The organism is Deltaproteobacteria bacterium HGW-Deltaproteobacteria-18 (assembly GCA_002841885.1).
In the GTDB taxonomy this organism is placed as follows: domain Bacteria; phylum Desulfobacterota; class Desulfovibrionia; order Desulfovibrionales; family Desulfomicrobiaceae; genus Desulfomicrobium.
On record PHBE01000009.1, the window covers coordinates 172,223 to 274,226 of the forward strand.

Annotated in this window: 93 protein-coding genes, 2 tRNA genes and 2 pseudogenes (1 of these 97 only partly in view); 56 read left to right on the forward strand and 41 right to left on the reverse strand. The window is 59.5% G+C overall.

What is annotated here, in order from left to right; all coding sequences use genetic code 11:
* Both CVU60_10005 and CVU60_10010 read left to right on the forward strand, forming a co-directional pair.
* Positions 1 to 446, forward strand: the 3' end of a protein-coding gene (locus CVU60_10005) for a tRNA (adenosine(37)-N6)-dimethylallyltransferase MiaA (protein ID PKN41710.1). It extends 484 nt beyond the left edge of the window; 446 of the gene's 930 nt are visible here — the last part of the coding sequence; its start codon lies beyond the left edge, outside the window; its stop codon occupies positions 444 to 446.
* Positions 447 to 515: 69 nt separating this feature from the next.
* A complete protein-coding gene (locus tag CVU60_10010) occupies positions 516 to 1,391 on the forward strand; it encodes a hypothetical protein (GenBank protein ID PKN41711.1) in 876 nt (291 codons plus the stop codon).
* Between the two features lie 54 nt (positions 1,392 to 1,445).
* Here the strand turns inward: CVU60_10010 and CVU60_10015 are convergent, their stop codons facing one another.
* Positions 1,446 to 1,643 (reverse strand): twin-arginine translocase TatA/TatE family subunit, encoded by a 198-nt coding sequence (locus CVU60_10015; GenBank protein PKN41712.1) that lies wholly within the window; start codon positions 1,641 to 1,643, stop codon positions 1,446 to 1,448.
* Positions 1,644 to 1,809: 166 nt separating this feature from the next.
* Between CVU60_10015 and CVU60_10020 the strand changes: the two genes are divergently transcribed.
* The 13 genes from CVU60_10020 to CVU60_10080 all read left to right on the forward strand — a co-directional run bounded on the left by CVU60_10020 (position 1,810) and on the right by CVU60_10080 (position 12,500).
* Positions 1,810 to 2,184, forward strand: coding sequence for a hypothetical protein (locus CVU60_10020; GenBank protein PKN41713.1), 375 nt, complete (start codon positions 1,810 to 1,812; stop codon positions 2,182 to 2,184).
* A 22-nt stretch (positions 2,185 to 2,206) separates the two neighbouring features.
* Positions 2,207 to 2,962 (forward strand): hypothetical protein, encoded by a 756-nt coding sequence (locus CVU60_10025; protein PKN41714.1) that lies wholly within the window; start codon positions 2,207 to 2,209, stop codon positions 2,960 to 2,962.
* A 25-nt stretch (positions 2,963 to 2,987) separates the two neighbouring features.
* Positions 2,988 to 3,557 (forward strand): DNA-binding protein, encoded by a 570-nt coding sequence (locus CVU60_10030; protein PKN41715.1) that lies wholly within the window; start codon positions 2,988 to 2,990, stop codon positions 3,555 to 3,557.
* Between the two features lie 25 nt (positions 3,558 to 3,582).
* Complete coding sequence (locus CVU60_10035; GenBank protein ID PKN41716.1) at positions 3,583 to 5,235, forward strand: AMP-binding protein; 1,653 nt, start codon at positions 3,583 to 3,585, stop codon at positions 5,233 to 5,235.
* 2 nt (positions 5,236 to 5,237) lie between these two features.
* On the forward strand, positions 5,238 to 5,912 hold the full coding sequence (locus tag CVU60_10040; protein ID PKN41717.1) for an HAD family hydrolase: 675 nt from the start codon (positions 5,238 to 5,240) through the stop codon (positions 5,910 to 5,912).
* A 54-nt stretch (positions 5,913 to 5,966) separates the two neighbouring features.
* Complete coding sequence (locus tag CVU60_10045) at positions 5,967 to 6,260, forward strand: hypothetical protein (GenBank protein ID PKN41718.1); 294 nt, start codon at positions 5,967 to 5,969, stop codon at positions 6,258 to 6,260.
* A gap of 5 nt (positions 6,261 to 6,265) precedes the next feature.
* The gene (locus tag CVU60_10050; protein ID PKN41719.1) at positions 6,266 to 6,586 is read left to right on the forward strand and encodes a hypothetical protein; all 321 of its coding nucleotides are present in this window, start codon (positions 6,266 to 6,268) and stop codon (positions 6,584 to 6,586) included.
* A gap of 17 nt (positions 6,587 to 6,603) precedes the next feature.
* Positions 6,604 to 6,834, forward strand: coding sequence for a DUF465 domain-containing protein (locus CVU60_10055; protein ID PKN41720.1), 231 nt, complete (start codon positions 6,604 to 6,606; stop codon positions 6,832 to 6,834).
* Positions 6,835 to 6,840: 6 nt separating this feature from the next.
* The gene (ilvB, locus tag CVU60_10060) at positions 6,841 to 8,529 is read left to right on the forward strand and encodes an acetolactate synthase, large subunit, biosynthetic type (GenBank protein ID PKN41721.1); all 1,689 of its coding nucleotides are present in this window, start codon (positions 6,841 to 6,843) and stop codon (positions 8,527 to 8,529) included.
* A 9-nt stretch (positions 8,530 to 8,538) separates the two neighbouring features.
* The gene (locus tag CVU60_10065; protein ID PKN41722.1) at positions 8,539 to 9,027 is read left to right on the forward strand and encodes an acetolactate synthase small subunit; all 489 of its coding nucleotides are present in this window, start codon (positions 8,539 to 8,541) and stop codon (positions 9,025 to 9,027) included.
* 61 nt (positions 9,028 to 9,088) lie between these two features.
* Positions 9,089 to 10,078: a ketol-acid reductoisomerase gene (locus tag CVU60_10070; protein ID PKN41723.1), complete on the forward strand. Its 990-nt coding sequence runs from the start codon at positions 9,089 to 9,091 to the stop codon at positions 10,076 to 10,078.
* A 59-nt stretch (positions 10,079 to 10,137) separates the two neighbouring features.
* On the forward strand, positions 10,138 to 12,246 hold the full coding sequence (locus CVU60_10075) for a secretion system protein E (protein ID PKN41724.1): 2,109 nt from the start codon (positions 10,138 to 10,140) through the stop codon (positions 12,244 to 12,246).
* 2 nt (positions 12,247 to 12,248) lie between these two features.
* Positions 12,249 to 12,500: a hypothetical protein gene (locus CVU60_10080; protein ID PKN41725.1), complete on the forward strand. Its 252-nt coding sequence runs from the start codon at positions 12,249 to 12,251 to the stop codon at positions 12,498 to 12,500.
* A gap of 314 nt (positions 12,501 to 12,814) precedes the next feature.
* Here the strand turns inward: CVU60_10080 and CVU60_10085 are convergent, their stop codons facing one another.
* Genes CVU60_10085 through CVU60_10095 form a run of 3 tightly spaced genes read right to left on the reverse strand, consistent with a single transcriptional unit; the run spans position 12,815 to position 20,182 of the window.
* Entirely contained in the window at positions 12,815 to 17,032 is a 4,218-nt protein-coding gene (locus CVU60_10085) for a hypothetical protein (protein PKN41726.1), read from the reverse strand.
* On the reverse strand, positions 17,032 to 18,807 hold the full coding sequence (locus tag CVU60_10090; protein PKN41727.1) for a hypothetical protein: 1,776 nt from the start codon (positions 18,805 to 18,807) through the stop codon (positions 17,032 to 17,034). Before CVU60_10090 ends, CVU60_10085 begins: the two co-directional genes overlap by 1 nt.
* 16 nt (positions 18,808 to 18,823) lie before the next feature.
* Complete coding sequence (locus tag CVU60_10095; protein ID PKN41728.1) at positions 18,824 to 20,182, reverse strand: deoxyribodipyrimidine photolyase; 1,359 nt, start codon at positions 20,180 to 20,182, stop codon at positions 18,824 to 18,826.
* Between the two features lie 1,221 nt (positions 20,183 to 21,403).
* On the opposite strand from CVU60_10095, the gene CVU60_10100 reads away from it, so the two are divergent.
* From CVU60_10100 to alr, 9 genes are all read left to right on the forward strand, one after another.
* Positions 21,404 to 23,161 carry a hypothetical protein gene (locus tag CVU60_10100; protein PKN41729.1) on the forward strand — a complete coding sequence of 586 codons (1,758 nt, stop codon included), beginning with the start codon at positions 21,404 to 21,406 and terminating at the stop codon, positions 23,159 to 23,161.
* A complete protein-coding gene (locus CVU60_10105; GenBank protein PKN41730.1) occupies positions 23,149 to 23,577 on the forward strand; it encodes a response regulator in 429 nt (142 codons plus the stop codon). Before CVU60_10100 ends, CVU60_10105 begins: the two co-directional genes overlap by 13 nt.
* A gap of 70 nt (positions 23,578 to 23,647) precedes the next feature.
* Entirely contained in the window at positions 23,648 to 27,427 is a 3,780-nt protein-coding gene (locus CVU60_10110; protein PKN41731.1) for a hypothetical protein, read from the forward strand.
* Entirely contained in the window at positions 27,424 to 27,942 is a 519-nt protein-coding gene (locus CVU60_10115; protein ID PKN41732.1) for a response regulator, read from the forward strand. Before CVU60_10110 ends, CVU60_10115 begins: the two co-directional genes overlap by 4 nt.
* A 98-nt stretch (positions 27,943 to 28,040) precedes the next feature.
* Positions 28,041 to 30,353 (forward strand): general secretion pathway protein GspE, encoded by a 2,313-nt coding sequence (locus tag CVU60_10120; protein ID PKN41733.1) that lies wholly within the window; start codon positions 28,041 to 28,043, stop codon positions 30,351 to 30,353.
* Positions 30,350 to 30,823 (forward strand): hypothetical protein, encoded by a 474-nt coding sequence (locus CVU60_10125; protein ID PKN41734.1) that lies wholly within the window; start codon positions 30,350 to 30,352, stop codon positions 30,821 to 30,823. Before CVU60_10120 ends, CVU60_10125 begins: the two co-directional genes overlap by 4 nt.
* Before the next feature lie 70 nt (positions 30,824 to 30,893).
* Positions 30,894 to 31,352, forward strand: a complete 459-nt coding sequence (locus tag CVU60_10130; protein ID PKN41735.1) for a heat-shock protein Hsp20 — start codon at positions 30,894 to 30,896, stop codon at positions 31,350 to 31,352.
* Between the two features lie 91 nt (positions 31,353 to 31,443).
* Positions 31,444 to 32,778, forward strand: a complete 1,335-nt coding sequence (locus CVU60_10135) for a peptidase (GenBank protein PKN41736.1) — start codon at positions 31,444 to 31,446, stop codon at positions 32,776 to 32,778.
* Between the two features lie 26 nt (positions 32,779 to 32,804).
* Entirely contained in the window at positions 32,805 to 33,926 is a 1,122-nt protein-coding gene (gene alr / locus CVU60_10140; GenBank protein PKN41737.1) for an alanine racemase, read from the forward strand.
* A 131-nt stretch (positions 33,927 to 34,057) separates the two neighbouring features.
* Here alr and CVU60_10145 read toward each other — a convergent pair whose 3' ends face one another.
* Positions 34,058 to 34,504 (reverse strand): DUF296 domain-containing protein, encoded by a 447-nt coding sequence (locus CVU60_10145; GenBank protein ID PKN41738.1) that lies wholly within the window; start codon positions 34,502 to 34,504, stop codon positions 34,058 to 34,060.
* 163 nt (positions 34,505 to 34,667) lie between these two features.
* On the opposite strand from CVU60_10145, the gene CVU60_10150 reads away from it, so the two are divergent.
* Both CVU60_10150 and CVU60_10155 read left to right on the forward strand, forming a co-directional pair.
* The gene (locus CVU60_10150) at positions 34,668 to 35,405 is read left to right on the forward strand and encodes a hypothetical protein (GenBank protein ID PKN41739.1); all 738 of its coding nucleotides are present in this window, start codon (positions 34,668 to 34,670) and stop codon (positions 35,403 to 35,405) included.
* 73 nt (positions 35,406 to 35,478) lie between these two features.
* A complete protein-coding gene (locus tag CVU60_10155) occupies positions 35,479 to 36,000 on the forward strand; it encodes a hypothetical protein (protein ID PKN41740.1) in 522 nt (173 codons plus the stop codon).
* Between the two features lie 5 nt (positions 36,001 to 36,005).
* Here the strand turns inward: CVU60_10155 and CVU60_10160 are convergent, their stop codons facing one another.
* Both CVU60_10160 and CVU60_10165 read right to left on the reverse strand, forming a co-directional pair.
* The gene (locus tag CVU60_10160) at positions 36,006 to 36,386 is read right to left on the reverse strand and encodes a DUF2784 domain-containing protein (GenBank protein ID PKN41741.1); all 381 of its coding nucleotides are present in this window, start codon (positions 36,384 to 36,386) and stop codon (positions 36,006 to 36,008) included.
* Between the two features lie 55 nt (positions 36,387 to 36,441).
* Positions 36,442 to 39,648: a helicase gene (locus CVU60_10165; protein ID PKN41742.1), complete on the reverse strand. Its 3,207-nt coding sequence runs from the start codon at positions 39,646 to 39,648 to the stop codon at positions 36,442 to 36,444.
* Between CVU60_10165 and CVU60_10170 the strand changes: the two genes are divergently transcribed.
* Together CVU60_10170 and CVU60_10175 are read left to right on the forward strand one after the other, a co-directional pair.
* Positions 39,647 to 39,895 carry a hypothetical protein gene (locus CVU60_10170; protein ID PKN41743.1) on the forward strand — a complete coding sequence of 83 codons (249 nt, stop codon included), beginning with the start codon at positions 39,647 to 39,649 and terminating at the stop codon, positions 39,893 to 39,895. The two genes, CVU60_10165 and CVU60_10170, sit on opposite strands and share 2 nt — an antisense overlap.
* A gap of 255 nt (positions 39,896 to 40,150) precedes the next feature.
* On the forward strand, positions 40,151 to 42,298 hold the full coding sequence (locus tag CVU60_10175) for a GTP pyrophosphokinase (protein PKN41744.1): 2,148 nt from the start codon (positions 40,151 to 40,153) through the stop codon (positions 42,296 to 42,298).
* 238 nt (positions 42,299 to 42,536) lie between these two features.
* Here CVU60_10175 and CVU60_10180 read toward each other — a convergent pair whose 3' ends face one another.
* The 4 genes from CVU60_10180 to CVU60_10195 are packed head-to-tail and all read right to left on the reverse strand — an operon-like array spanning position 42,537 to position 45,826.
* Positions 42,537 to 42,962, reverse strand: a complete 426-nt coding sequence (locus CVU60_10180; GenBank protein PKN41745.1) for a peptidylprolyl isomerase — start codon at positions 42,960 to 42,962, stop codon at positions 42,537 to 42,539.
* Positions 42,963 to 42,992: 30 nt separating this feature from the next.
* Positions 42,993 to 43,352, reverse strand: a complete 360-nt coding sequence (locus tag CVU60_10185; protein PKN41746.1) for a hypothetical protein — start codon at positions 43,350 to 43,352, stop codon at positions 42,993 to 42,995.
* Complete coding sequence (locus CVU60_10190) at positions 43,345 to 44,214, reverse strand: hypothetical protein (protein ID PKN41747.1); 870 nt, start codon at positions 44,212 to 44,214, stop codon at positions 43,345 to 43,347. The genes CVU60_10185 and CVU60_10190 overlap by 8 nt, the downstream gene beginning before the upstream one ends.
* 16 nt (positions 44,215 to 44,230) lie before the next feature.
* The gene (locus tag CVU60_10195) at positions 44,231 to 45,826 is read right to left on the reverse strand and encodes a peptide chain release factor 3 (GenBank protein ID PKN41748.1); all 1,596 of its coding nucleotides are present in this window, start codon (positions 45,824 to 45,826) and stop codon (positions 44,231 to 44,233) included.
* Positions 45,827 to 46,018: 192 nt separating this feature from the next.
* Here CVU60_10195 and CVU60_10200 point away from each other — a divergent pair, with 192 nt between their 5' ends.
* Positions 46,019 to 46,258, forward strand: coding sequence for a hypothetical protein (locus CVU60_10200; protein ID PKN41749.1), 240 nt, complete (start codon positions 46,019 to 46,021; stop codon positions 46,256 to 46,258).
* 282 nt (positions 46,259 to 46,540) lie between these two features.
* Positions 46,541 to 47,179: a hypothetical protein gene (locus CVU60_10205; protein ID PKN41750.1), complete on the forward strand. Its 639-nt coding sequence runs from the start codon at positions 46,541 to 46,543 to the stop codon at positions 47,177 to 47,179.
* A 115-nt stretch (positions 47,180 to 47,294) separates the two neighbouring features.
* Here the strand turns inward: CVU60_10205 and CVU60_10210 are convergent, their stop codons facing one another.
* Complete coding sequence (locus tag CVU60_10210) at positions 47,295 to 48,245, reverse strand: EamA family transporter (GenBank protein ID PKN41751.1); 951 nt, start codon at positions 48,243 to 48,245, stop codon at positions 47,295 to 47,297.
* A gap of 111 nt (positions 48,246 to 48,356) precedes the next feature.
* Between CVU60_10210 and CVU60_10215 the strand changes: the two genes are divergently transcribed.
* Together CVU60_10215 and CVU60_10220 are read left to right on the forward strand one after the other, a co-directional pair.
* The gene (locus tag CVU60_10215; GenBank protein ID PKN41752.1) at positions 48,357 to 49,802 is read left to right on the forward strand and encodes a PLP-dependent aminotransferase family protein; all 1,446 of its coding nucleotides are present in this window, start codon (positions 48,357 to 48,359) and stop codon (positions 49,800 to 49,802) included.
* A gap of 436 nt (positions 49,803 to 50,238) precedes the next feature.
* A pseudogene (locus tag CVU60_10220) lies at positions 50,239 to 50,807 on the forward strand (hypothetical protein).
* Positions 50,808 to 50,993: 186 nt separating this feature from the next.
* On the opposite strand, the gene CVU60_10225 reads toward CVU60_10220, so the two are convergent.
* Positions 50,994 to 51,740, reverse strand: coding sequence for an rRNA methyltransferase (locus tag CVU60_10225; protein ID PKN41753.1), 747 nt, complete (start codon positions 51,738 to 51,740; stop codon positions 50,994 to 50,996).
* Positions 51,741 to 51,749: 9 nt separating this feature from the next.
* Entirely contained in the window at positions 51,750 to 52,850 is a 1,101-nt protein-coding gene (locus tag CVU60_10230; protein ID PKN41754.1) for a redox-regulated ATPase YchF, read from the reverse strand.
* 420 nt (positions 52,851 to 53,270) lie between these two features.
* Between CVU60_10230 and CVU60_10235 the strand changes: the two genes are divergently transcribed.
* Together CVU60_10235 and CVU60_10240 are read left to right on the forward strand one after the other, a co-directional pair.
* A complete protein-coding gene (locus CVU60_10235) occupies positions 53,271 to 54,425 on the forward strand; it encodes an aspartate aminotransferase (GenBank protein PKN41755.1) in 1,155 nt (384 codons plus the stop codon).
* Complete coding sequence (locus CVU60_10240; protein ID PKN41756.1) at positions 54,422 to 54,616, forward strand: ferredoxin; 195 nt, start codon at positions 54,422 to 54,424, stop codon at positions 54,614 to 54,616. The genes CVU60_10235 and CVU60_10240 overlap by 4 nt, the downstream gene beginning before the upstream one ends.
* Positions 54,617 to 54,687: 71 nt before the next feature.
* Here the strand turns inward: CVU60_10240 and higA are convergent, their stop codons facing one another.
* On the reverse strand, positions 54,688 to 54,990 hold the full coding sequence (gene higA / locus CVU60_10245) for an addiction module antidote protein, HigA family (protein ID PKN41811.1): 303 nt from the start codon (positions 54,988 to 54,990) through the stop codon (positions 54,688 to 54,690).
* 14 nt (positions 54,991 to 55,004) lie between these two features.
* The gene (locus tag CVU60_10250) at positions 55,005 to 55,286 is read right to left on the reverse strand and encodes a plasmid maintenance system killer (GenBank protein ID PKN41757.1); all 282 of its coding nucleotides are present in this window, start codon (positions 55,284 to 55,286) and stop codon (positions 55,005 to 55,007) included.
* Between the two features lie 2 nt (positions 55,287 to 55,288).
* On the opposite strand from CVU60_10250, the gene CVU60_10255 reads away from it, so the two are divergent.
* A complete protein-coding gene (locus tag CVU60_10255) occupies positions 55,289 to 56,596 on the forward strand; it encodes a hypothetical protein (GenBank protein PKN41758.1) in 1,308 nt (435 codons plus the stop codon).
* An 86-nt stretch (positions 56,597 to 56,682) separates the two neighbouring features.
* Here the strand turns inward: CVU60_10255 and CVU60_10260 are convergent, their stop codons facing one another.
* From CVU60_10260 to CVU60_10280, 5 genes are all read right to left on the reverse strand, one after another.
* Positions 56,683 to 56,970, reverse strand: coding sequence for a hypothetical protein (locus CVU60_10260; protein ID PKN41759.1), 288 nt, complete (start codon positions 56,968 to 56,970; stop codon positions 56,683 to 56,685).
* A 52-nt stretch (positions 56,971 to 57,022) separates the two neighbouring features.
* Entirely contained in the window at positions 57,023 to 57,463 is a 441-nt protein-coding gene (locus CVU60_10265) for an iron-sulfur cluster assembly scaffold protein (GenBank protein PKN41760.1), read from the reverse strand.
* Between the two features lie 279 nt (positions 57,464 to 57,742).
* Entirely contained in the window at positions 57,743 to 58,609 is an 867-nt protein-coding gene (locus CVU60_10270; GenBank protein ID PKN41761.1) for an EamA family transporter, read from the reverse strand.
* A gap of 64 nt (positions 58,610 to 58,673) precedes the next feature.
* Positions 58,674 to 59,489, reverse strand: a complete 816-nt coding sequence (locus CVU60_10275) for a nitroreductase (GenBank protein PKN41762.1) — start codon at positions 59,487 to 59,489, stop codon at positions 58,674 to 58,676.
* Between the two features lie 11 nt (positions 59,490 to 59,500).
* The gene (locus CVU60_10280) at positions 59,501 to 60,115 is read right to left on the reverse strand and encodes a flavodoxin family protein (GenBank protein PKN41763.1); all 615 of its coding nucleotides are present in this window, start codon (positions 60,113 to 60,115) and stop codon (positions 59,501 to 59,503) included.
* A gap of 111 nt (positions 60,116 to 60,226) precedes the next feature.
* Between CVU60_10280 and CVU60_10285 the strand changes: the two genes are divergently transcribed.
* Positions 60,227 to 60,661 (forward strand): transcriptional regulator, encoded by a 435-nt coding sequence (locus CVU60_10285; protein ID PKN41764.1) that lies wholly within the window; start codon positions 60,227 to 60,229, stop codon positions 60,659 to 60,661.
* Between the two features lie 45 nt (positions 60,662 to 60,706).
* Here CVU60_10285 and CVU60_10290 read toward each other — a convergent pair whose 3' ends face one another.
* The 3 genes from CVU60_10290 to CVU60_10300 all read right to left on the reverse strand — a co-directional run bounded on the left by CVU60_10290 (position 60,707) and on the right by CVU60_10300 (position 62,958).
* Entirely contained in the window at positions 60,707 to 61,966 is a 1,260-nt protein-coding gene (locus CVU60_10290; GenBank protein PKN41765.1) for a hypothetical protein, read from the reverse strand.
* A 158-nt stretch (positions 61,967 to 62,124) separates the two neighbouring features.
* The gene (locus CVU60_10295; GenBank protein PKN41766.1) at positions 62,125 to 62,595 is read right to left on the reverse strand and encodes a hypothetical protein; all 471 of its coding nucleotides are present in this window, start codon (positions 62,593 to 62,595) and stop codon (positions 62,125 to 62,127) included.
* A gap of 9 nt (positions 62,596 to 62,604) precedes the next feature.
* A complete protein-coding gene (locus CVU60_10300) occupies positions 62,605 to 62,958 on the reverse strand; it encodes a dinitrogenase iron-molybdenum cofactor biosynthesis protein (protein PKN41767.1) in 354 nt (117 codons plus the stop codon).
* Positions 62,959 to 63,057: 99 nt separating this feature from the next.
* On the opposite strand from CVU60_10300, the gene CVU60_10305 reads away from it, so the two are divergent.
* The 3 genes from CVU60_10305 (at position 63,058) to CVU60_10315 (ending at position 64,734) form a co-directional block, all read left to right on the forward strand.
* Complete coding sequence (locus CVU60_10305; protein PKN41768.1) at positions 63,058 to 63,369, forward strand: alkylhydroperoxidase; 312 nt, start codon at positions 63,058 to 63,060, stop codon at positions 63,367 to 63,369.
* Between the two features lie 66 nt (positions 63,370 to 63,435).
* On the forward strand, positions 63,436 to 63,825 hold the full coding sequence (locus CVU60_10310; GenBank protein ID PKN41769.1) for a reactive intermediate/imine deaminase: 390 nt from the start codon (positions 63,436 to 63,438) through the stop codon (positions 63,823 to 63,825).
* 9 nt (positions 63,826 to 63,834) lie between these two features.
* Entirely contained in the window at positions 63,835 to 64,734 is a 900-nt protein-coding gene (locus CVU60_10315; protein PKN41770.1) for a TIGR00730 family Rossman fold protein, read from the forward strand.
* Positions 64,735 to 64,785: 51 nt separating this feature from the next.
* On the opposite strand, the gene CVU60_10320 is transcribed toward CVU60_10315, so the two are convergent.
* The 4 genes from CVU60_10320 to CVU60_10335 are packed head-to-tail and all read right to left on the reverse strand — an operon-like array spanning position 64,786 to position 68,327.
* Positions 64,786 to 65,406 (reverse strand): hypothetical protein, encoded by a 621-nt coding sequence (locus CVU60_10320; GenBank protein ID PKN41771.1) that lies wholly within the window; start codon positions 65,404 to 65,406, stop codon positions 64,786 to 64,788.
* 7 nt (positions 65,407 to 65,413) lie between these two features.
* The gene (locus tag CVU60_10325) at positions 65,414 to 66,427 is read right to left on the reverse strand and encodes a hypothetical protein (protein PKN41772.1); all 1,014 of its coding nucleotides are present in this window, start codon (positions 66,425 to 66,427) and stop codon (positions 65,414 to 65,416) included.
* Entirely contained in the window at positions 66,427 to 67,188 is a 762-nt protein-coding gene (locus tag CVU60_10330; GenBank protein ID PKN41773.1) for a polyamine ABC transporter ATP-binding protein, read from the reverse strand. The genes CVU60_10325 and CVU60_10330 overlap by 1 nt, the downstream gene beginning before the upstream one ends.
* The gene (locus CVU60_10335; GenBank protein ID PKN41774.1) at positions 67,185 to 68,327 is read right to left on the reverse strand and encodes a hypothetical protein; all 1,143 of its coding nucleotides are present in this window, start codon (positions 68,325 to 68,327) and stop codon (positions 67,185 to 67,187) included. Before CVU60_10335 ends, CVU60_10330 begins: the two co-directional genes overlap by 4 nt.
* Positions 68,328 to 68,486: 159 nt before the next feature.
* On the opposite strand from CVU60_10335, the gene CVU60_10340 reads away from it, so the two are divergent.
* The 3 genes from CVU60_10340 to CVU60_10350 all read left to right on the forward strand — a co-directional run bounded on the left by CVU60_10340 (position 68,487) and on the right by CVU60_10350 (position 72,157).
* A complete protein-coding gene (locus tag CVU60_10340) occupies positions 68,487 to 69,671 on the forward strand; it encodes a hypothetical protein (GenBank protein PKN41775.1) in 1,185 nt (394 codons plus the stop codon).
* A 153-nt stretch (positions 69,672 to 69,824) separates the two neighbouring features.
* Entirely contained in the window at positions 69,825 to 70,265 is a 441-nt protein-coding gene (locus CVU60_10345) for a hypothetical protein (protein PKN41776.1), read from the forward strand.
* Positions 70,266 to 70,438: 173 nt separating this feature from the next.
* Positions 70,439 to 72,157, forward strand: a complete 1,719-nt coding sequence (locus tag CVU60_10350; GenBank protein ID PKN41777.1) for a hypothetical protein — start codon at positions 70,439 to 70,441, stop codon at positions 72,155 to 72,157.
* Positions 72,158 to 72,206: 49 nt separating this feature from the next.
* Here the strand turns inward: CVU60_10350 and CVU60_10355 are convergent, their stop codons facing one another.
* Complete coding sequence (locus CVU60_10355) at positions 72,207 to 73,172, reverse strand: hypothetical protein (protein PKN41778.1); 966 nt, start codon at positions 73,170 to 73,172, stop codon at positions 72,207 to 72,209.
* A gap of 262 nt (positions 73,173 to 73,434) precedes the next feature.
* Between CVU60_10355 and ygbF (CVU60_10360) the strand changes: the two genes are divergently transcribed.
* The 6 genes and pseudogenes from ygbF (CVU60_10360) (at position 73,435) to CVU60_10385 (ending at position 78,557) form a co-directional block, all read left to right on the forward strand.
* Positions 73,435 to 74,424 (forward strand): tol-pal system protein YbgF, encoded by a 990-nt coding sequence (ygbF, locus tag CVU60_10360; protein PKN41779.1) that lies wholly within the window; start codon positions 73,435 to 73,437, stop codon positions 74,422 to 74,424.
* Positions 74,417 to 75,520: a DNA-protecting protein DprA gene (gene dprA / locus CVU60_10365; GenBank protein PKN41780.1), complete on the forward strand. Its 1,104-nt coding sequence runs from the start codon at positions 74,417 to 74,419 to the stop codon at positions 75,518 to 75,520. Before ygbF (CVU60_10360) ends, dprA begins: the two co-directional genes overlap by 8 nt.
* 24 nt (positions 75,521 to 75,544) lie before the next feature.
* On the forward strand, positions 75,545 to 75,898 hold the full coding sequence (locus tag CVU60_10370) for a hypothetical protein (GenBank protein PKN41781.1): 354 nt from the start codon (positions 75,545 to 75,547) through the stop codon (positions 75,896 to 75,898).
* On the forward strand, positions 75,898 to 76,722 hold the full coding sequence (locus CVU60_10375; GenBank protein PKN41782.1) for an HD family phosphohydrolase: 825 nt from the start codon (positions 75,898 to 75,900) through the stop codon (positions 76,720 to 76,722). The genes CVU60_10370 and CVU60_10375 overlap by 1 nt, the downstream gene beginning before the upstream one ends.
* A gap of 12 nt (positions 76,723 to 76,734) precedes the next feature.
* Positions 76,735 to 77,673 (forward strand): diguanylate cyclase response regulator, encoded by a 939-nt coding sequence (locus tag CVU60_10380; GenBank protein PKN41783.1) that lies wholly within the window; start codon positions 76,735 to 76,737, stop codon positions 77,671 to 77,673.
* Positions 77,645 to 78,557 (forward strand): annotated as a pseudogene (locus tag CVU60_10385) (integrase). Before CVU60_10380 ends, CVU60_10385 begins: the two are co-directional and overlap by 29 nt.
* 155 nt (positions 78,558 to 78,712) lie before the next feature.
* On the opposite strand, the gene CVU60_10390 reads toward CVU60_10385, so the two are convergent.
* From CVU60_10390 to galE, 10 genes are all read right to left on the reverse strand, one after another.
* The gene (locus CVU60_10390; GenBank protein ID PKN41784.1) at positions 78,713 to 79,000 is read right to left on the reverse strand and encodes a hypothetical protein; all 288 of its coding nucleotides are present in this window, start codon (positions 78,998 to 79,000) and stop codon (positions 78,713 to 78,715) included.
* Between the two features lie 71 nt (positions 79,001 to 79,071).
* Positions 79,072 to 79,797 carry a hypothetical protein gene (locus CVU60_10395; protein PKN41785.1) on the reverse strand — a complete coding sequence of 242 codons (726 nt, stop codon included), beginning with the start codon at positions 79,795 to 79,797 and terminating at the stop codon, positions 79,072 to 79,074.
* Between the two features lie 14 nt (positions 79,798 to 79,811).
* Entirely contained in the window at positions 79,812 to 80,435 is a 624-nt protein-coding gene (locus CVU60_10400) for a pilus assembly protein PilZ (protein ID PKN41786.1), read from the reverse strand.
* Positions 80,357 to 80,791, reverse strand: coding sequence for a (Fe-S)-binding protein (locus CVU60_10405; protein PKN41787.1), 435 nt, complete (start codon positions 80,789 to 80,791; stop codon positions 80,357 to 80,359). The genes CVU60_10400 and CVU60_10405 overlap by 79 nt, the downstream gene beginning before the upstream one ends.
* A gap of 18 nt (positions 80,792 to 80,809) precedes the next feature.
* Positions 80,810 to 81,835: a tol-pal system protein YbgF gene (gene ygbF / locus CVU60_10410; GenBank protein ID PKN41788.1), complete on the reverse strand. Its 1,026-nt coding sequence runs from the start codon at positions 81,833 to 81,835 to the stop codon at positions 80,810 to 80,812.
* Positions 81,832 to 82,050, reverse strand: coding sequence for a hypothetical protein (locus CVU60_10415; GenBank protein ID PKN41789.1), 219 nt, complete (start codon positions 82,048 to 82,050; stop codon positions 81,832 to 81,834). The genes ygbF (CVU60_10410) and CVU60_10415 overlap by 4 nt, the downstream gene beginning before the upstream one ends.
* A complete protein-coding gene (gene lgt / locus CVU60_10420) occupies positions 82,040 to 82,825 on the reverse strand; it encodes a prolipoprotein diacylglyceryl transferase (GenBank protein ID PKN41790.1) in 786 nt (261 codons plus the stop codon). Before lgt ends, CVU60_10415 begins: the two co-directional genes overlap by 11 nt.
* Complete coding sequence (lspA, locus tag CVU60_10425) at positions 82,806 to 83,342, reverse strand: signal peptidase II (protein ID PKN41791.1); 537 nt, start codon at positions 83,340 to 83,342, stop codon at positions 82,806 to 82,808. The genes lgt and lspA overlap by 20 nt, the downstream gene beginning before the upstream one ends.
* On the reverse strand, positions 83,335 to 86,145 hold the full coding sequence (locus tag CVU60_10430) for an isoleucine--tRNA ligase (GenBank protein PKN41792.1): 2,811 nt from the start codon (positions 86,143 to 86,145) through the stop codon (positions 83,335 to 83,337). The genes lspA and CVU60_10430 overlap by 8 nt, the downstream gene beginning before the upstream one ends.
* 307 nt (positions 86,146 to 86,452) lie before the next feature.
* On the reverse strand, positions 86,453 to 87,430 hold the full coding sequence (gene galE / locus CVU60_10435) for a UDP-glucose 4-epimerase GalE (GenBank protein ID PKN41793.1): 978 nt from the start codon (positions 87,428 to 87,430) through the stop codon (positions 86,453 to 86,455).
* Positions 87,431 to 87,573: 143 nt separating this feature from the next.
* On the opposite strand from galE, the gene CVU60_10440 reads away from it, so the two are divergent.
* The 7 genes from CVU60_10440 to CVU60_10470 all read left to right on the forward strand — a co-directional run bounded on the left by CVU60_10440 (position 87,574) and on the right by CVU60_10470 (position 96,793).
* Entirely contained in the window at positions 87,574 to 90,483 is a 2,910-nt protein-coding gene (locus CVU60_10440; protein PKN41794.1) for a peptidase M16, read from the forward strand.
* 323 nt (positions 90,484 to 90,806) lie between these two features.
* On the forward strand, positions 90,807 to 92,375 hold the full coding sequence (locus CVU60_10445) for a hypothetical protein (GenBank protein ID PKN41795.1): 1,569 nt from the start codon (positions 90,807 to 90,809) through the stop codon (positions 92,373 to 92,375).
* Between the two features lie 23 nt (positions 92,376 to 92,398).
* Positions 92,399 to 93,928: a response regulator receiver protein gene (locus CVU60_10450; GenBank protein PKN41796.1), complete on the forward strand. Its 1,530-nt coding sequence runs from the start codon at positions 92,399 to 92,401 to the stop codon at positions 93,926 to 93,928.
* A gap of 25 nt (positions 93,929 to 93,953) precedes the next feature.
* Complete coding sequence (locus CVU60_10455; protein PKN41797.1) at positions 93,954 to 95,549, forward strand: response regulator receiver protein; 1,596 nt, start codon at positions 93,954 to 93,956, stop codon at positions 95,547 to 95,549.
* A gap of 37 nt (positions 95,550 to 95,586) precedes the next feature.
* Positions 95,587 to 95,672, forward strand: a tRNA-Tyr gene (locus CVU60_10460).
* A gap of 166 nt (positions 95,673 to 95,838) precedes the next feature.
* Positions 95,839 to 96,621: a hypothetical protein gene (locus CVU60_10465; GenBank protein ID PKN41798.1), complete on the forward strand. Its 783-nt coding sequence runs from the start codon at positions 95,839 to 95,841 to the stop codon at positions 96,619 to 96,621.
* A 96-nt stretch (positions 96,622 to 96,717) separates the two neighbouring features.
* Positions 96,718 to 96,793 (forward strand) — tRNA-Thr (locus CVU60_10470).
* Between the two features lie 400 nt (positions 96,794 to 97,193).
* On the opposite strand, the gene CVU60_10475 is transcribed toward CVU60_10470, so the two are convergent.
* Positions 97,194 to 98,711: a B12-binding domain-containing radical SAM protein gene (locus tag CVU60_10475; GenBank protein ID PKN41799.1), complete on the reverse strand. Its 1,518-nt coding sequence runs from the start codon at positions 98,709 to 98,711 to the stop codon at positions 97,194 to 97,196.
* A gap of 481 nt (positions 98,712 to 99,192) precedes the next feature.
* Between CVU60_10475 and CVU60_10480 the strand changes: the two genes are divergently transcribed.
* Positions 99,193 to 101,457 carry a hypothetical protein gene (locus tag CVU60_10480; GenBank protein ID PKN41800.1) on the forward strand — a complete coding sequence of 755 codons (2,265 nt, stop codon included), beginning with the start codon at positions 99,193 to 99,195 and terminating at the stop codon, positions 101,455 to 101,457.
* A 189-nt stretch (positions 101,458 to 101,646) separates the two neighbouring features.
* On the opposite strand, the gene CVU60_10485 is transcribed toward CVU60_10480, so the two are convergent.
* Positions 101,647 to 101,988: a hypothetical protein gene (locus tag CVU60_10485; protein PKN41801.1), complete on the reverse strand. Its 342-nt coding sequence runs from the start codon at positions 101,986 to 101,988 to the stop codon at positions 101,647 to 101,649.
* Positions 101,989 to 102,004 lie beyond the last annotated feature (16 nt).

Below are 102,004 nucleotides of genomic sequence, written 5' to 3' on the forward strand. Positions count from 1 at the left end.
TCTGTCGCGCCCTGGAAGTCATTGCCGCCACCGGGCGGACCCTGACCTGGTGGCACGCCCAAACCTCCCGGCCAGCGGGCTTGCGGGTGCTCAAAATCGGGATTTCCGCCGATCTGAACTCCCTGACGCCGCGCCTGGCCCGGCGCATCGACCTGATGCTCGAGGCGGGTGCCCGGGAGGAGGTGCGGCTGGCCTACGAGCGGTGCCCAAATCGAGCGGCACCGGGCTTTTCCGGCATCGGCTGCCCGGAGCTGCTGGCGGTCCTGCTTGACGGTCTGAGTCTTGATCAGGCCCGCCGTGACTGGCTGCGCAGCACCCGGGCCTATGCCAAGCGCCAGCTTACCTGGTTCAACAAGGATAGCGAGATTTTCTGGCACCACTCCGAAGATGTGGAAGGCATCGTGGCCCGGGCCGCCCGGTTCCTGGATTCTGCTTGCGCCTCTTGAGCCTTTTCGTGTCGAGGTTGCGGCCCACCGGGGCTCGCTGTAGTATTTACGTCTGAAGGAGAACCCCCCATGCTCAGATGCGTGTTTTGTTTGATGCTGATTCTGTCCGGCGTCCAGCCTGCCGTTGCGGATCAGCGGGTGATCGTGCCCGCGGACGGAGGCAAAGGCCAGGCTCCGTTCGTGGAAAGAGCGTTCGATGCGGCCCTGGCACAGGAGATCGAGGCCATTCTCGGGACGCAGCTTGCGCAGTCGCGCATGGATGTGCTCATGGGCATTCTCTCCAAGGAGCGGGATGCGCTCATCCTGGGCTACAGCGAGGTGGCGACTACCGGCGATGCCGATGTCAATGCCACGGACGCCTCGCGCACGCTGGCGGTACGCATTCACGGCCCTGGTCTCAAAACCCGGCTGCGCGACCTCGGCGTCTTGTTCACGGCCCGGGATCAGTGGCCCTATGTGTTGCGACTGACTGGAGTGGAGCCTTCCCGTACCAAGGGACTTGGTGCGTTGCAGGAGCTTTCCGGCCTGAAACCCACCGTGAACCAGGACCCGGCCGTGCCTGTCCTTGAGCTTTCCCAGATGGGCGCCTGGACCGGGGTTTTGACTCTGGGCGAATGGAAATCCTTCCACACGGCCAAGACCCTGGACGAGGTCTGGTTTGCGGTGTGGAAAGATTTCTTTTCCCGTCCCGGGCTTGCGGTTCAGGGCGAGTCGGGTCTGCTGGTCCGTGTTTCGGGCTGGCTGTCCAGCATGGGCCCCATGGAGTTCGACAGGCTCATGGACTCATGGAGCGGGGAAATCCAGCAAAAGACCCTGGTGGGCGTGGAAATGGACGGGGCTGGCATGGTCGGTGTCTGGCGTATTCAGACACGGTCCAGGGATGCCTTGGCGAGGCGTCTGGGGGATGCTGCCAAGACTCAGGGCCTGACCGTGGAGGTCAGATAGGGTGAACAAAAAATCCCGGTTGGGCCGGGATTTTTTGTGGAAAACTGGGTAAGTTCATTCTTTCTTGTCGGATGCGTCCTTGGAATCGGATTTGGGTGTGACGTCGATTTCTTCAGGTTCGCCGGTGGCTTTCTTGAAGTTTTTTATGGCGCGGCCCATACCTGAACCGATTTCAGGCAACTTGTTGGCCCCGAAAATGACCAGGACGATGACCAGTATTATTAGAAGCTCAGGGATACCAATGCCAAACATGTATGCCTCCTCGGGAATGATTGGGCCTCATATACACATAGCGTTCCGGACAGGTCAACTCTTCCTTGCGGAAGAAAAACCTTGGTTTCCGAAGGGATGGAATGTATTTGTCAAATAGCCGTCCCCTGATTTCAGGTGCCTGGGCCTGTCGTCGCGCAGGACTGGCATGAGCCGGGTACTGCGTATGCCCGGGGACGCCTGCCGCTTTTGGGTCGCCGGCTACTGCATGTACGAAGAGTCCGTGAATCCGGGATTGCGCGCCGAATTTTCCTGCACGGTGCTGCGAACCCTCGAAGGCCGTTTCGACGAGTTTGTGGTGCGGGGTGAAATTTTGGGCCTGACCTCCGAGGAAGCTGGACAAATTTGGGAACATCGCATGTCCCAAGCCTTGAACATTGACTGGGACTGTGCAAATTTCAATGCCCTGCAGGATGATGCCGGGGATGTTCTTTGCAGACATTTCATGGAAGGAGTCTGCGTGTTGCGTCTGCCCCATTGCCTGGGACGTTGCCGTCGTCACGAGCTTCCCGATGACAAATGATTGCAAGTAAGGAGAGAGACAGATGAGCGATATGGTGGTGCATTTTCCCTGGCTGCATCCGAAACTGGGTCGCGGCCCCCTTCCGGACGGCGTTGTTTTTCTCGATCCGGGCGTGGACATGGTCACGGATCAGCCCCGCTGGCGTTCGGCCGATCTGCCGTTGGCTCCCGCCGAGGTGCGAAGCATGCTCAGGAGCTACATGGAATTCGGCGAACGTTTCCCCAAGTCCTCGGACATGCAGGCCTATCAGGCTGCGGGACTCGATAATTTCTACACCGACACGACAATGGACATCAAGTCGCAGCTGACCGGGATGGAAGCTCCCAAGGAGCCCAGTCTCACGGATTTGCGGCGTCAAGCCCAGCTCCTGCTGGCCATGGCTCTGTATCGCGAGGAGCAGTTTGTGGCCATTGGCGAGCAGGAAGGCCGTTTTGAAGCCGCTCGGGACGGTTTTGCCGCAGTTCTCGGTCTGGACGACGAGGAAAGCTTTACACAGCCCGGCGTCCCGGACGAGGCCCTTTTTCCGAGGGCCTGCGTTGAGCTGCCGTGGAAAAATCTTCTGTCTTCATTGCTCCTGTTTCTGCCCCTGGGAACCCGACTCTTCATTTCCGACGACGATGTGGTGCGCGAGCTTGTGTCCATGGACCTGGATTTTTCGCCCTGCGCGGACATGCCGGACGGACTGGTCTGCTGCGCACTTGACGCCGAAGCGGCGGAACGCGTCTGCGGTCGCAGGGTCGATTTGCCCGAGCCTGTCATCCTTATGACCCGCGCCTAGAACCTTTAACCAGCGAGAACGGTTTATGAGCAAAGAGCAACTCGGCAAGCGTATCAAACGATTCCGGGAAATGAATGAGATCAGTCTTGAAGAACTGGCTCAGCGCACGGGTTTGGAAATTGCGTTCCTCAAATCCCTGGAAGACGATTCCGTCTATCCGTCTCTTGGGCCTCTGCTCAAGGTTGCGCGTGGCCTTGGCGTGCGCATGGGCACTTTCCTCGATGACGAGTTGGGGCAGGACCCGCTCATTGTGCGTCTGGGGGAACGGGAAGAGGGCCTGAGCATGCTTGGCGGCAAGGGCTGTTCCGTGGACATGAAGTTCTATTCCCTGGGCAAGGGCAAGACCGATCGGCACATGGAGCCATTTTTTGTCGAGCTCATGCCCGCCGCCTGCGACGAGACAAAACTGTCCAGTCACGAAGGCGAGGAGTTTATCGTCGTACACGAAGGTTCCATCGAGATAACCTACGGAAAGGACGTGCTGACTCTCGGCAAGGGGGATTCCATATATCTCAATTCCATTGTTCCGCATCATGTGGCGGCTGGCGGGAATGCTCCGGCCTCCATCTATGCGGTGCTCTATTTTCCGGAATAGTCCGGTGTCATCCAAAGGGGGAGTCATGGACAAGCCTGCGTTGCGAGAAATTACCCTGGGGCAGATGCTTGATGAAGCCATCATGCAGCACCCTGACAACGAAGCCGTGATTTACGTGGACCGGAATTTTCGGATGACCTACCGGGAATTCGGGGAATTGGTCGACAATCTGGCCAAGGGCCTCATGGCCATGGGTGTGCAGAAAGGCGAGAAGATGGCCATCTGGGCCACCAACGTGCCGTACTGGGTCGCTTTTCAGTTCGCCACGGCCAAGATCGGGGCTGTCTTGCTGACGGTCAACACCTTCTACAAGACGGCCGAGCTGGAATATCTGCTCAAGCAGTCCGAGTGCGAGAACCTGCTTTTGATCGATTCTTTCAGGGATACGGACTACGTGCAAACCGCGTACGATCTGGTCCCGGAGCTCAAAACCCAGGAACGGGGCTATCTGCGCAGCGAAAAATTCCCGGATTTGAAGCGGGTGTTCTTTCTGGGGCAGGAGAAGCACCGAGGCATGTACTCCATGCCCGAGCTGCTGGCGCTGAGCCGTGTGACCTCCGAAGAGGATTACAAAGCCCGGCAGGCCTCCCTCGATCCCCACGACGTGGTCAACATGCAGTACACGTCGGGCACCACCGGATTTCCCAAGGGCGTCATGTTGACGCATTACAACATCGGCAACAACGGCTTCTGGATCGGTGAAAACCAGAAATTCACCCACCAGGATCGGGTCTGTCTGCCTGTTCCGCTCTTTCACTGCTTCGGCTGCGTGCTGGGCGTACTGGCTGCGGTCAGCCACGCGGCCACCCTTGTCATCCTCGAAGGGTTCAATCCGCTCATGGTTCTGGCCGCCGTCGAGGAAGAGAAGTGCACCGCCCTTTACGGCGTGCCCACCATGTTCATCAGCGTGCTCGAGCACCGCTCCTTTTCGCGCTACGATCTTTCCTCCCTGCGCACGGGGATCATGGCAGGTTCGCCCTGCCCCGTGCCGGTCATGGAAAAGGTCATGGATATCATGAATATGAAGGAAATCACGATCTGCTACGGCCTGACCGAGACCTCTCCGGTCATGACCCAGACCCGGGTCAACGATTCCATCGAGCAGCGCACGCGCACCGTGGGCCGGGCCATGCCCGAGGTCGAAGTGCGCGTCGTCGACCCCGAAACGGGCGAGCCTGTTGCCGCGGGCGTGCAGGGCGAAGTCTGTTGCCGGGGCTACAATGTCATGAAGGGCTACTACAACAACCCCGACGCCACGGCCCAAGCCATCGACCCCGACGGCTGGATGCATTCCGGAGACCTCGGCACCATGGACGAGGATGGCTATCTGAGCATCACCGGCCGCCTGAAGGACATGATCATTCGCGGTGGCGAGAACGTCTACCCGCGTGAGATCGAGGAATTCCTCTATCGCATGGAGGGCATCAAAGACGTGCAGGTCGTCGGCGTGCCCAGTCGCAAATACGGCGAGGAAGTGGGGGCGTTCGTCATCCTGAAGGAAGGCTTCGACTATGCCACCGAGGATATCCGAGACTTCTGCCGTGGCCAGATCTCGCGCTACAAGATCCCCAAGTACGTCGTATTCCTGGATGAATATCCCATGACGGCGAGCGGCAAGATCCAGAAGTTCAAGCTGCGCGACCTGGCCGGGCAGTATTTTCCGGAGGCCATGCAATAGACATGACTGATGATGCGGGCCAGCCCCGCCGTTTCGACCTGCGCCGGATTCGCGGCGTTGTGTTTGACTGTGACGGAGTGCTCTTCGATTCCCGGGATGTGAACCGTCATTATTACAACCACATCCGCGCCGCCCTGGGCCTTGCGCCCATGAGCCGGGAGGATGAGGAGTACTCGTTCATGCACACGGTGGACATGGCCATGGCCCGGATCATTCCGGAGGAACTGCTGCCCGACGCGGCGCGGGTCCAGGGGCGCATGACCTATGACGACTTCATCGACCGCATGGTGCCGGAGCCGGGGCTTCTTGAGTTGCTTGTCGTCCTCGAGAAGATGGGTGTGCGCATGGCCGTCAATACCAACCGGAAGAATTCCATGGAGATGGTGCTGGAGCGGTTCGATCTGACCCATTTCTTCCATCCCGTCATGACTGCGGCCAAGGTGGCCTTGCCCAAGCCTGATCCAGAGGGCCTGCGGCGCATTGTCGAAACCTGGGGTCTGCCAGCGTGCGAGATGTCCTATCTCGGCGATTCATCCGTGGATCAGGAAACCACGGATCGGGCCGAGGTCCCTTTCTGGGCCTACAGGAACCGGGATTTGAGGGCCCAACTGCATGTGGACAGTTTCCATGAACTGCGGCAATGGTTTGAGACGGGTTTTTGCGAGATAATCGATTAGCCTGAAATAACGGCGCTGGCGCGAAACGCCAGCGCCTTCTGAGAGGGATATTAAATGCCTGTTTTTTCTAGTCTTTTTGCAGCGGTCTATTATGTGGCCGACAGCGTGTTGTCTTTGTACTTCTGGGTGGTCATCGCTGCCGTGGTCATGAGTTGGGTCAACCCCGATCCCTATAATCCCATCGTCCGCGGGATCAGGACCCTGACCGAGCCTGTGTTTTATCGTATCCGCAAGTGGTTGCCGTTCACGTATATAAGCGGGATTGATTTCTCGCCGTTTGTCGTGGTCCTTGGCATCAAGTTCGTGCAGGTTTTTTTGGCTCGACTGATGTCGCAGATGATGTTTTAGTACTCATGTGTACGGATCACCCGGTTTTCGCCGCGCCGGCCAAGAATGGAGGCTGGAGGCTTGGGCTCTGGGTTCAGCCCGGGGCAAGGAAAACCGAAGTCGCGGGCATGCATGGCGAGTATCTGAAGATCCGTCTGCAGGCCCCGGCAGTTGACAACAAGGCCAACAACGCGTTGACCGTATTTATGTCCAGAATTTTGGGAATCAAGGCTTCGCAGGTGGTCATCGAGTCGGGGCATGCGTCCCGGCAAAAGAACCTGCTGCTGGACGTGGAGGAAGAGCCTGACTGGAACGTGTTTTCGGAAAAGGCATTGGGCAAACCATAACGCTAAGGAGACATCCTATGGAACAGCAAGACCTCGAACTGATTGCGGCGAATTTGGGTCACGACGAGGAACTCAAGAGTCTGTGGGAGGAACATGTGGGTTTTGAAAAAATTCTGGAACGCTACTCGGGCAAAGCCGTGCTTTCCCCTGCGGAAGATCTGGAAGTGAAGGAATACAAGAAGAAGAAGCTGGCCGGAAAGACCCGGATCCAGACTTTGCTTGAGAAATACAAACGTCAGGAGGGATAGGAAGCCATGGTCCTCACCGGTGCCCAGATTCTAATGGAGTGTTTGAAGCGGGAAGGGGTTGATCTCATTTTCGGATTTCCCGGGGGTGCGGTCATCGACATTTATGACGAGCTCCCCAAGCACCCGATCAAGCATATTCTGGTCCGTCACGAACAGGCCGCTGTTCACGCCGCCGACGGATTTGCAAGGGCATCGGGCAAGGTGGGCGTGTGCCTAGTCACCTCCGGACCTGGTGCGACCAACACCGTGACCGGAATCGCCACGGCCTACATGGATTCCATTCCCATGGTTGTGATCACGGGGCAGGTGCCCACGCACCTGATCGGCAACGACGCCTTTCAGGAAGCCGACATCGTGGGCATCACCCGCCCCTGCACCAAGCACAACTATCTGGTCAAGAATGTCGCCGACTTGGCCACGACCATCAAACAGGCATTTTATATTGCCAGAACAGGTCGGCCGGGTCCTGTCCTCATTGATCTGCCCAAGGATGTGGTCAACTCCAAGACCAAGTTTTCCTACCCCGAGACCATCAGCCTGCGCAGCTACAATCCCAACGTCAACCCGAACCGCAAACAGCTGCGCAAGGCCGCGGAGCTCATCGCCCAGTGCAAGCAGCCGGTGATCTATGCCGGCGGTGGAGTCATCTCCTCCAACAGCGCCGCGGAACTAACCCAGCTGGCCGAAAAATTTCACCTGCCGGTCACCACCACCCTTATGGGCCTCGGGGCCTTCCCGGGCGATCATCCCGGGTGGCTCGGTATGCTCGGCATGCACGGCACATACACGGCCAACATGGCCGTCAACAACTGTGACCTGCTCATCTCCGTTGGCGCACGTTTCGACGACCGCGTCACGGGCCGGATCAATTCTTTCGCCGCCCGGGCCAAGATCATCCACATCGACGTGGACCCCACCTCCATCAGCAAGAACGTGGTCGTGGATGTGCCCATCGTGGCAGACTGCAAGCAGGGTCTGGCCGGGCTCATCGAAGAGGCGGCAAAGATCGGGGGCGTGGACTGGCAGGCCAAGCACGAGGCCTGGAACACGTCCCTGACCGAGATGCGCGCTTCCCATCCGCTCAGCTACGCAAAGAATGGCGGGGCCATCAAGCCGCAGTGGGTGGTGGAGAAGATCCACGAACTCTCCAAGGGAGAGGCCATCATCGCCACCGAGGTCGGCCAAAATCAGATGTGGGCCGCACAGTTCTACACCTACCGCAAGCCGCGCACCCTTTTGACTTCCGGCGGGCTAGGAACCATGGGCTACGGTTTTCCGGCGGCCATCGGGGCCCAGTTCGCCTTTCCGGACAAGCTGGTGATCGATATCGCCGGAGACGGCTCCATCCAGATGAACATTCAGGAATTGGCCACGGCGGTAAGCTACAACGTGCCGGTCAAGATCGTCATCCTGAACAACGGATATCTGGGCATGGTCCGGCAGTGGCAGGAACTTTTCTACAAGAAGAATTATTGCGCCACCTGCCTGCACACCAACCCCGATTTCGTGGCCTTGGCCAAGGCGTACGGAGCGGAAGGCTTCCTGGTCGAGAAGGCCGAGGATCTGGAGGCGACGCTGAAAGCGGCCTTCGAATATCCGGGCCCGGTCATCGTCGATGTACGCGTCGAGCCTGAGGAAAACGTCGCGCCCATGGTCCCGGCAGGCGCGGCCCTGTCGGAAATGTTGCTGGTTTAGGAGGCCGCCATGAGACATGTCTTATCCATACTTGTCGAGAACGAACCAGGAGTCCTGTCCCGCGTGGTCGGTCTTTTCAGCGGACGGGGATTCAATATCGAATCCCTGAACGTGGGTCCGACCCTGGAGACGGGAGTTTCCCATATCACCATCTGCACCAGCGGTGACGAACAGATCATCGAGCAGATCATGAAGCAGCTGCACAAGCTCATCACCGTCATCAAGGTCGTCGACCTGACCCACCTGCAGGCGGTCGAACGGGAGATCGTGCTCATGAAGGTTGGCGCGGAAGACGCCAAGCGTGCGGAAGTGCTGCGCATAGCGGATATTTTCAGGTGCAAGGTGGTTGATGTCAGCCCCGACGAGCTGACCCTTGAGATCACCGGTGATCAGGGCAAGATAAAGGCCGTGGTGGCCCTGTTGCAGCGTTTCGGCGTCAAGGAGTTCATCCGCGCCGGAACCGTGGCCATGCGCCGTAGCATGCAGCTTGCCGACTGAAGATCAATTGGCTGAGGACCCGCTTTTAGGGGTATCAATATTCACGAGAGAAGGAGACAACATGAAAGTTTATTACGACAAGGATGCCGATCTGAATATACTCAAAGACAAGGTTGTGGCCATCATCGGGTATGGCAGCCAGGGTCACGCCCATGCGCAGAACCTGCGCGATTCCGGCGTGCAGGTTGTCATCGGCCAGCGTCCCGGCGGGCCCAACTGGCAGCTGGCGCGTGAGCACGGCTTCGAGCCTGTCAGCGCGGCCGAGGCAGCCAAGAAGGCCGACCTGATCCAGATACTGGTCCAGGATCAGTATCAGCCCAAGGTCTACGAAGAGGAAATCCTGCCGAACCTTGCTCCGGGCAAGACCCTGGTCTTTGGCCATGGTTTCAATATTCACTACAACCAGATCATCCCCCCCAAGGATGTGGACGTGGTCATGATCGCGCCCAAGGGTCCGGGCCATCTGGTGCGCCGCGAGTTCGAGAAGGGCGGCGGAGTTCCCTGCCTTGTGGCCGTGTATCAGGACGCTACGGGACAGGCCCTGGGCAAGGCCCTGGCCTATGCCGCCGGCGTAGGCGGAACCCGCTCCGGAGTGCTTGAAACCACTTTCCGCGAAGAGACCGAAACGGACCTCTTCGGTGAGCAGGCCGTGCTCTGCGGCGGCGTGAGCGAGCTCATTCGCGCCGGTTTCGAGACCCTGACCAAGGCTGGCTACCAGCCCGAAATCGCCTTCTTCGAGTGCATGCATGAATTGAAGCTCATCGTCGACCTGCTCTACGAGGGCGGGTTCAAGAAGATGCACCACTCCATCAGCGACACGGCCGAATACGGCGACTACGTGACCGGCCCCCGGGTCATCAACGATGAGTCCCGCAAGGCCATGCAGAAAGTGCTCGAAGAGATTCAGGACGGCACTTTCGCCCGCAACTGGATTCTGGAAAACAAGGCGAATCTGCCTTTCTTCCTGGCCAGAAGGCGTCAGAGCCATGAGCATCAGGTGGAGAAGGTTGGCGACAGCCTGCGTGAAATGATGGCTTGGCTACAGAAATAATTCCCTCGGGCGGCCGTCTTCCGGCCGCCCGAATCCGGACCAACGTGTGAGCGAGATGCATGGATAATCCGCAGAGTGAAGAACAACTTCTCTCCCAGGCCTGGAACCTGTTCGCCAAGGATGACTATGCCGGGGTCTTGAACATCTGTCGGAGCGGCTATTCCCATGGAGTGCGCAGCTACGACATGGTCAGGCTCATGCTCGACAGTCTGAACAAGCTCGGCAAGGTCCAGGAACAGGCCGAGGTCACCCTCAAGATACTGGGCGAAAACGATTATCCCCCCAAGGTCGCGGCCAAGCTCTATTTTCGTGCCGGGCTCATCTATCTGCATCAGGATGACCACCAGGAAGCGCGTTCCATTTTTGAGAAAGTGCGTATTCTCGATCCCGATTTTCCGGGTATCGAGCAGCGCATCAAGGCGTTGACTCCCCGTCCTGTCACGTCGAGCAGCAGTCGCTATTCATATCTTCTCGAAAGAAATCTCATCACCGCCGAACAGCTTTCCGCGGTCCTGTCCATGGAAGGCAAGGATTCGGATGCCTTGCTGCTCAAGGAATACAAGATCCCCAAGAAAGATCTGGGCGACAGCCTGGCCCGTTTTTACGGTACGGAGTTTGTTCCCTTCTTTGCAGGCAAGGAGCCGCCTTTCGAGCTTTTCGAGAAGCGTCGACTCGACCCGGATTTTCTCAAGCGGTATGGCTGGCTTCCCTTTTCACAGGAAGGAAACACCATCACCGTGCTCATGACCAACCCCTTCGACCTCGGACGCCTGGATGAGATCCGTTTCATCTACGGGACATCCAACGTCGAGGCCAAGGTTACGCTGGCCGGGGACATCGAGCAGTACATCGAGCACTTCTACAAGCAGTTCAGCTCGGGTGAGGATCTGGCCGCCGCTTTTGATGAGGACGTCGAGTCCTCAGACATGGTCTCTGCGGGCGAGGAGACCGAGGCCGAACTGAGCGATCAGGACAGCGAGGTCGTGCGCATGGTCAACGCCCTGTTGGTGGAGGCCTGGCGCAAGAACGTTTCCGATATCCACATCGAGCCCAACCCCCAGTCCCGCTACTGTATGTTCCGTTTCAGGCTGGACGGAACCTGCTACGAATTTCGCAAGGTCCGCCTGCCCCTGGCGCGCCCCATCGTCTCGCGTCTGAAGATCATGGCCAGTCTGGACATCGCCGAGCGCCGCCTGCCCCAGGACGGGAAGATCAAGATCAAGCTGCCAGATCGCAACAAGGTCGTGGAGTACCGCATGGCCACCATCCCGACGCTGGAGGGCATGGAGGACGTGGTACTGCGAGTGCTGGCCTCGGGCAAGCCGCTGCCGCTGGACAAGCTCGGACTGCTGCCGCAGAACAAGGCGGCCTTCGAGAAACTGATCTACAAACCCTACGGGCTCATCCTCGTGGTTGGCCCCACGGGTTCGGGCAAGACCACGACCCTGCATTCGGCGGTGAGCTACATAAACACCCCCGAACGCAAGATCTGGACCGCCGAGGATCCGGTGGAAATCACCCAGGAGGGGCTCAGACAGGTGCAGGTCCATCCCAAAATCGGCCTGACCTTTGCCTCGGCCCTGCGCTCGTTCCTGCGTGCCGACCCGGACGTGATCATGATCGGTGAAATGCGCGACAAGGAAACGGCGCATATAGGCGTCGAATCGTCCCTGACCGGTCACCTGGTCCTTTCCACCCTGCACACCAACTCCGCCCCCGAAACGGTGACCCGCCTGCTGGACATGGATCTTGATCCTTTCAACTTCGCGGACTCGCTGCTCTGTGTTCTGGCCCAGAGACTGGTCAAGACCCTGTGTCCGAACTGCAAACAGGCCTACACTCCGGAAGGAACGGAACTTGAAGAGATGGGCCTTGAGTTCGGACAGGGCTGGGAAATCCACGCCAAGGAATTTCTTGAAGGCAAAAGGACCCTGTATCGCAAGGTCGGTTGCGGGCAGTGCGTGGGCGGTTACAAGGGTCGTGTGGGCGTGCACGAACTCATGGTCAATTCCTCCGGCATCAAGAACCAGATCAAGCACCGCAAACCCACCGAGGAAATCCGGGCCCAGGCCGTGGCCGAAGGCATGCTGACCCTGAAGCAGGACGGCATGATGAAGGTCCTGCAGGGGTTGACGGATATGGACCAAGTCAGGGCCGCGAGCGGTTAGCCATGATACTCTCATCAAGCCAACTAAGGGCCCTCAAGGAACGCAATGATGAAGAATTGCGCAAGGGCAAGCACGGCAAGTACGGATATCCCGCTCATACCATTCAGGATCTGCTTCAGACCATCGAGGCCGTGAAAAAGGAAAAGAAGAAATGGAAACAGCTGGCCCAGGAGCGGGGCAAGGTTCTGCATGATGTACTGACCCTGACCATCAAGGCCGCGCCCGCCACCTCCGATCCCGACGACGAGCTTTAGCAGACGCCATTGCAAAAAATCGCGAAAGAACCCGAATGTCGTTTTCGCGAAGACGAGCCATGTCGGGTAAACACGAAATTCTTTTTTTTCAAATAGTTAAAAAGGGGTGGATTCCCCCTTCAAGGGGATGACGACTTTTTGCAGTTACATCTTGGCAGGCTGTTGAAAAGCTGCGAGCTGCGTTGGCGCCACGGATAAATCCAGACCCTCACCGGGTGCAATACGCTTCGGTCCTGGATTTTCTTTAATCAGTTATTTAGCCTCTCTGCGCTCCGCCCCCTGTGAGACTCCGATTGTCCGGATGCAAGCCGGATTCAATAATCAAGCTTCCACATCACTCCCCCCCCTTGCCGAGAATCTGATCCGACTTCGGTTTCCACGCTGATTTTCGGGCTGAGCTGAATTTCGACCTTGGTCCGATCCTGCCCCGAGACGCTACTCTGGGTGCGAATGTAATATTTGCCCCCAAAATAGCCGCCTACGCCCACGGCAGTGTTGTCGTCTTCGTCTTTGGTGACGTCCACTTCCTGGAGCCCCAGGCTTGATTTGATGGAGTCCAGAAAATCCGTACTCGCGCCAAGGCCGGTCATTTCCGCGGCAGCCTGGGCCAGGCGCACCGCCTGCAGCGGGGATATCTGCCTGAGGGACCTGCCGAAAAGGATCAGGGCCAGCAGTTCATCCTGAGGCAGATCCGGAACGGACGACAGGTTCACCCGAAAATCTCTGGCAGGACCACTGATGCGGACCTGGACGAGATTTTCGAGAATCCGGGTTTCGCCGAGCACGTCAAGGAAGGGGTTGGGCGGGGTCTCGCCATTGAGAGACAGGGATCCTTTGCTCAGGGTGAAGGAACGGTCGAGGAAATCGAAGTTGCCCCGCAACAGGTTCATTTCGCCGTTGATAACTGGCCTGACATGGTTGCCGCCGATGTGCAGGTTGCCGGACCATTCCGAATCGAGGCCTCGGCCCTGAACGCTCAAGCGAGCCGGGATCGCAACCTTCAGATCAAGGTCGAGCAGAAAATTTGAAGACCTGGCGTCTGTCTGTGGGCGAGTGTTTTTAGCATTGATTTCAGTGACTTCAATATGTGCCAGGTCAGCCGGTGTTTTTGCAGGGAGACGGACCCTGGTCGGATCAAGGGTCACGGTGCCGCGCAATTGGGTTTTTTCAAGGTTTCCCTGCAGGCGCAGGCCGCCCTTGGCCGTGCTCTGCACCAGATCCTGGCGCAGGAGCTGGAAGTCGCTGAAAAGAACATCGACAACGTGCTTCAGCGTGAGCAAGTCCACCTGGCCTGTCGCCTCGGCCTTGCCTGCTGCGCCGTCTGTGGCGGAGAGATTTGCCGTCAGGACGGAACCGTCGGCCTTGGCGTCCATGTCGAGATCCTGGATAATGGTCCCGCTGCGGTAGTTTTCATAGCGCGCATCGCGAACCTGAGCCGTGCCCTGAAGTGCCGGATCAGCCCAAGTGCCGCTGATGCGAAAATCGAGAGCGCAATCTCCTTCCAGGGTCTGGTCGTCAAGACGGAGAAGGTGCGGCAGCAACATGAGCCTGGTGTAACCCGTGAGTTGTCCCGAAAGCGGCGCCATCGCCGGGATCTCCGGGGCAAAGAGGTCGATCCGCATGGGACTTGAGAGGCGCGCATTTATTTCGATGGCTTCTTTTGAGGCCAAGGATGCCTGCGCTTCCAGCATGTTCTGGCGCAGGCGTACGTCAGCTTTGGCATCAAGGTCGGGCAGACTTTCCAGGCTCGAGGATTCCAGACGGATCCTGGCGACCTCTAGACGCAACCGGGCGTCTGGATTGGAGGGCGAGCCCTCGACGTCGAGCTGGGCGTTTATGTTTGCGCTGGGAAGGCCAGGGAAAAGAGGCTGCAACAGCGCAGGATCGAAATCAGTCAGGTCGGCTGTGATATCCGTGTTTTCGGCCGAAACGTTGCCTCTGGAGCGCAGTCTCGACGGTCCGAATCTCAAATCGGCTTCCCGCCAGCTTGTGGCCTTTGGCGAAACGGTCATGTCGAAGGGGGATTCAAGCCTGAGTTCCTGACGCAGCAGGCTTCCGCGAAGATGTTCAACGGCAAGGCCGGTCAGGTCCGAAGACAGCACCCCCCGAGCCGAGAGGTCCGTCTGGGAAGAAGTGTGAGCGAGCTGAATGTCGAATCCGTAGCCGGCTTCCGAACTGCGTATCCTCGCGTTTATCGTGTCGGCCTGCATACCGGCCAGATCCGCTGAATTCAGTTCCAACTTGACGTCTGTTACACCCGGCAGCCTCGGGTCGGCCAGCGTGCCGCTCAGAGAAGCCCCGCCGATGCGCGTACCGAAGGCGGACAGGGATTTTGCCTCTCCTTCAAGGACGGCTGTCTGCTTTCCCTCGAACGCGTCGAGGCGGGCTTGCAGGGAAAGTTCTCCTTCAAGTCCGGCGCCCAGGATGCGTCCCAGGGCGCTTAAATCGGCGCTTTGAAAACCGGCGTCTCCACTGAAAAGAAGCGTGTCGGGATTGAGTGCGCCGCTCAAATTCAGGGTCGTATCCGGGAGCCGCAGGGTGCATTCCTTGATACGGATCAGGCTTTTGTCTGGCGCGATGTGCATGTCCAGGTTGACGGGTTCCTGTTCGGCCATGGCTTTGGCCATTAGAGTGACTGCGGGATCGGCAGGCAAACCTAGTACCGCGGCCGTCGCAGTGACGCTGGACAGGGACTGCTTCCCGGCGCTGATTCTTGAGCTGGCGGCGGAAAGATCCAGTCCGAAGGATTCGGGGCTGCCCGAGGCCAGGGCGCGCAGGGTCGTCCCTCTCGCGATACGCAAGGCGGATCTGCTGAATTCCGGAAAGGCGGCTCCAAGTCTGGCCTTGAAAATGTTCTTCTCCAGGTCATACTGGCCGCTTGCTTCCGCCTTTGTGCGCGCAAGCAACTGTGCTTCGTGGAGGTCCAGCAGTCGAGGCGACAGGCTGAATTTGGCCAGCAGGAGGCTGTTTGGGCCCAACAGCATTTCAAGCTCCTGGGGCAAACCGTCAATCTGCACGGCCTTGGCTTCGAGGCTGGCATTCAAGCTCGAAGCGGCAACATCCAGATTTCCCGAAAGTTTGGCGTCGAAAATTGCCGACAGGGGCTTGGTGGAGAGGCCCGTGGGCATCTCGCGCAGATCGAGCCGTGCATTCACGTTCACGAGTGAGTCGAGGGTGCCGTTGCCAGCCAGTCCAAGCCGGTCTGATTCCAGCAGCAGATCTTTGACGTAAAAGGCTGCTTCCTCGCCGCCCATAGTTGCGGCGGCCGTCCATGCGTGAAGTCCTTCAGGCAGGGTAGGGGTCTGTGCGTCAAGCTCGGTCTTTAGCTGCCATCCTTTCGTCCCGGCGGGCACGTCAAGGGACAGGTGTGCCATGGCGGCGGGTACGGGATATCCGGAAAAATCCAGGTCGCGCAGCAGGATTTTTCCCTGTGCGCGCACCCCTTGCGGGTCCATGCGCAAGTCGGCGGAAGCGTTGACTGGGCCAGCCTGGATGTCGTCAGGCATGAGCCAGGACACGTCTACACCGTGGGCGTTGGCCGCGGATTCAAGGGTTTGCGCCTCAACATTCCAGGTGGCGTTGCCGTCCAGATTCCCAAGGGCGCTTTGCAGGTCGATCCGGGCGATGTTCAGGACCGGATCCTGCCACGTCATGAGGGTTGACAGGGTCAGGCTTTCCTGCGGCAGTCCCGTGAACAGGCTCCAGGCAGGACCTGGCGTGATCAGTGCGCGCAGATCAATGTCCAAAGCTGCGTCAAGGTCGAGGGTTGCGTTGCCGGACAGTTGCGCGACATCGGAAATCAGGGCTTTGAAATCGAGGCTCCAGTCTTTCATGGGGCCGTTGCCTGCCGCCTGCAGGGTGATGCCCTGCGTGCCGTTCATGCTCAATGCGGAGTGCAGGAGCCCTTGCGGTTCTTCGTGCAAGTCCAGGCGCAGTTCAAGGGTTTTTTCGCGTAGGTCGAGGCGGGCATCAAGTTCCACCAGATCCTGCGTTCTGTCCAGCCTGGCCACGCGTAAACGGGCGTGAGGCTCGTCCTGGTCGAGCCTCAGCGCACCGTGCAGGGAGAGCAGGGCCTCGTGTCCTGCGACGTCCGGCCCGAGGCGCAGAGCATCGATATCCGCGGCTCCGATGCGCAAGGCGGGCAGGGCAAAGGATTTCGAAACCTCGGACGTTTCTTCGGCCCGAGGCAGCCGTTTGATATCAAGGCGCTCGATACCTGCATGTTCCAAGGAAATCCTGCCCCTGAGCAGTTCGCCCAGCAGCGGCCGCACGCTGATTTTTTCGGCATCGAGCCAGGGACCAAGAGCATCGCTGACGGTCACGCGGGCCAGGGTCCACGTGCCGCCAAGGCGGAGGCCTTCCATTTTCAAGTGGAAGTCCGGTGCTGTGGTCAGGCTGCTGATGGAGTCGAGCAGGCCTTGCCGCCCTTTGTCCGTGCCCAGGATAAGGCCGGCGCATGCGGTGCCGAGCACCACGCAGGCTATGAAAATGGCGAAGGCTTTTCGCATGCGCTTGGTCATGACATGATTCATCAGAAGGCCTGCCCCAGGCTGATGTAGAGCTGGAATAAAGAGTCCACGTCTTCCCTGCGCTCAAAAGGCACAGCTACATCTGCCCTGATTGGTCCTATGGGCGTGAAATAGCGCAGTCCGGCGCCGACTCCCCAAAAATAATCTTCCCTGTCCGAAGGGTTTCTGCCGGAAAAGGCGCCGCCGCCGTCCCCGAAAAGGGCGACCCCATATTCCCTGTTGATGCGGAAACGCAATTCCGCTGAAAAATCCACAGCGCTCACGCCGCCCATCGGATCGTCATCCTCGTCAAGTTCGCCCGCGTACTGGTGGGCGTAACCGCGTATGGAGCCACCGCCTCCAGCGTACAGAAGCATGTCTTCGGGGATGCTGTCCCGGTTGGTTCCGGCCAGCAGGCTGTAGCGTCCACGCGTGGCCAGGACGATGGATTTGTTCCTGGTCAGCGGCAGGTAGTGCCGCCCCGAAAGGTTCCACAGCACAAAGGATGTCTCCCTTTGTCCGATATCGGTGAATGGTTCCATGCGTGCGGCCAGGGTCACGCCTCGGGTAGGGTCCAGCAGATTGTCGGCATTGGTGAATTCGGCGATGAGAGGAATTGAGAAAAGATTGAAGCGCCGAACCTCGTCGTTGTCCACCTCGGTCAGACGATAAGCCAGCCCATAGCCCACTTGCAGTTCCGAAAAAGGTCGGCGCATGAGCGCCGAGAGGGAAATGTTGGTGGACTCGTAGCTGTCGGTGACTTCGTGCTCGTACTGGGCCGAAAGTCCGAGGTTTTGCCTGGGATGCCACATGCGGGGCAGGATCAGATCTGTTTTGGCCCGCTGCAGGTTTTCCGCGAGCTCGGCGTCGAGACGCAATTCCTGGCCTGCTCCGAAAATGTTGCGGTGCGCCCAGCCCAGGTCGGTGCCCAGTCCAAGGTCGGTATAGTACCAAAGACCCGCGCGCACGCTGCGATGCGGGGCTTCGAGCAGGGTGAGGTTCATGTTCACGGTGTTTGAGCCTTCCGGGTGCTCGGCCTCGATGCGCACCGAACGGAAAAGTCCGGTGCGGATGAGTTGTTCGCGGGTTCTGTCCACCTTGCGCCGATCAAAGGGCCTCCCTTCCTGCCAGGCCAGTTCGGCGGTGACGACCCTGTCCGCGACGTCTTCAAGCCCCTGAATTTGCGTGGTGCCGAATGTCGCAGCTGGCCCCGTGTCGATGGTAAAGCTTACGCTGACCCTGTCCGTGGCATGATCAGCGATGATCTTTTTTTCTCGGGCAACAGGCGAGGGGTATCCATGCTCCTTCAGGCGTTCCAGAAGTGCCGTTTCCACGTCCAGAATCGTGCCGGAGGAATATTTTTCGTCCGCCCTGATTCTGTGCAGGGCGTCCCGCAGATGCTCGCGGGCGGAGTCGTCAGGCACAAGGACGAGCCGAGGTTTTCCGAAAACAAAACGGGCGCCCGGTTCGATCTGGAAACGGACTGTCGGCGGAGTGACGTTGGTATCCAGTTCGCCTGCGACCTGGGCCTTGAAGTATCCTCTGGCCTGGAGCGCGTTGATGAATGAGCCGATGTCGTTGGTCATACGCTTGCGCAGCAGGCCTCGCGTATCGGGAGGATTTTTTTGCAGATTCAAACAATCCGAGACGGAGGAAAGAAGCGGGGTGAGGTCGTCCGGCAGGGCCGGAATTTCGACCGCATATTCGACAGGGGCGCATGAACCCGGCGACGGGAGCAAGGGCGTGGCCAGCAGGATCAGGCACAGAAAGAGAAGGGTTCGGCCCTGCGAAACGGACATTCGTTATTCCTGGGGGTCAGATTGATGCATCATCCTTGGGCGCGCTCCAAGTCCTCACGAATCGGTCCACATCGAATTTACGGCGCGCGCCCGCAAAGTTCATGAATCTGATCTTGCCGAAAATCGGGCGCTCGGTCCAGCCACGGTCGTGCACTCCGCCGATGGACCAGGCAATGCCCGTGTAGCCGTTGCTGTCCCGGCCATCGAGGCTGTAGCGGTCGTTGAGGAGGATGGCAGTGCGCAGGGCATCGGCCGGCGAGGGTGACCATTCCAGGATTTTCTTGGCCCAGTACATGCGCAGATAGCCGTGCATCTTGCCGCTGCGCAGCATCTGGGTCTGGGCTGCGTTCCAGAGCGGGTCATGGGTCCTGGCCGCCTCGAATTCCTCCGGCGAATGGATGACGGGGCGAGGGTCGTTGCGATGTTTGTGCAGACTCTCCCTGGCCCAGGCGGGGAAGCCGTCTTCGGTGTCGTAGTTCGGTGTATGCAGGCAGAAATTGTCCGAAAGCTCGCGCCGGACGATGAGTTCGTCGAGGAAGGAGTCGACATGCTCCCCGGTGAGCCCGCAGGTCTGCGCTTCAAGTGCCGCGCGTTGGGCGGAGAGCATGCCGAAATGCAGGTGCGCGGAGAGGTTGGAACAGACATCCTGGTTGGGATCGTTGCGGCTTTCGTAGAAGGGGAGCCTGTTTGTCAGAAAATCCTTAAGCAGGGAGCGACCGGCCTTTTCGCCGGGTTCGACAAGCAGCCTTTGTCGCCCGGCGTCATGCAGCAGCCGGGGCCGGGGGACGGTGAAATCCGGCGCCGTAAACGATCCCGGCCACGCGTGTGGATGCGGGGGGAGAAGAGGGAATTCATCCAGGAATTCAAGCAGCAGACGCTTTATTTTGGGGCGAATGGTTCGGGCCATGAACTCGCGCCGATCTGAAACCACCCGCGCGGGCACGATGTTGCGCGAGTCGACCTCGTGCACGGGCAGCCCGCAGGCCAAAAGCAGATCCCTGTGCCATTGCAGCTTGACGCGCAGAGGATCGAAGTCCGTGACAACCAGACCGGCCCCGTGCGCGTGGGCGAAATTTGCGACTTCCAGTCCGGGATTTCCGGCCAGGGCGAAGAAGCTGATGTTCTGCTGCCTGAGGGTGTGCGCCGTTTGCGTCAGTCCATCGAGCAGAAAATTGAAATGCGTCGCTGTCGCCCCCGCAAATTCCGGAGCCAGGCAAAAGACAACGGCCACGGGTTGCCCGATCTTGAGCGCCTGCAAGCGGGCGTGGGTAAGCCCCCAGTTGTCCTGGGCGCGAAAGTCCCGGTGCATCCAGTAAATCACTGGGCCCAGGGTTCCCGGGCCGTCTCTGACGATGTGTATGCGGCGAGAGTTCATGGTAAGCTGTCCTTTTAGGCAGGGCGCTGAAATTGTTTGTTTTACATGCCATCAAGATCAACTGTCAGCCTTAGTGGACAAGAGGGCATGTTTCATCATTGCAATGACCGGATGTGCAGCGGATGACATACATTGTGATCCTTGTTCAGTTGCAATGCGCTGTCAATTGGGGTTTTTGTACGTTTTGCGCGTGCTTTGCATTTCACGCCTTGGCGCAAAAGAGGACCTTGCTGTCCATGCAGGGCAAGAGGTAATCTGATTATATGGATTGCATTATCGGCTCGAATTTGTAATGATATTCAACAGATTTCAATGAATTTTCGACCTTTGAATCTTGCGTTGCCGACTTGGGGTTCATTGCGGCCACAATTTTTGCGACTACTGCCCCTTCAGCGATGTTCAGGATGCCGAATCCGGAAGCACTTTTTGCGGTGTTTGTGTTTGAAGAGTGGTGTGCGGTTTTCGGGCCTGTTTTTTCGTGAACCAGAATTTGCTACGGCGACTGTTCACAATGTGATTTTTAGCTTGAAACGGGCGGCTGTGCGTGTCATTTCGCACGAACAGTCCTGGTTCTGACCTGATGTTTTTTTTCGTGATTTCGGAGGACTTGGGTTATGAAAACCCTTTTTTAAATTGATCTGCATTTTGCGACGTATTTTCAACATCTTAATTGTAACACGAAGAAAAAAATATGACTGAAGAAAAAATATCAGATGTTGAAGTTTTCGTGCATAACAAAATGGTGGTATCTTTTGCATGCCCTCAATGCAAACTGGAGAAGGATGTCGCCGTTGAAAGAATCAAGGATGTTTATCACTGGAATGTGAACGCGACATGTCGTCGATGCTCGCATAAATTTAAAGTTTCTTTCAATTTTCGGAAATATTATCGAAAAGAAACATATATACATGGACTTCTTTTTGATTCGTTCGAGTCTCTAGATCCTGCTGGGGATGTCATAATCACGGATATTTCGCTTACAGGAGTCGGATTCGAGTGCAACAGGTGTGATTTTAATATTGGATCTGTGTTGATATTAAAGTTTATTTTGGATGATGATGAGCGCTCAAGGATGGAGAAAAAGATTTCGATCGAATCCATAAGAGGAGCAAAGGTTGGAGCCATTTTTCAGGATGGAAGTGGTTTCGACAAGATTCTCGGCAAATACATTCTTCCCAAATAGTTTCAAATTTAAGGTGATGGCGAAGAGGAGCGGTATATATGGCTGACAGGGACGGATCTGGATCGTCTGGGAGATTTTTTGGTTTCTTTCTTGCGGTGCTGGCAATTGGCGTAATGGGGGCGGCGGTCACGTTTTTTCTCAGGCCGGACCTGTTTTCGCTTGGCACGGTCAATCCGGTCGCGCACGTGTCCATTTCGCCGCAGGAGGCCACCGTCGGTGGCGGGCAGTGGCGGCTGCTCAGCCAATGGCATGAAGCCGGAGAATTTCACGAGGCCGGCAATCTTTATCGCATCGAGTTCAAGCCCATCCCCGGCTGGGAAACTCCACCGCCCGTGGTGCTCAAAAAAGACGAGACCGGAGCCAGGGTCGAGGGCGTTTACAGACCCGCCGAGTATTCCACGCTGACCATCCTCAACCTGGCGGGATCGAGTACGCTGGCCAACCGCCTAGTGCCTGAACTGGCGGAATTATACCTGAAGAATATCGGAGCCAATGAGGTGCGCCGGATTCCGGGCAAGAATGCAGATGAAATGACCGTTGAAGGGATTTTTTATGCGGCCAGGGAAATCCGCGCCATCGGGATAAGCGGTCGCGGAACGGCCGCCGGGTTTTCGGCTCTCAAGGTCGGAGACTGCGACATCGCAATGGCTACGCACAAGCTCTCTGCGGTGGATGCCAAGATTTTCGGCGAGGGGGTCATTACGCGGCAGAGCGAGCACAGGCTTGGCATGGACGCCGTGGCGGTGCTTGTGCACAAGGACAATCCCGTGCCGGCCCTGACGATTGAACAGGTGGGCGGCATTTTTTCCGGCGAGATCTCAAATTGGGAACAGGTCAACGGCCCATCGGCGCCGATCAAGGTTTTCGTCTTGCAGAATAGTTTCGCAACATCCCGTTTTGTAAAGAATTTTTTTCTGGAAGGAAAAGATTTTGCCACCTCGGCCCGTGTTGTCGACATCCCCGACCTGCTGCCGGAGCTTGTGTCCCAGGACCCCTGGGCCATAGGGTTCAGCAGCATCACCATGGCCAACCAGTGCCGCGAGATGCCACTCCAGCCGGGCGCGGATTCCGGGGCCGTCGCACCCACTCCCGAATCCATTCGCACCCATGCCTATCCGGCCGGTCGCAACCTGTACCTCTACCTCAAGGCCACGACGGACAATGTATACGCTCGCGACTTCGGTCGCGTTGCCTTGGGCGCTTCCGGTCAGGAAACAGTCAAGAAATTCGGATTTGTGAAAAACAGCGAGATCGTAGGTGATGCCGCTGCGGCGGACCGCGATACGCCGCTGGAAAGTCCGGAATCCTCTTTTGCGCAGGTGGCCGGAACCGAGCCGCCGCCAGTTTTGAAAGCTCCGCCGCTGACTTCGCTTCCGCCGCTGGTGCAGTTCGACGGTGAAGCGGTCCCGGAGAGCGCCCGCCGGCCGATTTTGCAGGACTACCTCGACGGTACCTACGGGGCGCAGAAATTGCCGTTTGTTTTTCACTTCGAGTCCGGAAATCTTGAACTGGACGAACAGGGCGGCAGAGATTTGGCCCGAATCGCGGCCATGATGAAGGAGCCGAAGAATTCTGGAAAGACAATCGTTCTGGTTGGCTATTCGGATTCCGTGGGAGCCTATGCCTCCAACTTGGCGGTTTCGCGCAAAAGGGCCGAAGTTGTCGCAGAGGCGCTCAGGAAAAGAGGTTTGCAGGATCTCATTGTCCTCGCTGCGGGTGAAGAGGGCGCGATAGAACGCAATGACATCCGCGCCGGAAGAGAAAAAAATCGACGTGTGGAGATATGGCTCAAATGACGCAACCCAATTCCCAAAGCTCCGATCCCGGACAAAGTGCGGCCATGCAGAACATTCTTGTCATCGACGACGACAAGCTCATGTGTCTGGCCCTGGCCAAGATCCTGATTTCCGCCGGCTACAATGTAGTTCAGGCGGCAGACGGCGAGGAAGGGCTCAAATTGTACCGGTCTCAGGATTTCGATCTGGTCATCACCGACCTTATCATGCCGGACAAGGAAGGAATCCAGATCATCCGCGAACTGCGCAAGGAAAACAGCCGGATTCGCATTATCGCCATGTCCGCGGGGGGCAGGGGCGGTGCCACGGACTATTTGAAGTGGGCGCGTCTGATGGGTGCCAAACAGTGCCTGAGCAAACCCATCAAGCGTGAAGACCTGCTCGATGCCGTGCAGGCGGTGCTGGCCTTGCCCTGACGCCCACCCGGGAGACGAAATCTCATGAAACCTTTGCCCATGCCGTCGGCGGCTACAGCACGAGTAGGATATGGAAAGAAAAAAATCATTTTTTAATCTGCTCCAGTTCAAGATACATATCGGGATTCAGTTCATTCTGGCGATATGCTTTTTTGCATTGGGGTATTTCATCTACGTCACGCAGCTTGATTTTCTCATCAAGGACATCCGCAGGCAGGGCATGGAGCAGGCGGAGATGGTCGCCCAGGCCAGCGTGCCCGCCATCCAGCGGGAGAGCATCTACCTGTTGGAGGAGCTGGCGATCAAGGCCGAGTATTCCCCTCTTGTGGCGTACTGCCAGATCCTCGATCCTGTCGGAAAATCCTTCCTGAAAGGCGAGGTCAGGGTCGGGCTGACCAGAGACGACCTCATGAGCGCCTACAGCGCAAGGGACGTGAGCGTGGTTACCCACGACATCCTTGCTGGAGGAAAAAGCATCGGCCAGGTCAAGCTGGGGATGTTTGTCGACAAGGCTCGTCAGGAGGTGCAGGCAACCACCATTCGCCTCGTGGCCGCTTTTGCAGTGGTGCTCGGCCTGATCGCGCTCTTTCTGTACGTGTTCCTGAATCGCCTGCTCATTCTTCCGGTCGTCAATCTCTCTGTGCTTACCCAGAGCCTGTCGCGAGGCGAATTCGTGACCACGAATCTGGATCAGCGCCGTGACGAACTCGGGGTTCTGGCCCACGGATTCAACATCATGAGCCGCAGCCTCAAGGAGCTGTACAAAAGCCTCGAAGAGAAGGTCGATGCGCGCACGGAAGATCTGAACAACGCCTATCATGAACTGCAAGCCATTTTCGACAATTCGTTGGTCGGCATCTCGGTTTTGAGTTCCGACCACAAAGTCATCCGGGCAAATCGCAGATTCGCGACCATTTTCGGCTATTCGGCGGCGGAGATGCCCCTTGTCAGCCCCGAAAAATTCCATGTCTCCGGCCGGAACTTCGATGACTTCAGCGAGAAGTTTTTCAATCGTCTGGCCGAGCGGGAAATCACCCAACTCGAATACCAGTTCCGCAGAAAGGACGGAAGCGTCTTCTGGAGTCAGGTCTCCGCCAAGGCCATCGACCCGCAGGACCTGACTCGGGGCATCATTTTCGTCATCGAGGACATCTCCGACCGCAAGAAGGCCAGCGAACTTTTGCGGCAGCACGCCGAGGACCTGCGCGTGGCCAAGGACCAGGCCGACAAGGCCACCCGTTCCAAGAGCGAATTTTTGGCCCGGATGAGCCATGAAATCCGCACGCCCATGAACGCGATCCTGGGCATGGCCGAGATGCTGCAGGAGACGAGCCTGAACGAGGATCAGCAGGAATACGTCAAGACCTTCAGTTCGGCCGGCGAGCTTCTGCTGGGCATCATCAACGACATCCTCGATTTTTCCAAGATAGAGGTCGGCCAGATCAAGCTCGAATCCATCCCGTTCAATCTGCGGGAGCTTGTGGACGACGTGAACAAGCTCTTTGTGTATCGGGCGGAGGAGAAGTCGCTGAAGCTTGAAAAGAAGGTTTCCGAAGGGCTGGCTCAACGCTACATCGGCGATCCGACCCGCATCCGGCAGATTGTCATCAATCTTGTCGGTAACGCTTTAAAATTCACCAGCACCGGTGGCGTGACCATGTCCGTGACCGAATCCGTCATGGACGACGGGGCTCCGTGTTGCCTCTTCGCGGTCAAGGATACGGGCATAGGGATCCCGAAATCGAAGCTGAACGCTGTTTTCGAGAGCTTCGCGCAAGCCGACTCTTCCACGACGCGGGAATTCGGAGGCACTGGCCTTGGGCTGGCCATCTCCAAGAAACTCGTGGAACTCATGGGCGGACGGATCTGGGTCGAGAGCGAATCCGGTCAGGGAACGACCTTCTTCTTCAAATTGCCACTTGCCCCCGATCAGGAGGTCCGGCTGCCGGAATTCCGTCTCAAGATCCCGGCGGATACCCATCTGCTCATCATCGAGAACCAGCCGGAAGGCCGGGGGAGCATTTCCTCCTTGGTGCGCACCTGGGGGCTTGTGCCCGTTTCCTGCCCGTCCGCGGCCAAGGCCATCGATGCCCTGAACGCGCACAAGAAGGATTTTGCCTTCCAGGCCATCCTGATCGATTCCATGGTCGACAACGTGCCGGGAATCGAGATCGTGCACCTGCTCATCGGACAGGGAATCCCCATGGCCAACCTTGTCCTGGCTGTGCAGACCGCCGAGGATCTCGCGCGGCTGCCCAAGGCGACGGACATGGGCCCCTTGTCGTATATCCTCAAGAGCGAGCGGGGCGTCGTCCTGCACGACAAGATCTACGAAGTGGTGTCCGAGTCCCAGCGCAGGCGCATGACGGATCTCCACGACAAGGGCTGGAAGGTGCTTCTGGTCGACGATGTCGAGGCGAACAGACGGGTGGTTGAGCTTTTTCTCAAAAGCAGCAACGTCTTCATAACTCATGCCGAGAACGGCAAGATCGCGGTCGAGAAGTTCACCGAAGAGCCTTTCGACCTCGTGCTCATGGACATGGAGATGCCGGTCATGGACGGACTGGAGGCCACGCGCCGCATCCGCGCCTGGGAGCAGGAGAAGCGGGAATACAAGACGCCCATCATCGCCCTGACGGCCCACGCCTTCCAGGAGCACCGTCAGAAGACCATGGACGCGGGATGTACGGAGTTTCTGGCCAAGCCCATCAAGAAGCAGGCGCTCATCAACATCATCGACCTCTTCGCCGGACAGCGTGAATCCTTGGTCGCGCAACCCGAACCCCTGCTGGTGACGGAGATAACGCCCATTTACGACGAGCAGGATTCCCCGGTTCAGATCGATCCCGAGCTGCAGGATCTGCGCCCGCTTTTCCTGCGCACGGTACGTGATTTTCAGGCGCAGCTCGCCGACGCCATCACGACCCAGGACTTCGGGACCATGCAGCGCTGCGGCCACAGCCTGAAGGGACTGGGCAGCACTTACGCCGTGGACGAGATCAGCCAGTCCGGCAAGATCATCGAAAGCGCGGCCAGGAGCAGGCAGGCGGCCGTGGTCGTCGAGGCGGTCAATCACCTTGCCGTGTTCATGAACACGGGCACGACGCCGAAGGTCCAGCCCGGCGAGGGTTCCGGGGAGATGGGCGGGGATGATTTGCCTGCGCCGTTGGATGGACGCTATGTGGCCCACGTCGCGCCGGAAATGTCCGAGCTCATCCCGTTTCTCATGGACGCCATGCAGAAGGATCTGGAGCTCATGGGCAAGGCCCTGGCCCAGAAGGACTTTCCGACCATGCGTCGCTTCGGGCATAGTCACAAGGGCTTCGGCAGCACCTACGGTTTCGAGTACATCAGCATCGTCGGCCGGAAAATCCAGTCTGCCGCCGAAGCGCGGGATGCCGAGCAGCTTGCGGATCTTTTGCTGGCGCTGGGCAATTACCTTGAGCGGGTGGATATCGTCTACGAGATAAAGACCGACCTGATCGAAGATGAAATCGAGGAGCCGGTGCCGGGCACCGAGGTGCCCGAGGAGATCGCCGAGGACGTGCAGGATTACACTGTCGAGGTTGATGCGGAACTCTATGAGCTCGTGCCCCTGTTCATGGATACCATGCATTCCAATGTTGCCGAGATGCAGGAGGCATTGCCCGAGAAGAACTTTGATGTCATTTGTCGTCACGGGCACAGCCAAAAAGGGCTTGGAAGCACCTATGGCTTTGATTATCTGAGCCATATCGGATACAAAATCGAGACAGCCGGGATGCAGAAGAATACGGAAGAAATTCAGAAGCTGCTTAAAGTGATGACCAAGTATCTTGAAAATGTACAGATCGTGGAGCGCAAAGGATGAACATGTACACTCAGGACGTAGATTCCATTGCGGATCAGTATGTGACCAAATTGCCGATATCGGTGCTGTTGATCGATGATGAATTCTTGATCGGCGAGGCCATGCGCATCAAGCTCTCCTCGGAGACGGACATCATCTTCAATTACTGCAAGGAGCCGGACAAGGCCTTGGAAACCGCCATCGGAGTCCAGCCCACCGTGATAATGCTCGATCTGGTCATGCCGGGGGTGAACGGGCTGACCATGGTCAAGTTCTTCAAGAGCAGCGAGGATTTTCGCGACGTGCCCCTCATCGTGCTGTCGGCCCGCGAGGAGCCTGAGCTCAAGAAGAAGGCCATCGCTCTTGGGGCCAACGACTACATGATCAAGCTGCCGGACAAGACCGATCTGGTTGCCCGTATCCGTTGCCATTCGGAACGGTATATATTCAAGCAGCAGCGCGACGAGCTGATAATGAAGATAAGGGCGATGTCGGATCAGAACAATGGCGGCCTCTCCTCCCCGTATCTGGATTGATCTCTTGTTCATGAATTGTCGTTTCACGGGACCGGAGGCCATTTCCCGGTCCCGTTTCTTGTTCACACCGCACGGATAGGCCGCGAAGGCGAGGTAGTATGCTCAAGTCCAAGCTGATCGACATCAAGAAGATTTTTCAGGCGGCCCAGGCCTTTGAGATGGCTTGGAACAAGTGTCTGCCCGATCTGAAGGCCCTTTTTCAGGTCGAGCAGATACGTTTGTACAAGTGCGATGCGCAGCACGCGGAATTGTTCGCGCTGGTTTTGAAGGACGGCAGGCCCCGCGAGGTAAGGCTGCCCATCAACACGTCGAGTCTTGCCGGGTATACGGCCCAGTCGCAGTTGCCTTTTATCCTCAAGAGCATTGAATCCGGGGAACTTGAGGCCATCCATCCGAGCCTGCGTTTTGATCGTCAATACGACCAGTTGGTTGGATTCGATACGCGCAATGTGATCTCAATGCCCATCCAGCACGAGAATGAGCTGTTGGGAGTGTTGCAGCTTCTGAACAAGCAGGAAGGCGATTTCTCACGCGAGGATGAGGCGTTTTGTCGCCTGATCGTGAGCATCATGGGACAGAAGATGTTCGAGGAGCGCAGTCTGCCCAAGGGCCCGTACGAGAATCTTGTTTTGAAGGGCGTTCTTGTCCGCGAGCAGCTTGATGACGCCATTTCGCGCTCGGCCAGAAAGGGAATTTCCACCTCCCGCCTGCTGCAGCTGGATTATGGCGTGAACGCGGATGACATCGGAGCATCTCTGGAAATCTATTATCAGACGCCTTTTGTGCGCTACCAGGATAATCCCGTCTCCGAGCAGATGCTCAAAGGCATAAACCGCCAGTACCTGCTCAACAATCTGTGGGTGCCCATTCAGGCCAGGGGCGAGCGAGTCGTGATCCTCATCCACAATCCGCACGATTCCGAACAGATAGAGGAAATTAAACGGATCCTGACCGCGAAGGAATATGAATTCAGGGTGGGGCTGCCCGAGGAGATTCTGGCCTTTCTTGGCGATCGCAGCCAGTTGCTCAAGTCCGGCGCCAGTTCCAAAGGCATGGCGGATGCCTATGAAGCCATGCACGAGGAAGAGTACGAGAATGAGTTCGACGAATATGACGATGATGACGACCTCTCCGAAGCCTTGGCCGATCTGGAAGGAGTATCCGAGGAGGGCCTTGAACTCACGCAGGTCGAAGAGGAGGATATTTCCCAGGAGAGCCGCCAGCTCGCCGTCCGATTCGTGAACAAGATCATCATGCACGCGCACAAGACCGGAGCTTCGGACATTCACATCGAACCTTCACGGACGGGACGTCCGGGGGTGGTGCGGATGCGCATCGACGGCACCTGCGTGCGGGTGCTGACCGTGCCCGAGAGCATCATCAAGCCCGTGGTTTCACGCATCAAGATTCTCTCGAACCTCAATATTTCCGAACGACGGCTGCCGCAGGACGGCAAGGCCAGGGTCCGTTTCAAGGGCCGCGAGCTTGAGCTTCGTGTCGCAACGCTCCCCACCGTGCACGGCGAGAGCGCCGTCCTGCGCATGCTCACCTCCGGCAAGGCCCTGCCCTTCGACAAGCTGAACCTGAGCGATGCCAACAAGATCCAGATCGAGCGCCTCATGTCCAAGCCACATGGCATTTTCCTGGTCGTCGGACCGACAGGCTCCGGAAAAACGACCACCCTGCACTCCATCCTGGCGCGCATCAACACTCCGGACAAGAAGATATGGACCGTCGAAGACCCGGTTGAAATTACGCAGCCAGGGCTCCAGCAGGTCCAGGTCGAGAGCGCCATCGGCCTTGATTTTCCTCGCATCATGCGCTCTTTTCTGCGTGCGGATCCGGACGTGATCCTTGTTGGCGAGATGCGTGATTTCCAGACCGCGCAGATCGGTGTGGAGGCTTCGTTGACGGGTCACATGGTTTTTTCGACCCTGCACACCAACTCCGCTGCGGAAACTGTGACCCGCCTTCTGGACATGGGCATAGAATCTCTTAACTTCTCAGAAGCGTTGCATGGAATTCTGGCCCAGCGTCTGGTCAAGACCCTGTGCGCGCAATGCCGCGAGTCATATGCGCCTTCCGATGAGGAGTGGGAGTACCTGCTCAATCAGTATGGCGAAGAGTTTTTCCCCGAGCTTGGCATAGAGCGCTCCAAGGTCAATATATACAGGGCAAAAGGCTGCGGACGTTGCGGTCAGACCGGATACAGGGGACGAACCGGAATTCACGAACTGCTCGTGGCGACTCCTGAAATCCGCAAGGCCATCGCCCGCAAGCAATCATCCGAAGAGGTCGCTCTGATGGGTATCAAGCACGGCATGCGGACCCTCTATCAGGACGGGATCGCAAAGATATTCAAAGGGGATATAGATATCCTGCAACTGCAGAAAGTTACGAGTTCCGAATGAGCGAAATGGAAAACAACACTGATAAAAAGGAAGCTCCCGAGCTTGCCAAGAGTGTCGAGACCCCCGGCGTTCCGGACGCTGCCGAAGGCGACGGGGCGTTGAGGACCCTAAACGCGGACGAGGCTGTGGTCATACCCGCCAATATGAAATTGCGGTTGGAGAAATGTCCCAAATGTCAGTATGAAAGGCAGGACGGTGACGAAGCCTTCGCGACTCCCTTCGAATGTCCCAAGTGCGGCGTTGTCTACGCTCTGGCCATGGAGGAAGTGAGGAAGCTGGGGCGTGGGCAAGATCTGCAGGCCGAAGCCGAGGCGGAGGAGATGCGCCGCCTTGCCCAGGCCCAGAACGAAAATATCCGGAGTTCGCAAATCGGTAGCGCCATGTTTGTTGGCGAAGAAAAGAGCAACATCTGGATCGCGGTGGTGATTCTTGCAATTTTGGTTGTGGTGGGGGCATTGTTCTTCATTTGAACGCCGCGCGCGGGCTCCCTTGGGCGGTTTGGTGGTTTAAAGCTTCAAACGATGAGAACCCTGGTGAATTATGGCAAAGCTTTTTCCCTGGAATTCCTGGCTTGAGATGGAAGATTTGAAAGAGGAGATGCAGCGTCTGGTCGAGAATTCGGCCTGCTCGTCTCCATTTGCCGAGAGTGGGCGCAGGATGGCCAGATTCAGGCCCGTGGCCGATGTGATCGAGGTCGAGGATGCGTTTTTCGTTCTGGTCGAGTTGCCGGGGCTTGAGCGCGAAGATGTACGGCTTGAGGTTCACGGCAATGAATTGGCCGTCTTCGGAGAGCGCCAGCCGCCCCGGAACGTCGAGGGCGCTGCCTTTCAGGTCATGGAACGGTCGTATGGCTGTTTCTCTCGCCGTTTCGAGCTGCCGGAGGATATCGACGACCAGTCCGTGGCCGCCAGCATGAAGTCGGGCCTTCTGCAGGTACGGGTGCCCAAGCTCACCCGGCGTCCGGTGAACAGGACCATCCCCATTTCCCTGGATGAATGATTTTGACTGACACGTGGCTCAAAATTTGGGAGCGGCCTTTTCATGACCAGCCGCACGCATTTTCCGATATGATTTTCAAGGAGATTTTGCCATGAAACTTTTCAAGTTGCTGGCCGTGATCCTTTGCTGGGCGCTCCTGGGCGCCCATTTTTCTTTTGCCTCAGACAGGGACATCCGCATGACGCCGGTGGTGCGCACCGTGCAAAGCGTGGCTCCGGCGGTGGTCAACATCCACACCGCACGCATCGTAGAACAGGAGCTCAATCCTTTTGGCTCCATGTTCGACGACACCCTGTTCCGCCATTTTTTCGGCTCGCAGGACCTGACTCGAAGGTTCGAGCAACGCAGCCTCGGGTCGGGAGTGATCATCGACGCGGGCAAGAATCTGGTGCTGACCAACGCGCATGTCATCGAGGGGGCATCGACCATCCGGGTGCGCCTTTTGGACGGGCGGCAGTTCGACGGCGAACTGGTCGGCTCCGATCCGGACTTCGACCTGGCCATCCTGCACCTGAAGGACGCCCGGGACCTGCCGCAGGCCACCATGGGCGATTCATCGGACATGATGATCGGCGAGACGGTCATCGCCATCGGCAACCCGTTCGGGTTCGGCAATACCGTGACCACGGGCGTGGTTTCCGCCATGGAGCGGACCATCGAGACCAAGCAGGGTACCTTCACGGACTTCATCCAGACCGATGCGGCCATCAATCCCGGCAACAGCGGCGGTCCGCTCATGAACCTGGCCGGCGAGCTGGTCGGGATCAATACAGCTATTTATGCCGAAGCCGAAGGAATCGGGTTTGCCATTCCCATCAACAAGGCCAAGCGGGTCGTGGATGAGCTGGTCAGTTTCGGCCGTGTGCAGGCGGTGTGGCTGGGACTTGAGGGACAGGATGTGGACGAGCGCATCGCCCGTTATCTGGGCCTTGAGGAGGCGCGGGGGATGCTCGTGACCCAGGTGCATGAGGCATTGTCGCAAAAGGCCGGGATAACGCCCGGGGATGTGATCACCTCCGTCAACGGGGTGACTGTCGAGGACCGGAACCATTACCAGCGCATACTCAGAAATTTTACACTCGGTCAGGAGTTGCGTCTCGATCTTGCCGGGCAGGCGGGAAAGCGCAGGGCGTCCGTAAGGCTGCAACCCTTTACGAATGAAAAGGCATTGGACATGGCTGTTCGTCGCTGGGGCATGACTGTACAGGCCAGGGGACGCAACCTGGTCGTGTCCGGGGTCCGCCCCGGAAGCCCTGCCCAGCAGCTGGGGCTCAAGAACGGGGACCTTCTGCTCAAGGTGGCCGGAGACGCGCTGGCGTCCACGGATGACTATGCCCGGGCTTTCAAGCGCTATCGCATGGCCAACACGGTGCTCCTGCTCGTGGCCAGGGACGGGCGCGGCTATCACGTGCGACTGCGCGTCTGACAAGATCATCACTCAAGGAGCATTTCATGACCATCTGGTACAATCATGTGCGCACGCGCATTCGTTTGCAGGCGCTGGTGGACAATTACAGGCTGATCCGCACCCGCGCCGTGAACCCTGCGCCTGTCATCAAGTCCGACGCCTATGGGCACGGGCTTCCCGAAGCGGCCGGGGCTCTTTTTGCGGCCGGGGCCCGGACCATGGCGGCAGGAACAGTGGGTGAGGCCTCCGTTCTGAAGGACGCAGCGCCCGAGGCCGAAGTCATATCCCTGCTTGGTCCTCTTGATGCGGCCGATTATGCGTGCGTGTGCGAGCGCGACGTTGTCGCTTTCGTGGGCAGCACCGAACAGCTGCTGCTGCTGGAAGAGGCCGCGCGGCACGCCGGGACAACGGTCCGGGTCGCCCTGAAATTCGACACGGGCATGTCCCGGCTGGGTTTTACGGCGCAGGAGGCGCCGGGAGTGGCCGACACTCTGGACGGGCTGGAGCATGTCCGGGCGACCATGGCCTGTTCTCATCTGGCCACGGCCGACGATCCGGAGCAGGTCGAGTATGTACGGGAGCAGGGCGGCCGGTTTGAACGCATCCTTGAGACCCTGCATGCCCGGGGCCTGGATGTGCGGGCCAGTCTGGCCAACTCCGGGGCCATCTTCGCCTATCCCGGACTTCATCATGACCTGCAGCGCCCGGGCATATCCCTTTACGGCGGAAACCCCTTTCACGGCACGCCCTGGGAGGAGAAGGGGCTGGGCCTTAAGCCCGCCATGCAGGTCTCAAGCCGGCTGGTGCAGACCAGGACCATCCCTGCCGGTCAAAGCGTGAGCTACGGGCGCACCTTTACCGCTCCTGACGAAATGCGCGTGGGTATCGTGGCCATCGGCTATGCCGACAATTATTCACGCGGGCTGTCGGGCAAGGCGCAGATGCTTCTTCACGGCAGGCGCGTTCCGGTCCTTGGCCGGGTCTGCATGCAGCTCACCGCCGTGGACCTGACCCAGGTGCCGGAGGCGGCTACGGGCGATGAGATTTTCATGCTTGGAGGCGATGGCCCCGCAGCCATCTCTGCCGATGAGCTTGCCGGATGGTGGGGCACGATCACTTACGAGGTGTTCTGTCTGCTGGGACAGAACCCGCGCGAGTATTCCTAGGCAGCCTCGCGCGTCTGGTGCGGCAGGTCATCCTGTGCAAAGCGGCGTCATCCGAAGAGCCGCTTCAACGTGCGTGCGGAAGGCCCGCGCCCTTTCGCAAGGATTGCGTTCAGATTCCCTCTGGAGAAGGTTCAAGGCTGTAGGAGCTTGAATCCGGTTGCGGCATCGAGCACCCTTGCGGCGTCCGTGTCGACAAGTTCGACCAGCACGGCCTCCATGACCTGCCAGACCTTGACCCCGCCGCGGATGCAGCCGGTCACGGTGCTGGTTTCACGGCCGCAGGCCATATGCATGTGCAGCACTGGCCGACCCGTTTCGTCCGGGAAGATTGTCCCGGTGCCCGCCACTTCGCAGGCATCATCCAAAAGGTGATTCATGGGGGTGACCGGCGAGACGCCCCGGCTTTTCTCGGGGCCGACCACCAGGGAACTGGCACGGTCCGCCCCGCCCAAGATGATCAGAAATCCTGCCTTTACCTTTTCTTCAAGTGCCAGTCGTTCGATTTGTTCGTGCACGACGTCTTCATCTTCCAGCCGGATGACAAATGTCCGCCCTTGCCTGGCCTGTGAATATTTCATGGGTCTTTTCCTCTGAGGTCGCCTGTTTTTTTTTGGTGCGCGAGTTCTTCGTTCAGGCCCGATAACAGGTCCTTGCGCCGGACGGCGAAGGTATGTAGCGGCTGAGAACTTGCGGCAACTGTTTTGACTTAGGGTGATTTTTTGTGTAGCTAGCACACTGAAAATGAGCACTGGAGGGGACGCTATGGATTTTCCGCAAGGTGGGCAAGGCCCCCGTAGAGAGTTTTCGGCTTTGCCTGTATTTGCGCTCATCCTTTTTGTTTTTTGCACCTTGCCCGGATGTTCGACCAAACACGTGGACTCCACCGCAGACCTTGCAGCCGCCCTGCATGATTCTTCGGGACATCCGGAAGGGGCCCGGGGTGAAGCCCTGTCTGTACGCCACCGCGAATTCGATTACTCGATCCTCTTTTCCCGTGACAACGATTATTTCTCCATGTCGGATCCTGAATATGCCGCCGACTTCTCTTCCTTGGCGATGACGGATGAAATCGAGCCGGTTCCTTCCATTGCCGACATTGTTCTGGCCCAGTATGAAGGCTGGCGAGGAGTGCGCTATCGCCTTGGAGGCACGGACTATCGCGGTATAGATTGCTCGGCGCTGGTGCAGGCTGTCTTCAAGGACGCCTTTGAGATGGATTTGCCCCGCACATCCGCAGAGCAGGTCAAATTGGGCGAGCCTGTGCCCCGCAACGAGATCCAGTCCGGTGATCTGCTTTACTTCATTGATCGCGGCCGCAAGCATGTCGGCGTGGCCGTGAATGAAAACGAGTTTTTGCACGCCTCGCGCAAGAAAGGTGTGATCCTGTCCAAGTTCGACGGGTACTGGACCCCGCGTCTGAAGCGCGTCCGTCGCATCCTGGATTGCAACGAAATGGACCTTCGTCCCAACGGCGGCTGAGCCTGGGCCGGACGTCGATGTCTTGGCCAGCACTTTGCCCCGGGTGCCTGGCGCATGCAGGGGGCGCCAATATATGACTGCCCGAAACCCTTGTGCTCTGTCAGGCCGGATGGCCGTTAATTTTTCCACTCTGTTTTTTTTGTGCCTGCTCTTTCTGGGTGTCGGTTGCGCGCCCAAGTCCGTGATCCAGCCTCCCTTGATCCCCCCTTCTCCATCCGCTCTCCGTGACGCGTCGGTTTCCGACATTCTGCTGTCCCAGTTCAAGACCTGGAAAGGCGTGCGGCACCGCATCGGTGGCACGGATCGGCAGGGCGTGGATTGTTCGGGACTGGTGCAGAACATTTTCAGGGAGGCGTTTCAAGTGGAGTTGCCCCGCACATCCCGCGACCAGAGCCGGATGGGGCAAAGTATCGACGCCAGGGAGATGCGGCCCGGAGATCTGGTGTATTTTCTGGATAAGGGCGGGGACCACATCGGCGTAGTTGTCGCGGACAGAACGTTTCTGCACGCGTCGGCGAGTCGGGGGGTTACGCTCTCAACCTTCGACGCCTACTGGTGGCCGAGACTCAGGCGTGTGCAGCGCGTCCTGTCCTGACTTTTTCATTTTTCCGTCCGATTGCGCTCCGATCTTTTCTTCAGAACCCAACCATACACGGCGACGTTGACCACTACGACCGCCCCTGCCAGCATCATCTGGGCTTCTCGGGTCAGCCCGTCTGGGTAGATCACGGCGAGCAGGTACCGCTCCACGAATCCTCCCGCATACCCTTCCTCTCCAGCCCGGCGCAGCAGGGCGTTCTCCAGATCCGTCAGCGGACAGTACCAGCCAAAGGCCTCGACCAGAACGCCCCAGAGCGCCGCAGGGACATGGACGACGGCGAATCGCGGGTACCTGGGCACGGCAAGGCCGCCGAGCATGATCAGACAGATGAAGGAAAGGTGCAGGATGAGAACCGCGTTGGCGGCAATAAGGTGGGCCATGAAACCTTGCCCGAATGAAAAGGGGGGAGGGCCCGTGCCTTTCCCCCCAAGGTTTCTAGATTTCGAAGAGCATTTCAAGATCCGAGCGGGTCAGGCTCTTCCAGGCAGACTGACCGGGGATGATTGAGTCGGCGATGCCTTTCTTGGATTCCTGGAGTTTCAGAATCTTCTCTTCGACCGTGTTCTCGCAGATCATCTTGTAGGCGAAGACCTGACGGGTCTGGCCGATGCGGTGCGTACGGTCGGTGGCCTGATCTTCCACCGCCGGATTCCACCACGGGTCGTAGTGGATGACGTAGTCGGCCGAGGTCAGGTTCAGGCCCGTGCCGCCCGCTTTCAGGGAAATCAGGAAGATGGGGATCTCGGGCGTGTTGTTGAATTTGTCGACCTGTTCGAAACGGTCCTTCGATGTACCATCGAGGTAACAGAAGGGGATCTCCACCATATGCAGCCAGTTGCGGATGATATGCAGCATCTGCACGAACTGCGAGAAGACCAGCACCTTGTGCCCGTCGTCAATGATGGAGGTGACCAGATCCTTGAAGGCCTCGAACTTGCCGGAAGACAGGTTGGCGTTGAAGCCGGGCATGTCGAGCTTGAGCAGCCTTGGGTGGCAGCAGATCTGACGCAGCTTCAGGAGCGCATCGAGAATGGAGATCTGGCTCTGGCCGATACCTTTCTCGTCCACGTCCTGCAGGACCTGCTCCTTGAGTTTCTTGGCCAGGGCCGAGTAAAGGTCGCGCTGATCGTCCAGCAGGGCGGAGTAGTAGATGTTTTCGATCTTGGGAGGCAGATCCTTGGCCACCTCGTTCTTGGTCCGGCGCAGGATGAAGGGTTTGACCCTGGCTTTCAGATACCCGAGGCTGTCGTCGTCGCCGTCCTTGATGGGCTTGACGAACCCTTTCTGGAAGGATGCCTGGGAGCCCAGGAAGCCGGGCATGAGAAACTCGAACAGGGACCACAGCTCAAGGAGCGTGTTCTCGATGGGCGTGCCCGACAGGCACAGGCGGAAGCGGGCCTGCATCTTGCGCACGCTGCGGGCGGTAATGGTGTTCGGGTTCTTGATGTTCTGGGCTTCGTCCAGAATGACCGCGTTGAATTCGAATTTGAGAAGTTCGTCCAGATCCCGGCGCAGGAGCGCATAGGTAGTGATGATCAATTCCGAGGACTCGATCTTCTTGAACAGGTTTTCTCGCCGCGCGCCATAGATGACCAGGCGTTTCATGTCCGGCACGAATTTCTGCGCTTCGCGTTCCCAGTTGGGCAGGACAGAGGTCGGCACGATGATCAGGTTCGGGCCCTTGTGCCCCTGCTCCTTCATGTACTGCAGGAAGGTCAGGGTCTGGATGGTCTTGCCCAGGCCCATCTCGTCGGCCAGGATGCCGCCGAAGTGGTATTCGCGCAGGAAGTTCAGGTAGCTTACGCCCTGCAGCTGGTACGGTCGCAGGGTCGCGTCCAGGCCCTTGGGCTTCTCGACCTGCTTGATCTCCTGGAAGTCGTTGATCTTGTCGCGCAGGGTGTCCCAGAAACCATCGGAGGTAGTCTCGGGGATGTCCTCGAGGATCTTGTCCAGAACCGGCGCCTCGAAATTCTCGAACCGCTTCTTGGGCGGTTTTTCCGGATCAAGGCCGAGGGCGATGAGCTTGTGGCCGAGCTTCTCAAGCCACGACTCGGGCAGACTGGTGTAGGAGCCGTCTTTGAGCTGCACATAACGCTTGCCCTGGGTCCAGGCTTTCCAGATCTTGTCTATGGGGACGGAGATGTCATCGTACTCGACGTTGATCTCAAGATTGAACCACTTGTCCTCTTCCTGCGTCTCCACCGTGGCCACCACGTTGGGCGGGGTCAGGCGGACCTTGTAGCGGGCCAGATCCTTTTCGCCGTAGACGCGGTAGGCCTCCACCAGTTTGGGATAGGCGTCGAGCAGGAAGGTGATGGCCTCTTCGGGTTCCAGGAACCAGATGGCGCTGCTTCTGGGCTGGAAGTTCATGTCCATGAGGGTGGTCAGGAGCGCTTCCTCTTCTTCCTGATCGCGGCGGATGAGGAAGGATTTGCCCTCGAACTGGTAGCTGCCGGTCTGCAAATCCTGATTCGGGCCCGGCAGGGAGATGTCTCCGTGCTCGGTCTCGTAGATATTCTGGATCTCGAGGGTCAGCAGGCTGCCTTCCTCGTTCAGGAAGAGTTTGGGATTGTAGTTCGCGGGCACGAAAATGGGCTGCATGCGCTCCAGGAATTCTTCCTGCCCGTGCAGGTCCGATGCCGGAATCTGGGTCCAGACGCGGTCCAGAAATTCGGAGATGTCCGCATGGGGGATGATCGGGGGGGAGATCACGAGTTCCTGGATCAGGCTCGGGCGCAGGCCCGTCTGCACCGGGTAGAAGCTGTGCTTGAGACAGACCCACAGGGGCAGATGTCCGTAAAAGGACACGTTCTGGTTCAGGATGGAGAAGGGCACTTTGCCCTCGCGGCCGAGCATGATGTCAAAGGACAGGCCCTCATCGGTGAACTTTGGCCGTAGCTGAAGACGCATGGGAGTGCTCTCGATGCGTACGGGCTGTTCTGATTCTTCCCACAATAGGTAGTATTCGTTCTTTATGGCCCAGAAGAACCAGGTCATGAGCCCGAAGGGAATCTCGACCCTGTGTCCGTAATAGTCGAGATACTGGCCGATCTGTTCCGCAACCTTGGGCAGTTCCGGCGAGATCTCGCACCAGTCCGGATTGCGGATGATCTGTTCAAGAGTCACGGGGTTCTGGACCGTGGACAGGCCCGACTTGTTCTGCCGGGCGCGAAAAAATTCGACCTGCAGGCGTCCGGTCTCGGCGAAGAAACGGTAAATGAAGTAATGATGGCCCGGTTCCGGCTCAAGGGCGGTGGAAAAGAAATAGCGGAAGCTTTGTTTCCATTCGGACTTTATGGGCTGAGCTTCCACCTCGCGCTTGACGTCGAGTTTGGAGAGAAGCCCCAGGGCCGTGGCTGCCACATGGCGGCAGATGCCGGAAAAGGAATCCTGGCAGTTGCAGTAGGAATGGACGGAACCCTGGTCGAGGTTGATGCCCAGTTCCGAGGAATAGGTCTGGAAATCGTCGCCCTGGATCTGGCCTTCAACGTCCCAGGAGTCCTCGTCACGGCGGATGTCGATCTTCTGGATGCCACCGTCGGCAATGAGATATTGGGCCCCGTCGCGGATGTGCTCGGGAATATTGTCAGACAAGAAATTGTGCACGATGCGTTGAATGCGTGCTTCGTCGGAATGGGACATGTTTTGGGTTTATCTCCGTAAAACCGCTTTCGGCGGTGATATGTCAGGGCCTGTCGTCACTTCCGGAGCGTTGGATGCGAAGCACGGCACGGCACAATTGAACCATTTAAACAAATCACAATTCTTTATCAAGAGCTGTAACAATTTGGGAAAGATCTTTTTGAAAATGAGCCGGGAAGCGCTAACTTGCTCAGTTCCCGTGGAAATTCGGATTCGGGAAGTCGGAATTGGCCTCATCTATGGATGAAGTCGTATGACATAATTTAAAACGATTATCCATGTGTATGTCTACCCAAGTTGGCGCCCAAGGTGCGTGGCGTATTTTTAGCGATCAGTCTGCGGCCTCCTGCCGTTGGGGTCGCAACAGTCCAGCCCGGGCTTCGGGGCCTTTGCCTTTTGCAATTGACCCGCGGGGGCGTCAAAGAGAAGTTGACATTTTGAAGTCTGAAGGCCAATTTCAAGCTGGATTTGGTTCCATATCCCCGGGCCTACAGGAAAAAACATGATTCGCATTACCGACATTCTGGACCAGGCGTCCACATATCTCTCCCCGCTGGACGTGGCCCTTATCCAGAAGGCCTATGTCTTTTCCGCCGCCGCCCATGCCGGGCAGATCCGGCTCTCCGGTGAGCCCTATCTCTCCCATCCTCTGGAAGTGAGCAACATCCTTGTGGATTTGCGACTGGACGCGGCGACCATCGTGGCCGGTTTGCTGCACGATACGGTGGAGGATACCGACACTTCCATCCCTCAGATCGTCGAGCTTTTCGGTCCCGAGGTCGGCGCCATCGTCGAGGGCGTGACCAAGATCAGCAAGATGAACTTCGAGTCCAAGGAGCAGGCCCAGGCCGAAAACATACGGAAGATGATCCTGGCCATGGCCGACGATATCCGGGTCATTCTGGTCAAGCTTGCCGACCGTCTGCACAATATCTCCACCCTGGAATTTCAGAAGGAGTACAAGCAGCGCGCCATTGCCCAGGAGACTCTGGGCATCTATGCGCCGCTGGCCAACCGGCTTGGCCTCTACCGCATCAAGGTGCAGCTTGAGAACTATGGCCTGCAGTACATGAAGCCCGACGTGTATGCCCAGATTTCCGAAGGCATCAATCGTTACCAGGACCAGGGTCAGGCCTATATCGACAAGGTCAGCACCATGATCCAGGATATCCTGCTTGAAAACGAGATCAATGGGCGGGTCAAGGGCCGCATCAAGCATATCTATTCCATCTATCACAAGATGAAGCAGCGCGGGCTGACCCTTGACCAGATTTTCGACATGATCGCTTTTCGGGTCGTCGTGAACAATCTGCGGGAATGCTACACGGTGCTGGGGCTGGTGCATTCCCTGTGGAAGCCGGTGCCGGGGAAGTTCAAGGACTATATCTCCATGCCCAAGGCCAACATGTACCAGAGCTTGCACTCCACGGTCATAGGCCCCGAGGGAGAGCGCATCGAGATCCAGATTCGCACCGAGGAGATGCACCAGCTGGCCGAGAACGGCGTGGCCGCGCACTGGTCCTACAAGGAGCGGGGCAGCAAGAAGGCCCAGGACGCCGACCGTTTCAGCTGGTTGCGCCAGATACTTGATTGGCAGGGGGACCTGAAGGATTCCCGGGACTTCATGTCGACGCTCAGCCTCGACCTGTTCCAGGATGAGGTCTATGTCTTCACGCCGCGCGGCCAGGTCAAGGAATTGCCCGAAGGCGGGACCCCTGTGGATTTCGCCTATCTGATCCACACCGAGGTCGGCAATCATTGCGCCGGAGCCAAAGTCAACGGACGCATCGTTCCGCTCAACACTCCGCTCAAGAACGGCGATACGGTGGAGATCATCACCGACGCTTCCCGCAGTCCCAGCCGGGACTGGCTGCAATTCGTCAAATCCGGCAAGGCCAGATCGCGCATCAAGCACTGGATCGGCACCGAGGAGAGGGCGCGCAGCCTGTCGCTGGCCAAGGAACTCCTGGAAAAGGAAGGCCGCCGCATGGGCATCAACGTGGGCAAGGCCATCAAGAGCGGCGATTTCGATCCCGTGGTCAAGGAGTTCTCCTTCCGTCAGCTTGACGACCTGTTTTCCGCCGTGGGTCATGGCCGCATCACCGCCCGGCAGGTGCTCAGGAAGCTTCTGCCCAAAGAGGAGCAGAAAACCGAAGAGCGCAAGTCCGCAGGTCCGGCCACGCCCCAGACCAAGCCCCAGGATCCCGATTCCATCAGCATCCAGGGCGTGGACGGGGTACTCATCCGCTATGCGCAGTGCTGCAATCCGTTGCCCGGAGATCCCATTGTGGGCTACATCAGCCGGGGCCTCGGGGTGACGGTTCACACCCAGGACTGTCCGAATGTGGCCAACATGGAGCCCGAACGCCTGCTTGACGTGAGCTGGGGCGGTCAGGAGGAGACCAAGCCGCTGCCGGCCAAGATCAAGGTCGTCTGCAAGAACCAGCGCGGTGTTTTGGGCCTGGTCAGCGGGCTTCTGGCCAAGGAGGGGATCAATATCGATTCCGGAAAGTTCACATCCGCCGTGGACGGGATGTCGGAGCTTGATTTCGTCATCGAGGTCAAGACCACGACCCAGCTATACGCCATCATCGAAAAATTGCGGAATCTTGAGGAAGTGCAGGAAGTGACGCGGTCTTCGGCGGGCTGAGGCCGGGATGTCCGGCCGGGGCGAGGGATTTCGGGGGAAGCTCGGAATCCCTTTTTTTTGAGGTTTGACGGGTTGTGAACCGGGGGTGCGGAAGAATGCTGGCAAAAGGCATGGATTCCCGTCTTCACGGGAATGACAATGGCGTTGAAGTATCGTTTGGATGAGTTGTCCGCCGTGCTGTCCCTACGTCATCCCCGCGCAGGCGGGAATCCATGCCTTTTGCCTGGAATGCCTGCGTTCAGCCTACGCTGACCAGTTCAATCTCAAAGGTCAGGGCGAATCCGGCCAGGGGGTGGTTGGCGTCCAGGGTGGCTTCGTCGTCATCGACATCGACGATAAGCGCCGGCAGCTCGTTGCCGTCGGGGGAACGCAGCACCAGTTGCTCGCCGACGGCGGGCACGATCTCCGGAGGGAAGGACGTCTTGGGGACGCGGATGACCATCTCTTCGTTGTGCGGGCCGTAGGCCTCTTCTTCCGGGATGGTCACGGTGATGCTCTGGCCGGGCTCAAGATCGACGATGGCTTTTTCAAAGCCGGGGATGACCATGTCCTGTCCAAGGATGATCTCCAGGGGATCGCGCTCCCGGGAGGAGTCGAACTGGGTGCCGTCGTCGAGCGTGCCCGTGTAATGAACCAGTACTTTGGTTCCAGCTGCAAGTGTCATGATTTTTCCTGTGGATTTAAGGTTGCTGGTTTATTTGGACCGCTCGAGTTCCGCAAGCCAGGTTTCAAGGGTATTTGGCTCTCCTGGTTTGTGGTCGTCGGGGTAGAGCAGCGCGGACATGTAGAAGACGCTGCCGATGTCCAGGCTGCGCTTGGCGCTTTGGGAAAACATGTCCAGCCTGTGTTCGATCATGGGGCGTCTTTCAAGGCTCAGCGAATCCAGAAAAGGGGCCGCGTTCGAGGCCAGGCCGGCCAGCAGTTCCGCCTTTCGCTGCATGGCCCCGCGATATCCGGCATCGTCGCCGGCGTTGTGCAGCAGGTCGTGCGCGGTGTTTTCGATGTCCCGCACTTGTCGGATCTGATCACGCAGAAAATTGAGAAAATCACTCATCGGTGCCTCCGAAATCTTGCAGACAGGGTTCAAGACGGGTGTCCATGGGGAAAATGATACCTTCGCCGCGCGCGGTGTAATAGGAGCGCTGCTTGCGCTGGAATCTGCGCACCTGATCCAGGTTCATGCTGCCGATGGGGTCGCACTCCAGCACCGGCGAGCGCTGCGGATTCTTGAGCAGATCCATGACCAGATCCTGGGCGTGAGCGATGGCATCGGCGATAAACGCCTCCTTGCGGGCAAAGGGCAGAAGACCCCGGAACATGCGCAGGGAGCGTTTGTAGGATTTTTCTTCCACCAGATGAAGACTCTGGCGGAAGATTCTTTTTTTGATGGAAAATGGCAACTTTTTCTGCCCCATGGTCAGCACCAGCGACTTGTCGGCCTCGGGATGGGGGATGCGGAAGATGCGCGAGGCCTGCTTGCTGGGCCATTCGACCTGCAGGTCGGCCAGCATCTCTACATAGGTGTGGGCAAATTTGCCCCGTCCGGCGGAGAAGCCGAGTATGTTCGGGACCAGATAGTTGTGCGCGATGACGTCGGCGGCCAGATGGGACAGGTATCCGTATGCATATGCTTGGGTCTGGATGTCTTCGGCCTGGCGCAGGAGGGCCTTGCCCGTGTCCCAGTTGTGGGAATGGGTGGGGGTGAACTTGCTGCCCTTGCCGATGAAAATGTCGGCCGACAGGCATCCGTACAGGAACTGCTCGGGATGGGCCGTCAGCACGGCGGCAACTGTCGGGGCGAGAAGGTGCAGATGGGTCAGCACATGATTGCCGATGGCCATATGCACCCCTGGCCCCCAGGCCAGGGCCTCGCCGGGAAGCAGAATCAGAAGAATGAAAGCAAATAATAAAACCATTGGTCGCCAGCTGGGTTTAGTTCTTTTCCCTTGTGGTGTGAAAGGTGATGTCCGGCCACTGCTCCATGATGTATTCGAGTCTCCAGGTGCTGTCTGCCAGCAGGGCCAAGTTGCCTTCGGAGTCCGTGGCAAGGGAAGAGTGGAGCTCTTTCTGGAAACGTTCGAGGAGCGCCTTGTCGTCCGCCTGCACCCACCTCGCCGCCGACAGGTTGACCGGCGTGTAGATGGCGTCCACGGCATATTCATCTTTAAGGCGTGAAATGATCACGTCAAACTGCAGGACGCCCACCGCGCCAAGGATATATTCGTTGCCGAGCGTGGGGCGGAACACCTGCACCGCGCCCTCTTCGGCCAGCTGCTGGAGGCCTTTCTGCAGCTGCTTGGTCTTGAGCGGGCTTTTCAGGATGACCTTGCGGAAATGTTCGGGGGCAAAGCTCGGGATGCCCGTGAACTTGAGCTCTTCCTTCAGGCTGAAGGTGTCGCCGATCTTGATGGTCCCGTGGTTGTGCAGGCCGATGATGTCCCCGGCGAAGGCTTCCTCAACGCCGGTGCGGTCCTGGGCCATGAAGATGGTGGCGTTACTGATCTGCACGTCCTTGCCGATGCGGTGGTGGCGGATCTTCATGCCCTTCTCGTACTTGCCCGAACAGATGCGCATGAAGGCGATGCGGTCGCGGTGAGCCTTGTCCATGTTCGCCTGGATCTTGAAGACAACGCCCGAGAATTCCTCCTCGAAAGGCGAGACCTCGCGGGTCAGCGTCATTCTGGGGCGGGGGCAGGGAGCCAGCTCCACGAAGGTGTCCAGCATTTCCTGTACGCCGAAATTGTTGATGGCGCTGCCGAAGAAGACCGGAGTCTGGGTGCCTTCCAGATAGCGCTCGACGGAAAAGGGGTTGCCCGCACCTTCGAGCAGTTCCAGGTCCCGGCGCAGGTCCTGCGCCTGCAGGCCGAGCAGTTCATCGAGCTTTGGATCGTTCACGTCGTCGATGACCACGCCCTGCTGGATGCGCCCCCCGTGGGTCGCGGAAAAGAGATGAATCTGCTTCTTGTGGATGGAATAGGTGCCCTTGAATCCCTTGCCCATGCCGATGGGCCAGCTCAAGGGGGCGCATTCGATGCCCAGGTGGCCCTCGATGTCGGCCAGGAGGTCCAGGGGGTCAAGGCCGTCACGGTCGAGCTTGTTGATGAAGGTCATGATGGGCGTGTTGCGCATGCGGCAGACGTCCATCAGCTTCTTGGTCTGGGCCTCGACGCCTTTGGCGCTGTCGATGACCAGGAGGGCGGAGTCCACGGCGGTCAGGACTCGGTATGTGTCTTCTGAAAAATCTTCGTGCCCGGGGGTGTCGAGCAGATTTATGTCGTATCCGCTGTATTCGAACTTCATGACCGAGGTGGTCACGGAGATGCCGCGTTCCTGCTCCATCTTCATCCAGTCCGAGGTCGCGTGGCGGGAGGCCTTGCGAGACTTGACCGTGCCGGCCAGGGTGATGGCTCCGCCAAACAGGAGCAGCTTCTCGGTCAGGGTCGTCTTGCCCGCGTCGGGGTGGCTGATGATGCCGAACGTGCGGCGTTTTTCCACATTCTGTCGTATTTCTCTTGCCAGTGCGCTCATAAACTCTCCAAATGCTGTGTAACCCTGCCTTCAGGGCCTAGGAGGCAGTAGGCGTGATCATGGGAACAGTCAAGGAACCCTCCCGGGCTTTCAAATTCGCGAAAATGCGGATGCACCCTTGACCCTGTCTTCCGCTCTGATATGTTGAACCAAAATAGTGTTCGACCATTCAATCAGTTACGGAGGTGTTCAATGCAGTATTCGGAAAAAGATCTGCCCGTCAGGGTGCATGATGGTGAACTGCTTGTTTTGGATGACGGCAATGAGGTGCGCTGGGAGAGCAATGGCGAAGCCAAGGCAATCTTCATCGGCAGCAGTTTCGAGCCGACGTTCGAGCTTTTTCCAAACCAGACCGAGACGGTGAACGTAGGAGGCAGGAATTTTGTGCTGACCGCATTTTTCGAAGATGCCCTGGAGGTCAAGAAAGCCTGATGCCGCAAGAATCCCCGGGATGACCGGACTTCGGATTTTTGGAGCCGCGGTGCGAATTAAGCGCCTTGTCTTTAGAATGTTGATCAAAGCCTCCGCGCCGTGGGTTTTCGTGTGGGGGCTTTTTGCATGGCATGTCTTCGCAGGGAAGTTCGGAGCAACGGGATGATCAGCTGACGCGGGCGCGGATCCAAATGGAAAATTTCCGGGTTTTCGACGGATCTGGTTGTGGACGGCCGGGTTGTGCCTGGCATAGATGCCACACAACACAAGGAGAGAAAATCCATGATCCGTTGCAGATGCTACATTATAATGATTCTTGTCTTTTGGGCCGGCAGTGCCTTGGCGGCGGAGCCGTTGGGCACGAGCCTGGCCAACATCCAGCGCGCCATTGATCGCAACGATCACGTGCTGCTTGAAAAATATGTCGATCTTCGCGGCATCATAACGCGCGGGGTGGACCGCTTCGTGGCCGACTACGCGGCCAATCCTCCGGGCGGCGAGGGGGACCCGCTCATGGAGATGCTTTCGGGCGGCCTGTCGCGGGAGGCCGACTCGGCGGCGGCCGTGTCCATGAAGATGATGCTCGTGGAAGAGACCAGAAAATTCGTGATCAGGGGGGTGGCCTCCGGGGATTTTTCCGGCAGACCCTCGAAGCAGGCGACCTTGCCCGACGGCGGCCTCTTGGCGATTCTCTTTGCCGACGCCTCCACGGCCCGCAAGGAGCTGCGAGGCCTGCGCGTCAATCCGGCCAAGGGCGACACGGCAACGGCCCAGGCTACGCTGCATGATTTCGGCAGCGAGCGGGACTATCCGGTGCAGATGGCCCTTAAGCTCCAGCCCGAAGGATACTGGAAGGTCACGGATGTGAAAAACATGGCCGACCTGATCCGCAGGGTGCGCAAGGAAGCCGAGGAACGCTAGCAGGACGCCCCAAAACGGCGATCTGCTGCGTCAGCGAAAAAAAGCCAGATCGCTGGTTGTGCGTTCTTGGGTCATGAAGTTTGAACCCGCATGAAGCCCCGCCAATCCCGGGGCTTCATGCTTCCTGCGGCACGGGCAGGGGGCGGCGCAGGTCGCCGAGCTTGATGGCCGCCATGCCCGAGAGCAGCAGGGCGCTGCCCAAGAGCTGAACCGGGGTCAGGGTTTCGCCCAGCAGGAGGAAGGCGAAAATGGCGGTGAAGAGAGGTTCCAACGAGACGATGATGTTGGCCACGCTGGCATCGAGCAGGGAAAGGCTGACGTTGTAGAACCCGTATCCGCCCACCGTGGGGATGGCCCCCAGCAGAATCATCACGGTCCATCCTTCCACGCTGGCGCCGAGCCAGAACATGTCTTTTGGAGTCGTGGCCGAGCCGGGAAGCCATCCTCCCGTAAGATTGGCCAGGAAGAGGAATGTCCCGGCGAAGGCGAAGATGTAGAGCAGGGTGGTCCAAGGGGAAATGCCCCGCTTCGAGGTCACCCGGCCCATGAGGCTGTAGGCCGTATAGCACAGGCCCGTCAGCAGACCCGCAACCACGCCAAGAAGATTGCTCTGCCAGGCCGAGGCATTCAGCGCCCCGGAAATGAGAGCGCACCCGCACAGGCACAGGGCAATGGCCGTAAATTTGAGCGCGCCCAGGCTCTCGCCCATGAATTTCCAGCCCAGAATGGCGGTGTAGGCCACGGAACAGTAAACCATGACTGTGGCCACGGCCGCTCCGTTATGCGCTACCGATATGGCCCAGAAGCCGTTGAAACCGGCCAGCATGAGTCCGAAAATGGCCAGGAAGGGGATGTGGGTCTTGTCGACGCGCAGCAGCCTGCGGTCGAAAAGGAGCATGAGGGGCACAAGGGTCGCGACCACGATGATGTTGCGCCAGCAGGCCAGGACGAGCGGCGGCATGTCGAAATTTACGACCAGGTGGCGGATGAAGATGGATGTCGTGGACAGAAACACGGCCCCGGCGAGGGCGGCGCTGTAGCCTTGGGCGGAACGGGACATGGCCATGGAAAGCTCCTTCTTGTGCTGGATGTGAAGCTGGTCTAGTTGGAAATTGACCCCTTTGTAAGGGTCAATTTTGAACAAAATGAACTAGTCCAATTCAGCAGGAGGAAGGGTATGCGCCTGGCTCTTGATTTTGAATCCCGTGAACCCGTTTACGCCCAGATCAGCCGTCATCTCCGGAGCAGCATCCTGTCCGACAACCTGCGGCCTGGCACCCGGCTGCAGGCGGTGCGGACCCTGGCCGCGAATCTGGGGGTCAGTCGCGGCACGGTGGAGAGCGCCTACGCCGAACTCATGGCCGAGGGTCTCATCACTGCCCGGCAGGGCAGCGGTTTCTACGTGCTCCCCCATGCCCCGGGCGAGGGAAGGAATCCTCCCCTGTCCGGCGGCTGGCCGGCATGGCAGGGGCGCCTCAGCTATGGCGGCTTCGAGGCCATGAGCGCCTATCTGCCGGAGGTCAGCCGGAAAACGGACTGGATCGCCCTTGACGGCGGTGCGTGCGACCCGCGCCTGTTTCCCATGGACGAGTTCCGCAAGCTCTTAAGCCAAGTCATGCGCCGGGACGGGGTGGCCGCCGTGGAGTACGGGGAGATCGCTGGGTACCGCCCCCTGCGCGCGACCCTGGCCCAGGTGCTGGCCAGTCAGGGCATCCAGACGGATGCTGACAGCATCCTGATCACGGCCGGTTCGCAGCAGGCCCTGTCCCTGGTCACCGGGCTCATCCTGTCGCCCGGCGAGACCGTCGTGGTCGAGGGGCCGACCTACGCCGGGGCCCTGGACGTTTTCCGTGCCCGTGGCCTGCGTATCCTGACCGTCGGCGTAGGCGAGGAAGGCATGGATATGCAGGAGTTGGAGGCGATCCTGTCCCGACACAGGGTCGGGCTCATCTACACCATCCCCAATTTTCACAACCCCACGGGCGCGTGTCTGGACGGGCAGCGCCGCAGGCAGCTCATCAGCCTGGCCGGGCGCTTCGACGTGCCCATCCTCGAAGACGATTATGTCGGCGACATCCGCTACGAGGGCAGGGCCCAGCCCACCCTCAAGTCCCTGGACCCCGACGGCCGCGTCATCTACATGAGCACCTTCTCCAAGATGCTCATCCCCGGCCTGCGCGTGGGCTTCGTGGTCGCCGACGGCCCGGTCTACGCCCACCTGCTGCGCTCCAAGCGCTGTCACGACCTGGCTACCTGCAACCTGATTCAGCGCGCCCTGCGCGACTACGTCTCCGTGGGCCGCTACCACGCCCATCTGCAACGTTCCTGCACTCTCTACCGCAGGCGCCGTGACGCCATGCTGGCCGCCCTGGAGCGGCACATGCCCTCCGGCGCAAGCTGGACGCGGCCCAAAGGGGGGCTGTTCATCTGGTTGCGCCTGCCCGAACACATGATGGCCTCGGACCTTCTGCCCAAGGCCTGCGCGCAAGGCGTGATCTTCGCGCCGGGAGGGAATTTTTACCTCGACCCGGCCGAGGGCGAGGGGAGCATGCGGCTCAATTTCGCCTCCAACACGGAAGCGGTGATCGAAGAGGGGGTGCGGCGGCTGGGCAATGCCATGTAGGGGCGAAAAATCTTTTGCCCGAATGAAACCATGATCAACCATGCACGGCCAAACAATGACCCGTAGGGGCGGACCTACGTGTCCGCCCTCTTCCGCGTGTCCGCCCTGATCCATCAACACACCTGAAATCAAGGGGTTTACCAGGACTGGCCGAACACGCAGGTCCGAAGAAGGGCGGACACGCAGGTCCGAAGAAGGGCGGACACGCAGGTCCGAAGAAGGGCGAACACGCAGGCTCGAAGAAGGGCGGACACGCAGGTCCGAAGAAGGGCGAACACGCAGGTCCGCCCCTACGGAAATCGTGTAAATTTTTCGTCTATTCTGTAATCAGAAATCCTGTGTTTGAACGTTGGCAACGGTTGTATGTTGCCAAATGCACGTGGCCGCCCTTGAGCGGGTTTGCCCTGCTGCGCGATGTTCTCACACAGGAGAAAAAATGCCGTACAATCCCAAGATCCATCGTCGTCGATCAATCAGGCTGCAAAATTATGATTATTCCCAACCCGGTACGTATTTCCTGACCATTTGCGTGCAGGACCGGGCGTGTCTGTTTGGCGATGTGGTGGATGGGGAAATGCGGTTGAATGATGCGGGGACCATGGTGACGCGTTGGTATAATGAATTGGCGCAAAAATTTGGCGATGTTGGGTGTGACGCCTGGGTGTGCATGCCCAATCATGTACATTGCATTGTCATGAACACCGGTTCTGTGCGGCCGGATGATGACCCCGTAGGGGCGGCCTGTGTGTCCGCCCTCCTGCATGTCGGTCAGAATTGGGCGAACACGCAGGTTCGCCCCTACGTCGTGTGGTGCAATGGTTTAAAACCATGTCAACAAATGAATATATTCGTGGCGTCCGTCACCATGGATGGCAACCGTTTCCCGGTCGATTATGGCAACGCAATTATTGGGAACACATCGTCCGCGATGAAGCGGAATTGAACCGCATCCGGGAATATATCGTCACCAATCCTGTCCGATGGGAAATGGGCAGGTTGCATCCGGATTATGGTGCTGGGACAGCGCGTGAAGAACCGGCCATGTATGGTCCTGACGGCGTGTGGCGCGTAGACGATGCGGATTGGATGGTGTGATGCCCCGTAGGGGCAGGCCCCTGTGCCTGCCCAATTTTTGGCCAGTACCTGCGCGATTTTGGGGCACAGAAGAAGGGCGGCCACGGGGGGCCGCCCCTACGCCCCCCTGCCCTTGGCGATGCCGACGATCCGTTTCATCTGGCGGCACAGGCCCATGAGCAGGTTGTATTCGTTCAGGCGCGGGTTGATGCGGTTGAAGAAGCGTTTCAGGGGGAGCATGAAATATTCGGGGTTGTCCTTGTTGAGGAAGTCGATCTCGATCAGGGTCTCGCGCAACTGGTTGAAGAGCACTTCCCGCTCTTCGTTGTTTATGTAGCGATCCTTGGGCTGCCCCGCCGTCTTGAAGGGTTTGGTCATGGATTTCTTGAAGCACTCGTAGAGCACGACCATGACCGCCTGACTCAGGTTCAGCGAGGTCAGGTTGTCGGTGGTGGGGATGGTCAGGAGCTGGTTGCAGAGGTCGGTTTCCTCGTTGGTCAGGCCTTTGTCCTCGGGGCCGAAGACGATGGCGATCTTGCCCCCTGCATTGCGCTGTTCGGTGATGCGCGGGGCGGCCTCCTCCGGCGTCTGGATGGCTTGGCGCCAGCCGCCTGTTCTGGCCGTTGTGCCGTAGGAAAAGGAATAGGGCGCCAGCGCCTCGGCCAGGGTCTGGTGGATGCGGACGCTTTCCAGCAGGAGCCCTGCATGATGGGTGGCCAGGGGCAGGGCCTTGTCCAGATCCCAGTTCAATGGGTCCACCAGCACGATCTGGCCGCAGCCCATGTTCAGGCAGGCCCGGGCCACCGAGCCGATATTCTCCGGAAACTTGGGCCTGCAGAGGATTACGTCGATGTTCTCAAGCATCCGGACTCTCTAGACGTTGAAGAGGAAGTGCACCACGTCGCCGTCCTTGAGCACGTACTCCTTGCCCTCGACCCGCAGTACCCCGGCGGCGCGGCATTTGGCCTCGCTGCCGTGCTTGACGTAGTCGTCATAGGCGATGACCTCGGCCCGGATGAAGCCGCGCTCGAAGTCCGTGTGGATCACGCCAGCGCCCTGGGGAGCCTTGCAGCCCTGGTGGATGGTCCAGGCGCGCACTTCCTTGGGTCCGGCCGTGAAGTAGGAGCACAGCCCAAGCATTTCATAGCCCGTGCGGATGACCAGATCCAGGCCCGATTCGCTGACTCCGTAGGAGGCCAGAAATTCCTGCGCTTCCTCGGGGGTAAGCCCGACCAGCTCTTCCTCGATGCGGGCCGAAATTTTTACGGCGCAGGCGCCCCGTGCCGCGGCCAGTTCACGGACTTTGGTAACGAAGTGGTTGTCCTCGGCCAGCGCGGCCTCATCCACGTTCATGCCGAAGATGACCGGCTTGAAGGTGATCAGCAGCAGGTCCTTGCGCAGTTCCGCGCCCAGGTCGCTCCTGAGCTCCTCCATTTCCGAGGCGGGCTTGCCCGTGTTCAGGTGGGCCGTGAGTCGCTGCAAAAGGTCCAGCTGCGGAGCGAGGCGCTTGTCGGCCCTGATTTGTTTGGACAGGCGTTCGGCCTTGCGCTCCACGGCCTGCAGGTCGGCCAGGATCAGCTCCGTGTCGATGACCTCGATGTCGCGGATGGGGTCCACGGATCCGTCCACGTGGATGACGTCGTCGTTCTCGAAGCAGCGCACCACGTGCAGGATGGCGTCGCATTCGCGGATGTTGGCCAGGAACTGGTTGCCTAGCCCCTCACCCTGGCTCGCGCCCTTGACCAGCCCGGCGATGTCGATGAAATCCACCGTGGCCTGGATTATCTTCTGTGAGTTCACCAACTCCAGCAGTTTGGCCAGACGCGAATCCGGCACCGGGACCACGGCCTTGTTGGGCTCGATGGTGCAGAAGGGGTAGTTGGCGCTTTCGGCATTCTGGGCCTTGGTCAGCGCGTTGAAGAGGGTGGATTTGCCTACGTTTGGCAGGCCCACGATGCCTATGCTCAGTCCCATGATATCTCCTTCATTCCCGTCCCGTCAGCAGGGCCGCAAGCGTGGTCCCGTCAGGCGCAGGGAGCGACGCTCCTGCGCAGTGGATTCTTATGCCGGCTGGCGTCTGTATGGTGGGAATGGTTTGCGTGCGAATTGCCCGCGACCGTCTCCCGGTCGCAAGGTCGCGAACCCATAATATGATCGTCCCCATGACGCAAGACGAGATATGGCGTGGCAATTTCGGGGCGCAGACCCGTCGGGTGGGAGTTTGCGGTCGGGACACACCGGCAAAGTGGGAATAATCGTGGCCGTTTCCAAGGCACGGTGGAAAAAATCATTGTCACTTCCGCGGGATTGCCTCCCTGGTCCGCATGGAAGGATTTGAGCTTTCCCGCGAAGGAGTATAAGCCGCCCGTATCACGAATCGTGAGGGGGAAAATTATGAACGAATGCCGCATCAACCCATGCTGCCAGGACCTGAGCTCCTTCAAGGTCATGGACGTGCTGGAGCGGGCTTGCGCGCTGGAGAAGCAGGGCCGGGACATCGTGCACCTGCAGATCGGCGAGCCCGACTTCGACACGCCCGAGTGTGTCAAGGACGCCGCCTGCAAGGCCATCCGCGACGGGCGCTGCCAATATACCCATTCCCTGGGCATCATCGAACTGCGCGAGGCCATCTGCGCGCACTATCACGCCAAATACGGCGTCGAGGTTCATCCCGATCAGGTGCTTGTCACTTCGGGCACCTCGCCGTCCATGCTGCTGGCGTTTTCGCTCCTGCTCCAGCCCGGCGACCGGGTGCTGCTCTCGGACCCGAGCTATGCCTGCTATCCCAATTTCATCCGCTTCACCGGCGCGGTGGCGGATTTCGTGCCCGTGCGCGAAGAGGACGGCTTCCAGTTCCGCGTCGATCAGGTCAAGGCCCGCATGGCCGACGACGTGCGCGGCATTCTGGTCAATTCCCCGTCCAACCCCACCGGGACCCTGGTCAGCCCCGAGGTGTACTGCGGCCTGGCCGAACTCGGCGTGCCGCTCTTTTCCGACGAGATCTACCACGGGCTTGTCTATGAGGGGCAGGAGCATACGGCCCTTGAGTTCACGGACAACTGCTTTGTCTTCAACGGCTTTTCCAAGCTCTACGCCATGACCGGCTGGCGGCTCGGGTACGTCATCGCCCCCAAGGGCTACATGAAGCGGCTGCAGACCATGCAGCAGAATTTTTTCCTGTGCACCAGTTCCATTGCCCAGTGGGCCGGTGTGGCCGCCCTGACCCAGGCGGGGCCGGACGTAGAGCGCATGAAGGCCGTCTACGACCAGCGCCGCCGGTACATGATCGATCGCCTCAGGGAGCTGGGATTCGGCATCAAGGTCGAGCCCACGGGCGCATTCTACGTCTTTGCCAACGCGAAGAAATACACGGGCGACTCCATGCAGTTCACTTTCGACCTGCTGGAAAAGGCTGGTGTGGGTGTGGCTCCGGGCGTGGATTTCGGACCCGGCGGCGAGGGTTACATCCGTTTTTCCTACGCCAATTCCATCGAGAACATCGAAGAGGGCATGCTCCGTCTTGAAAAATATCTTGGAGGATTGAAATGAACATGGTCGAAGTGGCCCTGAACCAGCCCTGCTGTTCCGGATGCCTGGCCTGCGTTGAGCTGGCGCCGGAGATTTTCGCCTACGACGAAGACGCCCACGTGGCCATGATCCTGCAAAACCCCTGCGAAGAGGATCTGGCCCGCAAGGTCGTGTCCTACTGTCCGGACGACTGCATCGAGATCATCGAGTAGATGGCATTGAGAAAGAAGTGAAAAAGGGCGCTCCATTCGGGGCGCCCTCATTTTTTGCAGGCATGCCGCGCTCAGGCGGCGCTTCGCGGGTTGACTTCGCGTTCCAGTTTTTCACCAAGATTTTGCGCCGCGACTTCAAGTTCATAGTGTGATTGCAGGTTCATCCACGACTGCGGATCAACTCCAAAATAGCGACCGAGCCTTAGAGCCGTGTCCGCGCTGATGGCTCTTTTTCCGTGCACTATTTCATTGATGCGGCGAGGAGGAACGCTGATGGCCTTGGCCAGGGCATATTGGGTGATGGCCAGAGGTTTCATGAAATCCTCCAGCAGAATTTCCCCGGGATGGATGGGGTCTGGGATCAGGTTTTTCATGGTGCTTTCCTCCATTAATGATAATCCACGATTTCGACATCATGCGCATTGCCGTCCCGCCATATGAAACAGATGCGCCATTGTTCATTGATACGTATGCTGTGTTGTCCAGACCGGTCTCCTGACAGGCTTTCGAGTCGGTTGCCCGGAGGCACGCGAAGAAAGTTCAGTTCAACAGCCGCATGAAGTTGCAGAAGCTTGCGAAGGGAAACCCGCTGAATGTCAGGGGGAATTTTTCGCGAGGTTCGCTCACGGAAGAGTTTATCGGTTTCCTTGCATGCAAATGATACGATCATGAATGACTAATAACGCCTGGCGTTCATATTGGCAACACCGCTTGACTGCCCTGCCAGGTTTCTTATTGATTAACCTTATCATTTATTTGCGAATACAACCGGAGGCAGTCATGACCGCCATTTCCACCGATACCCTGGCCAATATCCAGTTCCGTCTGCACTGGGAGGAGCATGGAATTCGCCATGAGGACAGTTTTTTTGCCCAGAACGTGAACCTGTGGCGGGATGTATTTCCCGGCGGGCTTGAAAAGGAGATTCTGGGGATGACGGAGGGGGAGTCCCGTTTTGTCGACCTTCAGCCCGGAGTGCATGTGCCGGTGCGGGACATGCGGAAAGTCATGACGGTGCCGCGCAAGGCGTTCAAGGCTCCCGTTGGGGAGACCGTTATCGAGCCGCTGCAGGGCCGCTTCTATCCCCAGGGAGTGCTGCGCGGCCTGCCCGGAATCTACCCGCAGAACGTCCAGCCCTTTCGTGTCATCAATACCGGCACTGACACGCTGACCGTCGATCTGAATCATCCGCTGGCCGATCTGGAGGCGCGGCTCGAGATCACACCTCTTGCGGTCTGGCCCAAGCAGGCGGAATTCGGCGGGCAGTGCAAGGACTGGCTTTGCGCCCTGACCGACGGACCGGGGCTCAAGCGCAAAGCGGACAGGGGAACGGATTTCGGTCTCGACGCGCCTCTGGAAAAGCCGCTGGGTACGAGCGAAGCCGATTTCTACGCCACGCCTCGAAAGGTCGCTCATGTGGATAGCCAGGCGCTTGAAAACATCGGCAAGGTTTACGATCGCCTTTTGTCCGGCAGGAAAAGGATTCTGGACCTCATGGCCGGCTGGCAGTCGCATCTGCCGGATGGCGTCACGGCCACGGGTCTGGGCATGAACGAGGAGGAGATGAATGAAAATCCTGCCCTCTCGTCCCACGTGGTGCATGATCTCAATGCCGATCCGGTGCTGCCGTTTGCCGATGGCGCTTTTGACACCGTGATCTGCAGCCTGTCAGTGGAATACCTGACCCGGCCCCTTGAGGTCTTCGCCGAGATCGCCCGGGTGCTGGAGCCCGGCGGAGTGTGCGTCATGGTCTTTTCGCATCGCTGGTTCCCGGACCAGGCCGTGCGCATCTGGACCGAGCTGCATGAGTATGAGCGCGTATCCTTGGTCACGGAGTATTTTCGCCTCGGCGGAAGCTTCGGGGACGTGTCCACCCTGTCGGATCGCGGCTGGCCACGGCCCATGGATGCAAGGGACCGCTATTATCCCATGATCCAGCATTCCGATCCCGTGCATGCAGTGTGGGCTATGCGACGGTGATGTCCGCCTGAAACCGATGCGCAAACGAGAATGGCCGCTACCCCGAAAGGGAGCGGCCATTCTCGTTTGCAAGCCGGGAGGGCCGGCTATTTCATTTCCGCCAGACGCTCCTGGATGGCTTTCAGTTGCGACTGCAGGGCTTCAACCTGATTTTTGAGCGCCTGTTGTTCCGCGGCCGGATCAATGGCACCCTGCCGTGCGAAACGACCCTGCGGCGCTGTCGCGAAAAAGCGTCTTCCGCGGCCTCTGCCGCCGCAAAATCCGAATCCACCGCCGGTCGCATAGCCCGGCGTCCCGGAACCGGAACAATATCCGGCACCGCGTCCTGTCATGGAGCCCATACCCATGGGTCCCGTTCCGTTACCAGCTGGCATCGCAGACCTCCTTCCCGCTTCTGTGCGGGAACAGTTGTGTGAAAACTGTCCGTCATTTTTCCTCAAGGGCGAGGCGCATGTATTTGCCGAGTGCCTCGTGCAGCGTCGAGACGGCCAGAAAGGCGCAGTGATGGTGGTCCTCCGGGATCTGCCCGGCCCGGGCCAGGACCATGGCGTCGGTGATGTCGAAAAGTTCTTCGGCGGTTTTGCCCACAGCCATCTCCGCCGCCAGGGATCCACAGACCACGCTGGGGCCGCAGCCGTCCGTCTCAAAGGATGCCGCGCAGACCCTGTCCCCGTCGAATTTGAGCGAGATGGCCATGCTGTCGCCGCAGGAACCCTTGAGCTCCGCCGTGCCGTCGGCGTCGGGCATGGCTCCCATGTTGGGAGGGTTGACCCAGCGCTGATAGGCTTCCTCGCCCCAGGCCGCCCTGGTGTCCTCGTTTATAGTGTTCTGCATGGCCTTAATGATGCGGTCCAGATCGTCGCCCATGAGCAAAAACCTCTTTTGTGTTTATGTGAAGATTACCGGAACATAACGCAATTTTTTTGGGCGGCCCGGGCCAACCGCGTTTTCGCTTGCCGAAGGCAAAGCAACACTGATGCCATCACGGGGCTGCCTTGAAACGACACGTCGCAATGTCCGGCTGCATTGAAGAGCGCGGGGATTGCGGGGAGATTTGGCGTGCCCTGCGGGGCGATGCCGCAACCCAGGATGGAATGCACAGTAGCCCTTGCGCGACTCTCTTGCGCGTGTCGCAGGAAAGGGTGCTCAGGCTACAGGTGCCCGTCTCGCGATCAGGGCCTTGGCGCATCCGCTGGCCATGATTGCGGCGCAGCCCGTCAGTTGCAGGGGTGAGAGTGTCTCGCCGAAGAGCCACCACCCGAAACAGACCACGGCCAGGGGCTCAAAATAGGCCAGGGTGCCAAACGTCGCGGCGGGTAGCCGGCTCAAGGCGGCTACGGCGAAGGAGATGGCCAGAAAGCCGGGCACAAGCCCCGTGCCCAGAAGCCACAGTGTGTTCACGGCGGAGATCTCGGGGCGGGTGTTTAAAAAGAAGGGCAGCATGACCAGGGCTCCGGTCAGGAGTTGGTAAAAGGCGCGGTTCAGGACCGGGACGGAGGGCGGGATGCGGCGGTTCATGAGGATGAAGCCCGCGTAACAGAGCATGGCCAGCGCAGCCAGGCCAAGTCCCGCCGCATGGTTTGAGCCGTCTGCGAAATTAAGCCGGAACTTCATCATAGCCGCGAAGCCGAGCATGGCTAGGCTGATCAGCGACCAACCCGTAAGGCCGAGCCGTTCATTCATGAAAAAATGCGCGAAGACCGAAGCGGCCACCGGGGCCAGATAGACGAGCATGATGGCGTTGGCCATGGAGGTCAGGTTCATGGCCTGCACGTAGAAGATGATGAACCCGGCCAGGAGCGCGCCGTTGACGATCACGGGCCAGGTCGGCCAGCGCCTGAGCGTTCCGGCCTGACGGGTGCCCAGGAGGAAAACGGCTAGGAACCCCGCCCCGAGCAGGAGGCGGAAGAAGGTGATGGTTTCGGCGGGCAATCCGGTGATTCTGGAGAAGACGCCGATGGTGCCCATGAACAGGGCCGAGAGAATGGCCAGGGTGACGCCGGTGGTGTCCATGCGAATCGCCGTATTGATAAGGATTGAAGTGCCGGGGCGCGCGTTTGCGCCCCGGCGAGAGCGTTTAGCCCAGCATGTTGACGGAGGATGGCTTTCTTTTCACGGGGCGGTGATACTCCACCGCCGGGTGACCGAAAAGCAGGGCATAGCCGAGGGTGTGGTCCGGCGGGATGCGCAGCGTTTCCTTCAGCTCCGGGCAGACGGCCAGGGCCATCATGAACATGCCGTCCCACAGGGTGCCAAGCCCACGGGCGCTGGCCAGGAGCTCGAAGGTGGTCAGCGCGATATGCACGTCCTGCACCGGACAGGCCACGCCGGGAGCGGCGCTGGTCAGCAGCATGTGGGGGGCTCCCCGGAAGATGATGTCCCGGCCTTCCGCTTTCCATTTCTGGACAGCCCAGCCCAGGTATTGCGAGATCAGTCCTTCCGGCAGCTTGCCGGCATCGGCCATTGCGGCGAGGCGGTCCAGGGTTTCCCGGCGCAACCGGTCCATGAAGGCCTTGTCCCGGATCACGGTGAACACGACGCCCTGGGCGTTGACCCCGGTCGGCGAATGGCTGGCGGTGCCGATGAGTTCGTCGATCAGCGCCGGGGAGACGTTTTCGTCCTTGTAGCGCCGCACGGAGCGCCGCCATGTGACGAGGCTGGTCATCTGCTCCGCGGAAGGCAGGTTTTTCATCGGCTCCGCGTCATCGGCCACCAGTCCCAGAATGGACACGGCCCCTGTCGGGCAGACGGTGTAGCAGTGCTGGCAGCGGTAGCAGCGCCCTTCGTCGGTGATCTCGGGGAAATCCGCCATGGCGATGATGCCGGCCGGGCAGTCGGCCGCGCATTCACCGCACTGGATGCATTTATCCTTGTCGATGTGAAAGTCGATCATTGCTGTCTCCCTTATTCGCTCATGGTTTCCAGGACCGGAAAGCTGCCCAGATGCGGTTTGATCGCCATGCCCAGCCAGGCGATGGTCTGCCCCAGATTCTTCATGTTGCCAAGTCCTTCGGCATCTGTCTCGACCTCGCCCTTGTCGCGGCCGTAGCCCATGTTCCAGTACACCGAGCCGGGGATGATCATCTGGTTCATGAGGAACATGTGGTTGATCGTGTCGTAGACGTGCGTGGCTCCGCCCCGGCGCACGGCAACAACGGCCGCGCCGATCTTGCCCTTGAAGGCCCGGCCGTTGGCCAGGGCGACAAGGCCCGCACGGTCAAGCAGGGCCTTCATCTCGGCCGAGACGTCGGTGAAGTAGGTGGGGGAGCCGAAGATCAGGGCGTCGGCGCGCAGGAGCTTCTCCATGACCTCGTTGAAGACGTCTTTCTTCATGGCGCATTGCCCGTCCTGGCGCGAAAAACATTTGTAACAGGCCTGACAGCCCCGGATGTTCTTTCCGCCGACCTGAACCAGTTCGGTTTCCCACCCGGCGGCGGTGAGGGGTTCCAGGGCCCTGTTCAAGAGGAATTCCGTGTTGCCGCCCTTGCGCGGGCTGCCGTTTACTGCGATTGCGTACATATTTTTCTCCTTGGTTGGGATTGACTGCGTGTTGCAGGCCCAGCTAGAGCACATGTCTGCGATTATGAAAAGTACTGTCAATAATGTGCGGTACACACATGGAGTATAGTAATGGACAAAAACGAAGTCCGGCCGTGCAGGGTCAAGGAAATCTCCGGCAAGCGCTACCGCTGCTATTTTGAGCTTACCTTGGCGGTAATCGGCGGAAAATGGAAGCCTATCATTCTTTATCACCTCTCTTTGGCGAGCGCGGTCCGTTTTGGGGGGGTGAGACGTGGCATGCCCGACGTGACCGAACGCATGCTGACCCGGCAACTGCGGGAGCTGGAGGCAGACGGGCTCGTTCATCGTGAGGTCTACCGCGAGGTGCCGCCCCGCGTCGAGTACTCCCTGACGGAAATGGGGCTCAGTCTCATCCCGCTCCTGTTGCAGATGCGGGACTGGGGGGTGGACTACGAAAAGTATCTGGGCGCAGATCTGATTTTCACGGGAGATGGGTACGAGAGGCCGATTCTGGAGGGTGCGGATTCCTGTGTCGGGGCCTGATGCTCAGGCCTTTTACAGCGGCATCCCAGTTCGGCCACCGGGCTGTCAGAAGGTCATGAGAAAGGTCACCAGGGCTCCGGCCGGGATGAGCATCAGGCCGGGGATGAGGATGCGCGGCAGGAGCTTGCCCGGATCCTGATGGAAGTATTTGCAGGTCATCAGGAAGCAGATGTGCATGGGCGAGGACATTATGCCTGCGTATCCGGCGTACATTCCCAGGCTCAGGATTACCGGAATGAGATGGGGCTGTCCTGTGGAATGAGCGAGTCCGAAGAGCAATGGGAAGGTCGCACCCACAAAAGCGATGGTCAGACCGGCCACAAAGCCTACCAGAAAGGGTAGGACAATGGCCATGATGTAGATCGTGCCGCCTCCACCGAGGGTCTGAGCCAACACTTCGACAACGTGGCCCTGGTCCAGGATTTCCTTGAAGATGAAGATGGCGCCCACCACGCCCAGCAGAGTCATGGTGTTGTCCTTGCCCGCCTCTCGCAGCACCGCTCGCCAGGTGGACTGGGCCATGAACAGGCTCACGAAGGAGGCAAGAATCAGGGCCGCGATGACCCCGTATTCCATGGGTCTGCCTGGCCAGAACACGGCGCAGAGCCATTCGCCGCCGATGGATCCGGCGATGGCCGTGAAGAGCGGGAGTCCGCCGAACCAATCCTGTGCGTCACGGGTCTCGACTGCGACGGAGGGCAGGCGAGGCGCATTTTTCAGGGCCGGGCGCAGGATCAGGATCCAGCCCAGGGCAATGGCCACCAGCGGGCCGGGCCACAGCAGCGCGATGATTCCGGTCACCGGAATGCCAGCCAGCGAGGAGGCCAGGATAAGGCCCGGATACAGCGGCCAAGCCAGTTCCCAGATGTGTCGGAACCAGTAGTTGATGAGGGCCTGGTCCCTGGGGGGGATGGCCAGTTCCGAGGCAGCCTTTTCAACCATGGGTGCGGAGAAGATAGCTCCGCCGGGCATGGGCAAGAGGCCGATCAGCGCAGGAAAAAAAGCCAGGAGCAGGGAACGGGAGCGAATCTGGGCGCGCATGGCGCGCATGAACCGCTTCGACTGGCCGGAAGCCGAGTACAGGGCGCTGAAAGCCAGGATGACGCTGATGATGGCACAGAGCACAAAGGTCTCTTCGGTCAAGAGCGCGTCCGGGATGGCGCCAAGCCAAGTCAGGGGCGAAAGGCCAAAAAGAATCGCCAGCAGGAAGCTGCCCGCCAGGATGGACAAGCCCAGCCCCAGCTTGAGGCGGATTCCCGCCAGCATGACGGCGAAAACGAGGACGATGGAAAAAATTGCGCCCATTGAGTCCTGACCGACTGGAAAACTACAAATTTCCAGGCTGCTTGAAAATGGTGAGATGCTGGGAGCAAATAAAATTCAGGGCCGCAGCGTAGTTAAACATACGTGAGGTTCTGGATTTTCTGCAGTGACGAAACAGATCGCCGTTTTTAAGCAGCCTGCTAGCCGCAACACTTTTTGAATTTCTTGCCGCTCCCGCAGGGACAGGGCTCGTTGCGTCCCGGCTTTGGGTTCTCGTTTCGGACGGTCTCGGTCTCGTGCTCTCCATCCAGGTAGTACCATTGGCCTTCCCGGCGCACGAATCGGCTGTTCTCGGTCATGCTCTGCGTACCGCCCTTGTGCCGGAAGCTTGCCCGAAAGCGGACCATGCCCGAATCCCCGTCCGTAGCCGTTTCCAGGATCTCAAGGCCGAGCCAGGTGATGCTTTTGTTCCAGCGTCGCACATCTGGAGCGTTGAATTCCGGGCGGTGCTCCTCGACCATGGTGCCTTGGAGATAGTCCATCTCGTCCCGGCAAAAGGCTGTATAGCGCGATCGCATCAAGGCCTCGGGGCTGGCGGCCGGAACCTGGCCGGCTATGATCGGGCCGCAGCACTCTTCAAATTTTCGTCCCGAATGGCAGGGGCATTCCATGATCTTCTCCTAGTGCGTGCAGCCTTCGTGATTGCAGAGAATATTCTTGTCGATGAGGTCGCCGTTGGTCCAGCTTTTGAGCACGTCGAGGATTTCGCCCTCGCAGCCGCGTACAACCTTTATGCCGTGCTCGGCCATCTTGTTAATGGCCCCTTGGCCGATGTTGCCGACGAGCAGGGTGGATACGCCCTTGGCCTGCATGCTGACGCCCACGGTGGACTTGCATCCGCAGCCCGAAGGCGGATAAAATGTCTCGCTTTCGACGATCTGGCCGGAGTCGTTTAGAGTGAAAATGGTGAAGGTCCGAGCGTGACCGAAATGTTCGTCTACGCGGGTACCAACTGTGGGGATGGCGACTTTCATGGGAAAACTCCTTGTTTTTCAGGTCCATTTGCCCCTATGATTGAAACATGTCCGCGTCAATAAAGGACTCGGCACACTCTTACGCGAAGGAGGACAATCATGAAAACGGGCAAGCCGAAACACTATCAGAAATTGCAGGAAATGTATCCTGAACTCATCTCCGCCGCCGAGGCCCTGGGCAAGGCAGCGCAGGAGGCCGGACCTTTGAGCGAGAAGGAAATGCACCTTGTTCAGCTCGGCGCTTCCGCGGCCCTGCGCTCCGAAGGCGCGGTCCGCAGCCATGGCCGCCGGGCCCTGCAGGCCGGAGCAACGCCGGAGGAGATTAGGCACGCCGTCATTCTCTTGACCAGCACCATCGGATTTCCTACGGTCGCGGCGGCTTTGGACTGGCTTGAAAAGGTTCTGGACTAGGATTTTTCAACCACATTGCGGTTTGATGGAGCGGCCCGCGAGGGCCGTTCTTTTTATGGAGGGTATATGCGCAAACTCGATTTCATCGCCACGGACAAGGCTCCGGCCGCCGTGGGCCCCTATTCCCAGGCCGTGCGTGCCGGGGGGGTTTTGTATGTCAGTGGACAGCTTGGGCTGGCCCCCGCCACAGGTCAGTTCGCCGGTGCGGACTTTGAGGCCCAGGCGAAGCAGGCTCTGGCCAACATGGGAGCCATCCTGGCCGAGGCCGGATGCGCCGTAACGGATATCGTCAGCGTGGACGTGTTCGTGACCGACCTGGCCAATTTCAAACTTTTCAACGGCATCTACGACGAATTCATGGCCGGTCACCGGCCTGCTCGCGCCGCCGTGCAGGTCTCGGGTCTGCCGCTGGGCGGAGTTGTAGAACTCAAGTGCGTGGCCCTGGCCCGTCAATAAGGAATTTTCATGACCAACAAACGAACCCGCCGTTTCGGTGTTTTCCCCTCGGCCAATGAAGACGCTCAGGCCGCCAAGCGCCATGTCGACACTCCCCAGTGCCAGTCCGCGTCCTACCGCCTGGCGTTTCAGGATCAGGATTTTCTTCTGCGCGAGGAGCTTCGCCCCGTGCGCCTGCAGCTGGAACTCTTGAAGCCCGAGCTGACCCTGCAGGAGCAGCAGATCGAATCCACCATCGTCATCTACGGCAGCGCTCGGACAATGGATGCGGAGACGGCCGCCGTGCGTCTGGAAAAAGTGCTCGAGGGGCTCAAGAAATACCCCGACGACGTCCTTTTGCGCAGCGAGTTGGTTAAGGCCCGCACGGCCGTGGCCAACAGCCGCTATTACGAGGAGGCGCGAAAGCTCGGGCGGCTCATTTCCGAGAACATGGACACATGCAAGCACGTGGTCATCACTGGCGGCGGTTTCGGGATCATGGGCGCCGCCAACCGGGGCGCGCACGATGTGGGCGCCAAGAGCATCGGCATGAACATCGTGCTCCCCTTCGAGCAGGAGCCCAACCCCTACATCACCCCCGAACTGAGTTTTCAGTTCCACTATTTTGCCATCCGCAAGATGCATCTCTTGATGCGGGCCAAGGCCCTGGTGGCTTTTCCCGGCGGTTTCGGGACCATGGACGAGCTTTTTGAGGCCCTGACCCTGATCCAGACCCGCAAGGTCAAACCCATTCCGGTCCTGCTTTTCGGTCGCAGGTTCTGGCACAAGGTCATCAACTTCGAGGCCCTGGTCGAGGAAGGAACCATCAACCCTGAAGATCTGAACCTCTTCCAGTATGTCAGCACGGCGGAGGAGGCCTGGGAGATTATCCGGGCGAGCAATGGGCTTACTACGGATGGGAAGCCGTGATGCGTGATCCGTAATGCGTGACGCGTGACGCGTGATGCGTGACGGTTTTGTTCAGGGTGCGGATTTGGTGATGCTTTCGTGTACGTCGGCGATGATCCTTTCCGACAGCCTTTGCATGGCCCGGCTCATGGCTTCGACCACTGAGCCGGGATTTTTTTTGGTGGCTGGTTCGGACTCGCGGTAGGTGCGCTGGAAGAGAACCTGCTCCGGTATTGCACGGGCGCGCAGGTCGAGCAGGGTGACGGTCAGGCTGGCAGTGGCCAGCCAGTGGTCCTCGGCGTCCACTTCCATCCACTCCTCGATCATTCCTTCAAGCTGGTGTGTGGCGGTCAGGGATGAGCCGGGCCTGCTCACGGCCAGAAAGAGGCCGCTCTGCTGCATGTCGCGACGCAGAAAATCGGCCGCCAGGGCCTGCGGAGTCGCACGCCACTGGTGATATGCATATTCCTGCCGTCCAAAGGACAGGTCGCGATAGACGATCTTGCCGGTGTTGAACTCCGGAGCCACTCCGAAACGGTTGAGCACGATGACGGCCTTGGCTTGGGTTCCGGTGGGTGCCGGGCTTTCGTATTCCAGGGTGTAGTAGCGCACGTCCGGTGCCGTCGTCCGGGTCGCCCCGCAACCGGCCAGGGCGAACATCAGGATGAATGGAAGAAAATAACGGATGGGCATGAGCTTGCTACTCCTCCACCTTGCGGGGGGCCTTTGGTTGACCGAAAATGAGCTGCGCCGGCTGGTCTTTGACGTTGCCGATAAGGGTGTTCAGGTTGTTTGACGTCTGTTCCAGATTTTCGGCGGTGCCGGCCAGCCGTTCTTCCAGATCCTTGATGGTGGCCTGCATCTGGAACACCGTGGCGTGGCTCTGGGTCATGACCACATCGGCCTTGAGAGCCGTCGAAGCTAGAGCGTTCATGGCCGTGTCGACATGCGGTCGGTTGGCTTCGAGAATGGACTGGAATTGAACGAGGATGGTATCCATGCGGGCCAGTTCCTCGGTCGCCTTGGTCATCAGAGTGCGCGACGCGAGGATGGTTTGCTCCATGTTTTTTGCCATGGATTCCATGCGTTTCGGATTTGCTGCCGCGTTGATGCTGGCCAGAAGGGTGCGGATGTCGGCGGAGATGGCGCCGAGTTGCGCCTCGTTCATGACCGTGCTGACCGTGGTAAAGGCGGCCGAGGCCTTTTCCGAGATGCCCTTGAAGTCGATGGACTGTATCTTCATGGCGATTTCATCGATTTCCCGGAACAGTTTCTTGATATCCGAGGGCCTGGAAGCGATGACCGGATACTCCGGGGTGAAGGTGAGTTTCGGCGAGAGGCCTCCTGCCTCGGGCCCGCGCTTGTCTATCTCGACGAACATGGCCCCGGTGATGCCGACGTTGGAGATGGCCGCGACGCTGTCCTCGAAACGGTTTTCGTCATTCGCGTGTTCGTCGTCGATGAGGATGACGACCTCGATGAGGTGATAGTCGGGGGCGATGCGGATGGCCTGGACGCGGCCCACCGGCACGCCCCGGTACTTGACAGGGGAGTCCACGCCGAGCCCCTGCACGGATTCGTCGAAATAGGTCACGAAGAGTTCGCCCTTGCGCAGAAACGAGGTCATGCCAAGCCAGATGACGGCCAGCGTGGCCAGGGCCAGGCCGGCGGTCATGAACAGGCCCACGGAAAAATTGACACGAGCGGAAGCCATTATTTCTCCATTTCCGGCTGTCTGTTGAAGAATTGGCGCACGAAGGGATGCTCGCTTGCATCCTTGAGTTCGTGCGGATCGCCATCGGCGATGATGGATTTGCTTTCCTTGTCGAGCATGACGACCCTTTTCGCAATGGTGAAAATGGAGGAAAGCTCGTGGGTGACGACGACAAAGGTCGTGCCCAGGGTTCGGTTCAGGCGCAGGATGAGGGCGTCGAGTTCGGCCGAGCTGATGGGATCCAGGCCTGCCGAGGGTTCGTCCAGGAATAGAATTTCAGGATTGAGCGCCAGCGCCCGCGCGATGGCCGCGCGTTTTTTCATGCCTCCGGAAAGCTCCTCGGGCAGGTGGTGTTCGAAGCCCTCAAGGCCGACCTGCCGCAGCTTGAGACGGACCAGCTCCTCCACCGCGTCTTCCTTGAGATCCGTATATTCCGTGATAGGCAGCGCAACGTTTTCGCCAAGGGTCATGGAAGAAAAAAGGGCGCCGCCCTGATACATGACGCCGATGCGGGCCAGAATCTTCTTGAAGCTGTCCTCGTTGTCCGGCTCAAGGAGCATTCCGGCGATGGTAATTTTTCCGGCCATGGGCTTGTAGAGCCCGACCATATGCTTGAGCAGGGTGGACTTGCCGCATCCGCTCCCGCCCAGGATAACAAAAATTTCAGCTGGATGGATATCAAAGTCCAGGTTTTTCATGATGACCAGGTCCCCGAATCCCATGGTCAGGCCGCGCACGGAGATGATTTCTTTTTGGGTCATGGCCGCCAGTACCTCAGGATCACGGCCAGGACCGAATCAACCAGAATGACCAGAAAGATGCCCGTGACCACGGCCGAGGTCGTGGCCTTGCCCACGCTGGCCGCTCCGCCGCGCACCTGGTAGCCCTTGAAGCAGCCCACCGTGGCGATGAGGGCGGCGAAGATGGCGCTCTTGAATATGCCCCAGTTGATATCGAAAATTGTCAGGGTGTTCATGGTCTGGGCCATGTAGGCGTTGACGGTAAGATCCAGAGTGGTCACGCCGATGAGCAGGCCTCCGGCGATGGCGAAGATGTTGGAATACATGGCCAGCAGCGGCACCACCAGGAGCGAGGCGATGATCTTGGGCGCCACCAGGAACATGGCCGGCTTGAAGCCCATGGTGACCAGCGCGTCAACCTCTTCGGACACCTTCATGGTCCCGATTTCGGCGGCGAAAGCCGAGCCCGAGCGCCCGGCTACGAGGATGGCCGTCATGATGGGGCCAAGCTCGCGGACCATGGCCAACGCCACCAGGGAGGCCACATAGATGTTGGCCCCGAACTGCTGCAGCTGCACCGCAGACATGAAGGCCATGATGAGCCCCAAAAGAAAGCTGATCAGCCCGACAATGGGCAGCGCGTCCACGCCGACCTGCTGCATGTAGAGGATCACGTCTCCAAGGCGCAGCCTGCCCGGATGGCGCAGCAGGGACAGGAGCGTCACGGTGACTTCGCCCACGAAAGACACGTGGGTCATGGTCTGACTCGTGACTTCGAGGGTCTTGATGCCGAAACGGGTCATGATTCCCGGCTTGACCCTTTTGGCGCCGCCCGAGCGCGGGGGATCGTCCAGACGCAGAAAATCCAGGAGCTCCTGCACATGCTCGGGGGTGCCAAGCATCTCTAGCTCACAGCCATTTTTTTCAGCCATGCGCCGCAGCTGCAGGATCACCAGCGCGCCGCAGTCATCCATGCGCGTGATTCCGCCCAGGTCGACGCGGATGAGCCCGGGCAAGGGCTTGGGGATGTGCGCCAGGAGGTCCATGACCCCCGGAGTCGTGCGCAGGTCAAGAACTCCGCGCAAGGCCAGAGCCAGCAGATCCGGTCTTGAGTCCACGGAAAGCGTGGGCGATGTTGTCGTGATGTGGTCATTGTTCATGAGATATCCGTGCCTCTTAGCTCATGGCCGGGGGACGCGTCTACCGTGCCGGGTGCGTACGGGCCGCCCATTGTGACGCATTTCCCGATCTTGAATTGATGCCGGGTGTGTGACAAAGGGCTTCACAGGCGGGTGTTCCGGCATTATGGAGTGCTTGCCATGACTTGGCCGCTGTTGCGGCGAACATACAACCGGAAGAAATACATGATTAAGCGTTATATGTGTCTGCTTGCTTTGCTTGTCTTTGGGACAGCCGTTCCGACCCAGGCCGCAGATCTGAAATCCATCCCGGATTCCCTGTATCCGGGCCTTGAATATTTGTTGACCATCCCCAAGTCGAACACGGACATAGAGCCCGGTCAACTGAGCGGGATCATTTCCTTTGTCGCCTCCAGCGCGGCGGAGAGCAGCATGTCCATGCAGGATCGGGACAAGGCTTCCGGGGCATTTTACTCCTTTACCCTGCAAGGGAATCTTTCCCGCGTGGTGGACTATGTCTACAACCCGGACATCCCGGTTTACGTGACCATGCCTTCTTCCGTGCGCGATCAGGAGTGGCTGGACACGGCTACCAAGGATGCACTGAGGCTGCTCCCCAAGGCACTCGAGCGGGGAGAGACGCTTCTGGTTCGCGGCACCGAGCGCGAGATCATCACCCCCGACGCCAACACGGGCGGATACTATTCCTACAATCAGGACCGCGCCGTGGCGGTGTTTCAAGGTCCCACAGGGCCCGTGCTGGTTTCCGTTGGATGCCAGACCGAACCTTCGGAGATCGGCCGCAAGGGGTGCGTGGTCGGCGAGGACTCCGACTGGAACTATCTGTATTCGGACGAGAAAGGCCTGAACAAGACCGGCCTTGGCTGGGTCGATTCCTACATGTACAATGCCCATTCCATCATTGTGTTCGTGTCCGATACTTCCACCGGAACCATCCACGTCGGATCGTTCAAGTGGCTGAACGCCGGCTGGGCCAAGATGAACATGGTCAAGCAGAGCCACATCATCAACGGCATCAAGCGCTTCACGGCGGATTTCAAGGGCGTGCTCGAATCTTCCCGCCTGCCCGCCGCGCAGGAGCTGGCCGTCATGTACCGGGAACTCAAATCCGACAGCGTCGAGACGCTTCGCCAGATGGTGGCGCCCTATCTGGCCGCCATCGAGGATTCCGGGACCTTGACCTCGTCATTCAAGAAGTTGCTGGCCTCGGGCCAGTATTTGCAGAACATGAACCAACAGGAACTGGTCAAGGTTCTGCTCAAGGAATTCCTGAAGCAACGCCTTGGCCGGGAGAGCCTCATCCGGGTTGCCCAGGCCGGACAGCACTGGACCCCGCAGCCCTGAGGCGGCTCAACAGTATCGACGTGCCCGCTCACGCGAGCGGGCCAGAGGGAGCCCTATGCCGAGCATGGTGATCTTTTTGGTCTTGCCTGCAGCGGATTTCGGCCGTGAGGATGCGCATTGGCTGCGGGGCGGGTTGCCCCCCCGGCTGACGCGATGAGCCGCACTGCCGAAGACGCCAGAAAGCGGGCGCGCGACATCCGGGACGAGGCCCTGGCCAGGCATGCCGAACGTGACCGGGCTTCGCTTAATGCCGTGCGCGACGAACTTGCCGAGCTCAGGGCCATGGTTGCAGGGCAACAGGAGCAGCTTGCCCGGCTGACCGGCATGATTGCCGAACTGACCTCCGCCCTGGTCCCAGGCGATGCGCAAGGCCTCTCGATTCCCTCCGCCCCCCGTCCTCTCTCCGCCCGCAAACGCGCTGCCCTGGAGCGCATTCGCGAACTTCGCGGGCAGGACCTCTCTTTTTCCCGGATTTGCGAAGTCTTCCAGGCCGAGAGCTTGCCGACCCTGTCCGGTCAGGGCCAGTGGTCCAAGGGCACCCTGTGGAATCTCTGGAAAAATCACGCCCACCAGTTGAACCTGCCGCAATCGTGAAAGGCCGCGAGCCGTTGTGACCGCATTCGACGCGCTTCACGACGCGTGTTTTTTGAAGTACCAATTCTGTTGTTGCCAGTCATGGAAGTCTTTTGATTTCCCGCTTCCTGCCGGGATAGACGCGAAGTGAAATCAAGCGCCCGGTTCATTCGTCATGACCAAATGGAGCCGCCATGAGCACGGAAATTTTGCCCGCTGACGCTGACGTCTGTTTTGACCAGACTCGCCGTTTTGAAATTCTGCGTGAGATTTTTGACAGCCTGAGCGAACACGTGGCTGTGCTTGACCGCGAAGGCTGCATCGTTGACACAAATCGCAGCTGGCAACGCTTCGCGGTTGAAAATAGCACGCCGGACGAGTGTCGCCTGCAAGGCGAGAATTACATGGAAGTCTGTGAATCCTCCAAGGACGCCGCCTTCGTTGAGGCCCCGCAGGCCGCAGCCGGAATCAGGGCCGTGCTCGCCGGCGAGATTCCGGAGTTCAGCCTTGAATATCCATGCCATGCGCCCACGGAAAAGCGCTGGTTTCTGATGACGGCCACACCTCTTGTCAGCCATGGCATCATTGACGGGGCCGTGGTCTCCCATGTCCAGATCACGGCCCGAAAGCTGGCCGAAGCCGCGCTGATCCGTTACGAGCGTGCCATCGCATCCTCCTCCTCCCTGGTCAGCATCATTGACCTTGATTTTGTCTATCGGCTGGTCAACGACAGCTACCTTCGGGTGCACGGGAAAAGGCGCGATGAAATCGAGGGGCGCGAGGTCGCAAAAATAGTGGGGCAGGACGTTTTCGACAGGCATGTAGGGCCGAAGCTCGTGCGTTGTTTTGCCGGGGAGACCGTGGAGTACGAGGGCTGGTTCGATATGAACCGGGCGGGTAGACGCTGTTACGCGGTGAAGTATTATCCCTATCGCGAACGTGACGACAGCATCTCGGGCGCCGTGGTCACGGCCACGGACATCACCGAGGCCAAGCAGATGCAGGATGAGATCGCAAACAGCGCTCGTCGCCTGGCCGAGGCGCAGCGACTGGCCAAGGTCGGCAGCTTCGAAAAGGATTACCTGCACGGAAAAAAAAGCTGGTCCGACGAGTTTTGCCGTATTCTCGGGTACGTCCCGAATGAGATCGACCCGGATTTCAATCTGTTCATGCATCATATCCATCCCGAGGATGAACCAGATTTTCGCGAAAATTTTGAGGTGGCCCAGGCAACGGGAGATGAATTTACAACCGAGCTGCGCATCCGCACCGTGCAGGGCGAAGAAAGACACGTCAGCCTGATCTGCGGTTTCGACCTGCAGCAGGACGGCAGCATATTTCGTCTGCATGGAGCCATGGCCGACGTGACCGAACGCCGGCTGGCCGAATTGCGGCTGGAACGGCTGGCCAATACGGACGAATTGACCGGTCTGCCCAACCGCAGGCATTTTCTGGAGTGCGTTCGCGCGGAGATGATCCGCTCCAGGCGTTTTGGAAAGAGCCTGTGCGTGGCCATGATCGACATTGACGATTTCAAGAAAGTCAATGACACCCATGGTCACGGAGTCGGGGATGTTGCTTTGCGGCATGTGGCCCGCACCATCAACGGTTTGCGCAGGGCCGTGGACGTGGTCGGGCGTCTTGGGGGCGAGGAGTTCTGCGTCCTTTTTCCCGAAGCGGGGCTCGAAGCTGGAATCGCGGCCGCGGAGCGCGCGCGCAAGGGGCTGGCCGAAACGGTCCTCGAGCATGAGGGCCTGAGCTTGCGGCTCACGGTCAGCATCGGCCTGGCGGAATATTCGGCGGACGAGAGCCTGGACGGGCTTTTGAGGCGCAGCGACGAGGCTCTTTACGAAGCCAAGCGCACCGGCAAGAACCGGGTCTGTTCCCGGGCGGCGGATGCCGGCCCGGCATGACCACTGACCGACCCGGTCGCGCGACCGGGCCAGTGTGGGAAAATGCGGTTTATCTGAGCAGGCGCAGCAGTTCCGGCATGAAGGTGGGAACGGACCATCCCGGAACATAGCGGTTCAGGGTTTCAAGGATGGCGACCAGCATCAGGCTGGCATGCGAGAGTGAGAGAACGGCGGCCACGACCATGGAGACCTTGAGACGCATGGGGTTTTCGCTGACCGTGACGAGAAGCGAGAGGAGCATGGCCAGCCCAAGGCAGGCCACGCCGGCCAGAGCGGCATAGAAGATCTGGGGCAGGTGGAGGTTGAAGACACCCTTGAGGCTCGCATAGAGCCAGATTAGCACCGCGAGGACAACAAGGCCGCAGATCAGGTGCCATTTGGCCAGAAAGGGCGCGGCAAAGCGATAATAGTCCCGCCCCCAGTCATCGGCGTTCCGGCGCAGCAGCAGGTAGCACTGTCCGATGACAGCCGCCAGACACAGGGACAGCGGCAGCCAGAGCGCCAATAGCGGCCACAGCGCCGACCCCAATGGCGGCAGAAAGGCCGGAGATTCGAGACTGACGCCCCGGAAGGAAAGCAGGCTCAAGCCCGCCAGTGCCCAGTAACCATATTTGATGGGAATATTGGCCAAGCATCCAAGCAGGAAATGCACGGCCTTGCGTTCCTTGGCGACCTTCCATCCCAGATCGTAGCCGGCCAGGGCCATGCTTCCGAAGAAAGGCAGGGCCAGCGCGGCGATCAGCAGCAGTCGGTTGCCTGCCACGAACTCGGACTGCCAGAACGGGTGAGAGGACAGCAGCGCCGCACAGGCCGCGATCACAAGCCAGAAGAGAACATGCCCGCCAAGGGCCAGTCTGGACATTTGCCTGGCCGCGCGGGCGGGAAACGGTTTGCCGGAAATGAGCCCGATGAATTCGCTGACCAGCGCGATGGCCGGGGCGCCCCAGAAAAGGGCGGCCAGGAGCAGGGGCAGGGGCAGCAGGGCAAAAGCCCACTGGGGGAGTATGAGCGCCATGGGGACCTCGTGCGCAGTGTAATTTTTTCAGGAGCCCGGTCATTCCCTCGGACCCGGGCGCAAGACGGCAGCTAAAAGGGGATGGCCCCGAGAGCCCTGGTCTCAAGCGCCGGAATGGGTACGACTACGGGCTGAACGGACTGGCTGAATGGGGGCTTTCTGCCCCAAAAGAGCGCAAGAGGCAAGGCAGCGCCACCCTTGAAAATTGGCGGGTTCTCTCCTATGCCAAAGTCCTAATGAGGGAGACAACGGTGACTAATCCATGAGATCGACGCTGGCCTTTGCGACCGGAATGCTTGTCGGCATTCTGCTTTGCTGGGCAAGCGGTCCTGCGTTCATGCATCTTGTCCCTGAATGGCCGGACCCGCGTCTGAGGGATATGCCGGCCGGGATCGTGTCCGGTCTCAAATCCATGCAGGGCGGGCTTGCATCCATCGGCCGGCCTTTCGCGCCCTTCGTTCTGCGCAGACCGGTGACGCGCAACTTGCGCATGGCCAGATCGAACGTGACCCTGTCCCGGGCGGCTGCCGTTCCGCCGAATGCAACCGTCGCTCGATTTTCCGCCATTCATCAAGTCTGTTCCGCTGCTGCAGCCATTGCCGTCAACGCATCCATCGGCAATGAAGCGGATTCGTCCAACGCATCGAGGCCAGGGGCTATTCATGTCTCCATGGCCGCGCACGAAGCATCGGCATCGAGAGCGGACAATCTTCAATCCGGGGCGGCCGATTCGAGGCCGAATGTCGCCGGTTCTGACGCTTCAAGTCCTGGGGCCTTCGTCCCGGCGCAGGTGTCCGCCGCAACGGCGGGTGACCAGAAAAAGAAGGTCGGGGCGGACGGATCGCCCGGTGATGACTACGCCCGGGCTCTCAAGAATTATCAGGATGGACATCACGAGCGGGCGCGGGAACTGTTTGCCGCGTTCATGCAGGACTACCCCCGCCACAAGCTTCTGCCGAACGCCCTCTACTGGACCGGGGAGGCTTGGTACGCCCAGGCCCGTTACGACCGTGCCATGGAATTTTTCACGCGGGTCGTGCAGGACCACCCCCGCCATGCCAAAAGCGCGGACGCGCTTCTCAAGCTGGCCTATTCGGCACTGCGTCAGGGGCAGCCAGGGCAAGCCGGGGTTTATCTGCAGCAACTCGAAGCACGCTATCCCGACTCCCCGGCGTCCCGCCTAGGCCGTCAGGCGCGCAGCAGGATGCAGGGGTGCAACGAGCCCAAAGCGGTGGCGCTGGCCCGTGGATGAATTTTGCGCCAGCCTGGCCTTGCGCCACACCACCGGTCTTGGGCCACGTACCTGGAAGCGCCTGCTCGCGCATTACGGAGACGCCCTGGCCGCAGCTTCTGATTTTGCATCCTGGACGGCGCGAGGCCTGGTTTCGGCTCGTGTGCAGGCCGAATTTGCACGGGGCGGCTGGCGCGAGAAGGCCGAGGCCGAGCGGCGCAGGGCGGAGAGCTTAGGCTTTTCCACTGTTTTCTTTGGCCATCGTGCGTATCCCGAGCTGCTTCGCGAGATCCCCGATCCGCCTCTTTTTCTTTATTATCTCGGAGATCTGGCACTGCTGACCCGTCCTTGCGTGGCCGTGGTTGGATCCAGGGACGCCTCCCGCTATGGCCTGGGCATGGCGGAGAGCATGGCGGCGTCCTTGAGCGCGGCCGGGATTTGCGTGGTTTCGGGCTTTGCACAGGGTATCGATCGTGCCGCGCATCAGGGTGCGCTGCGCGGGGTGGGCGGGACCATCGCCGTATTGGGCACGGGCCTTGACCTCGTTTATCCGGCCTCCAACGCCGATCTGTGGAAACAGGTCGCCGCCCATGGGCTCATCGTCAGCGAGTTCGCGCCGGGGACCAGGCCTGAAGGCATGAATTTTCCGCATCGCAATCGCATTGTCAGCGGCCTTTCTCTGGGTGTACTGGTTGTCGAAGGCGCGCTTGGCAGCGGCAGCCTGATCACCGCCGAGCTGGCCCTGGCCCAGAATCGCGACGTTTTCGCCCTGCCCGGGCCCGCCAACCTGAAAACTTATCAGGGCTGTCATCAGCTCATTCGTCAGGGAGCCTGTCTCGTACAGAGCGGAGAAGACATCCTGCGGGAATTGCAGCCTCGGCTGGGGGCGCTTTGCGCGCCGGAGGCGCCCGCCCCCGAGCCTCGTCTGCGAGAGCCGGAAGATCCCGAGCAGTGTATCGTGCACCGTCTGCTTGAAGGTGGCGAACCCCTGCATGTCGACACCCTGATCCGGCGGACGGGCTGGGCGGCGAGCAAGGTCAGCTCCACGCTCCTTTTCATGGAACTTCAAGGGATTGTGAAGCAGCTTCCGGGCATGTACTATGCCCTTGCAACGTGATTCAAAGATCATCTGGAGAAGAATATGCAAAAAATACCCCTGCAGCTGGCCAGACCTGAAATGGTTTTGGCCAAGCCCGTGACCCGGGAAAACGGGATGGTGCTCATCGCCGCAGGTACGGTTCTGACGGCGGGGCTCATCAGCAAGCTGGACAACATGGGTGTGGAGCAACTCGTGGTCGAGGGCGAGACGCTTGAAATGGGCGGCGGGTGCAACGAAGAAGTGCTCGCCAAAAAGCGCGAGAGGCTTGACCATCTTTTCCGGAATTTTTCCGACGACAAGTACATGCAGCAGGTCAAGCAGATCGTTTCCGACTATTATGCACGTCAGTGCGCCCTGGCCGCCGCGGCCCAGGCTGCAAGGGAAGAGGGACAATAATGGAAGAAGATCTGCGTACCAGCCAAAAGGGTGCGATTCTGGCGGTCAAGGACCTGCCGACCCTGCCCGGAGTCCTGCAGGAAGTCGCGATCCTGGTCGAGAATCCCAATTCGTCCACGGACCAGATAAGCAAGGCCATCTCCAAGGACCAGGTCCTCTCGGCCAAGGTCCTGAAAATGGTGAATTCGCCCATCTATGGCTTTCCGGGGCGGATCGGCTCCATTCAGCACGCCCTGGTTCTGCTTGGTTTCAATGTCATCAAGGGCATCATCATCTCGACCTCGGTCTTTGATGTCATGAACGAGAACATGAAAGGCCTCTGGGAGCACAGCCTCGGCTGCGCCCTGGCCAGTTCCGCCATCGCCCGCGCCATCGGCTGCAAGGATCCGGAAGAATACGCGGTGGCCGGGCTGCTGCACGACATCGGCAAGGTCGTGGCCGCCGTGCAGCTCCCGGAAAGCCGGGCGGCCATAGACGCGCTCGTCCTCGAGAAGGACATCTCCTATCGCCAGGCCGAAAGCGAGGTGCTGGGTTTTGCCCACGACCGCATCAACCTGTGGCTGTGCAATTACTGGAACCTGCCCGCGAATCTGAAGGAAGGGCTCTCCTATCATCACCGGCCCATGTCGGCCACGCTCTATCCGAAGATCGCGCAGGTGGTGCATGTGGGGAATTTCATGGCGCGGCTTTTTGGCGTGGGCAATGGGGGCGACAACCAGGTCAGCGCCCTCGACGAAGGAGTGCTCGAGGTTCTCGAGATCACTCCGGAGATGCTTTTCAAGATCATGGATGGCCTTGAGCGCGAATTCGTGGATCTGGCATAGGGGCCCCGCATCATGAAGGACGGCAAGCATTTTTTCCTGGTCACCTCCGACGCCAAGCTTGAAGGCAGCCTGCGCGCCCTGTGGCCCGAAGATGAGGTCAAGTGGACCTGCTTTGCCCGGGGCACGTCGGCGCTGGAGTTTCTTTTCAGCGAGCCCCCGGATCTTCTGGTCGTGGACGAACAGTTGCCGGACATTGCCGGGGTGGAGCTGGTCCGGCTGATCAAGGGCGAGAACGTCTATCGCCAGCTGCCCGTGGTCCTTTGCCTGGCCAGCGAGGATCTGGCCGAACTTCAGGATTTCAGCACGCTGGAGATCGATGATTTTCTGGTCAAGCCTTTTTCGCCGTCCATCGCCAAGGGGCGCCTGATCCTGGCCTATCACCGCTCCACCCGTGAACTCGACGCCAGCCCGCTGACCAAGCTGCCCGGCAACACGTCCATCATCCACAGAATTCAGGATCTCATAGACAGGCAGGAGGACTTCGCCCTGGCCTACATCGACCTGGATCATTTCAAGTCCTTCAACGACAAGTACGGCTTTTCGCGCGGGGACGAGGTGCTGCTCATGACCGCGCGGGTCATTGTCAATTCCATCCGCGGCTTCATGGGGGCGAGCACGTTCGTCGGACATGTGGGCGGGGATGATTTCGTCTTCATAGTGCCGCCGGAAAAGGCCGAGAGCGCCTGCCAGCAGGTCATCGACAATTTCGACTCCATCGTGCCCCATTTCTACGATCAGGAGGACCGCACGCGCGGGGCCATCCATTCCCTGGATCGCAAGGGCAAGGAACAGGTTTTTCCGCTTATGGCCATCTCCATCGCCGTGGTCCTGAACCGCGGCGGCAAGCTCAAGCATTTTGGCGAGGCTTCCCAGATCGCCATGAACCTGAAGAAGGAAGCCAAAAAGAACCCCAAGAGTTGCTATGTCATGGACAAACGGGCCGGCGCCTGATCCTGTCGCGCTTTTCCTGCTCTATCTGGACGCCCAGCGTGGCTACTCCCCGGCCACCGTGGCCGCCTACGGGACCGATCTCGAGGGCGCGCACCTCTTTATGGGGCGCAGGAGCAAGGGGTTCGACGTTCCCGCCGAGGTGACCAAGGCGGACATCACCGCCTATCTGGCAGATCTGCACCGGCGCGGCCTGGCCAAGTCAAGCGTCTGCCGCAAGCTCTCGGCCCTGCGGGCCTTTTACCGCTTCCTTCGTCAGCGCAAGCTGGTCCAGGAAGATCCCTGCGCGGCCCTTTCCAACCCAAAGCTGCCCAAGATCCACCCCAAGGTCCTCAATGTCGACCAGGCCATTCATCTGCTCGAGACTGAAGTCACCCTCGATCCCGAAGGTCTGCGCGACCTTGCCTTGCTTGAGGTTCTCTACGGCTCGGGGCTGCGCGTCAGCGAGGCCCTCGGGCTCGATTTCGCCCATCTGGATCTGGATCAGAAGCTGGTGCGGGTGCTGGGCAAGGGCAGGAAGGAGCGCCTCGTTCCGCTGACCGGTCCGGCGGCAGAGCGGCTGGGACGTTATCTCGAGCAGCGCGGGGCTTTTGGTCCGGCGCCCCGGGAGCAGGCCATTTTTCTGGGCAGGCGGGGCGGGTGACCGCATCGTCAAGGAGATGGCCGTGCGCAGCGGGGCCCCGTGTTCGATCAGCCCTCACACCCTGCGCCACAGCTTCGCTTCACATATGCTCCAGGCCGGAGCCGACCTGCGCAGCGTGCAGGAACTCCTCGGCCATTCCCGCATCTCGACCACCCAGCGCTACACCCACCTCGATCTCGCCCAGGTCATGCGCGTCTATGACGCCGCCCACCCCCTGGCCGGGAGCAAAGACAAAAAAGACTAGCTGACTGTTGGAAAAAACAAAATTTGCAGGCCATTCAAAAACGGTGAGAAGCAAGGAAACGGAAAAAGCCGGACGCGCAGTGTATTTGTGCATACACAAGCGGTCTGGCTTTTTTACTGACGCAGCAGATCGCCGTTTTGGGGCGGCCTGCCAGGCTACTGCATCTGTTCGAGTCCGGTCACGGGCACGGTCAGATCGTTGCTGAGGACCCACAGGGCCAGCATGTGGCGCAGGGTCAGGTCGGCCTGGGCGATGGTTTCCCGGTCCGCCTCGCGGTTTGCCATCTCCTGGATGGCGAGCATGTATTCCTTGGCCAGGGTGAACTCGGCGCAAATCTCGCGCACGAAATCCTCGTAGAGGTCCGGCTCCTCCTGAAAAAGCTGGTCGAGGACGCTCATGGTCCGGGTCAGGGAGAAGAGGGTGATGTCGGCAAGCTGAGGCATGTTGTGTCTCCATGAAAAGAGCCGGTCGCGGAGAGTTCCGTAACCGGCTTGCGTTGTTTTGGGTGAAAAAACTACAAACCGAGCTGGCTCAAAAGGTCGTCCACATCCGTCTGCGAGCTGGCGTCCTGGGGGCCCTTGAGTTTCGTGGCCCTGGCCTTGGACGTCTGGCGGATTTCCTCGACGGACTGCTCCGGGTTTTGTTCCATGGCTTTCAAAGACAGGCCGGTGGCCATGTAGAGTTCGAAAACTACTTTCTCGATCTGTCGCAGAGCTGCGACAATGCGCTTGATGCGCTGTCCGGTCAGATCCTGAAAGCTCAGGGTGGTCATGATCTCCATCAGGTCCGCACCCAGGACTTCGCTTCCCTTGCGCAGTTCCTCGATTTCCGGTTTGGCGGTCCCGTTTTCAAGAGATGCCAGAAGCTGCATGGTGCGGTCGTTCATGTCCAGATGCTTCTCCACCAGTCCCATGATGCTCTCGGTGGCTTGCTCGGTGGTCTGCAGGATGGCTCCGAGCTGGGTCGATGCTTCGGAGAACATCTCGTCGGCCACGGGGTCGGCGACCATCGGCAAATCTGTGGTGCCGGTCGCTGCGGAGTTGATCTCCTGGTAGATGGATTTGAGCCCGGCTTGCAGATCCGTGCTTATGGCGCGGTAGAATTCGCCTTCGGTCAGGGCCATGGTCAGAGCGCGGCTGATCTCTTCCGTCAAGGCCGCCGAGATGACCTCCCGGATGGTGCTTTCGGCCTTGGTTGTGATCCTGTTCAGCAGTTCCTGACTCAGCTGTTCTTTGTGCATGCCTGTGTCCCGGGTTAGGATGAGGGGGCGAGGTGACGCTCCAGGAGTTGTTCGCGTTGCTTGGCCACGACGAACTGAATGATCTTTTCGCGCTCGCAGTCGCGCATGTCCTTGAATTCCATGGCCCAGACCCGCTCTCCCTGATTCTCTTCAGCCCTCAGGATGGTCCCGATGGCTCCGGCCAGGGTCTGGGGCTGGTTGCTGAGCGCGATGACCACTTCCACGCCCTGGCCAAGCTCGAATTCGCTGTCCGCCGAGAATCTGAGACCCGCGCCGCTGATGTCGTGGATGAGCACTGGCACGGGGAAGTCTTCCTGCAGGGTCTGCTGGGTCAGGATCGAAAGGATGGCGCTCAGTTTTTCGTTCATGGCGCGCAGGTAGTGCGCCAGCCCGTCAGGGAGCGCGGACTGCGCGGTCTCGGAGAGCTGCGGCATGGTTCCCGTCTGGGTGCAGGCAAAAAGGGAGGTGAACCGGCCTGTGGGCAGGACGCGCAGATGTCCTTTCAGGGCCGTTTCGACTCGGGCGTAAGCACGTTCCGGAACGTTCATGACTACCTCCTTTACCACGTGTCCGGGTCGACCTCCATGATCATGGCCCGCACCGGACACACTGTGACGCACATGTTGCAGGCAGTGCATTTTTCCTGGTCGAAATCGACCAGCCGGGTCTCGAGATTGAGGTGCAGCGCCTTTGAAGGGCACAGGGCAGTGCACAGACCGCAGTGCATGCACGACTCCTCGTTGCGTGAGATCTCGTGGGCCACCGGCGTGACCTTGATGCCCTGCTCCTGCAGATAGGTCACGCCCTGGCGGTAGTGTTCCCGTGTCCCCGAAAGCTCAAGGATCATGTGCCCTTCACGGCGCGGGTTGATGTTCGCCTGCAGGATGTTGAAGGTCAGGTCGAAGTGTTTGGCCAGATTGTACATCATTGGCTGACCCGAAGACTTCGGAGGGAAGCGCAGGCTGACGATGCGGCTGTATTCTTGGGTGGACATGGGTATCCTTGCGCGCGGCTAGTTGCCGCTCTTCAAGTAGGCCTGGGCGCGCTTGGCCTCGGCGGACTCGGGGTGTTTCTTGATCAGGTCTTCAAGCACCAGCCTGCCGGCCTGGTCCTTTTTGAGCTTGAAGAAGGAGATGCCCTGCTTGAGAAGGGCGGCCGTGTACTTGTTGGACTTGCTGTGATCCTCGATGACCTTCTGGTAGGTCAGGACCGCGTTGGCGTAGTCCTGCATCTGGAAGAAACATTCGCCCTGCCAGAAGATGGCGTTGGGCACGAGGGGATCCTTGGGGAAGCCCTTGACGAACTCGGCCCAGGTGGTCTGGGCCTCCTTATACTTCATGGCATAAAAACTCTCCAGGGCCTGCTGGTAAAGCTCCTGCCCCGGGACTTCGGCCTGCGGCTGGGTTTCGGGTTGGGCCTGGGGGGCGCTCGTGACCGGAGGCGCAGGCTGGGTCATGGGCTGGGAGGCGTCGCCAGGGACTTCGGGTTCCTGACTCGGGGAGGTCATGGTCCCCGGGAAGCTGCCGTTGGGCACGGACTGGGCCGGGGGCAGGGGAGGCATCTCGTCAAAGACGATGCCAAGCTGGGTGGCCATGAAGAGCGTCTTGCGTTCAAGATCTACGACCCTGGAATTGAGCGAGTCCACGGTCACCATCCCTCCGGCTGCCTCCTGCTGCATTTGCTGGGTCCTTTGCAGGTCGTCGACCTGACCGGTCAGGGCCGCGAGCTGACTGCGCAAAGTGTTCACTTCCGCCCAGTTGTTGGCCTGGGCCGGCTGGCTGCGCGCCAGTTCCGCTTCGAGCTGGGCGATGCGGTCCTGCTGCTTGATGCGCTCCTGCTCCTGCGAATAGACCTGACTGCGTAGGCGATCGAAATCCGAGGTGGTGACGCAGGCCGGAATTGTGCCCAGCAGAGCAGCCAGGGCTCCGGTGACCAGAATTTTCCTGCCAAGGTGAAAAGAAGACATGCGAACCTCTCTAATGGGTGCTGTTTTCGTCTGACTGGTCTCGACCGCGAAGGTTAGAGACTGGTTTGTCATTGTTTTTTGATGGCCCGTTTTCTGCCGAAGAGAATATAACCCACTCCGCCGACGACCGGCAAGACGACTTGGGCCACAATCCAGGCGGCTCGCTCCTGATGCGTCGGAAATTCGTTCGTGTACAGATGCCAGATGGACCAGAAATTCGGCAGAATGGGCAGAATGAGGAGCGGTATGGCATAAACGAGTTTGTCAGGGGGAATGCTAAAGAACATTGCGTCTCCTGTGCTGGATAATGAAAAGCCCAAGGCACACCGCCCCGAGGGCAATGACCTGGGTCACGCTGATGGGTCCGAAATCTCCGCGATAGTCTGCGCGGAAGAGTTCGATGATAAACCGGAACGATCCGAAAAGAGCCAAGAAAATACCCATGAGCTGGCCCGTGTTCCGTGTCCGGGATTTGAGGGCCAGGGTCGCGGCGAAACAGGCCAGCCCCGCCAGGGTGTGATAGAGTTGGGTGGGATGCAGCGGGACATGCAGGGGGGCAAGGGATTCGGGGTCAAAAAAAGTGATGGCCCACGGCAGGTCGCAGACCGCTCCGTAGCAGCATCCAGCTGCCAGACAGCCGATGCGGCCCACGGCTTCGCCCAACCCGATGCCCGGGGCCAGAACGTCCATCCACAGCCAGGGGTCCTCTTTTTTGACCCGCATGAAGCTAAGTGCGAAAAGAGTGGCCAGGATGGCCCCGCCGGAAAAGACCAGTCCTCCCTTCCAGAACATCAGTATTTCAAGTGGGTTGTTCCAGAAATAGGCCGGGTTGATGAGCACATACAGGACGCGTGCGCCAATGATGGCCCCGAGGATGATGTAAAATCCGAGGTCGGAAACGATGTCGGGATTCAGCCCGCGGGCCCGGGCCTCGCGCATGGACCAGGCAATGCCCAGCAGAAATCCTGCGGCGACAAAGAGGCCGTAGGTGTGCAGCGCGAAGGGGCCGATGGTGAACCCGAAGAGGATGAAGGGCGCGATCTCAATTATTGTCGGGAACACAGCGACGCCTCTGCTGGTAAAAGGAAACGAGCAGCGCGGCAGCGCCGATACAGATGCCCATGTCGGCCACGTTGAAGGCCGGCCAGTGCATGTCCCCCACGTAGAAATCCAGAAAATCCACCACCACCCCGAGCCTAGCGCGGTCCAGCAGGTTGCCCAGGGCGCCGCCCAGGATCAGTCCCAGCCCGTAGACGTAGAACGGTCCGTCATCCTCCTGGCTCCTGGCCAGGGCCCAGATGAGACCCACGGCCAGGATCGAGACCACGATGAAGAAGGGTCGCTGCCAGTCGATGTCGTGGCGGTTCAGAAAACCGAAAGCCGCTCCCCGGTTCAGGATGTGCACGATGTCGAAAAAACCGGGGATGACCGTGAAACCCTTTTCCCAGACCGGAATGGCCTGCTGGATCCAGAGCTTGGTCAACTGGTCCAGGACAAAGACGATGGCCGCTACCAGACCGATGGTCCGGTAGCGCCGCCTCATGTCGGGTTTGCAGGGGACGCTGCCGACCTTAGGCATGGTATTCCTTGAGCACTTTCGTGCAGCGCGGGCAGGCCGAGGGGTGCTCGGGGTCCGTGCCCAGGTTCTCGTCGTGAATCCAGCAGCGGGCGCATTTTTCGCCCAGGGCTCTGGCGATGATCACGGCCACGCTTTCGACCTCGCCCTGGATGGCTTCGGCTGGTGCGGGCTCGTCCGTGACTTGCGCCTGGCTGACGATGAACACGTCGCGCAGGTCGGCGGCTACGCCCGAGAGCGCGGCAAAAGCTTCGCCGGTGGCGTGGATGATTACCTTGGCGTCAAGGGAGTGTCCGAGTTCCTTGGACTGGCGCAGGGGCTCGATGGCCCGGGTCACATCGCCGCGTACGGCAAAGACCAGGTTCCAGACGGCCTCTTCCTCTTCGGTCAGGAGCGCGCCTTCGATCTCGGGCACGCGCATGGCAAAGACCGTGCTGCCCGCCGGGCGCATGGCCTCGGGCAGGTGCTGGAAGATCTCCTCGGAGGTGAAGCTCAGGATCGGCGCCATATCGCCGACGATCATGAGCAGTATGTGATAGAGGGCTGTCTGGGCCGAGCGGCGCTCAAGGCTGGTCGCGCCGTTGACGTAGACGCGGTCCTTTATGATGTCGAGATAGTAGGAGCTGAGGTCCGTGGTGCACAGGTTGTGCAGGGTGTGGTAGACCTTGTGGAACTCGAAGTTTTCATAGGCCGCCTGGATGGCCTGGTGCTTGGAACGGACCATGTTCAGGGCGTAGCGGTCGAGAGCCAGCATGTCGGACGTGGCGACGAGGTCCGTGGCCGGGTTGAAGTCGCTCAGGTTGCCGAGGATGAAGCGGCAGGTGTTGCGGATCTTGCGGTAGGCGTCGACCAGTCGGCGCAGGATCTCGTCGGAGATGCGCAGGTCTTCCTGGTAGTTTTCCGAGGCCACCCACAGGCGCAGCACTTCGGCGCCGTGCTTTTCGATGATCTCCTGCGGGGCGACCACGTTGCCGATGGACTTGGACATCTTGCGGCCCTGCCCGTCGAGCACGAAGCCGTGGGTCAGCACGGTCCGGTAGGGGGGCACGCCGCGCGTTCCGACGGAGGCCAGAAGCGAGGAGTGGAACCAGCCGCGATGCTGGTCGGTGCCTTCGAGGTACAGGTCCGCCGGGAAGGTGCACTCGGGCCGACCTTCGACCACGGCGGCAAAGCTGGTGCCGGAGTCGAACCAGACGTCGAGGATGTCGTCCTCTTTTTCCCAGTGCGTGCCGCCGCATTTGGGGCAGGTCAGCCCTTCGGGCACGACCTCGGACAGCGGGGCCTCGAACCAGTAGTCCGCACCGGTGGGATGCGTGGCGAAGCGGTCCACGATGCCGTGGGCCCAGTCACCGTCGAAATAGGCGTCCCCGCAGTCGTTGCACAACAGGGCGATGATCGGCACGCCCCACATGCGCTGGCGCGAGATGCACCAGTCGGGGCGGAACTTGATCATGCTGTGGATGCGCTCCTTGCCCCAGGACGGAATCCAGCGCACGCTGTTGTCTATGGCGTCCAGCGTCTTGCCGCGCAGGTTGTCGTGCTCCATGGCGATGAACCACTGGGTCGTGGCCCGGAAGATGACGGGTTTCTTGCAGCGCCAGCAGTGCGGGTAGGAGTGTCTGATCTTCTCGCTGCCCAGAAGGTGTCCGACCTCGGTCAGCTTGGCGATGACCAGGGGATTGGCTTCGAAGACGTTCTTGCCGCCGAAGAATTCGACACTGGGCAGAAATTTGGCCTCGTCATCAAGGGGCGAGAGGATCTCAAGGCCATGACGCAGTCCGGTCTCGTAGTCTTCGCGGCCATGGCCGGGGGCGGTGTGAACGCAGCCCGTGCCCGCGTCGAGGGTCACGTAGTCGGCGGTGACCACGGGGGACGGACGGTCATAGAAGGGATGGCGGGCGACGAGGCCTTCCAGCGCGCTGCCCGGAACCGTTGCCCGCACGGACCATTCACCCCAGCCGAAGCGCTCGGCGCATCCGGCCACCAGTTCCTTGGCGAGGATGTAAAAGGCGCCGCCGACCTGGACAAGATCGTATTCGAAGTCCGGGTGCACGGCCACGGCCAGGTTGTCCGGGATGGTCCAGGGCGTGGTCGTCCAGATGACGATGAAGCTGTTGTCGGCCGGGGCCTGCGGGAAGATCCTGCCCAGTTCCTGCGCTTCAAGGGGGAAGCGCACGTAGATGGAGGGTGAGGAATGGTCATCGTACTCGACCTCGGCCTCGGCCAGGGCCGTCTCGCAGGAACCGCACCAGTAGATGGGCTTCTTGTTGCGCTGCACGGAACCCTTTTTGTAGAAATTGGCCAGCTCGCGGGCCGTGGCCGTCTCGTAATCCGGGGTCATGGTCAGGTAGGGCTTGTCCCAGGTTCCGAGCACGCCCAGGCGCTTGAATTCGTCGCGCTGGATATCCAGATACTTGAGGGCGTACTCGCGGCATTTCTTGCGGATCTCAAGGATGGAGAACTTGTTCTTGCCGCCCAGTTCCTGCTCGACCTTGAGCTCGATGGGCAGCCCGTGACAGTCCCAGCCGGGCACGTACTGTGCCTGGCGGCCGGTCAGGTTGCGATGCTTGACGATGACGTCCTTTAAAATCTTGTTCATGGCGTGGCCGATGTGGATATGTCCGTTGGCGTACGGAGGACCGTCGTGGAGGACGTAGGGCGCGCGGCCTGCATTGGCGCCGATCATGGCCCCATAGGCGTCGGTCTCATACCAGCCGTCCAGGATCTTTGGCTCGTTCTGGGTCAGGCTGCCCTTCATGGGGAAGGTGGTGGCGGGAAGGTTCAGGGTTTTCTTGTAATCGCTCATGGGACGACGTTCCTCCGGGTTATCTGCTGTGCCGACGGACCACGGGCCAGCGTGGCGAGCACAAATTTTCGTTATTTGCATTGCAATGAAGGGCAGAACAGTGGAATATCCCGCACCCGAAGTCAAGTTTGACGCGGTCCGAAGGCTGCTCCAAAACGGTGATCGGCTTTGTCGCCGCAGATGATCCAGGCCCTCACACGAGAAAAATGCTCCGCTGGGCAAAGGCTCGCTTCAGGCCTGGATTTTATTGTTTCCCGCAGTTCATCGCATCTGGCAAGGCTGGGGCCTTGTACTTGTCGACAGGTGCTCAGAGTCCCATTTCCCACCTGTAGGCCGAGAGCGCGATGGCCAATATGTCGTCGTGGGCGGGTTGCCAGTTCATGGTCGCGCGGATGCGGGCCGGATCGGAGATGAGGGCGGGCGGATCACCTGCCCGGCGCGGGCTCAGGACCACCGGAAAATCGACGCCGCTGGCTTCCTTTACCGCGCTCACGATTTCGCGCACGGAGTAGCCGTGTCCGTAGCCGCAATTGAAGACGCTCGAAGGATTGCCGGCCTCCAGATGACCAAGCGCCAGCACATGTGCCCCGGCCAGGTCGGCCACATGGATGTAGTCGCGGATGCAGGTCCCGTCCGGGGTGTCGTAGTCCGTGCCGAAGATGTGCAGGGCATCCCTGCGGCCCAGCGCGGCCTGGGAGGCGACCTTGATCAGGTGCGTGGCGTCGGGCGTGGACTGGCCGATGCGTCCCTCGGGGTCGGCCCCGGCCACGTTGAAGTAGCGCAGGATGACAAAGGAGAAGTTCGGGTGGGCTGCGGCCGTGTCCTCTATGACCCATTCGCTCATGAGCTTGGTGCGGCCGTAGGGGTTGATGGGCTTGGTGGGACTGTCCTCGGTCACGGCGGCGGTGTCCGGCATGCCGTAGACTGCCGCCGTGGAGGAAAAGATGAAGCGCGGGATGGCGTTCTTTACCGCAAGGCGGATCAGTTCCGTCGTATTGTTGGTGTTGTTCATGTAGTATTTGAGCGGGTTTTCCACCGACTCGGGCACCACGATGGAGCCTGCGAAATGCAGCACCGCCGAAAAGTTTTCCTCGGCCATGAGGCGATCCAGTTCGTGGGTCTGGGCCAGGTCGCCGACCACAAGCCGGGCCGGGGGCAGCACCGCCTCGGCTTTGCCCGTGGACAGATTGTCGTAAACCACGACCTCGTAACCGGCCTCAAGCAGGGCCAACGTCGTGTGGGAACCGATATACCCGGCACCGCCGGTGACTAGGATCTTGGACATGGAAATCTCCTTTCGAGCATTGACATTGCAGTCCCGCTCTTTACAGAAGTCCTTCGGGCTTGCAAAGGGACTGGGTTATCAAAGTGTCCAGTCCAATTCCGCAAGACCGGCACAAAAACCGCTTTCCAGGAGATACGCCGCCCATGACCACCGGATTCACTCGCGTTTCAACCACTTATGTTCAGGAAATTTCATCCCGGGCCGATATCTTCGTGCACGACAAGACAGGAGCGCGCATCCTGTCCGTGGTCAACGACGACGAAAACAAGGTCTTCGGCATCAGCTTTCGCACCCCGCCGTCGGATTCGACGGGGGTGGCGCACATCCTGGAGCATTCGGTGCTGTGCGGGTCGCACAAGTACCCGGTCAAGGAGCCCTTCGTGGACCTTCTCAAAGGTTCGCTGCAGACCTTCCTGAACGCCATGACCTATCCGGACAAGACCTGCTATCCCGTGGCCAGCCAGAACCTGAAGGATTTCTACAATCTGGTCGACGTGTATCTCGATGCGGTCTTCTTCCCGCGCATCACCCCCGAGATATTCGAGCAGGAGGGCTGGCATCTGGACCTGCCGGAAAAGGGCGGGGAGCTGTCCGTCAAGGGCGTTGTCTACAATGAAATGAAGGGCGTGTACTCTTCGCCGGATTCGCAGCTCGCCGAGCTTTCGCAGCAGTCCCTCTTCCCGGACACCACCTACGGCCTCGACTCCGGCGGCAACCCCGGCGCCATCACGGATCTGACCTACGAGGGCTTTCTGGAGTTTCACCGCACGCTCTATCATCCCTCCAACGCCTGGATCTTTTTTTATGGCGATGACGACCCGGACGCCAGACTCGAACTTTTGAGCGAATATCTGGATCAGTTTTCCGCCCTTCCTGTGGACTCGGCCATTGCGCGGCAGCAGGCCTTCGATGCTCCGCTTGAAGTGCGGCGCGGGTTCGAGGCCATGGGCGAGGATGAAGACGCCCTGGGCATGCTGACCATGAACTGGCTGCTGCCCGGCAAGGAAGACGCCGGGACCGTGCTGGCCTGCAAGATCCTGGACAGCCTCCTGACCGGCATGAACGCCTCGCCTTTGCGCAAGGCGCTCATCGAGTCGGGGCTCGGCGAGGACCTGACCGGAGCCGGCGTTGAACACGAGATGGCCCAGATGTACTATTCCGTGGGCATGAAGGGCGTGCTGCCGGAAAATTTTCAGGCCGTGCGCGAGCTCATCGTCAGTACTCTTGAAGACATCGTGGCTCACGGGTTCGAGGCCGACCTGATCGAGGCCGGAGTCAATTCCGCGGAATTCGATCTGCGCGAAAACAACACCGGCTCCTATCCGCGCGGCCTCATCGTCATGCTGCGCTCGCTGGGGTCCTGGCTGTACGATCTCGATCCTCTGGAGCTGGTGGCCTTCGAGGCGCCCATGGCCGCCCTGAAAGAACGCCTGGCCCGGGGCGAGAGGGTTTTCGAAGATCTCATCGAACGGCACATCCTGCGCAATCCCCATGCGAGCGTGGTCGTCCTCGAACCCGAGGAAGGACACGCGGCGCGGGTGGAGGACGAGGAGCAGGAGCTCATTGTCAAGCTGCGCAACGATCAGGCGGCGCTGTCCGACGACGAGCTGGTGCGGCGCACGGAGCAGCTGCGGCGCATGCAGGAGGCTCCTGATTCGCCCGAGGCCCTGGCCCTGCTGCCCAGCCTCTCGCGGGATGACATCGACCCTGCGGTGCGGGTCGTGCCCACGGAGGTGCGTGATTGGGAGGAAGCCACGGCGCTCATGCACGACCTGCCGACCAACAACATCTGCTACATGGATCTGGCTCTTGACCTCGGTGCGGTGCCCGATCGCCTCATTCCCCTGGTCCCGCTCTTTGGCCGCGCCCTGACCGAGATGGGGACCGCGAAGGAGGACTACGTGTCTTTCTCCAAGCGCATCAACAGCAAGACCGGCGGCGTCTACGCCAGGAGCCTGCTGTCCCAGCGCGAGGACGGCCCCGCCCCCGTGGCCCGGCTGGTGGTGCGGGCCAAGGCGGTGGGCGAGCGGGTCGGTGACATGATCGACATCGTGCGCGACGCCCTGACCCTGGCCCGTTTCGACGACCGCGAGCGCTTCCGGCAGATGGTGCTGGAGGAGAAGGCGGGCCTTGAGCACGCTCTGGTACCCTCCGGCCATCATTTCGTAGGCCTGCGCCTGCGTTCGCGCTTCAATCCGGCGGACAGCCTGCAGGAGCGCATGGGCGGTCTTGAGAATCTCTTCTTCCTGCGCGAGCTGGCCGAAAGAATGGACACTGATTTCGGCGGCGTGTTGTCCGACCTGGAGGAACTGCGCCGGGCGCTGGTGCGCAAGGATGGCGCGGTGCTGAACCTGACCATGGACGAGAGCATGCTTGCCGCCCATGGCGAGCGCTTTCGGGAATTCGTGGCGGGTCTGCCGGGCGGGACGTTGGCTGACGCGGTCTGGCAGAGGCCGGATGCGGACGGGCACGAGGGGCTTATCATCCCGGCTCAGGTCAATTATGTCGGCAAGATCTGCGACCTGCACAGGGCCGGTTACTCCTTTCACGGATCGAGCCTGGTGGCGGTCAAGTACCTGCGCACGACCTGGCTGTGGGAGCAGGTGCGGGTCCTGGGCGGGGCGTACGGCGGCTTTTGCAACTTCGGCCGCCTCTCGGGGCTCATGAGTTTCGGCTCGTACCGCGACCCCAACGTCACCTCCACGCTGGCCGCCTTCGACGGGTGCGGCAAATTCCTGGAGACGGTCAATCTGGACCGTGGCGAGCTTTTGAAGGCCATCATCGGCACCTCGGGCGATCTCGATCCCTACCAGCTCCCCGACTCCAAGGGCTTCACCGCCTTGAGCCAGCATCTGGCCGGGGTGACCACAGAGACCCGCCAGCGCATCCGGGACGAGGTTCTGGCTACGGACGAGCGCCATTTCCGGGATTTCGGCGCGCTGCTGCGCGAGGTCGCTCAGGCGGGGCTGATCTGCGTGCTGGGCGGCGAGGATTCCCTGACCAAGGCTGCCTCCCAGGGCCTGGAACTCAAACGCAAGATCCGTCTGCTTTAACCGGATTTGTCCGGCCTGCCGCTGCAAGGCCGTGCGCTGCACATTCGCGGCGCATGGCCTTTTTTCATGCGCCGCGCGGACCTTGGCTTTTCGGCGCGGTGCATGCATGTTCCGGCCTGTGGATCAGGCCCTGCTGATATCGTACCCGGACCGTCACGGCGCGGGGCTATTGGCGGACGGGAGCGGGGGCGACGACATTTTGCGGCATGTGCCGTGATTTTAAAAAGGTTTTGATAAATTGCGGCGCCCATGGCATGCATGTGAAACGCAATGCTGCCGGAGAGTCGTCGGCGACACGGGTTTCAAGAACGCGGAGAATCTTGATGGATGATATGAAACAAGGCGGTTCCACATCCCCCTCGGATGAGCTGTTTTTTGCCGACGAGCAGGAGCAGGCTCCGTCACGGGACGTACCCGGCTGGAAGCTGCTCATCGTCGACGACGAGGAGGAAGTGCATGTCATCACCAGAATGGTGCTCGAAGGACTGACTTTTTCCGGCAAGGGCCTGACCTTTCTGAGCGCCTATTCCGCAGCGCAGGCACGGGAGTTTCTGCGCGGGAACGACGACATCGCCGTCATCCTCCTCGATGTGGTCATGGAGACAGGGCAGGCGGGACTGGAGCTTGTCGAATTCATACGCTCCGAGCTCGGCAACCGCGCCGTACGCATCATCCTGCGCACGGGCCAGCCCGGCCAGGCCCCGGAACGGGAGGTCATCACCCGCTACGACATCAACGACTACAAGCACAAGACGGAGCTCACTGCCCAGAAGCTCTTTTCTACCGTGACCACGGCCATCCGCTCGTATCGGGACCTGAACGTCATCGAGAAGAGCCGTCAGGGGCTGAACCTCATCATATCCTCCACCAAGGGGCTCTTCGAACAGCGCAACCTGGCGCTTTTTGCCCAGGGAGTCCTCGATCAGATGAGTTCCCTGTTGCGGGTCAACGAGGACTGCCTTTTCCTGCATTCCCCCTCGGGATTCGCGGCCACGGTGCAAAACGGCGACATCTCGGTGCTCGCGGGGACAGGGGAGTATGGTCACTGCGGGATGGAAGGGCTGACCTGTGAACTGGGCGACAACGTGAGGAATGTCCTGCAACAGGCACTGCGGCAGAGGACGGGAGTCTTCGGGGATGATTCCTTCGTGCAGTATTTCCGTTCCCGGCGCGGGTCCGAGAATCTGCTCTATTTCCGTCTGGACCGTTCCCTCAATCCTTTCGAGCGCAGGCTGGTGGAGGTTTTCTCCGGGAATGTGGCCATCGCGCTGGACAACATGCTGCTGAACACGGAGCTGCTGCACAGCCAGAAAGAGATTATCCTGACTCTTGGAGAGTGCGTCGAATCGCGCTCCAAGGAAACGGCGGGGCATGTACGCCGGGTCTCGGAATGTTGCAGGCTGCTGGCCTTTGAGCTTGGTTTCGACGCCCTGGAGGTGGACCTTGTGCGTCTGGCTTCGCCGATGCACGACGTGGGCAAGATCGGCATCCCCGATTCCATCCTGCTCAAGCCCGGCGCGCTGACCACGGAGGAATTCGAGACCATGAAGACCCACCCCCTGCTCGGCCACCAGATCCTGAAGGGTTCCAGCCGGCCCATCATGCAGGCCGCGGCGGTCATCGCCCATGAACATCATGAGCGCTGGAACGGATCGGGCTACCCCCGGGGCCTTGCCGGGCGGGATATTCACCCATATGGACGCCTTGTCTGTCTGGTCGATGTCTTCGATTCCCTGCTCTCGCGCAGGGTATACAAGGAGCCCTGGCCCCTTGATCAGGTGTGCGCCTTTATCCTCGCGGAGCGCGGGGAGATGTTCGATCCGCACATGGTCGATGTGATGATGCTGCAGCTCGACGCCCTTGTCGCCATCCGTCGGGAATTTCCCGACTGATTTCTCCAACTGGAGCTCTTTTCATGAAAAGCGAGCATGCGATGGAAGAAGTTCATTTTGCAGACGAAACTCCTCCCCTGAAGTCCGAGAGCGAAGGGATGTGGAAGGTCATGATCGTGGATGACGACGACTTCGTGCACAAGGTCACGGAGCTGACCCTTGGAGACTATCACTACCAGAACGCCCCCGTGCGCTATCTGCACGCCTATTCCGGCGCCGAGGCGCGGGCGCTCCTGCGGGAACATCCGGACACGGCCGTGATTCTGCTGGACGTGGTCATGGAGACGGAAAACGCCGGGCTGGAGTTTGCCCGGCACGTGCGCAAGGAGGCGAACAACTCCTTCGTGCGCATCATCCTGCGTACGGGCCAGCCGGGACAGGCCCCCGAACGCAAGGTCATCACCGAATACGACATCAACGATTACAAGCACAAGGCGGAGTTGAGCGAGCAACGCCTGTTCACGGCCATCACCGCGGCCATCCGCTCCTACCGGGATCTGCGCACCATTGAGCTTGGCCGCCTGGGATTGCAGGAGATCATCTGCGCCTCGGCGGCCCTGTTCTCGGCCAGTTCGCTGCCAGACTTCTTTGTCCTCGCGCTGGAGCATATCCTGCGTACCGGGCGCTGCGCCGGGCTATGCTGCCGGGAGAACGGCCTGGTGGCGCTGCGCTGCGACGAGCAGTTCGAAATCCTGGAGTCGCGCGGGCTGAGTGCCGGTCTCGACCACATCCCCGTTGCGCGCTTGCTGGAGCTGCACGATCGCGTGGGCAGGGAAGGGCGGGTGCTGGTGCTCGATCAGGAGTTTGCGGCCAGATTTTTCAATTCGCACACGGACCAGGACTTTTTTTTCTATGTCTCCTTTGGCCGTCCCTTGAATGAGACCGAGCAGGGCCTTTTGCACATTCTGGGCGGCAACATCGCCGTGGCCCTCAATAACCTTTTCCTGACCGAAGAGATCGTGGCCACGCAGCGCGAGGTTGTGCTCACCCTCGGCGAAGTGGTCGAGACCCGCTCCAAGGAGACGGCCCATCACGTCAAGCGCGTGGCCGAATATTCCTATGTTCTGGCGGTCAAGGCCGGGCTCTCGGAAGAGCGGGCGCATCTTCTGCGCATGGCCTCGCCCATGCACGACGTGGGCAAGATCGGCATTCCCGACTCCATCCTCTTCAAGCCCGGCAAGCTCACCGACGAGGAGTTTTCCATCATCAAGACGCACACGGTCATCGGTCACTCCATCCTGAAGGGCTCGCCGCGTCGCATCATGCGCACCGCCGCGACCATCGCCCTGCAGCATCACGAGCACTGGGACGGGGGCGGCTATCCGCACGGGCTGGCTGAGGACGAGACGCATATTTTCGGGCGCATCACGGCGCTGGCCGATGTCTTCGACGCACTCTCCTGCGACCGGGTTTACAAGAAGGCCTGGCCGCTGAGCGATGTCCTGGACTACCTGCGGGAGAAGAGGGGGCGGCAGTTCGATCCGTTCCTGGTGGACATTTTTCTGGAGAATCTGGACGAGATGCTGGCCATTCGTGCCACCTATCCGGACTAGTGGGTTTCATGGGGGGGAAGGTTTCATGACCGATCACGAACTGCGCGAAGACATCGTGTTTGCCGCCGAAGAAGACACGGGCGCGTCCCGATTTGAACGCAAGGCCTGGAAACTTCTGATCGTGGATGACGAAGAGGATGTGCACAGCATCACGCGCATGGTCCTTGACGGGTTCGAGTTCGAGGGCGCACGTCTTGAATTTCTGAGCGCTTACAGCGCTGATGAAGGCAGACAGGTCATGGCCCAAAATCCCGACATCGCGGTCATGCTTCTCGATGTGGTCATGGAAACGCCCCATGCGGGTCTCGATCTGGCCCGGCAGGTGCGCGAGGAGCTGGACAACCAGTTGGTGCGAATCATCCTGCGGACGGGGCAGCCCGGGCAGGCCCCGGAACGCCAGGTCATCATCAATTACGACATCAACGACTACAAGAGCAAATCCGAACTCACGGCCCAGAAACTTTTCACCGCCGTGACCACAGGCATCCGCTCATACCGTGATCTGCGGGCCATCGAATCCAGCCGTCAAGGACTCGAAGACATCATCGCCGCCTCGGCCGACCTGTTTCAGGCCGACAGCCTGGAGCTTTTTGCACGCGGGGTGCTGACCCAGATGACCTCGCTCCTGCATCTGGAGGACAGCTCCATGTATCTGGGCGATGCCTCGGGGTTCGCAGCCCGTGACAGGCTCGACGATTTCATCATCATTGCGGGCACCGGAGATTTTTCAAACCTTGAGTCCCGACTTGCGAGCGAAGTGCTCGATGCGGAGGAGATGGACCTGATCCGCCGGGCCGCGAGCGCGGACCAGTGTTTTTTCAGCCAGACCAGCTACGCGGGTTGCTTCGGCATGACCAGCGGGACCCGGCACGTGCTTTTCCTGCGCGTACTGCGCGAACTTACGCCTCTGGAACAGGATCTGGTGCAGGTTTTCGCCGCCAACGTGACCGTGGCCTTCGAGAACCTGCAGCTCAACCAGGAGATCGCACAGACGCACCGGGAGGTAATTTTTACCCTTGGCGAGGTTGTGGAGAATCGGGCCCTGTCCGGCGGAATGCACGTGCGCCGGGTGGCGGAGATGGCCTGGCTGCTGGGGCGTCACGCGGGGTTGTCCGTGGATGACTGCGATCTGCTGCGTTTGGCCATACCCATGCACGACGTGGGCAAGGTGGCCATTCCCGACAGCGTGCTCCTCAAGGCCGGCCCCCTGGACGAGGCCGAACGTGGGGTCATGGAGCAGCATCCGCGTCTGGGTTTCGACATTCTGAACAGATCCGGCAACCACATCATGCAGACTGCGGCCCGCGTTGCCCTCGAACACCAGGAGGCCTGGGACGGCAGCGGCTACCCGAGCGGCCTTGCGGGGGAGAGCATCCACATCTTCAGCCGCATCGCGCGGGTGGTCGATGTTCTGGACAGCCTGCTCAGCGCGCGCGTCTACAAGGAGGCCTGGAGCGTGTCCGACGCCCTGGCGTATATGCAGGACCAGCGCGCGCGCATCTTCGATCCGGCCCTGATCGACACCCTGTTTGCGCACAGGGACGAGTTTCTGGCCCTGCGGGATAATATTATCCTGCAGAGTCAGGATATTGAAATGCCTCCGACAAAAAAAAAGCCTTGACCGCCGCCTTCGGGTCATCTAGTAACCGCCTCTGTCCGGAGGGGTTCCCGAGTGGCCAAAGGGAACAGACTGTAAATCTGTCGTCGTACGACTTCGGAGGTTCAAATCCTCCCCCCTCCACCAGACGCCGACCCAACCCACCTCATGGTGGGTTTTTTTTTGCCCTACGCCCGGAGCGATGCTTCCAGGCAGGATACGCAGTCCTTGCGGAGCTGGCCGATTTTTCTTGCGAAAACCCTGCAGCTGTTTAAGAAAGAATGATGAACAAGCTTTCATCCCGGAGGTTTTCATGCGTAGTTCATATTCTTTTTTGTTTTTCGTACTCCTCTTGGTCTGCTGTTGGCCCACGCACCTTCTTGCCGCCACGGGACAAGCCTCCCCGGGCATCGATCCCCGCGCGTTTCACATGACGCTCACCAGCGTCCCCGAAGTGGTCGAGGCAGGCCAGCAGGTGGAAATAACCGTGCAGTTGACCGACGCCTACGGCGCACCCGTGACCGGGTTTGAGGTCGTGCGCGGGAAAAAGCTGCATCTGACCATCGTCCGGGAGGGCCTCGACAAGTTCATCCATGCTTTTCCGGAGCCGGGGCCGCTCGGGACCATGGTCACCGGCATGACCTTTCCGGAAGGGGGAACCTATTTGTTCCATGCCGACTTCACGCCTATGGACGGCAGTCCCGTGACTCTCATGACCGAATTACGCGTCGAAGGCGGGGGCTCCTCCGCGCCGTCGCTGGACCCGTATGTGCCGGGCATGGTGCAGACTTCCGAGATGCTGGCGAATGTCGGCGTTGAACCCGGCCTGGGCATGCACAGGATCAGTTTCACCCTGATGGACCTGAATGAAGAGCCCGTCGCGGATCTGGAAAATTTCCTCGGGGCCAGGGGCCATTTCATTGCCTTGAGCGCGGACGGCCACCAATACGTCCACGGCGAACCCGCCGCCGGGGACACGGCAAACCAGGTCGTCTTCGAAGCCCGCTTCCCCGGGCCTGGCATTTACAAGGGATGGGGCGAGTTCCAGCGCGCAGGAACGGTGCTGGTCGTGCCCGTGGTGATGCAGATCGATTGAGGTGACGGCGATGTTTTGCGAAGTATCGACCCGGCTTTCGTCACTTTTCCCTTGACGCTCGCCCGCACCTTGGATAGCTACGACTTCGCTGTTTTGGCCAGGATAGCTCAGTTGGTAGAGCAACTGATTCGTAATCAGTAGGTCGAGAGTTCAATTCTCTTTCCTGGCTCCAGTAAAAATAAGGACTTAGATGCAAAATCTAGGTCCTTTTTTTATTTTCTCCCCTCGGGGGCATGGGTTTGTCCCCCCATCTGTCCCCCAGTGGCCGTTTTCGCTTGCACTCTCAATCGTTTTCACGTGTTCCGCGCAGCTTGACGTTGGAAGGAAACCTTTCAGTGCCAAATAGGCCGCTAAAATTCGCGCCAAACAGTGTGCGCTTACGCCGCGCAGGCATTTCTGGGCTGATGCCTGACCGGAATTGCCGGATTGTTTGCGGTAGCGATGGTGTCGGAAATGCCGTCAAATACAACGTCGTCCGATTTACGGGAAGGCTACACTGCCAAGCATGCCTGTCGAGAGACGATTTGTCATGCGACGACCAGCCGTCTCTTTGTTCCCGGACCAGCCGTCCATCACTCCAGATGTCTGGCCTGCCTCTTTCCGGGGCTCTGCGTAGTTCTGGCCGTCAGGGAGCCGGGATGAATGGTCATGTTTTCCGAGATCACCATGGGTAGCGGCCGGCCTTTGACCTTGAGAAGGTCGGCTGCAATGGCGTTGGCCGCCTCCTCTCCGGACAGGCCAAGCTCCTCGGTCAGGTAGGCAAAAAGTAGCTCCGCCAGGCGTTTCAGGGCAATCTGCCAGGTGGACAGGGTCGCGCCGTAGAGCCATTTCGAGAAGCGCAGAAATCCGGCATGGACATCCTGGTCCGGCCACAGCAGGCGCACGCTGCCCTGGAAATTGCCGCTGTTGTGGAGCAGGTCCCAGAACCGGGCCATGCGCTTCAAGTCCTGCATGGCTGCAAAATCAATCAGATTGTTGGCCAGTATCTCGTACGGCGGATAGGGCAGATAGGTCATCCCGTGCACGGCATCGTGCCTGCCGAGGGTAGTGCCGGACAGTTTTTTCAGGACGCCCAGCTGGATTTCCGCCCTGGTCAGGCCGGCCAGGCGGTTCAGGTTGCGGCCGAAGCTGTCCACGCTTTCGCCCGGCAGCCCGATGATCAGGTCCACGTGCAGGTGGGCATTGGTCTCTTCTTCCAGAAAGCGCAGGTTGTCGGTGATCCTGTCCATGTCCAGCCGCCGGTTAATGGACGCGGCCACAGCCGCATTCAGGGTCTGGATGCCGACTTCCAGCTGCAGGGTGCCCGGAGGAAACTGAGCGAGCCTCTCCCGCAGGTCGGCCGGGAAATGCTCGGGCACGACTTCAAAATGGACCAAAAACGGCGGCTTCTGGCCCAGGAAAAAATCCAGGATCGGTCCGACCCGCTGCATGCTCAGGTTGAACGTGCGGTCGATGAACTTGAAGTTGCGCGCCCCCCGTTCCCACAGCGTGGCCAGTTCGCGCAGGAACCGGTCCGGATCGAAATAGCGGACCAGTTTGTCGATGGAGGACAGGCAGAATTCGCAGGAAAAGGGGCATCCCCTTGACGCTTCAACATAAATGACCCGGTGGGCAATGTCCTCGTCGGTGTACAGGGAGTAGGGCATGACAAGGCTGTCCGGGTCGGCTGGACTTGCCGCAATGATGCGGGGCGACTCGTTGCCGCCGGTCAGATGCGCGCAGCAGAGCTTATGAAACTGTTCCTCCCCTTCGCCGCAGATCACGTGGTCGGCCAGGGAGAAATCGAGCCGGTGCGGAAAATGGCTGACCTCCGGTCCGCCAAGAACAAGCAGCACCTCGGGCGCAAGGGATTTCAGGATGCGCACCAGCTGTTCGCACTCCTTCCCGTTCCAGATGTAGACGCCAAGGCCGATGATCCTGGGGCGGTGCGCAAGGATTTTTTCAGCAATATCGAGCAGCTGTTCCGAAATGGTGAATTCTTCGATTACGGCCCGGGGCGCAAGCTCACGCAGATTGGCATGCAGGTAGCGCAGTCCGATGCTGGGGTGGATATAGCGGGCACTGAGTGTGGCGAGAACGATATCGTACATATTTGGATATAAAACTGTCATCCGGCGGAGGAACGCTCCAGGACGACGTCGGTCCGTTATTTGAATTTGAAAATCATCGGGTTGCGTCAAGCTCGGCAACATTTCTGCTGCCGTGGGCTGGCTCCCGGCACTTGGCGGCCTGGAATGGGACCGTGCGGAACTCGCCGGAGGTCGCCGCTTAGGGCATAGTCCGTTTCCTGCGCGACCACCAGTCCGGGATTTCCATGATCATCGGCCGCAAGCCGGTATTCCGTCTGCGCGGTGTCATCTCCCCTGGTTTACCGCTGCCCCCGCCTCCCGCATCACGTTTCCCGCATCACGTTGCCCGTTCCCAGCCAATAACTGCTTTTGTTGACTTTGAGACCGTAATGCATACATATTTTGATTGTGTATTGATGCTTTCACGCAAGTCCGAGTTCCAAAACATGAGATAAATCCACAGGTTTGTGCCGTGAGTAGTAATTTACTGTCACCTGAAGAATTGGTTTTTTTCTCATTTCCCTCCTTGAATGCTTTGGGAAAAGCGGAATATTTTCGTTTGCGTCGAGTCTCTCCCGATCTGGACGAATTTCTCTTTCTTCTGCCTGTCGATTCCTGCATTGTGATTTGCACTTCTTGGCAGAGCGTGCGGAATTTTCTTGATGCGCTGGAAGCGCAGGCTCGCCGTGCAGGCCATCGGCTTGTGCTCGATGGCGGCGAGGAAGACTGGAAGTGCTGGTCTCAGGCGCGAAGCCATGTGCGCGCGGAGGCTGATTCAGGTGAAGAGGAGCGGATCGATCCGTCGGCAGCGGATCTTTTCCGGGGTGAAGCGGGCAGCGCATGCAAGGTTTGTATCGTTCATGCCGAGCATTCTTCGCAGCCGTTCACGGGCGATCATCAACGCCCGGTTCCGGTGCGGTCCGGGGAGCACAGGCCGCCCGTGGTGACCTTCACTCTCGTTCGTCCCCCCGTGTACCCCGGGATATTGAGCGCGCTCATGCTGTCTCCCGCCGTGATCATCGACTCGGCAGTCTATCTGCGTCCGGATCTGGCTTACGGAGCCGTCAGCTACGCCGAGGCAACGCTTCCGGCCGATTCGGTTCTTGACGGGTTTGTGGAGTATCACCGCCTGGCGCAGAAAAATGTATTCATGGAAGAAATTCTCAGCCATCTGGAAACCCCGGTACTGGCCGGGTACGCCGACGGGCGGATTCTGGGGGGAAACGAGGCTTTTCTGAGTCTTGGCGGTTATTCCCGGTATGATCTCGCGACACGCAACTGGGCCGTCGATCTGGCAAGCCTGGATTTTCAGGCCTTGCAGGAAAAAGTCCTGGCGTCCCTTCTGGAAACCGGCCGCACGCAAGAGCTTCATACGGAGCTGCAGACGTCCGCAGGAAAGTTCGTGCCCTGTCATGTCAGCGTTTTCCTGCACAAGGATGAAATGGGGTATCCGCTTTTTTTCTCCGCGCATTACCATCCGGTCGAGGATTCAAAGAGGCTGGAAAGTTCGGAATCAAGTTCCGGCCGGATTTTTTCCGACAGCCTGCAGTACGCCATGAAACGCTCGATTCGACATCCGGACTATGCTTTCGTGGTGCTGCTCATGGGTATCGACAATGTGGAGCAGGTTCTCCTGCAGGTCGAGGATCAGAAGTCCTTTCTTGAAATGCTTGCAAAGCGGACCGCAAAATGTCTGCGCACGCTCGATATTCCGGCATATCTGGATTCCGAAAAATTTCTCATGTTACTGGACAATGTCCCTGATGTCATCGGAGCCGTCCGCGTGGCCCAGCGTATCCAGGAGGAAACCGCAAGGCCGTTCAAGCTTGGCCAGAGCGAACTGCGGGTGACATGCAGCTTTGGCGTGGTCATGGCGCCCCGGGATTACACGGACGAAAAGGACATGCTGAAGGACGCCAGGGCCGCCCTCGACCGGGCGCTGCAGAGGGGTGAACGACAGATCGTGATTTTTGATGATCGGCAGAACAGCGAGGCCGTGCAGTTTTTGCGGATCGAGAGCGGCCTGCGCAGCGCGCTTCTGGAAAACGAAGTGTGTATGCATTACCAACCGATAGTGCACCTCGAAACCGGGGCAATCCATGGAGTCGAGGCCTACATGCGCTGGAATCACAAGCGAAAGGGGCTGTTGCGGGCTGAATGGTTTCTGCCGTTTGCGGAGCATAGCGACGTTGTGCTCGAACTCGAAGCGTGGGCGATTCAGAAAACCTGTTCAGCCTTGAAACGATTTCAGCAGGTCATGGGGGAGGATTTTTTTCTGGGCCTCAACGTTTCGCTCAGAAACGTCCTGCGCCATGGCTTCATCGAGGAATTGACGGGGGTTGTTTTCGAACACGGAATCAGTCCCTCGGCCATTTTGCTGGAAGTGCGCGAAGAGTGGCTGAAATATTTCGCGGAGCGGTTTTCGAATGTTTTTGTTGAAGTGGACAAGGCCGGGGTAGGCATTGTCGTGGATCATTTCGACGCGACTCACATATCGCTTGCGGACCTGCATCGATTTCCGCTTCGCGGGCTCAAGCTGAACACATCCCTGCAGAATGATCCGGGCGTGCTTGCCAGCCTCGCCTCCATAGCCAAGGGCACGGGGCTCATTCTCGTAGCCCCCAACGTCGAGGACGCAACGCGCTTGCGGTCACTGCAGGAGTATGGCTGCACGTACGCCCAGGGAGATGCCTTGGCGCCGGTCATGGATGAAGAGGCCCTTGTTGAGTGTCTGAATCGGAGGTGCCAAAAAAAGGTTCCGAACTGAAGTTTGGAAGCTATAGGTCCTTGGTGCCCCCACCATGAATCGAACATGGGCTAACCGGGATTAGGAAGCGTTCAAAAAATGGGTCAGGTCTCGCTTTGACTTTTCTTTGCCACTGCCTTCACCTTCGCAACGTTGCTTTTGAACTCTTCATCCTGGGCCATCCGCCGTTCAACTCTGGTCAGGGTGGTGCTAACAGCGCTGCGATTGCGGACTGACATGATCAGCGATTTGTTGCAGTGGTAGTCCACACAGAGTGCGTAGCAGATAAATTGCCACATCCCGGGGTTCATTCGTGGAGCCGCGTTTGGAAATGAATAAAATTGCCTCATCCATTTCGTAAATTGTGAGGACCGCTGCCATGATTTCCCGGGCAGATGGGGCGAGATATCTTGCGGTGGACACTTCGCGATTCGTCTTCGCCAGAAAGAATCGGTCTTTGATCTTGTTTATGAAATCCTTTCCGCCGAGGAGCGCAGGCAAATTCATCCTGGAGAAAATATCGTCCAATCTCCCGTCATCGTCCTTGGCCATGAAGCGGCGATATCCT

What these genes read in the sequence shown, in the direction of transcription:
- CVU60_10010 (PKN41711.1), top strand. Translation starts at nt 516, where the DNA reads ATGCTCAGATGCGTGTTTTGTTTGATGCTGATTCTGTCCGGCGTCCAG.
- CVU60_10015 (PKN41712.1), bottom strand. Translation starts at nt 1,643, where the DNA reads ATGTTTGGCATTGGTATCCCTGAGCTTCTAATAATACTGGTCATCGTC.
- CVU60_10020 (PKN41713.1), top strand. Translation starts at nt 1,810, where the DNA reads ATGAGCCGGGTACTGCGTATGCCCGGGGACGCCTGCCGCTTTTGGGTC.
- CVU60_10025 (PKN41714.1), top strand. Translation starts at nt 2,207, where the DNA reads ATGAGCGATATGGTGGTGCATTTTCCCTGGCTGCATCCGAAACTGGGT.
- CVU60_10030 (PKN41715.1), top strand. Translation starts at nt 2,988, where the DNA reads ATGAGCAAAGAGCAACTCGGCAAGCGTATCAAACGATTCCGGGAAATG.
- CVU60_10035 (PKN41716.1), top strand. Translation starts at nt 3,583, where the DNA reads ATGGACAAGCCTGCGTTGCGAGAAATTACCCTGGGGCAGATGCTTGAT.
- CVU60_10040 (PKN41717.1), top strand. Translation starts at nt 5,238, where the DNA reads ATGACTGATGATGCGGGCCAGCCCCGCCGTTTCGACCTGCGCCGGATT.
- CVU60_10045 (PKN41718.1), top strand. Translation starts at nt 5,967, where the DNA reads ATGCCTGTTTTTTCTAGTCTTTTTGCAGCGGTCTATTATGTGGCCGAC.
- CVU60_10050 (PKN41719.1), top strand. Translation starts at nt 6,266, where the DNA reads ATGTGTACGGATCACCCGGTTTTCGCCGCGCCGGCCAAGAATGGAGGC.
- CVU60_10055 (PKN41720.1), top strand. Translation starts at nt 6,604, where the DNA reads ATGGAACAGCAAGACCTCGAACTGATTGCGGCGAATTTGGGTCACGAC.
- ilvB (PKN41721.1), top strand. Translation starts at nt 6,841, where the DNA reads ATGGTCCTCACCGGTGCCCAGATTCTAATGGAGTGTTTGAAGCGGGAA.
- CVU60_10065 (PKN41722.1), top strand. Translation starts at nt 8,539, where the DNA reads ATGAGACATGTCTTATCCATACTTGTCGAGAACGAACCAGGAGTCCTG.
- CVU60_10070 (PKN41723.1), top strand. Translation starts at nt 9,089, where the DNA reads ATGAAAGTTTATTACGACAAGGATGCCGATCTGAATATACTCAAAGAC.
- CVU60_10075 (PKN41724.1), top strand. Translation starts at nt 10,138, where the DNA reads ATGGATAATCCGCAGAGTGAAGAACAACTTCTCTCCCAGGCCTGGAAC.
- CVU60_10080 (PKN41725.1), top strand. Translation starts at nt 12,249, where the DNA reads ATGATACTCTCATCAAGCCAACTAAGGGCCCTCAAGGAACGCAATGAT.
- CVU60_10085 (PKN41726.1), bottom strand. Translation starts at nt 17,032, where the DNA reads ATGAATCATGTCATGACCAAGCGCATGCGAAAAGCCTTCGCCATTTTC.
- CVU60_10090 (PKN41727.1), bottom strand. Translation starts at nt 18,807, where the DNA reads ATGTCCGTTTCGCAGGGCCGAACCCTTCTCTTTCTGTGCCTGATCCTG.
- CVU60_10095 (PKN41728.1), bottom strand. Translation starts at nt 20,182, where the DNA reads ATGAACTCTCGCCGCATACACATCGTCAGAGACGGCCCGGGAACCCTG.
- CVU60_10100 (PKN41729.1), top strand. Translation starts at nt 21,404, where the DNA reads ATGGCTGACAGGGACGGATCTGGATCGTCTGGGAGATTTTTTGGTTTC.
- CVU60_10105 (PKN41730.1), top strand. Translation starts at nt 23,149, where the DNA reads ATGGCTCAAATGACGCAACCCAATTCCCAAAGCTCCGATCCCGGACAA.
- CVU60_10110 (PKN41731.1), top strand. Translation starts at nt 23,648, where the DNA reads ATGGAAAGAAAAAAATCATTTTTTAATCTGCTCCAGTTCAAGATACAT.
- CVU60_10115 (PKN41732.1), top strand. Translation starts at nt 27,424, where the DNA reads ATGAACATGTACACTCAGGACGTAGATTCCATTGCGGATCAGTATGTG.
- CVU60_10120 (PKN41733.1), top strand. Translation starts at nt 28,041, where the DNA reads ATGCTCAAGTCCAAGCTGATCGACATCAAGAAGATTTTTCAGGCGGCC.
- CVU60_10125 (PKN41734.1), top strand. Translation starts at nt 30,350, where the DNA reads ATGAGCGAAATGGAAAACAACACTGATAAAAAGGAAGCTCCCGAGCTT.
- CVU60_10130 (PKN41735.1), top strand. Translation starts at nt 30,894, where the DNA reads ATGGCAAAGCTTTTTCCCTGGAATTCCTGGCTTGAGATGGAAGATTTG.
- CVU60_10135 (PKN41736.1), top strand. Translation starts at nt 31,444, where the DNA reads ATGAAACTTTTCAAGTTGCTGGCCGTGATCCTTTGCTGGGCGCTCCTG.
- alr (PKN41737.1), top strand. Translation starts at nt 32,805, where the DNA reads ATGACCATCTGGTACAATCATGTGCGCACGCGCATTCGTTTGCAGGCG.
- CVU60_10145 (PKN41738.1), bottom strand. Translation starts at nt 34,504, where the DNA reads ATGAAATATTCACAGGCCAGGCAAGGGCGGACATTTGTCATCCGGCTG.
- CVU60_10150 (PKN41739.1), top strand. Translation starts at nt 34,668, where the DNA reads ATGAGCACTGGAGGGGACGCTATGGATTTTCCGCAAGGTGGGCAAGGC.
- CVU60_10155 (PKN41740.1), top strand. Translation starts at nt 35,479, where the DNA reads ATGACTGCCCGAAACCCTTGTGCTCTGTCAGGCCGGATGGCCGTTAAT.
- CVU60_10160 (PKN41741.1), bottom strand. Translation starts at nt 36,386, where the DNA reads ATGGCCCACCTTATTGCCGCCAACGCGGTTCTCATCCTGCACCTTTCC.
- CVU60_10170 (PKN41743.1), top strand. Translation starts at nt 39,647, where the DNA reads ATGTTTTGGGTTTATCTCCGTAAAACCGCTTTCGGCGGTGATATGTCA.
- CVU60_10165 (PKN41742.1), bottom strand. Translation starts at nt 39,648, where the DNA reads ATGTCCCATTCCGACGAAGCACGCATTCAACGCATCGTGCACAATTTC.
- CVU60_10175 (PKN41744.1), top strand. Translation starts at nt 40,151, where the DNA reads ATGATTCGCATTACCGACATTCTGGACCAGGCGTCCACATATCTCTCC.
- CVU60_10180 (PKN41745.1), bottom strand. Translation starts at nt 42,962, where the DNA reads ATGACACTTGCAGCTGGAACCAAAGTACTGGTTCATTACACGGGCACG.
- CVU60_10185 (PKN41746.1), bottom strand. Translation starts at nt 43,352, where the DNA reads ATGAGTGATTTTCTCAATTTTCTGCGTGATCAGATCCGACAAGTGCGG.
- CVU60_10190 (PKN41747.1), bottom strand. Translation starts at nt 44,214, where the DNA reads ATGGTTTTATTATTTGCTTTCATTCTTCTGATTCTGCTTCCCGGCGAG.
- CVU60_10195 (PKN41748.1), bottom strand. Translation starts at nt 45,826, where the DNA reads ATGAGCGCACTGGCAAGAGAAATACGACAGAATGTGGAAAAACGCCGC.
- CVU60_10200 (PKN41749.1), top strand. Translation starts at nt 46,019, where the DNA reads ATGCAGTATTCGGAAAAAGATCTGCCCGTCAGGGTGCATGATGGTGAA.
- CVU60_10205 (PKN41750.1), top strand. Translation starts at nt 46,541, where the DNA reads ATGATCCGTTGCAGATGCTACATTATAATGATTCTTGTCTTTTGGGCC.
- CVU60_10210 (PKN41751.1), bottom strand. Translation starts at nt 48,245, where the DNA reads ATGGCCATGTCCCGTTCCGCCCAAGGCTACAGCGCCGCCCTCGCCGGG.
- CVU60_10215 (PKN41752.1), top strand. Translation starts at nt 48,357, where the DNA reads ATGCGCCTGGCTCTTGATTTTGAATCCCGTGAACCCGTTTACGCCCAG.
- CVU60_10225 (PKN41753.1), bottom strand. Translation starts at nt 51,740, where the DNA reads ATGCTTGAGAACATCGACGTAATCCTCTGCAGGCCCAAGTTTCCGGAG.
- CVU60_10230 (PKN41754.1), bottom strand. Translation starts at nt 52,850, where the DNA reads ATGGGACTGAGCATAGGCATCGTGGGCCTGCCAAACGTAGGCAAATCC.
- CVU60_10235 (PKN41755.1), top strand. Translation starts at nt 53,271, where the DNA reads ATGAACGAATGCCGCATCAACCCATGCTGCCAGGACCTGAGCTCCTTC.
- CVU60_10240 (PKN41756.1), top strand. Translation starts at nt 54,422, where the DNA reads ATGAACATGGTCGAAGTGGCCCTGAACCAGCCCTGCTGTTCCGGATGC.
- higA (PKN41811.1), bottom strand. Translation starts at nt 54,990, where the DNA reads ATGAAAAACCTGATCCCAGACCCCATCCATCCCGGGGAAATTCTGCTG.
- CVU60_10250 (PKN41757.1), bottom strand. Translation starts at nt 55,286, where the DNA reads ATGATCGTATCATTTGCATGCAAGGAAACCGATAAACTCTTCCGTGAG.
- CVU60_10255 (PKN41758.1), top strand. Translation starts at nt 55,289, where the DNA reads ATGACTAATAACGCCTGGCGTTCATATTGGCAACACCGCTTGACTGCC.
- CVU60_10260 (PKN41759.1), bottom strand. Translation starts at nt 56,970, where the DNA reads ATGCCAGCTGGTAACGGAACGGGACCCATGGGTATGGGCTCCATGACA.
- CVU60_10265 (PKN41760.1), bottom strand. Translation starts at nt 57,463, where the DNA reads ATGGGCGACGATCTGGACCGCATCATTAAGGCCATGCAGAACACTATA.
- CVU60_10270 (PKN41761.1), bottom strand. Translation starts at nt 58,609, where the DNA reads ATGGACACCACCGGCGTCACCCTGGCCATTCTCTCGGCCCTGTTCATG.
- CVU60_10275 (PKN41762.1), bottom strand. Translation starts at nt 59,489, where the DNA reads ATGATCGACTTTCACATCGACAAGGATAAATGCATCCAGTGCGGTGAA.
- CVU60_10280 (PKN41763.1), bottom strand. Translation starts at nt 60,115, where the DNA reads ATGTACGCAATCGCAGTAAACGGCAGCCCGCGCAAGGGCGGCAACACG.
- CVU60_10285 (PKN41764.1), top strand. Translation starts at nt 60,227, where the DNA reads ATGGACAAAAACGAAGTCCGGCCGTGCAGGGTCAAGGAAATCTCCGGC.
- CVU60_10290 (PKN41765.1), bottom strand. Translation starts at nt 61,966, where the DNA reads ATGGGCGCAATTTTTTCCATCGTCCTCGTTTTCGCCGTCATGCTGGCG.
- CVU60_10295 (PKN41766.1), bottom strand. Translation starts at nt 62,595, where the DNA reads ATGGAATGCCCCTGCCATTCGGGACGAAAATTTGAAGAGTGCTGCGGC.
- CVU60_10300 (PKN41767.1), bottom strand. Translation starts at nt 62,958, where the DNA reads ATGAAAGTCGCCATCCCCACAGTTGGTACCCGCGTAGACGAACATTTC.
- CVU60_10305 (PKN41768.1), top strand. Translation starts at nt 63,058, where the DNA reads ATGAAAACGGGCAAGCCGAAACACTATCAGAAATTGCAGGAAATGTAT.
- CVU60_10310 (PKN41769.1), top strand. Translation starts at nt 63,436, where the DNA reads ATGCGCAAACTCGATTTCATCGCCACGGACAAGGCTCCGGCCGCCGTG.
- CVU60_10315 (PKN41770.1), top strand. Translation starts at nt 63,835, where the DNA reads ATGACCAACAAACGAACCCGCCGTTTCGGTGTTTTCCCCTCGGCCAAT.
- CVU60_10320 (PKN41771.1), bottom strand. Translation starts at nt 65,406, where the DNA reads ATGCCCATCCGTTATTTTCTTCCATTCATCCTGATGTTCGCCCTGGCC.
- CVU60_10325 (PKN41772.1), bottom strand. Translation starts at nt 66,427, where the DNA reads ATGGCTTCCGCTCGTGTCAATTTTTCCGTGGGCCTGTTCATGACCGCC.
- CVU60_10330 (PKN41773.1), bottom strand. Translation starts at nt 67,188, where the DNA reads ATGACCCAAAAAGAAATCATCTCCGTGCGCGGCCTGACCATGGGATTC.
- CVU60_10335 (PKN41774.1), bottom strand. Translation starts at nt 68,327, where the DNA reads ATGAACAATGACCACATCACGACAACATCGCCCACGCTTTCCGTGGAC.
- CVU60_10340 (PKN41775.1), top strand. Translation starts at nt 68,487, where the DNA reads ATGACTTGGCCGCTGTTGCGGCGAACATACAACCGGAAGAAATACATG.
- CVU60_10345 (PKN41776.1), top strand. Translation starts at nt 69,825, where the DNA reads ATGAGCCGCACTGCCGAAGACGCCAGAAAGCGGGCGCGCGACATCCGG.
- CVU60_10350 (PKN41777.1), top strand. Translation starts at nt 70,439, where the DNA reads ATGAGCACGGAAATTTTGCCCGCTGACGCTGACGTCTGTTTTGACCAG.
- CVU60_10355 (PKN41778.1), bottom strand. Translation starts at nt 73,172, where the DNA reads ATGGCGCTCATACTCCCCCAGTGGGCTTTTGCCCTGCTGCCCCTGCCC.
- ygbF (PKN41779.1), top strand. Translation starts at nt 73,435, where the DNA reads ATGAGATCGACGCTGGCCTTTGCGACCGGAATGCTTGTCGGCATTCTG.
- CVU60_10370 (PKN41781.1), top strand. Translation starts at nt 75,545, where the DNA reads ATGCAAAAAATACCCCTGCAGCTGGCCAGACCTGAAATGGTTTTGGCC.
- CVU60_10375 (PKN41782.1), top strand. Translation starts at nt 75,898, where the DNA reads ATGGAAGAAGATCTGCGTACCAGCCAAAAGGGTGCGATTCTGGCGGTC.
- CVU60_10380 (PKN41783.1), top strand. Translation starts at nt 76,735, where the DNA reads ATGAAGGACGGCAAGCATTTTTTCCTGGTCACCTCCGACGCCAAGCTT.
- CVU60_10390 (PKN41784.1), bottom strand. Translation starts at nt 79,000, where the DNA reads ATGCCTCAGCTTGCCGACATCACCCTCTTCTCCCTGACCCGGACCATG.
- CVU60_10395 (PKN41785.1), bottom strand. Translation starts at nt 79,797, where the DNA reads ATGCACAAAGAACAGCTGAGTCAGGAACTGCTGAACAGGATCACAACC.
- CVU60_10400 (PKN41786.1), bottom strand. Translation starts at nt 80,435, where the DNA reads ATGCACTGCCTGCAACATGTGCGTCACAGTGTGTCCGGTGCGGGCCAT.
- CVU60_10405 (PKN41787.1), bottom strand. Translation starts at nt 80,791, where the DNA reads ATGTCCACCCAAGAATACAGCCGCATCGTCAGCCTGCGCTTCCCTCCG.
- ygbF (PKN41788.1), bottom strand. Translation starts at nt 81,835, where the DNA reads ATGACAAACCAGTCTCTAACCTTCGCGGTCGAGACCAGTCAGACGAAA.
- CVU60_10415 (PKN41789.1), bottom strand. Translation starts at nt 82,050, where the DNA reads ATGTTCTTTAGCATTCCCCCTGACAAACTCGTTTATGCCATACCGCTC.
- lspA (PKN41791.1), bottom strand. Translation starts at nt 83,342, where the DNA reads ATGCCTAAGGTCGGCAGCGTCCCCTGCAAACCCGACATGAGGCGGCGC.
- CVU60_10430 (PKN41792.1), bottom strand. Translation starts at nt 86,145, where the DNA reads ATGAGCGATTACAAGAAAACCCTGAACCTTCCCGCCACCACCTTCCCC.
- galE (PKN41793.1), bottom strand. Translation starts at nt 87,430, where the DNA reads ATGTCCAAGATCCTAGTCACCGGCGGTGCCGGGTATATCGGTTCCCAC.
- CVU60_10440 (PKN41794.1), top strand. Translation starts at nt 87,574, where the DNA reads ATGACCACCGGATTCACTCGCGTTTCAACCACTTATGTTCAGGAAATT.
- CVU60_10445 (PKN41795.1), top strand. Translation starts at nt 90,807, where the DNA reads ATGGATGATATGAAACAAGGCGGTTCCACATCCCCCTCGGATGAGCTG.
- CVU60_10450 (PKN41796.1), top strand. Translation starts at nt 92,399, where the DNA reads ATGAAAAGCGAGCATGCGATGGAAGAAGTTCATTTTGCAGACGAAACT.
- CVU60_10455 (PKN41797.1), top strand. Translation starts at nt 93,954, where the DNA reads ATGACCGATCACGAACTGCGCGAAGACATCGTGTTTGCCGCCGAAGAA.
- CVU60_10465 (PKN41798.1), top strand. Translation starts at nt 95,839, where the DNA reads ATGCGTAGTTCATATTCTTTTTTGTTTTTCGTACTCCTCTTGGTCTGC.
- CVU60_10475 (PKN41799.1), bottom strand. Translation starts at nt 98,711, where the DNA reads ATGTACGATATCGTTCTCGCCACACTCAGTGCCCGCTATATCCACCCC.
- CVU60_10485 (PKN41801.1), bottom strand. Translation starts at nt 101,988, where the DNA reads ATGGCCAAGGACGATGACGGGAGATTGGACGATATTTTCTCCAGGATG.